This is a genomic window from Pseudomonas lyxosi (assembly GCF_047758685.1).
GTDB lineage: Bacteria > Pseudomonadota > Gammaproteobacteria > Pseudomonadales > Pseudomonadaceae > Aquipseudomonas > Aquipseudomonas lyxosi.
Genome location: NZ_CP180481.1, coordinates 4,718,146 through 4,833,488 on the forward strand (window position 1 = coordinate 4,718,146; position 115,343 = coordinate 4,833,488).

At 55.5% G+C, this 115,343-nt stretch carries 93 protein-coding genes and 1 pseudogene (2 of these 94 only partly in view); 54 read left to right on the forward strand and 40 right to left on the reverse strand.

The features are described 5' to 3' along the window. From ACMXYI_RS21725 to ACMXYI_RS21770, 10 genes and pseudogenes are all read left to right on the forward strand, one after another. A protein-coding gene (locus tag ACMXYI_RS21725) for a pyridoxal phosphate-dependent aminotransferase (RefSeq protein WP_415769004.1) crosses the window boundary here: on the forward strand, positions 1-1,147 show its 3' portion. It extends 56 nt beyond the left edge of the window; only the last 1,147 of its 1,203 coding nucleotides appear in the window; its start codon lies beyond the left edge, outside the window; its stop codon occupies positions 1,145-1,147. Positions 1,148-1,155: 8 nt separating this feature from the next. Further along, a complete protein-coding gene (gene accB, locus ACMXYI_RS21730; RefSeq protein ID WP_415769005.1) occupies positions 1,156-1,626 on the forward strand; it encodes an acetyl-CoA carboxylase biotin carboxyl carrier protein in 471 nt (156 codons plus the stop codon). A gap of 2 nt (positions 1,627-1,628) precedes the next feature. Next, positions 1,629-3,011, forward strand: coding sequence for an acetyl-CoA carboxylase biotin carboxylase subunit (accC, locus tag ACMXYI_RS21735; RefSeq protein WP_415769006.1), 1,383 nt, complete (start codon positions 1,629-1,631; stop codon positions 3,009-3,011). Then, on the forward strand, positions 3,008-3,421 hold the full coding sequence (locus ACMXYI_RS21740) for an acetyl-CoA carboxylase biotin carboxyl carrier protein (protein ID WP_415769007.1): 414 nt from the start codon (positions 3,008-3,010) through the stop codon (positions 3,419-3,421). Before accC (ACMXYI_RS21735) ends, ACMXYI_RS21740 begins: the two co-directional genes overlap by 4 nt. 178 nt (positions 3,422-3,599) lie before the next feature. After that, positions 3,600-4,349 (forward strand): electron transfer flavoprotein subunit beta/FixA family protein, encoded by a 750-nt coding sequence (locus ACMXYI_RS21745; protein WP_415769008.1) that lies wholly within the window; start codon positions 3,600-3,602, stop codon positions 4,347-4,349. Continuing rightward, positions 4,349-5,296 carry an electron transfer flavoprotein subunit alpha/FixB family protein gene (locus tag ACMXYI_RS21750; RefSeq protein ID WP_415769009.1) on the forward strand — a complete coding sequence of 316 codons (948 nt, stop codon included), beginning with the start codon at positions 4,349-4,351 and terminating at the stop codon, positions 5,294-5,296. The genes ACMXYI_RS21745 and ACMXYI_RS21750 overlap by 1 nt, the downstream gene beginning before the upstream one ends. Before the next feature lie 431 nt (positions 5,297-5,727). Beyond that, positions 5,728-6,639 carry a LysR substrate-binding domain-containing protein gene (locus ACMXYI_RS21755; RefSeq protein ID WP_415769010.1) on the forward strand — a complete coding sequence of 304 codons (912 nt, stop codon included), beginning with the start codon at positions 5,728-5,730 and terminating at the stop codon, positions 6,637-6,639. 175 nt (positions 6,640-6,814) lie between these two features. Then, a complete protein-coding gene (locus ACMXYI_RS21760) occupies positions 6,815-8,125 on the forward strand; it encodes an MFS transporter (protein WP_415769011.1) in 1,311 nt (436 codons plus the stop codon). Continuing rightward, the gene (locus tag ACMXYI_RS21765; RefSeq protein ID WP_415769012.1) at positions 8,122-9,390 is read left to right on the forward strand and encodes a metal-dependent hydrolase family protein; all 1,269 of its coding nucleotides are present in this window, start codon (positions 8,122-8,124) and stop codon (positions 9,388-9,390) included. Before ACMXYI_RS21760 ends, ACMXYI_RS21765 begins: the two co-directional genes overlap by 4 nt. Before the next feature lie 54 nt (positions 9,391-9,444). After that, positions 9,445-10,733: pseudogene (locus ACMXYI_RS21770) on the forward strand (OprD family outer membrane porin). A gap of 536 nt (positions 10,734-11,269) precedes the next feature. On the opposite strand, the gene ACMXYI_RS21775 reads toward ACMXYI_RS21770, so the two are convergent. Beyond that, positions 11,270-12,484 (reverse strand): MFS transporter, encoded by a 1,215-nt coding sequence (locus ACMXYI_RS21775; RefSeq protein WP_415773947.1) that lies wholly within the window; start codon positions 12,482-12,484, stop codon positions 11,270-11,272. 125 nt (positions 12,485-12,609) lie between these two features. Next, positions 12,610-13,893, reverse strand: a complete 1,284-nt coding sequence (locus ACMXYI_RS21780) for an NAD(P)/FAD-dependent oxidoreductase (protein WP_415769013.1) — start codon at positions 13,891-13,893, stop codon at positions 12,610-12,612. A gap of 225 nt (positions 13,894-14,118) precedes the next feature. Here ACMXYI_RS21780 and ACMXYI_RS21785 point away from each other — a divergent pair, with 225 nt between their 5' ends. The 22 genes from ACMXYI_RS21785 to ACMXYI_RS21890 all read left to right on the forward strand — a co-directional run bounded on the left by ACMXYI_RS21785 (position 14,119) and on the right by ACMXYI_RS21890 (position 33,147). After that, positions 14,119-14,865, forward strand: coding sequence for a helix-turn-helix domain-containing protein (locus ACMXYI_RS21785; RefSeq protein WP_415769014.1), 747 nt, complete (start codon positions 14,119-14,121; stop codon positions 14,863-14,865). Between the two features lie 338 nt (positions 14,866-15,203). Then, positions 15,204-16,319, forward strand: a complete 1,116-nt coding sequence (locus ACMXYI_RS21790) for a branched-chain amino acid ABC transporter substrate-binding protein (protein ID WP_415769015.1) — start codon at positions 15,204-15,206, stop codon at positions 16,317-16,319. Positions 16,320-16,399: 80 nt separating this feature from the next. Then, entirely contained in the window at positions 16,400-17,314 is a 915-nt protein-coding gene (locus ACMXYI_RS21795) for an ABC transporter permease subunit (RefSeq protein WP_415769016.1), read from the forward strand. A 2-nt stretch (positions 17,315-17,316) separates the two neighbouring features. Further along, positions 17,317-18,648 (forward strand): high-affinity branched-chain amino acid ABC transporter permease LivM, encoded by a 1,332-nt coding sequence (livM, locus tag ACMXYI_RS21800; protein ID WP_415769017.1) that lies wholly within the window; start codon positions 17,317-17,319, stop codon positions 18,646-18,648. Then, positions 18,648-19,523, forward strand: coding sequence for an ABC transporter ATP-binding protein (locus ACMXYI_RS21805; protein WP_415769018.1), 876 nt, complete (start codon positions 18,648-18,650; stop codon positions 19,521-19,523). Before livM ends, ACMXYI_RS21805 begins: the two co-directional genes overlap by 1 nt. Beyond that, positions 19,520-20,236 (forward strand): ABC transporter ATP-binding protein, encoded by a 717-nt coding sequence (locus ACMXYI_RS21810; protein ID WP_123364316.1) that lies wholly within the window; start codon positions 19,520-19,522, stop codon positions 20,234-20,236. The genes ACMXYI_RS21805 and ACMXYI_RS21810 overlap by 4 nt, the downstream gene beginning before the upstream one ends. A 2-nt stretch (positions 20,237-20,238) precedes the next feature. Continuing rightward, entirely contained in the window at positions 20,239-21,153 is a 915-nt protein-coding gene (gene lhpI / locus ACMXYI_RS21815; protein WP_415769019.1) for a bifunctional Delta(1)-pyrroline-2-carboxylate/Delta(1)-piperideine-2-carboxylate reductase, read from the forward strand. Beyond that, on the forward strand, positions 21,041-22,396 hold the full coding sequence (locus ACMXYI_RS21820; RefSeq protein ID WP_415773948.1) for an NAD(P)/FAD-dependent oxidoreductase: 1,356 nt from the start codon (positions 21,041-21,043) through the stop codon (positions 22,394-22,396). The genes lhpI and ACMXYI_RS21820 overlap by 113 nt, the downstream gene beginning before the upstream one ends. Positions 22,397-22,469: 73 nt before the next feature. Further along, on the forward strand, positions 22,470-23,246 hold the full coding sequence (locus ACMXYI_RS21825) for an SDR family NAD(P)-dependent oxidoreductase (RefSeq protein ID WP_123364314.1): 777 nt from the start codon (positions 22,470-22,472) through the stop codon (positions 23,244-23,246). A gap of 9 nt (positions 23,247-23,255) precedes the next feature. Then, positions 23,256-23,924, forward strand: coding sequence for a 5-oxoprolinase subunit PxpB (pxpB, locus tag ACMXYI_RS21830; RefSeq protein ID WP_415769020.1), 669 nt, complete (start codon positions 23,256-23,258; stop codon positions 23,922-23,924). Continuing rightward, positions 23,921-24,871, forward strand: coding sequence for a biotin-dependent carboxyltransferase family protein (locus ACMXYI_RS21835; RefSeq protein ID WP_415769021.1), 951 nt, complete (start codon positions 23,921-23,923; stop codon positions 24,869-24,871). The genes pxpB and ACMXYI_RS21835 overlap by 4 nt, the downstream gene beginning before the upstream one ends. Before the next feature lie 37 nt (positions 24,872-24,908). Next, positions 24,909-25,679 carry a LamB/YcsF family protein gene (locus tag ACMXYI_RS21840; protein ID WP_415769022.1) on the forward strand — a complete coding sequence of 257 codons (771 nt, stop codon included), beginning with the start codon at positions 24,909-24,911 and terminating at the stop codon, positions 25,677-25,679. 11 nt (positions 25,680-25,690) lie between these two features. After that, a complete protein-coding gene (gene accB / locus ACMXYI_RS21845) occupies positions 25,691-26,191 on the forward strand; it encodes an acetyl-CoA carboxylase biotin carboxyl carrier protein (RefSeq protein ID WP_415769023.1) in 501 nt (166 codons plus the stop codon). Next, positions 26,184-27,554: an acetyl-CoA carboxylase biotin carboxylase subunit gene (gene accC / locus ACMXYI_RS21850; protein WP_415769024.1), complete on the forward strand. Its 1,371-nt coding sequence runs from the start codon at positions 26,184-26,186 to the stop codon at positions 27,552-27,554. The genes accB (ACMXYI_RS21845) and accC (ACMXYI_RS21850) overlap by 8 nt, the downstream gene beginning before the upstream one ends. Continuing rightward, positions 27,551-27,946 carry a biotin/lipoyl-containing protein gene (locus ACMXYI_RS21855; RefSeq protein WP_415769025.1) on the forward strand — a complete coding sequence of 132 codons (396 nt, stop codon included), beginning with the start codon at positions 27,551-27,553 and terminating at the stop codon, positions 27,944-27,946. The genes accC (ACMXYI_RS21850) and ACMXYI_RS21855 overlap by 4 nt, the downstream gene beginning before the upstream one ends. Positions 27,947-27,964: 18 nt before the next feature. Continuing rightward, entirely contained in the window at positions 27,965-28,570 is a 606-nt protein-coding gene (locus ACMXYI_RS21860; RefSeq protein WP_415769026.1) for a TetR/AcrR family transcriptional regulator, read from the forward strand. Beyond that, positions 28,567-29,844 (forward strand): aminotransferase class I/II-fold pyridoxal phosphate-dependent enzyme, encoded by a 1,278-nt coding sequence (locus ACMXYI_RS21865; protein ID WP_415769027.1) that lies wholly within the window; start codon positions 28,567-28,569, stop codon positions 29,842-29,844. The genes ACMXYI_RS21860 and ACMXYI_RS21865 overlap by 4 nt, the downstream gene beginning before the upstream one ends. A 29-nt stretch (positions 29,845-29,873) precedes the next feature. Continuing rightward, positions 29,874-30,449: a hypothetical protein gene (locus tag ACMXYI_RS21870; RefSeq protein ID WP_415769028.1), complete on the forward strand. Its 576-nt coding sequence runs from the start codon at positions 29,874-29,876 to the stop codon at positions 30,447-30,449. Positions 30,450-30,535: 86 nt separating this feature from the next. Beyond that, positions 30,536-31,330 (forward strand): NAD(P)H-dependent oxidoreductase, encoded by a 795-nt coding sequence (locus tag ACMXYI_RS21875; RefSeq protein WP_415769029.1) that lies wholly within the window; start codon positions 30,536-30,538, stop codon positions 31,328-31,330. Further along, positions 31,330-31,782 (forward strand): VOC family protein, encoded by a 453-nt coding sequence (locus tag ACMXYI_RS21880; RefSeq protein WP_415769030.1) that lies wholly within the window; start codon positions 31,330-31,332, stop codon positions 31,780-31,782. The genes ACMXYI_RS21875 and ACMXYI_RS21880 overlap by 1 nt, the downstream gene beginning before the upstream one ends. A gap of 235 nt (positions 31,783-32,017) precedes the next feature. Continuing rightward, positions 32,018-32,533 (forward strand): thiamine pyrophosphate-binding protein, encoded by a 516-nt coding sequence (locus ACMXYI_RS21885; protein ID WP_415769031.1) that lies wholly within the window; start codon positions 32,018-32,020, stop codon positions 32,531-32,533. An 8-nt stretch (positions 32,534-32,541) separates the two neighbouring features. Beyond that, on the forward strand, positions 32,542-33,147 hold the full coding sequence (locus ACMXYI_RS21890) for a thiamine pyrophosphate-dependent enzyme (RefSeq protein WP_415769032.1): 606 nt from the start codon (positions 32,542-32,544) through the stop codon (positions 33,145-33,147). Positions 33,148-33,479: 332 nt separating this feature from the next. Here the strand turns inward: ACMXYI_RS21890 and ACMXYI_RS21895 are convergent, their stop codons facing one another. Further along, positions 33,480-34,247 carry a helix-turn-helix transcriptional regulator gene (locus ACMXYI_RS21895; protein ID WP_415769033.1) on the reverse strand — a complete coding sequence of 256 codons (768 nt, stop codon included), beginning with the start codon at positions 34,245-34,247 and terminating at the stop codon, positions 33,480-33,482. Between the two features lie 754 nt (positions 34,248-35,001). On the opposite strand from ACMXYI_RS21895, the gene can reads away from it, so the two are divergent. Next, positions 35,002-35,640: a carbonate dehydratase gene (gene can / locus ACMXYI_RS21900; protein ID WP_415769034.1), complete on the forward strand. Its 639-nt coding sequence runs from the start codon at positions 35,002-35,004 to the stop codon at positions 35,638-35,640. A gap of 287 nt (positions 35,641-35,927) precedes the next feature. On the opposite strand, the gene ACMXYI_RS21905 is transcribed toward can, so the two are convergent. Continuing rightward, complete coding sequence (locus tag ACMXYI_RS21905) at positions 35,928-37,505, reverse strand: APC family permease (protein ID WP_415769035.1); 1,578 nt, start codon at positions 37,503-37,505, stop codon at positions 35,928-35,930. A 627-nt stretch (positions 37,506-38,132) separates the two neighbouring features. Between ACMXYI_RS21905 and gabD the strand changes: the two genes are divergently transcribed. Together gabD and ACMXYI_RS21915 are read left to right on the forward strand one after the other, a co-directional pair. Then, on the forward strand, positions 38,133-39,575 hold the full coding sequence (gene gabD / locus ACMXYI_RS21910) for an NADP-dependent succinate-semialdehyde dehydrogenase (protein ID WP_415769036.1): 1,443 nt from the start codon (positions 38,133-38,135) through the stop codon (positions 39,573-39,575). A 436-nt stretch (positions 39,576-40,011) separates the two neighbouring features. Then, positions 40,012-40,644, forward strand: coding sequence for an alpha/beta hydrolase (locus ACMXYI_RS21915; RefSeq protein WP_415769037.1), 633 nt, complete (start codon positions 40,012-40,014; stop codon positions 40,642-40,644). A gap of 140 nt (positions 40,645-40,784) precedes the next feature. On the opposite strand, the gene ACMXYI_RS21920 is transcribed toward ACMXYI_RS21915, so the two are convergent. The 5 genes from ACMXYI_RS21920 to ACMXYI_RS21940 form a co-directional block, all read right to left on the reverse strand. Then, positions 40,785-41,621 carry an HpcH/HpaI aldolase/citrate lyase family protein gene (locus ACMXYI_RS21920; RefSeq protein ID WP_415769038.1) on the reverse strand — a complete coding sequence of 279 codons (837 nt, stop codon included), beginning with the start codon at positions 41,619-41,621 and terminating at the stop codon, positions 40,785-40,787. A gap of 149 nt (positions 41,622-41,770) precedes the next feature. Next, positions 41,771-42,973: a CaiB/BaiF CoA transferase family protein gene (locus ACMXYI_RS21925; RefSeq protein ID WP_415773949.1), complete on the reverse strand. Its 1,203-nt coding sequence runs from the start codon at positions 42,971-42,973 to the stop codon at positions 41,771-41,773. 104 nt (positions 42,974-43,077) lie between these two features. After that, the gene (locus tag ACMXYI_RS21930; RefSeq protein WP_415769039.1) at positions 43,078-44,430 is read right to left on the reverse strand and encodes an MmgE/PrpD family protein; all 1,353 of its coding nucleotides are present in this window, start codon (positions 44,428-44,430) and stop codon (positions 43,078-43,080) included. Positions 44,431-44,437: 7 nt separating this feature from the next. Then, positions 44,438-45,601 carry an acyl-CoA dehydrogenase family protein gene (locus ACMXYI_RS21935; protein WP_415769040.1) on the reverse strand — a complete coding sequence of 388 codons (1,164 nt, stop codon included), beginning with the start codon at positions 45,599-45,601 and terminating at the stop codon, positions 44,438-44,440. Between the two features lie 56 nt (positions 45,602-45,657). Next, on the reverse strand, positions 45,658-46,485 hold the full coding sequence (locus tag ACMXYI_RS21940) for an FAS1-like dehydratase domain-containing protein (RefSeq protein WP_415769041.1): 828 nt from the start codon (positions 46,483-46,485) through the stop codon (positions 45,658-45,660). 127 nt (positions 46,486-46,612) lie between these two features. On the opposite strand from ACMXYI_RS21940, the gene ACMXYI_RS21945 reads away from it, so the two are divergent. From ACMXYI_RS21945 to ACMXYI_RS21955, 3 genes are all read left to right on the forward strand, one after another. After that, complete coding sequence (locus ACMXYI_RS21945; protein ID WP_415769042.1) at positions 46,613-47,536, forward strand: LysR family transcriptional regulator; 924 nt, start codon at positions 46,613-46,615, stop codon at positions 47,534-47,536. A gap of 131 nt (positions 47,537-47,667) precedes the next feature. Further along, positions 47,668-49,977: an ATP-binding cassette domain-containing protein gene (locus ACMXYI_RS21950; RefSeq protein WP_415769043.1), complete on the forward strand. Its 2,310-nt coding sequence runs from the start codon at positions 47,668-47,670 to the stop codon at positions 49,975-49,977. Between the two features lie 708 nt (positions 49,978-50,685). Further along, positions 50,686-51,654, forward strand: coding sequence for an AEC family transporter (locus ACMXYI_RS21955; protein ID WP_415769044.1), 969 nt, complete (start codon positions 50,686-50,688; stop codon positions 51,652-51,654). 434 nt (positions 51,655-52,088) lie between these two features. Here the strand turns inward: ACMXYI_RS21955 and ACMXYI_RS21960 are convergent, their stop codons facing one another. Continuing rightward, positions 52,089-52,379: a DUF1330 domain-containing protein gene (locus tag ACMXYI_RS21960; RefSeq protein WP_415769045.1), complete on the reverse strand. Its 291-nt coding sequence runs from the start codon at positions 52,377-52,379 to the stop codon at positions 52,089-52,091. A gap of 902 nt (positions 52,380-53,281) precedes the next feature. Further along, positions 53,282-54,244, reverse strand: coding sequence for a site-specific integrase (locus ACMXYI_RS21965; RefSeq protein WP_415769046.1), 963 nt, complete (start codon positions 54,242-54,244; stop codon positions 53,282-53,284). A 180-nt stretch (positions 54,245-54,424) separates the two neighbouring features. On the opposite strand from ACMXYI_RS21965, the gene ACMXYI_RS21970 reads away from it, so the two are divergent. The 3 genes from ACMXYI_RS21970 (at position 54,425) to ACMXYI_RS21980 (ending at position 59,558) form a co-directional block, all read left to right on the forward strand. Further along, positions 54,425-55,414 carry a DNA-binding protein gene (locus ACMXYI_RS21970; protein ID WP_415769047.1) on the forward strand — a complete coding sequence of 330 codons (990 nt, stop codon included), beginning with the start codon at positions 54,425-54,427 and terminating at the stop codon, positions 55,412-55,414. Positions 55,415-55,857: 443 nt separating this feature from the next. Next, positions 55,858-57,762: an ATP-dependent nuclease gene (locus tag ACMXYI_RS21975; RefSeq protein WP_415769048.1), complete on the forward strand. Its 1,905-nt coding sequence runs from the start codon at positions 55,858-55,860 to the stop codon at positions 57,760-57,762. Next, positions 57,762-59,558 carry a UvrD-helicase domain-containing protein gene (locus tag ACMXYI_RS21980; protein ID WP_415769049.1) on the forward strand — a complete coding sequence of 599 codons (1,797 nt, stop codon included), beginning with the start codon at positions 57,762-57,764 and terminating at the stop codon, positions 59,556-59,558. The genes ACMXYI_RS21975 and ACMXYI_RS21980 overlap by 1 nt, the downstream gene beginning before the upstream one ends. Positions 59,559-60,182: 624 nt before the next feature. Here ACMXYI_RS21980 and ACMXYI_RS21985 read toward each other — a convergent pair. The 7 genes from ACMXYI_RS21985 to ACMXYI_RS22015 form a co-directional block, all read right to left on the reverse strand. Next, positions 60,183-63,122 carry a DEAD/DEAH box helicase gene (locus tag ACMXYI_RS21985; RefSeq protein ID WP_415769050.1) on the reverse strand — a complete coding sequence of 980 codons (2,940 nt, stop codon included), beginning with the start codon at positions 63,120-63,122 and terminating at the stop codon, positions 60,183-60,185. Positions 63,123-63,349: 227 nt separating this feature from the next. After that, positions 63,350-64,578, reverse strand: a protein-coding gene (locus ACMXYI_RS21990; protein ID WP_415769051.1) for an IS3 family transposase whose coding sequence is annotated in 2 segments (ribosomal slippage) — positions 63,350-64,323 and positions 64,323-64,578 — 1,230 coding nt in all. Because the reading frame shifts where the segments join, the coding sequence is not laid out codon by codon here. A 729-nt stretch (positions 64,579-65,307) separates the two neighbouring features. Beyond that, positions 65,308-66,129 carry an inositol monophosphatase family protein gene (locus tag ACMXYI_RS21995; RefSeq protein ID WP_415773950.1) on the reverse strand — a complete coding sequence of 274 codons (822 nt, stop codon included), beginning with the start codon at positions 66,127-66,129 and terminating at the stop codon, positions 65,308-65,310. A gap of 120 nt (positions 66,130-66,249) precedes the next feature. Beyond that, positions 66,250-66,726 (reverse strand): antitoxin Xre/MbcA/ParS toxin-binding domain-containing protein, encoded by a 477-nt coding sequence (locus tag ACMXYI_RS22000; RefSeq protein WP_415769052.1) that lies wholly within the window; start codon positions 66,724-66,726, stop codon positions 66,250-66,252. A gap of 299 nt (positions 66,727-67,025) precedes the next feature. Further along, positions 67,026-67,610 carry a DUF6088 family protein gene (locus ACMXYI_RS22005; RefSeq protein ID WP_415769053.1) on the reverse strand — a complete coding sequence of 195 codons (585 nt, stop codon included), beginning with the start codon at positions 67,608-67,610 and terminating at the stop codon, positions 67,026-67,028. A 96-nt stretch (positions 67,611-67,706) separates the two neighbouring features. Then, complete coding sequence (locus tag ACMXYI_RS22010) at positions 67,707-67,925, reverse strand: BPSL0761 family protein (protein ID WP_415769054.1); 219 nt, start codon at positions 67,923-67,925, stop codon at positions 67,707-67,709. Positions 67,926-67,991: 66 nt separating this feature from the next. After that, on the reverse strand, positions 67,992-68,426 hold the full coding sequence (locus tag ACMXYI_RS22015) for a hypothetical protein (RefSeq protein WP_415769055.1): 435 nt from the start codon (positions 68,424-68,426) through the stop codon (positions 67,992-67,994). Between the two features lie 91 nt (positions 68,427-68,517). On the opposite strand from ACMXYI_RS22015, the gene ACMXYI_RS22020 reads away from it, so the two are divergent. Together ACMXYI_RS22020 and ACMXYI_RS22025 are read left to right on the forward strand one after the other, a co-directional pair. Beyond that, on the forward strand, positions 68,518-68,820 hold the full coding sequence (locus ACMXYI_RS22020; protein ID WP_415769056.1) for a helix-turn-helix domain-containing protein: 303 nt from the start codon (positions 68,518-68,520) through the stop codon (positions 68,818-68,820). Between the two features lie 1,317 nt (positions 68,821-70,137). Then, positions 70,138-70,356 (forward strand): hypothetical protein, encoded by a 219-nt coding sequence (locus ACMXYI_RS22025; protein WP_415769057.1) that lies wholly within the window; start codon positions 70,138-70,140, stop codon positions 70,354-70,356. A gap of 628 nt (positions 70,357-70,984) precedes the next feature. Here the strand turns inward: ACMXYI_RS22025 and ACMXYI_RS22030 are convergent. After that, on the reverse strand, positions 70,985-71,671 hold the full coding sequence (locus ACMXYI_RS22030) for a dTMP kinase (RefSeq protein ID WP_415769058.1): 687 nt from the start codon (positions 71,669-71,671) through the stop codon (positions 70,985-70,987). Between the two features lie 212 nt (positions 71,672-71,883). Here ACMXYI_RS22030 and gfa point away from each other — a divergent pair, with 212 nt between their 5' ends. From gfa to ACMXYI_RS22070, 8 genes are all read left to right on the forward strand, one after another. Then, positions 71,884-72,462: an S-(hydroxymethyl)glutathione synthase gene (gene gfa / locus ACMXYI_RS22035; protein WP_415769059.1), complete on the forward strand. Its 579-nt coding sequence runs from the start codon at positions 71,884-71,886 to the stop codon at positions 72,460-72,462. A gap of 679 nt (positions 72,463-73,141) precedes the next feature. Then, complete coding sequence (wecB, locus tag ACMXYI_RS22040) at positions 73,142-74,380, forward strand: non-hydrolyzing UDP-N-acetylglucosamine 2-epimerase (protein ID WP_415773951.1); 1,239 nt, start codon at positions 73,142-73,144, stop codon at positions 74,378-74,380. A gap of 41 nt (positions 74,381-74,421) precedes the next feature. Beyond that, positions 74,422-76,635 carry a hypothetical protein gene (locus tag ACMXYI_RS22045; RefSeq protein WP_415769060.1) on the forward strand — a complete coding sequence of 738 codons (2,214 nt, stop codon included), beginning with the start codon at positions 74,422-74,424 and terminating at the stop codon, positions 76,633-76,635. 12 nt (positions 76,636-76,647) lie between these two features. Continuing rightward, the gene (locus ACMXYI_RS22050) at positions 76,648-78,762 is read left to right on the forward strand and encodes a glycosyl transferase family protein (RefSeq protein ID WP_415769061.1); all 2,115 of its coding nucleotides are present in this window, start codon (positions 76,648-76,650) and stop codon (positions 78,760-78,762) included. Then, positions 78,759-81,302, forward strand: a complete 2,544-nt coding sequence (locus ACMXYI_RS22055; protein ID WP_415769062.1) for an NfrA family protein — start codon at positions 78,759-78,761, stop codon at positions 81,300-81,302. Before ACMXYI_RS22050 ends, ACMXYI_RS22055 begins: the two co-directional genes overlap by 4 nt. Positions 81,303-81,310: 8 nt before the next feature. After that, the gene (locus ACMXYI_RS22060) at positions 81,311-81,964 is read left to right on the forward strand and encodes an alginate O-acetyltransferase AlgF (RefSeq protein WP_415769063.1); all 654 of its coding nucleotides are present in this window, start codon (positions 81,311-81,313) and stop codon (positions 81,962-81,964) included. Further along, on the forward strand, positions 81,961-82,935 hold the full coding sequence (locus tag ACMXYI_RS22065; protein WP_415769064.1) for an alginate O-acetyltransferase AlgX-related protein: 975 nt from the start codon (positions 81,961-81,963) through the stop codon (positions 82,933-82,935). The genes ACMXYI_RS22060 and ACMXYI_RS22065 overlap by 4 nt, the downstream gene beginning before the upstream one ends. Next, positions 82,902-83,795 (forward strand): hypothetical protein, encoded by an 894-nt coding sequence (locus ACMXYI_RS22070; RefSeq protein WP_415769065.1) that lies wholly within the window; start codon positions 82,902-82,904, stop codon positions 83,793-83,795. Before ACMXYI_RS22065 ends, ACMXYI_RS22070 begins: the two co-directional genes overlap by 34 nt. A 19-nt stretch (positions 83,796-83,814) precedes the next feature. On the opposite strand, the gene ACMXYI_RS22075 is transcribed toward ACMXYI_RS22070, so the two are convergent. Next, entirely contained in the window at positions 83,815-86,424 is a 2,610-nt protein-coding gene (locus ACMXYI_RS22075; RefSeq protein WP_415769066.1) for a bifunctional diguanylate cyclase/phosphodiesterase, read from the reverse strand. A 360-nt stretch (positions 86,425-86,784) separates the two neighbouring features. On the opposite strand from ACMXYI_RS22075, the gene ACMXYI_RS22080 reads away from it, so the two are divergent. Beyond that, positions 86,785-91,611 (forward strand): M10 family metallopeptidase C-terminal domain-containing protein, encoded by a 4,827-nt coding sequence (locus ACMXYI_RS22080; protein ID WP_415769067.1) that lies wholly within the window; start codon positions 86,785-86,787, stop codon positions 91,609-91,611. 361 nt (positions 91,612-91,972) lie between these two features. Here ACMXYI_RS22080 and ACMXYI_RS22085 read toward each other — a convergent pair whose 3' ends face one another. The 8 genes from ACMXYI_RS22085 to ACMXYI_RS22120 all read right to left on the reverse strand — a co-directional run bounded on the left by ACMXYI_RS22085 (position 91,973) and on the right by ACMXYI_RS22120 (position 101,257). Continuing rightward, entirely contained in the window at positions 91,973-93,343 is a 1,371-nt protein-coding gene (locus ACMXYI_RS22085) for an HlyD family type I secretion periplasmic adaptor subunit (protein ID WP_415769068.1), read from the reverse strand. Then, entirely contained in the window at positions 93,336-95,057 is a 1,722-nt protein-coding gene (locus ACMXYI_RS22090; protein ID WP_415769069.1) for a type I secretion system permease/ATPase, read from the reverse strand. Before ACMXYI_RS22090 ends, ACMXYI_RS22085 begins: the two co-directional genes overlap by 8 nt. Before the next feature lie 328 nt (positions 95,058-95,385). Continuing rightward, on the reverse strand, positions 95,386-96,621 hold the full coding sequence (locus ACMXYI_RS22095) for a saccharopine dehydrogenase family protein (protein WP_415769070.1): 1,236 nt from the start codon (positions 96,619-96,621) through the stop codon (positions 95,386-95,388). Positions 96,622-96,648: 27 nt separating this feature from the next. Next, positions 96,649-97,746 carry a carboxynorspermidine decarboxylase gene (locus ACMXYI_RS22100; protein WP_415769071.1) on the reverse strand — a complete coding sequence of 366 codons (1,098 nt, stop codon included), beginning with the start codon at positions 97,744-97,746 and terminating at the stop codon, positions 96,649-96,651. Between the two features lie 133 nt (positions 97,747-97,879). Then, entirely contained in the window at positions 97,880-98,293 is a 414-nt protein-coding gene (locus tag ACMXYI_RS22105) for an arsenate reductase ArsC (RefSeq protein ID WP_415769072.1), read from the reverse strand. Positions 98,294-98,356: 63 nt separating this feature from the next. Next, positions 98,357-99,130, reverse strand: coding sequence for a ParA family protein (locus ACMXYI_RS22110; RefSeq protein ID WP_415769073.1), 774 nt, complete (start codon positions 99,128-99,130; stop codon positions 98,357-98,359). 126 nt (positions 99,131-99,256) lie between these two features. Beyond that, on the reverse strand, positions 99,257-100,192 hold the full coding sequence (locus tag ACMXYI_RS22115) for a Ppx/GppA family phosphatase (protein ID WP_415769074.1): 936 nt from the start codon (positions 100,190-100,192) through the stop codon (positions 99,257-99,259). A 192-nt stretch (positions 100,193-100,384) separates the two neighbouring features. Further along, positions 100,385-101,257: a CHAD domain-containing protein gene (locus ACMXYI_RS22120; RefSeq protein WP_415769075.1), complete on the reverse strand. Its 873-nt coding sequence runs from the start codon at positions 101,255-101,257 to the stop codon at positions 100,385-100,387. Between the two features lie 127 nt (positions 101,258-101,384). Here ACMXYI_RS22120 and ACMXYI_RS22125 point away from each other — a divergent pair, with 127 nt between their 5' ends. Continuing rightward, entirely contained in the window at positions 101,385-102,206 is an 822-nt protein-coding gene (locus ACMXYI_RS22125) for a DeoR/GlpR family DNA-binding transcription regulator (protein WP_415769076.1), read from the forward strand. Between the two features lie 43 nt (positions 102,207-102,249). On the opposite strand, the gene otnI is transcribed toward ACMXYI_RS22125, so the two are convergent. The 6 genes from otnI to ACMXYI_RS22155 form a co-directional block, all read right to left on the reverse strand. Beyond that, positions 102,250-103,041: a 2-oxo-tetronate isomerase gene (gene otnI, locus ACMXYI_RS22130; protein WP_415769077.1), complete on the reverse strand. Its 792-nt coding sequence runs from the start codon at positions 103,039-103,041 to the stop codon at positions 102,250-102,252. Between the two features lie 119 nt (positions 103,042-103,160). After that, positions 103,161-104,621, reverse strand: a complete 1,461-nt coding sequence (locus tag ACMXYI_RS22135) for an SLC13 family permease (protein ID WP_415769078.1) — start codon at positions 104,619-104,621, stop codon at positions 103,161-103,163. Positions 104,622-104,795: 174 nt separating this feature from the next. Then, a complete protein-coding gene (locus tag ACMXYI_RS22140; protein ID WP_415769079.1) occupies positions 104,796-105,434 on the reverse strand; it encodes an aldolase in 639 nt (212 codons plus the stop codon). Further along, entirely contained in the window at positions 105,431-106,723 is a 1,293-nt protein-coding gene (otnK, locus tag ACMXYI_RS22145) for a 3-oxo-tetronate kinase (RefSeq protein WP_415769080.1), read from the reverse strand. Before otnK ends, ACMXYI_RS22140 begins: the two co-directional genes overlap by 4 nt. 27 nt (positions 106,724-106,750) lie before the next feature. Next, a complete protein-coding gene (gene ltnD / locus ACMXYI_RS22150; RefSeq protein WP_095132767.1) occupies positions 106,751-107,656 on the reverse strand; it encodes an L-threonate dehydrogenase in 906 nt (301 codons plus the stop codon). Next, positions 107,649-107,816 (reverse strand): hypothetical protein, encoded by a 168-nt coding sequence (locus ACMXYI_RS22155; RefSeq protein ID WP_282479280.1) that lies wholly within the window; start codon positions 107,814-107,816, stop codon positions 107,649-107,651. The genes ltnD and ACMXYI_RS22155 overlap by 8 nt, the downstream gene beginning before the upstream one ends. Before the next feature lie 471 nt (positions 107,817-108,287). On the opposite strand from ACMXYI_RS22155, the gene ACMXYI_RS22160 reads away from it, so the two are divergent. After that, the gene (locus tag ACMXYI_RS22160; protein WP_415769081.1) at positions 108,288-108,935 is read left to right on the forward strand and encodes an MliC family protein; all 648 of its coding nucleotides are present in this window, start codon (positions 108,288-108,290) and stop codon (positions 108,933-108,935) included. 282 nt (positions 108,936-109,217) lie between these two features. Here the strand turns inward: ACMXYI_RS22160 and ACMXYI_RS22165 are convergent, their stop codons facing one another. The 6 genes from ACMXYI_RS22165 to ACMXYI_RS22190 all read right to left on the reverse strand — a co-directional run. Beyond that, positions 109,218-110,360, reverse strand: a complete 1,143-nt coding sequence (locus ACMXYI_RS22165) for a patatin-like phospholipase family protein (protein WP_415773952.1) — start codon at positions 110,358-110,360, stop codon at positions 109,218-109,220. A gap of 142 nt (positions 110,361-110,502) precedes the next feature. Further along, entirely contained in the window at positions 110,503-110,967 is a 465-nt protein-coding gene (locus ACMXYI_RS22170) for a MaoC family dehydratase (protein WP_415769082.1), read from the reverse strand. Between the two features lie 13 nt (positions 110,968-110,980). Then, on the reverse strand, positions 110,981-111,712 hold the full coding sequence (locus ACMXYI_RS22175; RefSeq protein ID WP_415769083.1) for a hypothetical protein: 732 nt from the start codon (positions 111,710-111,712) through the stop codon (positions 110,981-110,983). Between the two features lie 66 nt (positions 111,713-111,778). Beyond that, positions 111,779-112,879 carry an AI-2E family transporter gene (locus ACMXYI_RS22180; RefSeq protein WP_415769084.1) on the reverse strand — a complete coding sequence of 367 codons (1,101 nt, stop codon included), beginning with the start codon at positions 112,877-112,879 and terminating at the stop codon, positions 111,779-111,781. A gap of 78 nt (positions 112,880-112,957) precedes the next feature. Then, positions 112,958-113,593 (reverse strand): response regulator transcription factor, encoded by a 636-nt coding sequence (locus ACMXYI_RS22185; RefSeq protein WP_415769085.1) that lies wholly within the window; start codon positions 113,591-113,593, stop codon positions 112,958-112,960. Between the two features lie 4 nt (positions 113,594-113,597). After that, positions 113,598-115,343, reverse strand: the 3' portion of a protein-coding gene (locus tag ACMXYI_RS22190; protein WP_415769086.1) for a PAS domain-containing sensor histidine kinase. The gene runs 531 nt beyond the window's last position; 1,746 of the gene's 2,277 nt are visible here — the last part of the coding sequence; the start codon falls outside the window, past its right edge — the gene reads right to left on this strand; the stop codon is at positions 113,598-113,600.

Here is a 115,343-nt window from a genome sequence, read left to right on the forward strand (position 1 = left end):
TGCCAATCGGGCTGCTGAACTACGTGCAGCTGGCCAGGATGTTATCAACCTCGGAACTGGTGAGCCGGATTTCGCCACGCCGGATCACGTGGTTGAAGCGGCTATCTCCGCCATCCGCAATGGCGAGACTCGGTACACCATCGTCGACGGTACGAAGGCCCTGAAGGCCGCAATCATCGAAAAGTTTCGTCGAGACAACCAGCTCACTTTTTCTATGGATGAAATTACCGTAGGGGCAGGAGCCAAACAGATTATTTACAACGCGATGCTCGCCACTTTGGCGCCCGGGGACGAGGTAATTGTTCCTGCCCCGTATTGGGTTTCATACACCGACATCGTTCTTCTCGGTGAAGGCGTGCCAGTGGTACTACAATGCACACAGCAGGACGGTTTCAAGCTGCGTCCAGAAGTATTAGAGCAAGCCATTACGCCTCGCACGAAGTGGCTGATGCTGAATAGCCCGAGCAATCCGACTGGTGCGATCTACAGCCATGACGAACTGAAAGCGCTTGCAGAGGTGCTTTTGCGCTACCCACATGTACATGTGATGAGTGACGATATTTACGAGCACGTACTGTATGAGGGTGCCAGTTTCTCAACGATCGCTGCTGTGGAACCCCGACTCAAAGAACGCACCCTGACAATTAACGGTGTGTCGAAGGCGTATGCGATGACGGGCTGGCGGATTGGTTTCGCTGGCGGCAGCAAAGAGCTGATTAAGGCCATCTCGACTGTCCAGGGGCAAAGCACGAGTAACCCGTGCTCGATTTCCCAAGCGGCCAGTGTCGCAGCCTTGCTGGGCCCCCAGGATCTCTTGGCTGAACGGGCAGCTGCATTTCAGCATCGCCGTGACCGTTGCATCGAATTGATCCGAGATATCCCAGGGTTATCTTGTGAAGTGCCTCCGGGCGCTTTCTACCTGTACATCAATTGCGCCGGCGTAATTGGTAAGTCCCGTCTTGATGGCCGGGCTATCGCCAGTGACGAGGACTTTACGATGTACCTACTCGACGATGCAAAGGTAGCTGTTGTGCAAGGTGCTGCATACGGTCTCTCGCCGTACATTCGTATCTCCATCGCCACGTCATTAGAAACTCTGGAATGTGCATTCGCGCGAATTGCTGCAGCCGTCGCAAATTTGAGCTGAGAACGTCCATGAATATAGAACTGATCGAGCGGCTGATCGCGATCGTTGAGCGATCCCAATTGGCTGAGATGGAGTACACCGAGGATGGCGAACGGGTACGGATCATCCGTAAACCACAGTCGGTACAACAGTCGACGTCGACTCTGAAACCCGGTGGAGCATCATCCCTAACAGCAGTCTCTAGAGTGACAGATCCAACTATTGCTCCCTCAAACTCTGAAGTCCCTAGTGACTCTGGTTTAACTGTCAAGGCGGGTATGGCAGGTGTGTTCTACCGATCCTCAGCCCCTGACAAACCAAACTTTGTTTCCGTTGGTGATTTGGTGGAAGAGGGGCAGACCCTCGGAATACTAGAAGCGATGAAAATGCTGAATCCGATCGAGGCCGATACTGCCGGCCGTATAGTGCAAATTCTGCAGGATGACGGTACTTCGGTTGAAGCTGGCGCAGGACTATTCATTATCCAGTCGGTGGATTGACCATGAGCAAAGCTAAATTTGATACTGTTTTGATCGCAAATCGTGGTGAGATCGCTTTACGGATTCTGCGAGCCTGCCGGGAGTTGGATCTACGGACAGTTGCGGTGCATTCGGAAGCTGACTCTAGTCTCCGTCACGTTCAGCTTGCAGACCAGGCTCTATGTATCGGGCCGGCTAGTGCAGCGCGAAGTTACCTGGATCAACAGCAACTTCTGTTAGCAGCAGAGCTGACCGGGGCAGGCGCGATTCACCCTGGATATGGTTTTTTGTCAGAGAACGCTGGATTTGCTGAGGCGGTAGAGCAATCCGGACGCGTCTTCATCGGGCCTACGGCCGCATCTATCCGTTTGATGGGCGATAAAGTTTCGGCGAAGCAAGCGATGCTGAAAGCCGGTGTACCTTGCGTTCCGGGCTCCCCAGGGGCCTTGTCAAAAGACCGCGACGAGGTGCGAGCGCTTGCGGCCGAAGTTGGCTATCCGTTGATTGTGAAAGCATCGGGTGGGGGTGGCGGTCGGGGTATGCGAATAGTCCGACAGCCTAAAGAGCTGGACGACGCTGTGGATATGACTCGTGAGGAGGCGGGCCGTGCGTTCGGTAACCCAGAGGTCTACATCGAGAAATTTCTGGAGCATCCTAGGCACGTAGAGATTCAAATTCTCGCAGATGGGCAGGGCAATGCAGTCTGGTTGGGAGAGCGCGACTGTTCAATGCAGCGTCGGCACCAAAAAGTGATTGAGGAATCTCCAGCGCCAGGCATCGACCGCTCCGCAATTGCGGAAATTGGCGAGCGTTGCGTTGAAGCATGTCGGTTGATCGGATATCGCGGTGCTGGCACCTTTGAATTCCTCTATGAGAACGGACAGTTCTATTTCATTGAAATGAACACAAGGGTTCAGGTTGAACACCCTGTTACCGAACTTGTAACTGGCGTGGATATCGTCCGTGAGCAGCTCTTGATTGCATTGGGCGAACCGCTAAAACTCACGCAAGGTGATATTCGTATTCAAGGCCACGCCATTGAATGCCGCATTAACGCTGAGGATCCGTTGAAGTTCATGCCAACGCCTGGCCGAGTTTCTCAATGGATCGCACCAGGAGGGCCGGGAATACGGGTCGAGACCCATCTGTATCCTGGCTACAGCGTGCCCCCTCATTACGATTCACTGGTCGCCAAGCTTTTAGCCCATGGTTCGACTCGCGCCGAGGCCATTTCTCGGATGAGGGGTGCTTTGTCTGAAACGGTGTTGGATGGCATCTCAAGCACTATCGGACTGCATTCAATTCTTATGACCGAACCTGGCTTCGTTGAAGGTGGTTTTGATATTCACCACTTGGAACGTTATCTCGGTCAGGTTGAGACAGAGCGGAAGGGGAGCAGCAAATGAGCCCAGAATTCATCGAGCAACTGGTGGAGCTATTGAAAGGCAGTTCCATCGTGGAGTTTGAATATGAAAAGGGGGGAGCATGTGTTCGCCTTCGCCTGGATCAAAACCTGGATCGACGGGAGGGCTACCAGGCTACGTCTGGGGATGAAGCCCCACCGCATGTGCCTAAGGTGACGAAAAAAAATATTGTTGCGGGCGATATCGGCGTGCTTCGTCTTACTCACCCCCAGCATGACAAGCCTTTTGTAGCACTTGGCGCGCCGGTTATGAAGGGTCAAATAGTCGCTTTTCTGCAGGTGGGAGAAATGCTGCGGGAAATCACCTCAACAGTCGAAGGCACCTTGGGTCAATGTCTCGTCAAAGAAGGTGACCTGATTGGGTATGGACAGGCTGTTTTCGAAATCGAGTGATGATCGCAGTATGGCAATGACTTGTGGAGTCAAGACCGGGGCAACACCTCGATGCGGCTTTCGAGTTGATAGCCGCCGACGGGTTCGATGACATGTCAATACGCACATTGGCGACATCAGTCGGTCTGCATGGTTGAGGTCAGACACATTATAAAAAGGTTCTAACGAGAGTTATGAAATGAAGATTCTAGTAGCCGTCAAACGAGTGGTTGATTACAACGTCAAGGTTCGCGTCAAGGCGGACAATTCCGGTGTCGACCTCGCTAACGTGAAGATGTCGATGAACCCATTCTGCGAAATCGCCGTGGAAGAAGCCGTACGCCTGAAAGAGAAAGGTGTTGCGACTGAAATCGTCGTCGTTTCCGTTGGCCCGTCCACCGCACAAGAGCAACTGCGCACCGCGCTGGCTCTGGGTGCCGACCGCGCCATCCTCGTCGAATCCGCTGAAGATCTGACGTCCCTGGCGGTTGCCAAACTGTTGAAAGCCGTTGTCGACAAGGAACAGCCGCAACTGGTGATCCTCGGCAAACAGGCCATCGACAGCGACAACAACCAGACCGGCCAGATGCTCGCTGCACTGAGCGGCTACGGTCAGGGCACGTTCGCGTCCAAAGTCGAAGTCAGCGGCGACAGCGTTGCCGTGACCCGCGAAATCGACGGCGGCGCGCAGACAGTTTCCCTGAAACTGCCGGCCATCGTCACCACCGACCTGCGTTTGAACGAGCCGCGTTATGCGTCCCTGCCAAACATCATGAAAGCCAAGAAGAAGCCTCTCGAAGTGCTGACTCCGGACGCTTTGGGCGTTTCCACCGCCTCCACCAACAAGACCGTGAAAGTCGAAGCGCCAGCTGCACGCAGCGCGGGTATCAAGGTCAAGTCGGTGGCTGAACTGGTCGAAAAACTGAAAAACGAAGCGAAGGTGATCTGATGACTACTTTGGTAATCGCTGAGCACGAAAATGGCGTGATTGCTCCCGCCACCCTGAACACCTTGGCCGCCGCTTCCAAAATCGGCGGCGACATCCACGTGCTGGTTGCTGGCCAGAATGTGGGTGCTGTTGCTGAAGCCGCTGCAAAAATCGCTGGCGTGGCAAAAGTGCTGGTGGCCGACAACGCCGCCTACGCTCACCAGTTGCCGGAAAACGTCGCTCCTCTGGTAGCAGAGCTGGGCAAGGGCTACAGCCACATCCTGGCTGCCGCGACTTCCAACGGCAAAAACATCCTGCCGCGCGTTGCCGCCCAGCTGGACGTTGACCAGATCTCCGAGATCATCTCAGTGGAAAGCGCCGACACCTTCAAGCGTCCGATCTACGCAGGTAACGCTATCGCTACCGTTCAATCGAACGCGGCAGTGAAAGTGATCACCGTGCGTGCTACTGGTTTCGACCCGGTTGCCGCTGAGGGCGGTTCGGCTTTGGTTGAAGCCGTTGCCGCCGCCCACAACGCTGCGATCTCCAGCTTCGTCGGTGAAGAATTGGCCAAGTCCGATCGTCCGGAACTGACCGCTGCCAAGATCGTCGTTTCCGGCGGTCGCGGCATGCAGAACGGCGATAACTTCAAATACCTGTACGCCCTGGCCGACAAGCTGGGCGCTGCCGTCGGTGCTTCGCGCGCCGCGGTCGACGCAGGTTTCGTACCCAACGATATGCAGGTCGGCCAAACCGGCAAGATCGTCGCACCACAGCTGTACATCGCCGTCGGCATCTCCGGCGCGATCCAGCACCTGGCTGGTATGAAAGATTCCAAAGTGATCGTGGCGATCAACAGGGACGAAGAAGCGCCGATCTTCCAGGTAGCCGATTACGGCCTGGTGAGTGATTTGTTTGAGGTGCTACCTGAATTGACTTCAGCTTTGAACAGTGACGGAGCCCAGTAACAGGCCTTTTGGTAAAGCCCCGCGCTGACTCTTTTCGGGCCACGAGCGGGGCTGCCCTATTTGGGGATTCACGAATGTTCCCGCGTTTGCCATTCATCTAGATACCTAAGTATTTGCCATTCATCCTAGATACCTATGTAGAGGTGCCAACCCTTGGCACGGTTAAACGATTTCTGGTACCGCTTGGATCACCAGCGTTGGTCAATATGGGCTTAACCCTACGGATCCCTACCCAAGGGGCCATACCCATCTCGGATGTCTGGTTCTAGTTTTGCTAAGGTGCTGGCGGCAGTGTTGTAGCCTCTCAGCAGCCGACTCACTTCAGGGCGGATTAATCTAACTGAGATCACGGTGTTCGCATCAACAGAGCTGGGAATCACCCTGTTGCTGTTGGATTGAGGTAGCCTCTCAACTGAGCCAAAGAGCAATTTATGCGTATCGAGCCATTACCACCTCTCCATAATTTGGTTGCATTTGAAGCCGCTGCTCGGCATCGCAGCTTTACGAGGGCTGCAACCGAACTCCATCTGACGCAGAGCGCTGTGAGCCGCCAAATAGCTCAGCTTGAAGCGTTTCTTGGGCGTGCATTGTTCCGTCGAGAAAATCGGATAATCCATCTGACCACCGCTGGCGAGTCGTATTACGCGTTTATCCATCAGATGTTAGGTGAGTGTGCCCAGGCCACCTCTGAGCTCATGACTCACAACGGAGCGCAAGAGCTGACAATCGCCTGCTCTTCAGGGGTAGCAATGCTTTGGCTCGGCCCGATGCTTGGTCATTTCACAGAGGCTTTCCCCAATATCGATGTCCGATTACGAGTAGTGGACAGCCTGGATTCACTCGCACGAACCGAGTTTGACATAGCAATATATTTCTCTCGTTCTAGCCGGATCTCTGGCCTTGACTCACGTCGACTTTTCGGTGAATCAGTTGGGGCATACTGTTCGCCAACATTCTTAAGCGGAAGACGACTCGAGCCGTCACAGTTGGTACATCATCGGTTGCTCGTGCTGGAGGATGGTCAGCGCCAATGGCTATCTTGGCAAGACTGGTTTGGTCTGCTTGGCGTGAATGTCCCCGTAATAGAGCATCGTCTCACCAGCAATTATTACGCCGCCATGATAGATATGGCGGTCGCGGGCAGAGGCGTGATTATGGGGTGGGAGCCAATTATTGACCGTCTTGTGGACTCAGGCGCTCTGGTACCTGCCTGTGATAGTAGGGTAGATAACGGAGGCGCCTATTACCTGCTTCACCCCTCTGATCAGATGACAAGCCGCGCTGCACGTAGCTTCGAAGACTGGTTGAGCCAACTGATCATTCGTCAAGTTGGCCAATTGTAAACGTTCGTCGCATGCTCAACGCTCAGGTGACCCCCCGAAATGAGCATTTATCATCTAGGAGAACCCGTCGTAATCTCCATCTCAGAAGGGCATCAGACTCTCCGCTATATAAATTGTTTACTGCCCATCTAATTATCGCGAGATATTTCCTTGCCTTAACGTATGGAGCTTCTAGATGAAATTCGCAACAGCATCCTCAGCGCGGCACAGTCCTAGTGCAAGGCGGGCCATCATAGCCACAGTTATTGGGAATGGACTCGAGTGGTACGACTTCACGGTATATGGATTCTTTTCCGTCATCATTGCTAAGGTTTTCTTCCCAAGCGATAGCGAACTTACTTCATATTTACTCGCGCTCGCTACCTTTGGGGTTGGATTCTTCATGCGCCCAGTGGGAGGGGTGCTGCTAGGTATATATGGAGATAAACTTGGACGAAAAGCGGCATTAACTGCAACCATCGCTTTAATGGCATTGGGCACGCTTATCATCGCAGTTGCTCCCACGTACGCTCAAATTGGTGTTGCTGCGCCTATATTGATTGTGGTCGCACGTTTACTTCAGGGTTTTTCGGCTGGAGGGGAAACAGGCACTGCGACATCATTTCTTATCCAGTATGCTCCTCCCGGTCGTAAGACTTATTATTCAAGCCTAGTTCAAGTTAGCAGTGGTGTTGCCATTCTGCTGGGGTCAGTCACCGGCTTTGTGTTGAGCACATGCCTATCTTCTGAGCAACTGGAGAGTTGGGGATGGCGTGTGCCATTCATCATTGGGACACTTATTGCTCCCGTGGGATGGTACATCCGCCGCCAAATTGATGAAATGCCATTGCCAGGTGCGGGACATGAAAATCATTCACCGCTTGCCGAAGTTCTCCGTGAGTACAGAAAGGAAGTTTTAATCAGCTTTGCACTGGTTGTACTTTGGACGGTCTGCACCTATGCCATTTTGTTCTACATTCCATCTTATGCAAGTCGAATCCTCGGTATGCCCACCTGGATGGGGTTCACCGGTGCAATGGTTGCCGCATTAATGATGGTGGTAGTGACACCGATTGTAGGAAAACTTGCTGATTTACATGGTCGTAGGCCTTTCTTGCTTGGCTCAGCGCTTGCAACATTGATCTGTGCCTATCCGTTGTTTTTAATGATAAACGTGTGGAATGGACTGGCGTCACTTGTGCTGTTCGAACTGGTCTTTGGCATGTTGATCGGGATTTATATGGGGCCGATATTGGCGGCTATGAGTGAGTTACTCCCCAATCATGTGCGCTCAACTGGAATGTCTCTTGCTTTTAACCTAGCGGTCACAATTTTTGGAGGCTTTGCTGGTTTTACTATCACTTGGTTGATTTCGTCTACGGGCAGTAATCTCACCCCCGCGTTGTACATCATGTTTGCCGAATCTGTCAGTTTGATAGGGGCCATCTACTACCGTGAGGCCGACCAACCTTCGGTTAGCTATGTCAAGTGTGGAGTATACAAATGAATAGCATCCCAAATACTAGAATTATTCTGCGTAATGGCAAACTTCTAGATGTGGAGTCAGGTGAGCTTCTTGACGGTTTGGAAGTTTTTATTCAAGGCGACCGTATTGTCTCCGTACGACTCCAAACGGAATCTTTGCCCGCAGATGTAAAGGTGTATGACCTGGCAGGACTTACTTTGATGCCTGGATTGATTGACTGTCATGTGCATGTGCTAGCGTCTCATGCGAATCTGGGTATCAATGCGACACAGCCCAACGCAATAGTAATGTACCGCGCGATGCCAATCTTGAGCGCAATGCTCGCTCGAGGGTTTACTACCGTACGTGATGCGGGGGGAGCTGACTGGGCTTTAGCTCGCTCTGTAGCATTGGGGCTGATACCAGGGCCACGAATCTTCGCGTCGGGAAAGGCACTGTCCCAGACAGGGGGGCATGGCGATTTCCGCGCACGTGGTGAAGTCTTGAGTTCGGAACCATGCTCATGTTGTTTTCGAGCTGGTGCAATTGCTCGTGTGGTTGACGGAGTTGACAATGTGCGTCGCGCAGTTCGTGAGGAAATTCAGCAAGGGGCAAGTCAGATCAAGATTATGGCGTCAGGGGGAGTTGCGTCACCGACGGATCCGATCGCCAACACCCAGTACAGTGAAGCGGAAATCCGCGCGATAGTCGATGAAGCTGCAGCAGCGAACACTTACGTAATGGCTCATGCCTATACTCCGAGGGCTATTCGTCGAGCAGTTGCATGCGGCGTGCGCACAATTGAACATGGCAACCTGATCGATGCAGATACGGCACGGTATATGCGCGAACATGGTGTTTTTGCTGTACCTACCCAAGTAACCTACGAGGTGATTGCAGATAGCCCAGCCGCTCAGGCTCAGCTTTCTTCGGAGACTCTTGCCAAGCTTGAGGAAGTACGTCTAGCCGGCCGAGCTGCATTAGTCCATTTGGCGGAGGCAGGAGTAGAGATGGGGTACGGCTCCGATCTCCTTGGTGAGTCCCATGAATACCAAGCTCACGAGCTCAAGATTCGCGCTGAGTTACTCGGCAACCATGAGGCCTTGCGGAGCGCCACTACAACGGCGGCGAAGATTTTGCAGCATGAGGGCAAGTTAGGGTGTATTGCACCCGGTGCTTTCGCAGATTTGCTAGTTGTCGATGGTAATCCGCTTGAAGATATTAGTTGTTTGGTGGGGCAGGGTGAGCGACTCGTATTGATTATCCAAAATGGGTGTGTGGTGAAAGATTTACTTCCAGCTGCCTAGCGACTACTTCTGTTAGTTGGCTTGTTTTTTCGCCTACACACTTTTGGATAGAAAATGAAAAAAGAACTCATGACGTTAGCCGTGGGTACGGTCGTGCTCGCAATTAAAGGTAATTCCGCCCAAGCTTCAGGTTTTATTGAAGATAGCACGGCCAAATTAGAACTTCGTAATCTCTATTATGGATATGACACTCGCGACACTCACCGAGACAGTGTCAGCGAGTGGGGACAAGGCTTTATCTTCAATGGTAAGTCCGGGTTCACCGAGGGCCAGATTGGCTTAGGTTTGGATGTTATCGCAGGTCTAGGCATTAAACTCGACGCGCCAGGGCCAGGATCAGTATTTCCTCGTGATTTTGATGGCGAGGCTGTGAATGAGTTTAGCCACTTTGGACTACAGCTAAAGCTCGCTTTAGCGAAACAGAAACTCGCTTGGGTACTCTGACGCCTGCCTTACCTGTTTTGCTGGCTAATGATGGCAGGCTTCTACCGCAGTTGTTCCAAGGCGTGCAGTTGACTTCCAAGGAGTTAGAAAAACTGACATTGGTGGCTGGGCAGATCAATCGGGTTACGGGAAGGATGTCCAGTGATAGCGTTGGTCTTGCAGTTTCTGGTGGAACGCGACAAAGCGACTCATTCAAGTTCGGGGGGGGTGAATACACCGGCGTTAAAGATCTGACGTTACAGTATTACTACGCAAACCTTGAAGATTATTACCAGCAGAACTTTCTGGGGGCACTTCATAGATTTGAGTTGGGGCAGGGGCAGAGCTTTAAGTCGGATCTACGATATTTCCGAACCGAGGGTATAGGGGCGAATGATCGGGGTGAGTTAGGCTACCGTACTTCAGGCTACACCAAAGATGGGGATGGAAGGATCGATAACCGGACTTGGAGCGCAATGTTTACGTATGGCCTAGGAGGGCACGCGTTCTCCGTTGGTTACCAAGAGGTCTCAGACAATAGTAATTTTGTGCAAATGAATATGGGTAGTTTGCCAAATAAAGATGCAGGGGGTACTTCGCTGTATATCATTAGCGACCGGTTAGCCGCGAGTTTTAACTATGCCGGTGAGCGCACGATACTAGGGCAGTATGACTACGATTTTGCGTCGCTCGGAGTGCCTGGTTTGAAATCCAGTCTGGCGTACCTAAAGGGTGATCGCATCAAGCAAGTACATGGCGCTCAAGAGTGGGAGCGTGACCTTGTACTCACCTACGTGGTGCAATCTGGGGCGTTAAAAGGGCTTGGATTTGCTTGGAGGAACGCGATGTTGCGTAGCGACATAGGAGGGGATGGAGATCAGAACCGCCTTACTGTCAGCTATTCGGTTGCTCTCTGGTGATACTGTCTATTTCAGTTCTGTAGGTGGTGACAGCGGGTTGGTTGTTGCCCTAGCGGCCCCTGAAAAAAGGGGCCGCTGCATCATCTCACGGTTAAAAAATACCCAAGGTCTCTCCAAACACCGCCCAAATGTTCTACTCAATAACTGTCCGGCGCCAGGCTCAAGTGCTACAAACAATGTCCAAGTCACATCCGATCGTTTCTTTCAGATACGCCACGGCGGCAGCTAGCACTAGATAGCGGCCGATGAGGAGCGTGTCAGCGAAATCGTAACAGTTTCAGCCCAAGCGATTGCTAACGCGCTACACGCCGCCCCGACAATCGTGAATCTGTTTCTGAAAGAGAATTATAAATATGGTTGCCACTCTCAGAACTGGGGGGCAAGCAAAGGCATGGATCAGTTTCACGATGTCTGCGTGGTGATGGGTGTTGGCATCTTGAAGCAGCACATGGATGGGAAACTGCACGAGGCCAACCCGCAGACCAAAAATCAACTCTATGTAGCGTGTACCTTCCTTTGTGATCGGGGCCAGAGCGTCAGGATTGGCTGGCCGCCTCTTGAGCGAGTTTTAGTGAGATCAGAAGGGATACGGTCAGCAGGCCAGCGATAAAAAATCCTACGCCGAGCCAGTGAGCATGCTGCCAGAACATCCCTCCCCAGGTACCCGCAACGCTGGCTCCTATGTAGAAGAAAATCTGATAAAGGGAGGTAGCTTGTCCTTTTGCAGTCTTCGCGCATCGACCGATCCAACTGCTGGCAACGGCATGAGAACCAAAAAAACCGAAGGTGAAAATCACTGTGCCAATGACGAGTGAGTAGAGGTTGTTCACTAGCGTGAGCACTACGCCGATCAATGTCAGCAGAATGATCTTCCAGAATACTTTTGGTCGTCCAACTCGGTCTGCCAAAGAGCCAATTTTGGCCGAGCTGTAGAGGCCTGTCAGGTATACAAAAGACAACAGACTGACTGTCTGCTGGCTGAGAAAGAACGGGTCTTGGAGTAGGTGATAACCGATGTAGTTGAAAAAGGTTACCAGACTGCCCATCAGCAAGAATGCTTGAAGGAATAGGAGGCGCAATGTCGAATTTTGGAAGTGGAGAAGAAACCCTCCCACTAAATTTTTCGTGTTGATCGCGCGCGGAGTGAAGTGCTTCGACTCCGGCAAATAGCGCCAGAAAAGTACTGCGGCAACCACACCAACTATGCCTATCGCACCCACGGCCATGCGCCATGATCCGTACTCCAGAATCAGGCCACTGGCCAGGCGTCCTGACATACCTCCAATCGCACTGCCGCCAATGTATAAGCCGATCGCGACGCCTATGTTGCGAGGATGTATCTCCTCACTCAGGTAGGTCACCGCAAGCGCCGTTATGCCGCTAAGCGACAATCCGAGGAGCGCACGCATCACTAGCAAGCTTTGCCAGTTTGGCATCATCGATGCCAGGATCGTGCATAGCGCAGCCGCCATCAATGCAACCACCATCACGGGCTTTCGACCTAAGGCATCGGAAATTGGGCCAGTAAAAAGGAGGCCAATTGCCAAGGTAATGGTTGAAACAGACAGGATGAGACTGCTCTGGGCTGCACTGATTGAAAAAGCCTCTGACAGAGCAGGCATCATCGGTTGAACGCAATAAAGCAGAGCAAAACTGGAAAACCCACCTGCTAGAAGTGCCCATGAGGTTCTACGAAACTCAGGGGTTCCTGTCTCGATGTATCCCGAGGCAGCTGGTAAGTCTGATGGCACTTGGTTTTGCTGAAGGGAAGAGGAGGAGGGGATGAGTACTTTCGAGACAGCTGTCACGTTCAATTCCGCTAGGTAACCGAGGATGCATCACATAGCGAGCCGGACGTTGCCGGCTCGCGCAGGAGTCAGTAGATAACCGACTCCACGATGGGCTGATTGTCACGTATGCGCTCATAACCCAAGGGTGACAGATCCAGTGTCCGGTATTTGCCGTGAACGATCAGTTCAGCGACTCCGCGGCCAGTTGCGGGGGAGTGCATGACTCCGTGGCCCGAGAAACCGGTTGCGAATATGAAATTGGTGATTTGGTCGTGCGCACCAACGACGCCGTTGTGATCCAGTAAATTCATTTCATAGTGACCTGCCCATGACCGCTGCAGGCGAATCTGTTCCATCTCAGGGATGCGGTGTGCCAAAAGTGGCCACAGTATTTCTTCGAGCAAATGATGGCTCGGCTCGAAGTCGCCCTCGGCGTGTACATCCACGGGCTCTTCGAGAGCAATACCGGCAATGAATCCATCGCCTTCCGGACGGATCCACGCACCCGAATTATCAAAAAGCATTGGAAAGCCTTCTGTCGGTACCGGCGTTTTGATGTGAAAGACGGTACGCTTACGAGGCTCTACAGGAAGGTCAATCCCTAGCCAGTTAGCCACTTTTCCACTTGCCGGCCCCGCCGCGTTGACGCACCAAGCGCATGGCAAATTGGTTCCGTCGGTGAGTTGAACGGATTCGACTTTGCCATCTCTCTGGGTGATGCCACAGGCTTCACCTTGTACATATTCAACGCCTAGTTTTTTGGCTTCACGGCGAACCAATTGCAGTAGCGCCCAGGCGTCAAACCAGCCTTCATTCGCTGCTCCGTAGGTCGCAATGCCAAGGTCTTCGGCGTTGATCCAGGGGAAGCGTTCTTTGGTTTGTTCAGGCGTCAGAATATCAACCGTGGCGCCATGTTCTCGCTGCATCAAAGCTGTGGTGCGTTGCGCATCGGCTCCATCTGGCGAACCGAGCATGAGATACCCACGCTCCTCAAAACCAATGTCGGCATCTTCACCAAACCACTTCTTGATGTCTTTGAAAACTCCGACACTAAAAAGGCTCATATTGATGTTGAATGGGCAGCCGAATTGGGTGCGGATCGAAGACGCCGAAAGAGCAGTGGAGGAGAACTGATAGGTGCTGTCACGCTCGATAACTTTGATCGAGCCTTTGTGGCCCTCACGTCGTAGGAAATAAGCGACGAAGCTGCCGATGATGGCGCCGCCAATGATGACAACGGAATCGGTTGGGTGGGTCACGGGAAAATCCTCAAGTAGCGAACTCGGCACAGTCTGCTGTAACCAGGTTGCGGTGGCTTGTGATTTACTCCGTGGATTTTTACGGCTTTCTGCATAGTCATTTTTGCTCACGCGATCTCGGATTTTCACGGTGAGTTAGGGGTGATTCTTCCTCGGCTTATATGTTTGCTAGCCTTTCTTGACCATGTTCGGTGCGCACTTGGTAGATAACGACCCAATGGAGTGCATTATCCTTGGCGGTTTTCTAGCGGGAGGTTGCACAATGAGGCGCTTTGATTTTCCGCTATGCACCTAGCTAGGCTGGTGTAAGGTAGATCCTAGTAAATGTTGGATCGGATGCAAAAAATGTTCAGGTGTGATGATTTGCTACGTAGCGTCGACGAAAACCTGCCCTTGCTGGAGCAGGTGTTCGATCGGCTACCGGATGTGATGTTCTTCGTTAAAGACAATCAAGCCCGCTATGTAATGGTCAATCAGGCGATCGTTGATCAGGCAGGGATGCGTAGCAAGCAGCAGGTTATAGGTTTAACCGCCGACGAGCTTTTTCCTGGAACAGGCCACAACACGTTGGCTCAGGATATGAGCGTGATCAACGATGGGAAAAAAATCGTGGATCTGCTTCGTTTGTATTTCTCTGCTGACGGAAGGAAGCAATGGTGTCTCAGCTCTAAATTTCAATTCAAGGATCCGGCGTCGGGGAATTTTGGCCTGGTCGGGATATCGCGAATTTTGCCCAGGCCGGATGAGAAAAAAAGCAGCTATAAAAGGCTGATGGATTTCATACGAATTTTGGAAACAGATAGCGATCAAAAGCTGCTTATTTCTGAGGTTGCCCAGAGTGTTAATCTGTCCGTTGATACGCTGGAGCGCTTAACGAAAGAGATTTTTCAGCTCACGCCCAAGCAGATGCTCATCCGGATTCGTATAGACAAGGCCTGTCGAATGTTGGAGGAGTCGCAAGCCAGTATCACCGACATTGCTGGCGAGTGCGGCTATGCCGATCACAGCGCCTTTTCTCGTCAATTCAAAGCCGCAACGCACTTCACCCCTCAGCAGTATCGATTGAGTCTTCAGGCTCAATAACTCCTCGCCTATCGAACTTTTTTCATTTGGATGCTGCTGTATCCAGGTGGGGAATTTCGTGCCCGTTTGCCTGCTTATTATGCAAAAAACCGCATCGAATTGGCTGTGTTAGTGCAAGCCAGTCCCCGCCTGTTGTCGGCAGAATGAGCACACATGCCAGGGCCGGCAACCATACGAAGATCAATAAAATAAGCCCTTGATGTTGGCGGGCGGCTTCCCAGAGTTCGCCAACTTTCTTCTGCTGATCCCTTAAAGACCTTCTTTTTCAGTCGCGTTGTGCAGTTTGCGGTTTGGAACTGAGGGTCGCAATAGAGCTGTTCTACCTTGGAGCGAGCGATATGAGTGGTAAAGCGAAACCGTTTTTGGTGAGTACAACCTTGGCAGCTGCGTTAGTCAGCGGTGTCGTTCATGCCGATGTGGTGATCGGTGTGGCTGGGCCCTTTACGGGTACCTATGCGGCCTACGGGGATCAGGTCTGGCGAGGGGCGCAAGCTGCCGCTGAAGCCATAAATAACGATGGCGGTATTAATGGCGAGAAAATTCGCCTAGTTAAGGGCGACGACGCTTGTGACCCAAAACAAGCTGTCGCTGTAGCGAACCGACTGATCGAATCAGACAAAGTGGTCGCAGTGGTCGGTCACTTCTGTTCGTCATCAGTTATTCCGACGAATGAGATTTACGCCGATGCTGGAGTCATCAGCATTAGTCCGGCAGCAACCAACCCTAAAGTGACTGAGCGTGGGTTGTCGACAGTTTTCCGCAACTGCGGACGCGATGACCAACAAGGCATCGTCGCTGGCGATTACATCGCTGATGTCCTCAAAGCCAAGCGAGTTGTAATCATTCATGACAAGGACACATACGGTCAGGGTCTGGCCGACGCGACAAAGATTGAGCTCAATAAAAAGGGTGTGAAGGAAGTGCTTTATGAGGGATTGACCCGCGGAGAAAAGGACTTCAATGCCCTCGTTACAAAGATTCGTTCGACCGATCCCGAAGTGGTCTATTTCGGTGGTTTGCACCCGGAAGCTGGCCCGCTTGTGAGGCAGTTGCGTGAGCAGGGGGTGACAGCGAAATTCATTTCTGGCGATGGCATCGTAACTGATGAGCTGGTCAGCGCCGCTGGTGGGGCTCAGTACGTGAATGGCGTGTTCATGACATTCGGAGCCGATCCACGTAACAACCCTGCGGGCAAAGCGGTTGTTGAAAAATTCCGAGCTAATGGCTACGAGCCAGAAGGCTACACCCTGTATTCCTATTCTTCGGTTCAAGCATTAGCGGCAGCGTTCAGTGCGAACAAAAGCACCAACGGTGAGAAGGCTTCTGTTTGGTTAAAAAGCCATCCGGTACCTACCGCAATAGGAAACAAAGAGTGGGATAAGAATGGTGATCTGAAAGTTTCCGATTATGTGATGTATCAGTGGGGCCCCGACGGAAAATACAAACAACTTTGATCGGGTGCTCACTTGCCTCGACCCGTTAACGGGTCGAGTGCAGGGTGCGTATTACTCAATTCACTGACGGAACTCTAATCGTGGACGGCATCTTTCTTCAGCAGATGGTGAATGGCCTGACGCTTGGCTCTGTGTATGGGCTGATTGCGATCGGATACACCATGGTCTACGGCATTATCGGGATGATCAATTTCGCCCATGGCGATGTTTATATGGTCTCTGCGTATTTGGCCGCTATCGGGCTGGCAGTATTTTCTTTTTTTGGCGTCCAGTCATTCCCCTTCCTCATTCTGGGCACCCTAGTTTTCACGATCGTAGTCACCGGTGTGTATGGTTTGGTGATTGAGCGCGTGGCCTATAAACCACTTCGTAACTCGACGCGATTGGCGCCGTTGATTAGTGCCATAGGCATGTCTTTGATCCTACAGAACTACGTGCAGATAAGCCAAGGGGCGCGCCAGCAGGGTGTGCCCACCTTGCTTGAAGGGGCGGTGAAGTTTTCGATCGGCACCGGCTTTGTTCAGCTTACCTACACGAAGATTTTCATCCTGATTGCAGCTTTCATCGGTATGGCGATCCTCACGTGGCTAATCAAGTGCACGAAACTTGGGCGGATGTGCCGCGCCGTGCAGCAAGACCGAAAAATGGCATCGATTCTGGGGATCAACACGGATCGAGTTATTTCTTACGTGTTCATCATTGGCGCTGCGATGGCTGCTTTGGCAGGTGTTCTGATCACCATGAACTACGGCACGTTTGATTTTTATGCAGGTTTCATCATCGGCATAAAAGCATTCACAGCAGCAGTACTCGGTGGGATCGGGTCGTTACCAGGAGCCATGTTCGGTGGCTTGATATTGGGTGTCGCTGAGTCGCAATTCGCAGGGATGGTCAACAGTGATTACAAGGACGTTTTCAGCTTCGCGCTGCTGGTACTCATCCTGATCCTGCGACCACAAGGCCTGCTTGGCCGTCCCCTAGTTACAAAGGTGTGAGCATGTCTTCCATAACCCTGAATAAAGCACTAGGGAATGAAGCGCATCGCTTCAAATCCTACGATATCAAAAAAAGCCTTATCGAGACTTTGGTCGCTGGCCTCTTGGCGTTGATCGTTTTTGGCCCGGTTGTGGGTGTCGTTCTGGACGGTTATAGCTTCAACTGGCAACCCGCTCGAGTAGCCTGGATGACAGCGATTGTCATGGCTGGACGTTTGGCGTTGAGCCTGTTCCTACAAACTCAAACAGGGCAGCGGTTATCCCATCGTTTCACTCACGCCGACAGTGGTGTGCATGTCTTAAAGCCTGATCACAGATCACGCCTGCTCTGGATCATGCCATTGGTGGTGGTCGTCGCTCTGATCTTTCCTGCCTTCGCTGACAAGTACCTGATTACTGTGGTCATCCTTGGTCTGATCTACGTTCTTCTGGGGCTTGGCCTGAACATCGTGGTCGGTCTGGCCGGTCTTCTCGATTTGGGTTACGTCGGCTTTTATGCGATCGGGGCTTATGGCCTGGCATTGGGATATCAGTACCTGGGGCTCGGCTTCTGGTCTGTGTTGCCCCTGGCCGCTATTGCTGCCGGGTTCGCGGGTTGCCTATTGGGCTTTCCGGTGTTGCGGCTGCATGGCGATTATCTGGCCATCGTGACCTTGGGCTTCGGTGAAATCATTCGACTGGTGCTCAATAACTGGCTGTCCTTCACTGGCGGCCCTAATGGCCTACCGGTGCCCGCACCTACATTCATGGGCATTGAGTTCGGCAGGCAGGCGAAAGAGGGGGGAACACCGATCCATCAATTGTTGGGCATGGATTACAACCCCAACCTCAAATTCATCTTCATTTACCTCGTGCTGTTCTTGGTGGTGCTGGCTGTGCTGTACATCAAACATCGCCTTACCCGCATGCCGATCGGTCGCGCATGGGAGGCCTTGCGTGAAGATGAAATCGCCTGCCGCTCCATGGGTCTGAACCACGTCCTGGTCAAGCTATCGGCATTCGCCATTGGTGCCTCGACCGCAGGTCTGGCGGGTGTGTTTTTTGCCAGCTATCAGGGCTTCGTCAACCCGACCTCGTTCACCTTCTTCGAGTCTGCGCTGATTCTCGCCATCGTTGTTCTCGGCGGCATGGGTTCCACGGTTGGCGTGGTGATTGCGGCGTTTGTGCTGACTGTTGCGCCGGAGATGCTACGCAGCTTCGCAGAGTACCGCGTGCTGCTGTTCGGCGTTTTGATGGTGCTGATGATGATGTGGCGGCCACGGGGGCTGATCCGTGTCAGCCGCACCGGTGTACGCCCACGTAAAGGCGTGATGGCCAAAGTAGAGGGTGCGTGATGAGCGACGAAATCGTTCTGTCCGTCGAAAACCTGATGATGCACTTCGGTGGTATCAAGGCCCTAAGCGACGTCAGCCTGGAGGTGCGCCGCAATTCAATCTTTGCCTTGATTGGCCCCAATGGTGCGGGCAAGACCACCGTCTTCAACTGCCTGACGGGTTTCTACAAGGCAACAGGCGGGCGCATAGAGCTTAATGCTCGCGGCAAGAAGACTAATGTCATTCAGTTGCTCGGTGAACAATTTCTCCCCACGGACTTCATCTCACCCAACCGCTTCGCCAGACGTCTGTTCTACAAGATGTTCGGCGGTACGCACCTGGTGAACCGTGCAGGGCTTGCGCGGACATTCCAGAACATTCGCCTGTTCAAGGAAATGTCCGTTATCGAGAACCTTTTGGTCGCCCAGCACATGTGGGTCAACCGCAGCATGGTTGCAGGGATCCTCAACACCAAGGGTTACCGCAAGGCTGAGGAGGACGCCATGAACACCGCTTTCTACTGGCTGGAAGTGGTCGATCTGGTGGATTGCGCCAATCGGTTAGCTGGTGAACTTTCCTACGGTCAGCAGCGCCGTCTGGAAATCGCCCGCGCCATGTGCACGCGTCCGCAGGTTATATGCCTGGACGAACCCGCTGCCGGTCTAAACCCACAGGAGACCGAAGCACTCAGCGGCATGATTCGCTACCTGCGCGACGACCATGACATGACCGTCGTGCTGATCGAGCATGACATGGGCATGGTCATGGGGATTTCTGACGATATCGTCGTGCTCGACCACGGCAACGTAATCGCTAAGGGTAAGCCGGAACAGATCCGCAACGATCCAAAAGTGATTGCCGCGTATCTGGGCGCAGATGAGGAGGAGTTGGTATGAGTAAGCCGATCCTCGAACTGAAGGACATCGATGTGTACTACGGGCCGATTCAGGCACTGAAGAAAGTTTCGCTGGCAATTAATGAAGGCGAAACGGTCAGTTTGATCGGCTCCAACGGCGCGGGTAAGTCCACGTTGCTTATGTCGATCTTCGGCCAGCCGCGCGCCGCTCAAGGGCAGATCATCTTTCAAGGCACTGACATCACCCACAAATCGTCGCACTACATTGCCTCTAACGGCATTGCGCAGTCGCCGGAAGGTCGCCGTGTGTTCCCCGATATGTCGGTGGAAGAGAATTTGATGATGGGCACCATCCCGATCGGGGACAAGCACGCCGGTGAAGACATGCAGCGCATGTTCGAACTGTTCCCACGCCTCAAGGAACGTCGCAACCAGCGGGCGATGACTATGTCCGGCGGTGAACAGCAAATGCTCGCCATCGCACGAGCGCTGATGAGCCGGCCCAAGTTGTTGCTGCTGGATGAGCCAAGTCTGGGGCTGGCCCCCATCGTCGTTAAACAGATTTTCTCCACTCTGCGTGAGCTTGCGAAAACCGGCATGACCATCTTCCTGGTGGAGCAGAACGCAAACCATGCGCTGAAGCTGTCAGACCGCGCCTACGTAATGGTCAACGGTGAGATTCGATTGACTGGCACCGGTCAAGAGCTACTGACCAATGATGAAGTCCGCAATGCCTATTTGGGAGGACACTGAATATGGCGCTCCAAGTCCTGAACGAGTTGCAAACAGCCGCCTTACTTCCATTCCCGTCATTGTGCGATTTCATCGCCGATGCTGCTCGTGACTATGCGGGCGAGCGGATAACGAGCCCGACGCGGCAGGTTCTCCCTCTTTTGGATGATGCACTGCTTCTCTCGATGCCGGCGACATCTTCGGATATCGGCATACATAAGTTGGTTAACTTTGCGCCCGGCAACAGCCAAAAAGGGTTGCCCCTGATTCATGGACTTGTTGCTGTGTATTCGTCGGCGACCGGTGAGCCTTTGCTGGTTTTGGATGGGCCTACTGTGACAGCCCGACGCACGGCTTGCGTTTCAATGCTTGCGATCAAAAGCCTCAGAAACGATGCCAGACACGTAGCGCTGATTGGGACAGGCAAGCAGGCAGCTGGACATATCGAAGCGCTGTCTGAGCTATTCCCGGGGATCAAAGTCGATGTTCATGGCAGAAGCAAGGAAGGTGTTGAGAAGTTTTGCGACCAATTTGCACACTTAACGCTTCGGATTTCTGCACAGAGCGCGGGAATCCGAGATGAGGCCCAGGTCGTTATTGCGTTGACTTCGAGCAAGCGCCCGATTTACCACGAAGTAGCTCGTCCAGGTCGGCTGCTTATCGGTGTGGGTGCATTTAATGCCGAAATGGCCGAGTTCGCTCCAGAGTGTGTCAACGCCAGTCAGTTGTTTGCCGACGACCCAGTGGGTGCTCGCCATGAAGCTGGAGACTTGATTCAGGCTGACGTGAACTGGAAAACAGTGTTGTCGCTTGCTGATGCTGTCGATGGTCGATTCGACTCAACGAAGGCGTCTCTTTTCAAGAGCGTCGGCTGCGCTGCATGGGATCTCGCTGCGGGCCGTTGTGCAATCGCGACCCAGGGGGCCAAACGTGACTAGGACTTCAGGCTGTGACGCGTTAGTGGTTGGCGCCGGTGTGGTTGGGATAGCGACTGCTTTGCAGCTACAGCTTGCTGGGCTGGAGGTCTTGCTCCTGGATCAGAACCCACCTGCGAGTGGGACGTCCTCAGGTAACGCGGGTGCAATCGCAATCAGTGAAGTGCTTCCGCTAGCTGACGCCAAAACGTTACGTAAAATTCCTGGCTGGTTGTTCGATCCAATGGGGCCCTTGGCCGTACGCTGGCGACATCTTCCAACCTTGGCACCTTGGTTGAGCAGATATTTGCTGGCCAGTCGGGCAGGGAGCGTTAGCAAGCTGACTCAACAGCTTGCCTATCTATTGGGACGGACACTTTCCGACCTTCAACCTTTGGTTGTTCGTAGCGGGTTGGATGGCATGTGGCGTCGGCAAGGAGCTCTGATGGTCTACGCCACTCAGAAGGAGCTTCGCGCCGATCTTGAGGGATGGAAGTTACGTGGCAAGCACGGCGTCAACTGGCAGCTATGTAATCCTGAGCAAGTTTACAGCCTTGAGCCCGCGCTCTCGGCACAGTGGCGAAATGCCGTTTCTATCACCGACTTTTCCCATGTCGAGGATCCTTATCTGTTCACCTTGGGGCTGTTCCAGCAGTTCATTGCCGAGGGTGGACGATTTGAACAGCATCCCGTGGCAGCCCTACGGCAACAGGGTGGGAAAGTTACTGGCGTAATGCTTCGTGACGGCCAGACCATCGACTCGTCAAGAGTCATCGTTGCCAGTGGCGTCTGGAGTGATCACTTCTCAAAACCGATCTCCCAGAATCTGCCTTTGGAAAGTGAACGTGGCTATCACCTGACACTGCCCCATGCACAAAGCCCACTTAAGAGATACGTGATGAATCACTCGGAGAGCTTCGTTGTTCTTCCGATGGGTAATGGTGCGTTGCGGCTTGCCGGAACTGTTGAATTGGCAAGTCGCTACGCAGCCCCAGATTATCGACGTGCACGAATGCTCTTGAGCAAAGCCGAGTCGATGCTTGGGACGTTGAACACTGAGGGCATGACTGAGTGGATGGGGAATCGCCCTTCAGTACCTGAAACCGTTCCAGTCATCGGCCCCTCTGCAAAAGTGGATCAACTTTATTTCGCCACCGGGCACGGTCACCTCGGACTGACGCTCAGCGCGACCACGGGTGCCATGTTGCGTGACCACATAGTTGGCAAGCAACCGATACCCGAAGAGTACCGGCCGAGCCGCTATTGAGCGGGATAGGTCGGGCTACATGCCAAAACACTTCGAAAAATGATGTCGATTATCTCAAGTAACGGGAGTAGCTATGAAACATGCAAACAAGGTCGCACTGGTAACGGGTGCTGCGCAGGGCTTGGGCTTGGCTTGTGCCGAGCGCTTTTTGGCTGACGGCGCCAAGGTTGTGTTGGTCGATGTACAAGAGGACAAAGTTCGTGCACAGGCCGAACGCCTAGGTGAAAACGCAACCTGGTATGCCGCGGATCTGAGCGATATTTCCTCAGCCATGGCCAAGGCCATTGTAGCGAAGGCAGTGGATCACTTTGGCTCGCTGGATATTGTCGTAAACAACGCCGGAATTATCATCACCGCGGACTTCGTTGACTATCCCGAAGACGCCTTTGATAAAACTCAGCGCGTTAACCTGAAGTCTCCTTTCTTGATCGGCCAAGCTGCAGCCCGCGTCATGATCGAAAAGGGCATCAAAGGTTCGATCATCAACATGTCGTCCATCAATGCTGTGCTCGCCAACCCTACAGCGGTTGCTTATGCAGTTTCGAAAGGTGGAATCAAACAGCTGACAGCCGTTATGGCCGTTGGTTTGATCTCGCATGGAATCCGGGTCAACGCGATCGGCCCAGGAACGATTGCGACCGATCTGGTGATGAACTCGGTAATGGCCAGCCCTGCACAGCGGCACACCGTGTTGTCTCGCACTCCAATCGCACGTGTAGGTCAAGCGTCAGAGGTGGCCAGTGTTGCCTCGTTCCTGGCGAGTGAGGACGCATCTTATATCGTTGGTCAAACAATCTATCCCGATGGCGGTCGCTTGATCCTGAACTACACCGTTCCTGTTAACGAGTGAGTTGCTGACATGTCCTCTCTCGATCCCATGCCAAAAATCTGCATTGCAGGCAGCCAAGGTTTGTTTCTTGATGCCGCCTCAATTGGATTCAGTGAGCCAATACAGCAGCGAGTGCTTGCAACGGCGAATCTGGTTGCTCATTTGCCCGGCGTACGCGAAGTCGTACCCGGGATGAACAACCTGCTGATCGTTTATTCAGCGACTGAAACTTCAGTCGGTGTGCTAACCGAGCAGCTACTTCATGCCTGGTCGCATGTGACTGTTGATGAGCAAGTGGGGCGAGAGATCGACGTACCAGTTATCTATGGCGGGCAACAGGGTGAGGATTTGGCCGTCATTGCCGAGCTGGCAAAGATCGATGTTCAAACCTTCATAGGGTTGCACAGCGAGGCGGTTTATCGGGTTGCCTGTGTTGGTGCTATGCCAGGTTTCCCATACCTGTCTGGGTTGAACCCTAGAATCGCAACTCCCCGTCGCTCAGTGCCTCGGATGCGGCTGGAGGAGGGAGCAATCATTATTGGTGGTGCCCAGGCTGGGATCATGCCGTGCTCGGCCCCTTCCGGTTGGCACGTCATTGGTCGAACAGAACTGAAATTATTCGACCAGCAGCGTGAGTCGCCTTCGTTCTTGCAACCAGGCGATCGCGTTCGCTTCAGCATTGCTGGAATTGAATCATGATCGAAATCCTATCTACTGGCGCCTTGAACTCTGTTCAGGATTTGGGGCGCAAGGGTTACCTCAATATTGGTGTTGGCCAATCTGGCGCTATGGACAGACTTGCGCTAAGCACGGCCAACATCATGGTGGGCAACCCTACAGATTTCGCAGGACTGGAGATCGTCCTTTTCCCTGCGCGTCTCAAATTCATAACCGACAGTCGCTTTGCACTAACTGGCGCGGATGCGCTGGCTCATTTGGATGGTTTTGAGTTGCCACCGAACTGGGTCTGTGATGGCAAAGCGGGACAGACATTGATTATTCAAGCCCCACGTCGGGGAGCACGCGTTTACTTGGCCTTTGCAGGGGGCATTGATGTTCCGGTGCTATTGGGGTCACGTGCGACGGATCTGAAAAGCGGTTTTGGCGGGCTTGAGGGCCGTGGACTTATACGTGGCGATCAACTTTCGTTGAATTTACCTCGGGCGAAAAGTACCGGCAGCTGCGGGCTCACTGGTGTTCGTGAATTGCCATCGTTGACTACAGCAACCGTCATCCGCGTATTGCCTGCGGCTCAGTATGAGGATTTCGAGGACGAGGTCCGTGAGCGATTTTTCTCTGAGCCCTGGCAGGTCACTCAGGAAGCCAATCGCATGGGCATGCGACTGAGCGGTTCGGAGCTCAAGTTGTGCAGTCCGCTGGAGCTTCTGTCGCACGGAATTCTCCCCGGCACCGTTCAAGTACCTCCTTCTGGCCAACCCATTATTCAGATGGCAGAGGCCAATACGTGTGGTGGCTACCCAAAAATTGCCAACGTCATCGACGCGGACTTGTCGCTGCTCGCTCAAGCGCCGGTCGGCAGCAAACTGCGGTTTCTGGAGATTGATCTGGCTGAAGCTATCGAAGCTCAGAAGCAGCTGGATCTTGAACTCAATTCGCTGGAACGGACGTTGGGCCTGACCCTTTGACTGGCCGGCAGGCCCACTTTTTTACGAGAATATTTTCATGTCACAGCATTCATTGACGGTCGATTTGAACTCGGACATGGGCGAAGGTTTTGGCGCGTATACGATGGGCGATGATGAGGCCATCTTGAACATCGTCAGCTCGGCCAACATCGCCTGCGGCTTTCACGGCGGCGACCCCGACATCATGGCCGCTACTTATGCGATGGCAATGGAACGGGGAGTCGCCGTGGGCGCACATCCCGGCTTTCCTGATCTGTGGGGGTTTGGCCGGCGGAATATTCCTTTCTCGGCATCAGAAATAGAGCGGTTAGTGGCGTACCAGATAGGTGCGTCACAAGCGATGGCGAGCTATTGCGGCCATACGCTCACGCACGTTAAGGCTCATGGAGCTCTTGGGAATCTGACGCAAACTGATCCGGATGTCGCTGCAGCAGTATGTCGCGCTATCCATGCTGTAGACCCTTCTTTGATCTGCCTGGTCATTGCCCTGGGACACCAGGCGCGTATTGCTGCCGAAATGGGCCTTGAAGTGCGCTCGGAGATTTTTGCCGATCGTGCTTATACCGAGGATGGGCATCTCGTCTCGCGCAAATTGCCTGGCGCGGTAATCCACGACCCTAACGAAGCAGCAGATCGAGTTGTACGAATGGTGCGTGCTCAAGGCATCGAGACCATCTCAGGCAAGATCATTCCATGCCCCATCGATTCAATTTGCGTGCATAGCGATACGCCGACTGCTGTCGCAATCGCCGCCCATGTGCGAAGCACTCTGGAAACCCAAAACATTGTCATTGCCAGTTTCGTTTGAGCGTTAAGCGAATGACTGACGGTATCGTCAAAGCGAGAAAAGATATGAACATAGAGTTTATCGAGCGCCTGATCGAAATTGTCGAACGCTCGGGAGTAGCGGAGCTGGAATATAGCGAGGGAGACAGTCGCGTCCGGCTCGGCTTGCACAGTCTGAGCGTTGGCGCTCCCACTCAGCGTGAGTTGGTTACTGCCAAAAGCACTAGCGCGCCAACCGAAGAGGGCTCGATAGCAATTCCATCTGTGTCATCGGATAAGCCCGGCTATTCAGTGTCGTCCAGTTTGGTCGGAATTTTTTATCGTTCGCCTTCACCAGACAAGCCACCCTTTGTTGAGGTGGGGGATGTTGTCGAAGAAGGGCAGACGCTGGCAATCGTTGAGGCCATGAAGATGCTCAATCCCATTGAGGCTGATCGCAGCGGTCGCATTGTTGCGATCCTTAAAAATGACGGCGAGATGATTGAAGCCGGTAGCCCTTTGTTCACAATCGAGGCGATGGACGATCATGAGTAAGCCGCTATTTGACAGTGTACTTATCGCCAACCGCGGTGAAATCGCATTACGTGTGTTGCGTGCTGCCAGGGAAATAGGGTTGCGAACTATCGCAGTGCACTCCCAAGCTGATGCAGGTCTGCGCCATGTGGCATTGGCTGACCAAGCCATATGCATCGGCCCGGCTGCGGCAAGTGAAAGTTACCTGAATTCCAAGCGCTTGCTTCAAGCAGCGAAGCTGACAGACGCCGGGGCTATCCACCCGGGCTATGGTTTCCTTGCTGAAAATGCCGGGTTTGCTGCCGATATCGAAGCTGCAGGACTCGTTTTTGTTGGGCCAAGCTCCGCATCCATCCGCCTAATGGGCGATAAGGTTTCGGCCAAACAAGCGATGCTGGAGGCTGGTGTTCCGTGCGTCCCGGGCTCGCCAGGTGCGCTGCCAGATGATGCTGAGCAGGTTCGTCACATTGCTGAGACGTGTGGATATCCGCTCATTGTAAAAGCATCTGGAGGCGGTGGCGGGCGCGGTATGCGCATTGTTCGTACGCCGGCTGAGCTGAATGAATCTGTGGCCATGACCCGCGAGGAGGCCGGGCGAGCCTTTGGTAATCCTGAGGTGTATCTGGAAAAGTTTCTAGAGCATCCCCGCCACATCGAAATCCAGATTCTGGCTGACAATTTTGGCAACGCCGTATGGCTTGGGGAGCGTGACTGCTCAATGCAACGACGCCATCAGAAAATTATCGAAGAGTCCCCGGCACCAGGCGTCGATAGAGAGGCTATTGCATTCATCGGCGAGCGCTGTGTGAAGGCATGCCAACTGATTGGTTACAGGGGCGCCGGCACGTTTGAATTCCTCTATGAGAACGGTGAGTTTTTTTTCATCGAGATGAACACCCGAGTTCAAGTTGAACATCCGGTTACCGAATTGGTTACAGGGGTGGATATCGTGCGCGAACAATTGTTGATCGCTCAGGGATTCCCTCTGTCGATCAATCAAAGCCAAATCACTCTTCGGGGGCATGCGGTTGAATGCAGGATTAATGCTGAAGATCCGTTCAGTTTTGTCCCAGCCCCAGGGACTGTGAAATCTTGGCTGCCACCTGGAGGGCCAGGTATTCGCATTGATAGCCACCTGTATTCGGGCTATCAGGTACCACCCCACTATGACTCGCTCGTCGCCAAGTTTCTCGCGCATGGCGCCACGCGAGAGGAAGCCATCAACCGTATGGCCGGTGCCTTGGGAGAGGCGCAGCTCACTGGCATCAAACACAGTATCCCGTTACATCAACGCCTGATGAACGAACCAGGTTTCGTTCAAGGGGGATTCGATATTCATCATCTAGAACGCTATCTCGAACAGGATAAGGAGACGTCGAAATGAGCCCCGAATTCATCGAAAAGGTTGTGGTTCTGCTTCAAAGGCATTCTCTGAGAGCGTTTGAATTTGAGCAGGCAGGTGCCAGTTTAAGTCTCAAGTTTGACGCGAAGGCGAACGCTGTCTCACCCACTGCTCACCTTGAGGGAGTAGAGGTGGAACTCTGCAAAATTATCCACTCGCCTTCCATGGGCGTCCTGCGTCTCACTCATCCTCAGCGAGATGAGCCGTTCGTAAAAATGGGAAGTGAGATCAAGGAAGGTCAGATCATTGCGTTTCTGCAGAACGACGAGCTGCTAGAGGAAGTTAAAGCAAATTGTTCAGGAGTGCTGGTCGCGGCTGTTGCTCAAGAAGGGCAAGTCATTGGCTTCGCGCAACCCCTGTTTGAAATCCGTTAACTCAAGGTTTTTATCTATATGCACCAGGCAAATGCGGTAACAACTGAGGTGGGCTCTGATCAGCTCATTGTGAACGCTGCCATTGATTTGATTATGGAAGGCGGCTTTTCTGCAATGTCGATGCGCAGTCTCGCCAGAAAGGCAGGCATGCAGGCGGGCAGCCTGTATTACCACTTTCCCAGCAAGATCGATGTGCTTGAAGAGGTGTTGGATTCCCTGCTTCAACAGCGCCTGAGCGACTGGCTGTCCATCAAGCCCAAACGTGCCAGCGCCTTAACGCAGCTCAATGCCTTCATCTCGTTCCATGTGGGTCGCGTATTGCGAAACTCTAGAGAGGAAGACCTGGTGATGCTCGAGCTTAAAAATCTAAAAGGGGCCCAGCGCGCGACCGTTGTTGCTCAAGATGAGCTGTACCGCAAGGAGCTCATTGCGATTATCAAGCGAGGTATCTCAACTGGCATTTTCAATGTTTCAGATGTCGATATTGCCGCTCGGGCGCTGATGGGATTGTTGGCCGGCGGAGCGACATTTATAGCTGATTCCGAATCGCTCGCTGTACAGACACTTACCGAACTGTCCCGACGTTTGCTGGGTATTCACAATAGTCAGAGGCTTAAAAAATGAAACTGGATGATCTCTCCAGGGAAGATCTTTCACAGCTGCATGCGCGCGCGCAGAATGATTATATTCGCCTTTGCGAGTTGAAATTGTCGATCAGCATGGCTCGCGGGGTTCCCAGTAGCGAGCAGCTCGAACTCTCTAACAAGTTGCTAGAGCTGCCAGGGGTTGGGGATTACCTCGCAGAGGACGGTACGGACTGCCGAAACTACATGGGGCAGCAAGGTATCCCTGAAGCCCGTAGGCTGTTTGCACCAGTGCTGGGTGTGCCTGAAAGCCAGGTAGTGGTCAGCGGCAACTCAAGCCTTGCGCTGATGTACGACTGTCTGTCGTTCGCCATGCGCGGAGGAGTGCCTGGATCCATTCATCCGTGGCAGCAAGAAAAGGAGACCGTGGCCTTTCTCTGCCCTGTTCCGGGATACGATCGTCACTTCACTCTCTGCGAAGCTTTTGGCATTCGTTTGATCCCCATCCCAATGCTGGAAGATGGCCCGGATATGAGTGCAGTTCGTAGCTTGGTTGCTCGGGATGCTTCTATTCGAGGGATGTGGTGCGTTCCGAAGTACAGTAACCCTACGGGCACTATTTACAGTGATTTGGTTATTGAGGCGCTCGCTTCGATGCCTACAGCTGCGCCTGACTTCCGATTGTTTTGGGATGACGCCTACACCGTGCATCATCTGACCGACCAAGATGTTCAGATTGAAAACATTTATGAAGCGTGCACGCGAAATGGTTATCCAAATCGTGCGCTTGTCTTTGCTTCGACTTCCAAGGTAACCCAGGCTGGTGCGGGCCTCGCCATGCTTGGCAGCTCGGAAGACAACGTCAAGTGGTGGTTGCAACACGCTTCGGTACGGAGTGTTGGGCCTGACAAAATAAATCAGCTCCGCCATGTCCGGTTCCTGCGTGATCTGAATGGCCTCAAGGCACTGATGGATTCCCACAGGGGCCTGCTTAAACCTCGTTTCGACGCAGTGCTCGAAATCCTGGAAGCCAAGCTCGGCCAACACGGCTTTGCACAGTGGAGTACCCCTAAGGGCGGGTACTTCATCAGCGTAGATGTTTACCCGGGAACCGCGAAGCATGTCGTTGCACTAGCCAAAGCAGCGGGTGTTCAGATGACAGATGCAGGGTCATGTTTTCCCCATGGTATTGACCCACACGATCAGCAGTTGCGCATAGCGCCATCGTCACCTGCTGTTGAAGCATTGCGGGCGGCATCAGAAGTTATTTGTGCGTCGATATTACTAGCGGCTTGTGAGCAAAAGCTGTCTTAACCACTCGGTCAAAACTCACGGATTAGCAAATGAAGCTTCTGGTTTTGGCTCAGTATGCAGAAGGTGCTTTAACCCTGGAAACGCGCGCAACGATTGCCGCTGCACAGTTGCCAGGCGTTGAAGTGTATTTGCTATTGGCGGGTGAAGCGGTAAGCGAGATTGCGTTTCAAGCTGCCCAAGCTTGCGGGATTACAAAAATTTGGCTAGCGCAGCATCCGGCATACGAGCATTCGTTGCCGGCGAGCCTCGCTGCACTCATCGTAAGAGTCGTTATGCAGGAGACGCTTGCCTACAGCCATATCCTTTGTGCTTCAACTGAAGCAAGCAAACGGGTCATGGCGCATGTTTGCGCAATGCTGGATGTCGATCAACCTCTAGAAGAAAGCGCTCCCGAGTCGGTACCAATCATCTTGGCTCGTCCCACCATGCAGCTCTTGCTGCTGGCACCTGGGAGTATTCAGCCGGTTGGTGCCACCGGCGGCGCTACACCTGTGCAGTGGGTTCCCGGGGGGTGTGCCACCAGTACGGACTATCTTACGGGGAAGAGAAAAGCACGGACTATGCAAAAAACCGCAGAAACTGGTCGAGGATCATCAAGACACTGACCCCTTTGCGGCCTAAAGTTGACCACAGATGATTCGTTTCGGCTGTTTTTTTAGGCCTCCTTTTTTCAGATCCAGAGTGGTACGTAATGAAAGCTCTCATCGTTTATGCACACCCAGAGCAGGCATCGTTCAACGCAGCGCTAAAGAACACAGCTGTGGAAACGTTGACCCGCTTAGGTCACGAAGTTGTCGTCAGCGACCTCTACGCAATGGGGTGGAATCCAGTGCTGTCGGCAGCAGATTTTGCTGACCGCGAGAATGCGGATTTCTTGGATCTCTCTCGTGAGCAAGAGCACGCGTTCGCACAGAATAGCCAAAGTGCTGACGTTGTTCGTGAGCAGCAGAAAGTCGCTGAGGCTGACCTTGTGCTGTTCCACTTTCCAGTGTGGTGGTTCTCCATGCCTTCGATCCTGAAGGGTTGGTGCGATCGCGTATTCAGTCGTGGCTTTGCCTATGCTGCCGGCCGCAAATACGACTCGGGCCTGTTCAAAGGCAAGAAGGCAATGCTTTGCCTAACGACGGGAACTGCGTCGACACTCTATGAGCCCAACGGTATTGATGGGGATTTGCTGCATGTACTTTGGCCGATCCACAACGGCTTACTCGCTTATACCGGCTTCTCTGTCCTGCCGCCATTTGCGGCATGGATGCCAGGCCGTGTGACTGCTGAAGAGCGAGTAGCTTACCTCGCTGGTTATGCAGAGCGTCTAGAGACGTTGGAAAGTGCTGAGCCCTTGTTCATGCACCCGTGGAGTGACTACGACGAAACTCAGCGCCTTAAACCAGGTGTAGAAGCTAAATCTGGTGTGCAATGGAATCCGTTGATTGGTCAGAGCTTTGTCGAATCTGCTGATGCCTTTGCGAAAAAACAGGTGAAGTGATGAGCGATATAAGCATTTTCAACACTCTTCATCATGTATGCGTAATTGTTCGCGATATGGATAAGGCTGTCGCCTACTACGAGTCTCTCGGAATAGGCCCTTGGAGTGAGTTTCCTTCATTGGAAGCTTTCAAAGGGGAGTTGCTTGCTCCGAATGCTGAAGACTTTGTGAAGTTGCACTACAAATATACAAATCTGGAAAATTTCCAGCTTCAGCTGTGCGCGCCGCCCGAAGGAAACACTCTTCAACGTCGCTTCCTTGAGGAGCGAGGTGAGGGTGTGTTTCATCTAGGGTTTACAGTTCCTGACTGCGATGCTGCAGAATCCGAGGCTTTTACTGTCGGGCTGACACCGATACTTCGCGGTCGATTGCCCAACAGAAATGGTTTCACCTACTTTGACTCCGCTGAACATGGTTCGGGTGTAACCCTTCAAGTTCGCGCAGTTAAGTAAAATCAAACTTTGTTGAATATTAGCGAGATCTAAAAGTTCTCGCAAAGGAGGCTTGCTGTGAAAAACAAGGCGAGACTTAGTAGTCTGATTGAACGGTTTTTGTCAGCTTTCAGGCTGCCGGAAGGATTGTACATTGATGTTCCTGTAATTTATTGAGCAAAGTGATTTTTCTACCGCTAGCCGCGGTGGTTACATGCTTTTTCTTGCCAAAAATAACAACTGGAGTTGAGCAGACGTGACGATAAATTGGCCAGAGCAAATATTTGCTGAATTTAAGAAGCTGGATGTGAAGCAAGTTGTTTATGTTCCGGATGCTGGGCATAGCAAGTTGATCCAGATGTGTGATGCTGATCCGGAAATTCACTCCGTTTCGCTGACCACAGAGGAGGAGGGTGTTGCTCAACTAGGTGGCGCCTGGGCAGGAGGGCAACGTGGCGTTCTTCTTGTTCAGTCAAGCGGTGTAGGTAACTGCATCAACATGCTTTCCTTGCAACATGAAACTCGAATGCCACTCTTCATGATTGTTACCATGAGGGGTGAATGGGGCGAGTTCAACCCATGGCAGGTAGCTATGGGTAAGTCCACTCAAGAAGTTTTGGAAGCGTCTGGTGTGTATGTATACCGCGCCGATTCTGCCGAAGAGGTCGAGGCGACGGTTAGCGCTGGCGCACGTTTTGCTTACCAGACCGGCCGTATGGTTGCAGTCCTGATTGGGCAGCGCGTCATCGGCACCAAAAACTTTAATAAGTGAGTGTGATCATGCAGGCTATTCAGAAGATTAAACCGACTCTCAATCGTCGTGAAGTCGTGGCCCGGATTTTAAAAGATCGGGGTGATGCGCTAGCTGTCACAAGCCTCGGCAACCCCACTTTCGATGTCGCTGCTGCAGGCGACTGTGCCCAGAATTTTTACCTTTGGGGGGCAATGGGTGGAGCAGTGATGTTCGGCATGGGAATAGCTCTGGCTCAGCCGACCAAACGTGTCATTGTATTTGTCGGTGACGGCGAAATGATGATGGGCCTTGGTTCGTTGGCTACAGTTGCGTGCCATCGCCCTGACAACCTCAGCATTGTCGTAATTGATAACGAGCATTATGCCGAAACTGGCATGCAGCCAGCCCATGCGGGCCGTGGTGTCAGTATCAACGCCGTCGCTACTGCCGTGGGCTTTAGCCAAAGCATTCTCGTGAATGACCAGGATGGTCTTGAGAAGGCAATCGACACACTGTATAGCCACCAGGGCCCGGTTACGCTATGTGTGAAGGTCACGACAGATCCAGCACCGACTGCATTACCACCACGCGATGGCCCTTACCTGAGAAGTCGTTTCAGAGAAGCGCTTATGGGAAGCGCCAGTCACGTCTAATGATCTGCGTGCTCGGAACGTTTAATGCCTTGATGGCGTGCCTGCGCCATCAAGGCATTTGGTTCGAATGTGGTGACTCATTCGAGTCTCGCCAATATTTACTTTGTTGTAACCGATTAAAAAGGGAGGCCGTGGGCGCCCTTATTCGCGTTGGGTCGAGTTGTAACCGCTTCTCAGGTGGAGACAATAATGATAAAAAAATCCTGGTGTATCCGTTTCAAACGCTGGTGTGTCGACATTGTTGAGCGTTTGGGAGAACTTCCAACCTTCTGAGTTAATATTATCCGCGACATTGATATTTAATGATCGCGGATATTTGTCGGGGCGTACTATTACAATGCTGACGCCAAATTTTCTTGCGCTGTAGTTTTAATCGTTGTGCTGCGGTATTGCTGTGGGGTGCAATGCAGTGTTGCCTTGAACTGCCGGCTAAATGCGCTGTGATCCGAGTACCCGCACTCGGTGGCTATGTCAGTAATGCTCGTCTCGCTGTGCTCGAGCATGTCGCACGCCTTCTCGATCCTTGCCTTCATCAATATTTGCTTGGGTGACAGTTGAAAAACCTCACGGGTTAATCGCTGTAAAGTATCCATTGAGAGGTCAACCTCCCTGGCAATATCAGCAATCAACTGGGGCTGGCCAAGGTTTTCTTTAACCCGCCTTGAAAACTCCATTAGACGCTTATAACCCAGATGCTTCTCATCAGGTCGTGCAAGTATTCGAGATATCCCTACCAGTCCTGTGGCCTGGTCGTCACCATTAACAATTCCGAATTTTGAACTCAGACACCATTGTCGATGGCCATCGGCAGAGCGAAAAAGTCGCAAAGCATCGATTATTTCTTTTCTTGTGTGAATGACCCCCAGATCTTGAGCAACGATGCTCGAACTCGTAATTGGAAACAAATCGTCCGCTGTCAGGCCGATTACATCCTGTTTTGTTCGTTTCCCGCTGTACCGAACGAGAGTCTGATTAACCACGACGTATCGACCTAACGTATCCTTGACATAAAACATCAAGTCAGGCATGCGATCAAAGAGCTTGTCCATCAAGGAGAGATCTCTATCCATCCAATGTAGTAAATCTTTACTGTCGATCATTTAAAGCGCCGCTCTAGTAAGAAGCCAAGGTGTTAGTTTACTCACCGAGCATGAGAGTAATTTGTGAAGGCGCGGGTTGCTGTGCTAAATGCCGCAAAATATCACGGAGAGATCATACAGCGAATGAGTATGGGGCACTGTATGATTTAGCAATGTTTTCGAAGACTGGTGATCATTTCGACCTCTATAGTAACGCTTGCTTTCGCGAAGCCATCATCTTCGCTATGCACAACACTGTATGGTTCACGAGGAACTTTGAACTATTGGCTTGCGCTTGGTCAGCGCTTTTTACCGCTTGGTTAGCAAATACCAAGCGGTTTTTTTATGCGTCTAATTTGTTTACTTAGGTCTGGCCAGATGAGTTTCTGGTGCGAGTGGAAGCAATGTTCAAACGCCCCGACGTTTGACACAAGTGTGAAGGGGTTACGCTAGGCGCGTTGGTATCGCAATGCCGCGAAATTGCACGCCAATTGACCACCAGAAGGCATTTCCTTTGACTAGGAATTTGCATTTACAATGACTCGCTACGATGCGATTAGGTTATGAGGGGACATACAAATTTGCAGAGCGACTGAATCGCCATTGGGAAAAAAGACCAGGTTATGACTACTACTCATGCTTGGGGCTGTATTTCAGAATAGGCCCGGCATTCAACATGAGTATTCGGAGATTTTGCCCGCGACCCTGCGAAAGGAAACGTGACCTCGGGCGCTTGCCGCACGCCAAAGCTGCGGATCATTTATGAGGTTTGAACATGAACGATCTACAAGTTCTGATCGATAACAACGCCCGTTGGGCTGATGCAATTAAGCAGGAAGATCCTGATTTTTTCGCAAAACTGGCACGTCAACAAACCCCCGAATACCTCTGGATCGGTTGTTCGGATGCGCGGGTTCCTGCCAACGAAATCGTAGGCATGCTCCCGGGCGATTTGTTCGTACATCGCAACGTGGCCAACGTGGTGCTGCATACTGATCTGAATTGCCTGTCGGTAATCCAATACGCCGTGGATGTGCTCAAGGTCAAACACATACTGGTCACCGGGCACTATGGTTGTGGCGGAGTGCGTGCGGCGATGCAGGATCGCCAGTTCGGCCTGATCGACGGCTGGCTGCGTTCGATTCGCGATCTTTATTACGAAAAGCGCGAAGAACTGGCCAAGTTGCCGACTGAAGAAGAACGGGTCGATCGCCTCTGTGAGCTTAACGTGATCCAGCAAGTGGCCAACGTCGGCCACACCAGCATCATCCAGAACGCTTGGAGCCGCGGCCAGAACTTGTCGATCCATGGGTGCATTTATGGCATCAAGGATGGCCGCTGGAAGAGCCTGAACTCAACCGTCAGTGGCTTTGAGCACCTGCCGCCGCAATATCGCCTGCGGCCAATCAACTGAGTCGGCCTAAGTCGCTTCGTTCTGTCTCAGAAGGGGAGCGACTCACGGGCCCGCTCATGTGATCTTGGTCTGCGCTCTAATTTGTTTAACTGCTGGTGAGTGCGAATGCCCCCTGGTCAAACAGAACGCCACCAGGTGGTCAATTCAATGCAACGATGCCAGATGTAGCATCGACTCTGATTCACAGATCCTAACTCACGAGGCGATGAGTATAAGGTATGGAAAACAGTAGATTTAACATGTGCCAAACCGGCCTGTGGGCTGGTTTGGCACAGATTCATGATTGATTAAACGGTATGCGGTTTTAAGTCCCCAGATGGAATAGCAAGGGAGTCTGTTTTCTCGGTGAGTGGGTAAGGGCTTGCGGCCCCCCAGAAATAAATTGCAGTCGAGAAAATCGCAAGGATAGAAATGACGGCTGCTTCGCTTACTTTACCAGGCCCGCATGCCCAAGTAAGTCCCATCATTCCGGCGTAATAAACAACTAACCAAAGTGAAGATCTGATTTCTCTTGGCATCGTAGAGCGTGTACTGCTCATCGATTTAAGCGCCAGTTGCACGATAAAGATCAAGATCTGCAAGCCTGCCAACCAGGAGATGACGTCCCATCCTGACCATAACACCAGAAGGCTAGCCACGAAGAACGATAATGGCCCAAGCAAGAAAAGCGCTTTTACCTTGAATGGCCGAGAGAAATTCCGCTGCCGCAATGCTGCAACTGAAATTGGAGCGATTGCGTAGCTAAGCACGAGCGCTGCTGAAACGACGCTAATCAATTTTTCCCAGGATGGGAAAGGTAGCGTCCAGGCGACTGAGAGCGCGAATGCCAACCACAATGCCCGACGAGGGATGCCTGACTTTGGGTCAACCTTGGCAAAAGCATTAAGCAGAGTTGTCGATCCTGCCCACCCACAAGCGATCCGTGACGTGGAGTTCATGAAGATGTTGCCACAACCGGTTGGGGAAACGACTGCATCAGCAACCACAATAGTCGCAAGCCATACTGCTCCCAGCAGCAACGCGATGTCACGGAAGGGGAGTGGAAGCTTGTTACCCAGATCACTCCAGCCATTAGCCAGCATCTCAGTGGGCAAGCTGCCCAGGAAGGCTATTTGTAAAAGCAAATAGATGACGGCTGAGCAAGCGATGGAGAGCATGAGAGCCAGTGGAATATTGCGTTGAGGATTTTTCACCTCGCTCGCCGCGGAGATGATTGGAGTCAATCCGAGGTACGCAAAGATAATGCCGCCTGCGGAAATCGCGGCACCAATGCCTTCAACGCCATTTGGAGCGAATCCGGATTGGGTCAGGTTTTCATTGTTGAAATGTCGGAATAGCACCACGACTACGCAGATCGGCACTATAAATTTGAACAGACTGATGATGTTGTTGGCCAGGGCGAACGATTTGATGCTGAAGTAGTTCGTCAACATGAACAAACAAAGCAAGCAAAATTGAACCATCCACCCCAGCATCGTGGGAGAGCTTGAGCCTATTTCAGTCAAGGATGGAAACCAGGCGCTTGCGTATTGTCTGGCTGCTACCACCTCGATCGCCACGACGCTTGAGTAAGCAACGAGGGTGATAAACCCCATCATGTATCCGAGCATTGGGCCATGGCTGATGATCGGGTACTGCAATATCCCGCCAGTGGTTGGCATCGCTGCCCCAAGCTCACAGTACATAAGACCCAGGAGAAACACGGCAGCAGCACCAATTATCCAGGAGATGATGCCCGCGGGCCCGGCAATGGCTGCAACGTGGCTTGATGCGAATAGCCAACCAGAACCGAACGTGGCCCCCAGTCCTATGAGCGTGAGATCCAGTAGGGATAATTTGCGTTTGAGATTATTGAGGTTTGACATTCTTTTCTTCCATTCGAAAGCGTGAACAAACAGCGGCCACGCACGAGGTGTGACACATCATTGGCGCACAGCGTTAGAGGTAGGGCAGTAAGGACAGCTTGTATCTAGGCGGGACATGCCCGCTTTGTAATCAACTGAGCTTTTCTTGTTGTTGGATCAGTCAGATTTCCGCGTTGAGCGGGATCTTCGAGTGGAAAGATCAGTCTATCCGCGACTTTTGCCGGCGGCTTGCAGGAATACGGTCAGTTAGTCGCCGGTTTCTGCATAGTGCCGGTCAAGTCATCAGATGCTGAACTATTGAAAAGAATAATCGCCCAAAGAAAAGTCATAGTGTTTGCCCATATCATACTCGTGTATTGGGCGAACTCCGGAGGGGACTATTTAAAACTAACGATTGAATGTTTCTCGGTGAACGGGGGCATCGGAAAATGTGAATGCACGAAAAAACAGACCGTTAACTTTTGGAGATAGGATTGAAGCTGCTTCGTGTCTGTGACGCTAGGGGCAGGTTTTAATGGCCCCTCTTAAGTAACCACAGTGACCGTATTGCCCTCGTTGGATTCCAGCGATGATGGCCAATTTACCGGAGCAGTTTTCGACACGAAAATCATAAGACGGGAAGTGATCATGCAGCTCAAAGACTCCAATTTGTTTCGTCAGCAAGCCTATGTAGATGGCGTGTGGGTTGATGCCGACAACGGCCAGACGATCAAGGTTAACAATCCAGCCACCAATGAGATTCTTGGCACTGTTCCTAAAATGGGCGCAGTAGAAACTCGGCGTGCCATTGAGGCTGCAAACCGCGCACTCCCAGCTTGGAGTGCTCTGACTGCTAAAGAGCGTTCAAGTAAATTGCGGGCCTGGTTTGAGCTGATCATTGCAAACCAAGACGATCTCGCTCGTCTGATGACGCTGGAGCAGGGCAAGCCTTTATCTGAAGCTAAAGGAGAGGTTGTTTATTCGGCCTCCTTCCTTGAGTGGTTTGCTGAAGAAGCGAAACGAATTTATGGCGATGTTATCCCGGGCCACCAACCGGACAAGCGATTGATCGTTTTAAAGCAACCCATCGGTGTAACTGCAGCTATTACACCCTGGAACTTTCCGTCGGCGATGATCACTCGCAAGGCTGGCCCCGCACTGGCCGCCGGTTGCACCATGGTGCTCAAACCCGCTTCGCAAACTCCCTATTCAGCGCTCGCATTAGCGGCACTTGCAGAACGAGCAGGAATTCCTGCTGGTGTATTCAGTGTGGTCACTGGGAGCGCTGGCGATATCGGCTCAGAGCTGACTAGCAATCCGATCGTGCGTAAGCTTTCGTTCACTGGCTCAACCGAAATTGGCCGGCAGCTATTGGGTGAGTGTGCCAAGGACATCAAGAAGGTTTCTCTTGAGTTGGGCGGTAATGCACCGTTTATTGTGTTCGATGATGCCGATCTTGATAAAGCCGTTGAGGGTGCGATCATTTCCAAGTATCGAAACAACGGGCAAACCTGTGTGTGCGCCAACCGCATCTACGTGCAGGATGCTATTTATGATGCTTTCGCAGAAAAGCTAAAAGCAGGAGTGGCTAAGCTGAAGGTTGGTAACGGTCTGGATTTGGGTACGACTACTGGGCCAATGATCGACGAAAAAGCTGTGGCGAAGATCAAAGAACACATCGCTGACGCAGTGAGCAAGGGGGCCAAGATTCTTTCGGGTGGGAACGGCCTGGAGGGTAATTTCTTCGAGCCAACTATTTTGACTGATGTGCCCACGAATGCCGCCGTTGCCAAGGAGGAGACTTTTGGGCCACTGGCACCGCTGTTCCGTTTCAAAGACGAAGCTGAAGTCATCGCGATGGCCAACGATACGGAGTACGGCTTGGCTTCTTACTTCTACGCCCAAAATATGAGTCGAGTGTTCCGCGTCGCTGAAGCACTCGAGTATGGGATGGTTGGCATCAACACAGGGCTGATCTCTAACGAGGTTGCCCCATTTGGCGGTGTTAAGGCCTCTGGGTTGGGACGAGAAGGTTCCAAATACGGTATTGAGGACTACCTGGAAATCAAATACTTGTGCCTTAGCGTCTAGTCCCACTCGGTCAATGAGCCAGCATGATGTAAGTTCTATTGCGTCGTGCTGAGCAACACATGAGGCTGATTTTTAACTTTGATAGCGTATCTAGTAATGAACTACCGGAAAAACGGTGTCTTCTGGACGTTATATATCCTGCTGTAGCTGTCGAGACCAACGTTTCATGAATATGATCGATGCAACTATCTGTCTACTTCTGGCGGCCAAGATTCACGGGACGGATCAAGCGCTCAGGGACACGGCCAAGAGCCTTATCAAGAAATTGCCCAGAAGCGCCAGGGGTATGATGTTTGCCATTATAAATAGCAAAAAACCGATGGTACTGCTGTCGCGCGTTGTTGAAGATGTACCTATCCCAGAATTAAGCCCCCCGACGGGCGCTGACGCGAGCTCCCAAGCTGAGAGAAGCGCAAATTAGCCGGCGGTGTTTTCCATGGCAACAAGTGAATTATTTGAAGTATCCAATGGCGTCACAGAGGTACTGAGCGACTGTCTGGCGACACCTAAAGCGGTAGCGTTGATTGCCCATCCTCATCCGTTGCTGGGGGGGAACGCTAATCACAAAGTCCCCTTTACGATGATGCGTGCCGCTAACGCGCTAGGTGTGAGTGTCTATCGTCCAAATTTTCGAGGTGTCGGGAAATCATCAGGTAAATATGATGGTGGAGTTCTTGAAACTCAGGACATCATCGATCTGACCAGCCTGCTGCGCGAAAGGGAGGGCAGGGTGCCCTTCATTCTGATGGGATTTTCCTTTGGTGCCTTCATTGCCGCACGGGTAGAGCAAGCATTGGCGCAGGCATCTCTATCCTGTGATGACGTCATTCTCTGTGGGCTTCCAGATGGCGAGGTTCCAGGCAAGAGACACTACGCGACACCAGTAGTCGCTGAAGCATGTTTGATACACGGGGAGTTGGACGAAAGCGCTCCGCTGTCGCAGGCTCTTCGGTGGGCTGAGCGGAGTAACGCGTCAGTAAGAGTCGTACCAGGTGCGGATCATTTTTTCACTGGGCGCTTAGGTGTGCTCTCAGCGTTGATTTCTGAAAGAATCAAGTCGAAGATCTAGCCGAACTCAGTCTATGTTCGGGCGGGTCATTATCTCAAAGCAAAAGCCAAGTCATATGTGCACGGCACTCTACCTCCGCGAATTTAGTGCGTGGGTAAATGCAGAGCACACAAGACCGGATACTTAAGAAAATCTCAGCTTCATCGATGAGCGTTCGGATTGATCGAAGCCATCGCGATTATCCGTTGCGCACGGATCAACACTGGCGCATCGACCATCTGCCCATCAATTTGAAAGGCGCCGCGACCGTGTGCGCTGGCGTCAACGACTCGTTGCGCCCAAGCTAACACCTCCGCACTCGGAGACAGCGCATGCTGGATCACTGGAATTTGCTTGGGATGGATACACATAGCGCCGGCGAACCCCATTTCATGCGCGTGGCAGATAGCTTGATGCAGGCCTTCCAGGTCATCGATACTTGGGTAGACACCGTCCAGCGGCGGCAGCAAGTCAGCGTCCCGCGAATGCAGTAGCAACGCCACGCGTGCTTGATCTAGCACGAACTGACCCGCGGGTGAGCCTAGGTTCAGGTTCAAATCCAGTCCGTAATCCAAGGCGCCAAATGCCAAACGTTGAACACCCTGTCCAGCAGCGATTTCAGCGAGTTTTAAAATCCCGCGCGCACTTTCTATGATTGGCCATATCGGTTTGTCTGTGACAGCAACCGCGGCGACCTGAGCCGCACTTTCGGCCTTTGGCAACAAAACTCCTGCGATGCCCGGTTGCTGCTGACAGAAGACGATATCAGCGGCATGTTCAGCGTGCTCTGGAGCATTGATACGCACCCAGACTGATGCTTGTGTTTCGGCTTGCAGAAATGCGGCGAGATTGTCCCTTGCCTGGCGCTTGAGGGACTCTTCGACGGCGTCTTCAAAATCGACGATAACCGCATCGGCACCCGCGGCCAGTGCTTTGGCAAAACGTTCAGGGCGACTGCCAGGCACAAAGAGTGCGGAACGAATGGTGGAACCGGACATGGAAGGCTTCCTTTTTTGTCATTGTTTAGCGGTTGGATTGCTTCATTGACCTCTGTTACCAACTTGTTGGCGAGGCTTTATCGGACACACTGCGCCTGCCCTCGCGCCAACAAGTTGACTGCTAAAAGAGATCGTCGCAGGGGCTGTTCTCAGATGACCCCAGCTGCCTGCAATCGCGCCTGATCTTCGTCGGAGAAGCCCAACTCAGCGAGTATGCCCGTGTTGTGTTCTCCCAATCCCGGCACCGAGTCCATGCGCGGGGTGAAGGATGCATTCCGCCCAGGTGGTAAGAGCGCGGGTAATTTGCCGGCGGGGCTGTCGATTTCACGCCAGCTGTCGCGAGCCTTGAGTTGCGGGTGATCCCATACGCCTTGCATATCGTTGACCCGGGCGCTGGCGATTTGGGCGGTTTCCAGTCTGGCCACCACCTCATCGACTGTCAGTTGTGAAAAGCCGTCAACGATAATCTGGCGTAGCTCATCACGATTCGCAGAGCGTTTGAAATTCGCCGAGAAGCGTTCATCAGTCGCCAGTGCCGCATCCAGCAGCACTTTTTCGCAGAACAGTGCCCACTCACGCTCGTTCTGCAACCCAAGCATCACGGTATCGCCGCCTTTGGTAGGGAAGGGGCCGTACGGGTAAATCGTCGCATGTGAAGCGCCTGCACGAGGCGGCGGCGCCGCGCCCTCGAACCCGTAGTACATCGGGTAACCCATCCACTCCACCAGGCTCTCGAGCATGCTCACATCAATGCGACTGCCAACCCCGGTTTTATCGCGCAGCATCAACGCGGACAAAATTCCGGTGTAGGCATACATGCCTGCAGCGATATCAGCAATGGAGCAACCAGCCTTAGCCATCTCATCTTCACCCGGCCCACCTGTCACAGAGAGAAACCCGCCCTCGCTTTGAATCAACAGGTCGTAGGCTTTTTTCTTCTCATAGGGGCCGCCTTCGCCATAGCCTGAAATGTCACAGACAATCAGGCGTGGAAAACGCTTCTGCAACGCTTGGAACGACAAGCCCATCCGCGCCGCCGCACCCGGCGCCAGGTTCTGAACCAGCACGTCGGCTTTTCCAAGAAGACCCATAAGGATGTTTCCTGCCTCATCCTGTTTTAGGTCAAGGGAAAGGCTTTCCTTGGAGCGATTGGCCCAGACAAAATGTGATGCCAGACCGTTTACCCGCTCATCATATCCTCGGGCAAAATCACCGCTACCAGGGCGCTCGATCTTCACCACGCGAGCACCGAGGTCGGCCAGTTGCCGGGTACAGAACGGTGCAGCAATCGCGTGTTCGAGGCTGATAACAGTGATGCCGTCCAGTGGACGCAAGTTATGCTGGGTGGTCATTTTTTTGTACCTCGGATGATGCCACACCTGTAGGAACTGCCTTAGGTGGCACGACCGATTTCCGGCCGATCATCGCCTAGGGCAGCGCTTACATGGGCTGTCTTCTAGTTCAGGTTGTTCAGAGATGTGGCATCGCGCAGTTGCCATACCTGTTCGATCAAGGCTTTGCCCTGGTCAACTGTTCGCGCTCCGGAGAAGGCCAGGAGACGCTGGAATTTGTCTTCCAGTTCAGGTCGAGACAGAGTGTTGCCCGGATCGCCCTTGGGTTCGTCAATGGCTGCTGACAGCGTGCGACCGTCTGTAGTAGTGACGATCACTCGCCCCAGCCAACGAGCCGGATACGCGCCGTCAACTTCGCTGTCGAGTTCCATGCTGACTTTTTCGCGAAACGCGGCAACGGCAGGGTCGGTCAACGCCTGTTGCTCAAACTCGGTTAATTGCGCGCTGCCATGTACAGCGATTAAACCCAGCACAGCGCCCATGGAAAACTTGGCCTGGTGCACGGTTTGCGGAACCACCACGCGACCTAGAACGTCGATGGCTGCTTGGTGAACAAGGGTTCTGACATTGGCGATCTGCTCGTGATGCAGGTCTTCGCGTTGCATCAGGTGCAGGAGGGCGTCGGCCGCAGGATGGGTGTGACGGCAAGACGCGTGGAATTTGAACGAGGTTTCAGCCAGCGCCCAACGCGTACCCAGGCGGTCAGATAATTTCTCAGGGACAGAGTCGTGGGACATTCCGGCGGCCATGCCCTGGTCACCCTCGAGAATATTACGTGCTCCGGTCAGACCATCGAGGGTCATATAGGCCGCGAGCAAACCATCCGCTGCTGCCTTTGCCGTGTGTAATTGCTTGGAGTCAGCAGCGTCTCGCAAAAACTCCCAAAGTCCGGCAGCCTGAGTGCCAGCGCTGCCCAGCACGTTGATAAATTTCTCTGTATCGAAATCAAGCAATTTACCTACCGCGACCGCAGCCGCCAGCGTGCCGACGGTGGCGGTAGTGTGAAACACGGTGTAATGCGAACGACCCAAAAATTCGCCGATGCGGATACCCGCTTCATAGCCGGCAACTGACGCCAGCAGCAAGTCACGTCCAGACTTACCTAAGTCCTGAGCCGCCGCTAACACCGCGGGAAAAACCACTGTGGCCGGGTGCAACACTGAACTGTTGTGCAGGTCGTCTTGCTCGACCAAATGCGACGACGCAGCGTTCACCAGTGCTGCGAAATACGCAGATGTCCCCCTGCCGTTGACCAGGATTTTCGACGGGCCATCGCTAGGCCCCATACGCTGCGCATAGCGCTCGAACAGCGGGATCGGGTGCGAGCCTTGGCTGGCCAGCGCAGAGCCGAGCCAGTCAAGAAACAGGTCTTCCGTCCGGTCTAGAACAGCGTTAGGAATGTCGTCGTATTTTAGCTCGGCCAGGAAACCGGCCAGGGCTTGGGTATGGCTCATCATCGTGTCCTCAGAAGCTGCGTGGCAGTTCGAGCAAGTGCTCGGCGACGTACGAAAGAATCAGGTTGGTAGAGATCGGCGCGACTTGATAAAGGCGTGTTTCGCGGAACTTGCGCTCGACGTCGTATTCGCACGCAAATCCAAAACCGCCGTGGGTTTGCAGGCAGGCGTTGGCCGCTTCCCAGGAGGCTTTTGCCGCCAGGTACTTGGCCATGTTGGCGCTTGCTCCGGCGTTGACTCCGCTGTCGTATTCCTCACAAGCACGCCAGCGCATCAGGTCGGCTGCTTCGATTTCGATATGGGCTTCGGCGATTGGAAACTGCACACCTTGGTTCTGGCCGATTGGACGACCAAACACCACGCGGTCGCGAGCGTAGGCGCTGGCCTTTTCGATGAACCAACGACCGTCTCCAATGCACTCTGCGGCGATCAAGGTACGTTCGGCGTTCAGGCCGTCGAGGATGTACCTGAAACCCTTGCCTTCTTCGCCAATCAAGCTACTGGCAGGGATTTCCAGGTTGTCGAAGAACAACTCGTTGGTCTCGTGGTTGACCATGTTGGCGATCGGTTGCACGGTAAGACCATTACCGATGGCTTCGCGCAGATCGACCAGGAAGATCGACATGCCCTCGGACTTCTTCTTCACTTCTGCCAATGGTGTGGTACGCGCAAGCAGGATCATCAGATCGGAATGCTGGATGCGCGAGATCCAAACCTTCTGCCCGTTGATCACGTACTTGTCACCGCGCTTGATCGCGGTGGTTTTGATCTTGGTGGTATCGGTGCCAGTGGTGGGCTCGGTCACGCCCATCGATTGCAGGCGAAGCTCACCACTGGCCAGCTTCGGTAGGTAATAGCTTTTCTGTGCCTCACTGCCATTACGCAGCAGTGTGAACATGTTGTACATCTGCCCGTGAACAGTGCCGGAGTTACCGCCGCAGCGGTTTACTTCCTCGAGAATTACTGAGGCTTCTGCCAGCCCTAGACCCGATCCACCGTATTCTGTCGGGATCATCGCAGCCAGCCAGCCAGCGTCGGTCAAAGCTTTGACGAATGCTTCCGGGAAGCCTTTTTCTTCGTCGATTTTACGCCAGTAGGCGGCATCGAATTCGGCGCACAAGGCGCGCACGCCTTCGCGGATGGCATTCAGCTCTTCGTTGTCGTTCGGGTTCATTATTAGGTTCTCATGGGTCAGGGCAGGGACACATTTTTAAAAAGGGGATGACGGTGTTAGTCGAATAGGACTTCAGCGCTTTGAGCGATTCCGGCATGATTACCGGCCCACAGCTGCGCTTTGCCGGGCTCGATAATTCGCCCGCCCACGTTGAAAGGCTGAGGTGCGATCAGAGGACGGACACCGCGATAGGAAAGGTGGCGAAGACGCGCATCGGGATTGGCACGTGAGAATGCGCGCAGGTTCAGGGTAGCGATCATCGGCCCGTGGACTACCAGTCCGGCGTAACCTTCGGTTCCGGTGACATAGGGGTAGTCGTAGTGAATACGGTGGCCGTTGAAGGTCACAGCGGAGTAGCGAAAAAGCAGCGTCGGGGTGGGCTCGATGCTTTCATTCCAGTCACCCTCTTCAAGCGCATGGCCGCTACTTTCCTTGGGCGGATTCGGTTCGCGATAAACGATGTCCTGTTCTTCTCGGATCGCCAAACGACCGTCTTGGGAGTACTCATGGCGCACGGTGACAAATAACAGCGCGCCGGTGCGACCAATCTTTTCTTCGATATGGGTGATGGTCGACAAGCGATGGGCGTCAGCGCCGACTCGCAATGGCTCGATAAACTCGATACGGCCACCGGCCCACATCCGATTGCGGTTGTCCGCCGGGGGCAGGAATCCACCACGCGCTGGGTGGCCATCCGTGCCGAGTTGAGATTCCGCTACCGGCTCCTGAAAGAAACACCACTGCCAAAGCGGCGGTAGCGCCGCGCCGTTAGCTGGAGTTTCTTCACCAAAGGTAGCGGCGATGCGCTTGATTAGGTTGCGACTCAAATGATCCTGAGCCTCTTCGGTGCGTCCTAGCCAAGTAGAAAAATCTGCAGCACCCATGCGGGATACCCTCGCCAGTTGTTGTTCTGAGAAGGATCATGCAAGGCGTTCGGTATTCTGAGAATTTGCATTTTCGTATACCGGCGTTCATGTATGCTGAACGCACAGTGTTTTTCTGGAAACGAACATGCACTTCGATCTGGCTGACTTGCGCTTGTTTATTCACATTGGCGAATCACCAAGCCTGACCCAGGGTGCTCGCCGAGCGTTCTTGTCGCCGGCGGCGGCCAGTGCCCGTATCAAAGCGTTGGAGAGCCAACTCAATACACGTTTGTTGTACCGAGACAGCCGGGGCGTCGAGTTGACCCCTGCCGGACAACGTTTGCTCAAACATGCGCGACTGATCATGCGTCAGGTGGACTATCTGAAATCCGAATTCACCACCAACGACGCCGACTCGGCCGGGCATATACGGATTTTTGCCAACACTACGGCAGTGACCGAATTTCTTCCGGAAGTGTTGGCAGGTTTTCTGGCGAAGCGGCCGGCGGTGACGGTTGACCTGCAAGAGCGTATGTCGCGAGATATCGTGCGAGGGGTATTAGACGGCAGCACTGACATGGGGATTATCGCAGGGCCGGTGGAGGCTACGGGGCTGCAGGTGATGCATTTCAGTACCGATCGGCTGGTATTAGTGGTGCCTGCGGGTCATGCGTTGGCGGGGCCGAAACCGGTGAAGTTGAAACAAACGTTGGCGTTTCAGCACATTGGTTTGCATGAAGGCACCACATTGCTGAGCTTTCTACGAGACCATGTGGAGCGGCTCGGGCAGAACTTATCTTTGCGAATTCAGGTGTCGAGTTTCGAGGCAATCTGCCGGATGGTAGAGGCCGGGGTGGGGATCGGTATTATTCCCGAATCCGCCGCGCTTCGGCACAGTCGTACCATGAAGCTTGAGATTGTTGAAATTGATGAGCCCTGGGCGATTCGCGAACGAAGTATTTTGGTCAGGGAGCTGGATGCATTGCCGGGAGCTGTTCGGGCGTTGATTGCGACACTGATGCCCGCAGTAGCGGAAGATGGAGGACTCACGCCGTCGGATCCATTGTGAATTTCAACGTGCACATCTCTCAGTGGCCCCAAAAAAAATGAAGTTTTTTCAGATCCCATGCTGTCGTAGCAATAGGTTCGACCTTGTTGATCGTAACGGGCATTTTGAGAGGGTAGAAGGGAGAAATTTGCATGGCAGAAAAATCATCATTAGCTGCGATGATCGAAGTCGTCGGTGCCTGCCAAAACAATCTGCGGAATATCTCCGTCTCCATTCCGGTCGGCGAACTTACAGTCTTTACCGGCGTATCGGGATCAGGTAAGTCGTCGCTCGTCTTCGGTGTCCTTGCGGCAGAATCCCAGCGGCAACTCAATTTCACTTACCCGGCCTATGTGCGTAATAGACTTCCTCATCTTGGTACACCACATGTTCAGCACATTGCTGGACTTTCTACAGCCATCATCATTGATCAGAAATCAATAGGCGCCAATAGTCGCTCTACCGTTGGCACCGCTACTGATTCGGCGCCACTACTTCGCCTCATTTTTTCTCGGATGGGGCAACCTTCAGCGGGCTTTTCCCCTGCCTTTTCCTTCAACGATCCGGCGGGTATGTGTCCGCACTGCGAAGGGTTGGGCGAAGTATTGGATGTCGACGAGACTGAGCTTATTGATCTCGACAAATCTATCAACGAAGGTGCGTTCAATTTCCGCAGCTATGAGCCAGGAAGTTGGTATTGGCGCTGGTACAAACGTACCGGACTCTTCGATCCAGATAAAAAACTACGAGATTACAGTAAGGAAGACTTGGAACTCCTGCTATACGCAGAGCCGGGCTCGCTTAAGAACCCTCCCCCTGACTGGTACTCGACCGCGAAGTATGAGGGCATTGTGCACCGGTTCCGGAGCATGTACCTCGGTGAGATCAGCGAGACGAGGCGCAAACGCTTAGCGAGTGATCTTGATCGCATAATCCACCGTATGAAGTGCCCAGTATGTCTTGGCGCCAGACTGAATCAAGCGGCCCTAGACTGCAGAATTGGTGGGCTGAATATCGACGAGCTCTCATGGATGCCGGTAAAAAACCTACTGGAGCTTGTCCGGTCATGGAAGATGCCTGAGGTTGCACCCGCTATCGAAAATCTTACTAAGCTGCTCGATACCATGGTCGACCTCGGACTTGGTTATCTGCAGTTGGCGCGAACCACTCCAACCCTTTCGGGTGGCGAGGCGCAACGTATCAAAATGGTGAGGCATCTCGGTAGCTCACTGACGCGCTTCACCTACATTCTGGATGAGCCATCCACGGGGCTCCATCCTCGGGATGTAAGACATTTAGGGGAAATCCTGATACGCCTTCGCGACAAAGGAAACACCGTACTTGTCGTCGAGCACGATCCAGATATTATCGAGATTGCCGACATGGTTGTTGAGATGGGCCCTGGTGCTGGTGATCAAGGTGGTCTTTTATTGTTCGACGGTAGCCTACCAGAGCTGCTGAGAAAGGAGTGCCCCACAGCTTCCTATCTGAATCAAGATCGGTCGTTCTTAAAGGCAAGAGAGCCGAAGGGTGTAGAGATCAAGGTACGCAAAGGGAGACGCAATAATTTAAGGTCGGTCGACGTCGAAGTTCCGGCCGGGGTGCTCACTGTCATTACTGGCGTAGCCGGTTCGGGTAAAAGTTCGCTCGTCCAAGAGATGCTGATTGCAGACCAATCTGTGCTCCTTCTTGATCAGAGTCCAATGCGGGGAAGTGTTCGCTCCACTGTGGCTACCTATATCGGAGTAATGGATGCCATTAGGAATCTCTTCGCAAAGGCGAACAGTGTGAGCGCCGGATGGTTCAGCTCTTCGTCAAAGGGGGCTTGCCCCACCTGCAAGGGGCGAGGATTGCGTATTACCGAGCTTGCGTTTCTTGATAGTACGGAAACCGAGTGCGAGGCATGTGCGGGCACGGGATTTAATGATGCCTCACTTAGTTTTCGACTTGGTGGTAAGTCGATAGCACAAGTTTTAGCTATGCGTGCTACAGAATCGAAGACATTTTTTTATGATCGAGACCAAGAGATTGTCGCTGCGCTTAACTGTCTTGAGCAGGTAGGACTTGGGCATCTCTCGATTGGACGTTCAACCTCCACACTTTCGGGCGGAGAGCGCCAACGGGTTAAATTGGCAATGACCATCCAGACGGGTACCAAGACTTTGGTTTTAGACGAACCCACCACGGGCCTACATGGTCTCGACGTACAGCGACTGCTTTCGCTTTTGGGCCGTCTAGTTGCGGATGGGACTACAGTCATTATTGTGGAGCATAACCTCGACTCGATGCTTGCAGCTGACTGGATCATAGACATGGGGCCGGGGGCTGGCGATGAGGGGGGGCAGGTCGTTTATAACGGCCCAGCAAGAGAGATCATCCACGCATCGAATTCACGCACTGGCGAGGAGTTAAAGCGGTACATTGCGCGTGATTCCGCTTCTGGCCAATTACGAAACGGTTAGCACATGCCTAAAAAACGCGACAGCGGGCCTTAGATTCCGAAAGACACTTGCGATCGGCGTGCGGTCAGCGCCGATTTGAATCGCCACCTCCCGCTCAGCGTGCTGAGTTTCTTCGCGGACGGCAGAAAGCTTGTATTTCTCTTGCTCGATCAGGCTCTGAACCTCCCACACTTCCAAAGCGCCGATCTTTGAAGTGAGCGCTCTGAGCTGCGCATATTGCGTTTGGAGATCCGTAAGCTGTGCGTTTAAATCATCGCGCGTTTCCGGTGGGCGGGGCCTTTCCAATAGCCGCTAAGAGACATAAGTTCCTTCCTCGTTTCTGAATCAACTGGTCGTCAGTTCTGAACCCCCACAGATGCCTTCTACTACGCGCAACATGATGGCTGGGTACTTGGTAATTCAATCGCTTTCAGAGTTGAATATGTGTCGGAACGGCGATTGTGCGAAGGTAGGGTTATGGGTCGCTCACACCGGCTTAGGATCAGTCTGGGGTTTAACGCTATAGGCGAACCGCACACGCGAATCAAAGCTCAAAATAGCCTGCTCAACGAACCTTGCATTCGCCTGCGAAACAGCAACGAGGCTCTACCTCACTGAATCTTCCCCTGGCACGATACAGCAGGCAAAAAACACCCGTAGCGGGACAAGCGATGGAGTCGCACCGAATCGCCGCTGACTAAAAGAAGCCCTTAACCTGAGGTAATGCTAATGATGGGCTCTGTTTTTCAGGCACTGACCCCTGTGGTCACACTGATCGTGTTGGGCTTTCTGATCGTCCGACTCGGATGGCTCCGGGCAGAGGGCATGAGGGACATCTCGAACGTTGCTTTCTTGGTGTTAGCCCCGGCGTTGCTGTTCCGGAACATGGCCACCGTACATCTCTCAGAAATTGATTTCACGCCCATAGCGGTCTACTTCTGCGCCATATGGGTGGTTTTTGCCATCGTCATGATGAAGCATGGATTCAACAAGCGAGCCGCTGTCCTCGCCTTGTCTACGACGTTTTCAAACACTCTGATGATAGGGGTGCCATTGGTGAGCATGGCGTACGGCCAAGAAGGCCTTGTCACACTTTTCGCGCTGATGTCGGTGCATACTCTCATCATTCTGACGATGGTCACCAGTATCGTAGAGTTCGCGGACGCTCGAGAGGCCAACGCCAATTCGGCTTCTCCTGGAGGAAGTTCGCGGTTTGTCAGGTTAGGTGTGACGCTTCTAAAGGCGACGAAAGCGACGCTACTTCACCCAGTGCCTCTGCCCATACTGCTCGGGCTGCTCTACTCGACTACAGGATTGGCGCTGCCCCCTGTGCTGGATAAAACGCTACTGCTGATTGGCAGCGCGTTCGCCCCCATCGCCTTGATGCTAGTAGGGGCGACGCTCGCGATCAACAGAGATCTTGGACACATCAGAATAGGTCTCTTACTAGCACTGACCAAAAACTGCATTCATCCCTTGGTCATGTTCGCTCTTGGCATGCTGGTTGGATTAAAAGGCGTGGGTTTCAAGGTAATGATCCTTACCGCTGCCTTGCCAATAGGCGCAAACGTCTATCTCTACGCCACGCGTTACAAAGTCGCTGAGCGAGAAGTCACCGCCAGCATTGCGGCCTCGACGGTACTTGCACTGGGCACACTGAGTGCTGTCATGTTGGCGATCGCGCATTTAGGACAGTGAGAGACGCGACTTGCCTAAAGACTCCCGGCATCGTCCGTTTATGTGAGCGACTGGCGCAGACCGATGTTCAAGTATCTTTGGCCACGCAATCCCTTTTTCGCCGGACAGCCAGGCCTTCGGTTGAGCACCTAAGCCCAGTATGGAGCTAGCGTCCGATGAGTGAGTCAATGCGAACAACCTTGGTCTGCCAGGATCCAGGGTGTCAGTGGTGACGTCATCATCGATCTCCCTCCGGATGACCTGAAAGTGATGAACGTCGGCCTCGGTGATTCTGCAAGCGTTGAGTTGGTCGACGGATCGAAGTGCTAAAGCCAATCCGTGAGGTTGACGCGAAGTCCTGAGGTTGGTTCGGCCAAGAGCAGCCGCACTACATTTCAAGACTCATGGAGACCTTTGGGTCTGAAAAGTGAGTGCCGCCGCGCCGCTAGCAATAGTTAAGCGAGGTCACCCTCGATGATGATCAACTGGCGTTTTGAGGCTCGCAGCGCAAATGCTTTGGCCTCGGTATACGCCGGGTCGTCATAGCAAGCTTTAGCTTGCGTGTAGGACTCAAACTCCACAGCTAAGGCCCGACTGCTCTCTCCAGCCTCTTTCAACGCTTTAGCGTCGAGCTTCTTGAGTTTCGCACCGTATTTTTCGGCGATTGGCCGCCACAGCCGCGCATACTCCTCCTGTGCGTCCAGGTCAGTAACTTCCGTGCCCAGAATGATCCAGTACCCTCTCATCACATCTCTCCAATTCAGGTGAAATAAGTGCTTTGCCTGCCTCACGGGATTCGACGATCCTGCGGTCGGCATCGATCGGATTAAATCGGGCCCAGCATAGATGGGATATAGCGATAACTGATGTTTCATCGCGACATCCCATGGCGTGACCGGTATCACTCGTCCTCTCTGGCCCTCCGGCCTCCCCATGCCAAGATTAAGCATGTGGGACGACCCGAGCGTGGATAAAGGCGAACTCTATTCAGTCTGTAGTCTGCTCGGCCGCGGTATCGGCAGCGGGGGACGAAACACGCTTTTTTAGCTTCGCACTATTTCGTCGGTCTTGCCGCGTTGCCGTAAAGCTTGCTGCTTCGCATGCATCGCGCGGTTACAACACCGGAAACCCAAAGCTGCTCAAGCGGTGTCGTTTCCAGCAACGTCATCCGAAAAGTGTTACCACCGGAGTGGCCAGGTCGCTCACTGAAGGCCGAGGTATTGAACTGCCGAAGCCGCTTAGCGAGAGTCTGGCCAGTCGTCTCACCGATGTAGATGATGAAGTCATTATTTACACGATAGTTGTCAGGTTTGTGCTTACTTCGAACTATAAAAAAAACGCCAGGGAGGTGTTTATCCGACAGGTCGCTACGGTTCGACCATGGGTGCCAATCACAAAAACCTACTTCATCTTGCAGAGAAATTATTTGCCCCTTTTCAGTGTGACGAAATGCCGAAGCTCTAACCGTGCCGCTATGACCTTGTCCTGAATCTCCATAGGGTCAATGGACATGCCACCGCCTGCAGTGACGGCGAGGGTCTTGAGGTTGTTGACCGCCTTGATAAAGGCTTTATCTCTGGTTTCTCCCGATCCGAACGTTCATCAGTAAACCATGCCATAGCGTTATTTCTTCCTTTCTATCCTGCCTTCAAATTCTGTAGCTTATGGTGCATCTACTTGCGCCATTGGGGGGGCGAGCGGCCAGCCCTGCAAATGAACCTCCAGCATCGACATAACGCAGTGCTGACTTCACATCTTTCCACCCCACATAGGTCATTAGTGACTTGATGTCCCAACCGTTCGCTGAAGCCCAAGTCGCGAATCCACGGCGCATGGAGTGAGAGCTATAGAGTTCTGCCGAGACACCTGCTTGCTTGAAGATGCGACGAAGCATGGGTATCAGACTGTTGGTGTTAATGCCCTCCTCAGCAAGGTTACCCCAGCGGTCGACTTTCCTAAATACAGGCCCATGCGCAATACCGGCCACGGTGATCCAGTTGATGTAAGCCTGCACAGGGCAAAGCTTCTTGAGAGCAGGGGTGTGGAACGTGGCGCCCAGATGCTGTCGGTCACCTTTCGTGTGCGGCAGATAAAAGGTGATGCCAGCGCCAGCATCTGCTTGGGTGTGTTCGACTTGGAGACGTGCGAGCTCATCACCCCGAAAGCCGCGCCAGAATCCGATCAACACCAAGGCGATGTCACGTCGATGCTTCATCACGTTTCTATAGTCACCACGCTCAGCCGCCAGGGCCGCTTCGCGCTCAAGCCAGCCCACTGCTTGTTCCAGGTGAAGTAGAAGGAGAGGGGCGGCCTGTTTCTCCTGGGCCGGGTGCAATGTCCGAATGCCCTTGATCATCTGCTTAACGGTGGGTGTTTTCGTCGGATCTGGAAATCCCTGCGTGATGTGCCACTGAGCCAATGCGGCCAGGCGCTGCTTCAGGGTGTTGATAGCGTGCTTGTCCGCGTACTCGGCGAGGTAGCGCACGATGCCATCTCCGGTCGCCGGCAGAAACCCACCCCATGTCACTTCAAAGTGCTCCACCGCGGCACGGTAGCTTCGCCGGGTGTTTTCCCGGGTGCCGGCCTGCAGGTAACGATCAGCCTTGTTCATCTCGACCCTTCTGCGTGAAACATACCTTTTCCGGCGACGGAAAAAGCCAAAATCAGCTCTATGATGCGATAACGCTCGATTATTTTATCAGAGAAAATGTCTTTTATAGGCCTTCATTTTCTCTTAAAATAGTATGTAGATACGTGGTATGTAAAACAGTACGAAATCGTAGGAGCAAAAATGGCCCGTGGCGGTGTAAACAAGGCAATTGTGCAGAAAGCCCGTGAGGCGCTGCTGGCCCGTGGGGAGAACCCGAGCATCGACGCGGTGCGGGTTGAACTGGGAAATACGGGATCAAAAACCACGATTCACCGATATCTCAGAGAGCTGGAGGTGCATGAGCCTCGCCCTGAATCGTCGCGCGAGCAGCTGAGTAACGAGCTCACCGCGTTGGTGGGACGGCTGTTGGAGCGGGTGATGGAGGAGGGCGGCGACTACGTCGAGCAGGCACAGGCCCAATTCAACCACGACAAGGCCACACTGGAGGCAAAGCTCGAAGTCAGCCAGTTAGCGCTGGCCACCTTGCAACGAGAGTTTGATATTCAGCACGTTGCCTTGGAGACCGAGTCTGCTGAGTTACAGACCAGCCGCAGCAGTCTGCAAACCGAACTGACGCACAATGCTCGCCTGAGCCAGAACTGCAGTGATCTGGAGCTGCGCGTACAGGAGAAGGATGAGTACATCCGCTCGCTGGAGGAAAAGCATGTCCATGCAAGAGATGCACTGGAGCACTACCGAAACTCGATCAAGGAGCAGCGTGAGCAGGAGCAGCGCCGGCACGAGGGGCAACTGCAGCAGGTTCAGGTAGAGCTGCGCCAACTTCAGCAGACGATGATCATTAAGCAGGACGAACTCACTCGGTTGAACCGCGATAACGAGCGGCTGCTGGGCGAATCTCGTCATCAGGCAAAAACGAACGCCGGCCAGGAAGACGCGATGCAGCGGTTGGCTGGAGAAATCAATGGATTGAAAACGACCGTTGCCAAGGCGGAAGGAGCCAAGGAAATGCTGCAGGAGCAGGTTGTTCTATTGCGGGAGGAAGGCAAGCGGCTTGAAAGGGAGTTGGAGGTGGCCAATGCGCAGGTTGCCGAGGCCAAAGGGCAACTGGCCGAGTCTTCTACTGAGGTCGCTCGATTGCTGCAGAACATTAGTGAAGCTAGTGCTACCTGATTGACCGGGTCTCAGCCCATTGCACAAAACCGTGCTCGACCCACTGAATCACTGAGCCGAAACCAGTTACCCCCCCCATAGGAGAGATTTAAATGTCCGCCACAAACACCGTTCACAGTAGCTCTCTAGAAGGTCGACTGGCTCTGAAATACGCCCATGAGCGTCTTGCTGAGATGCTTGTCTTGGGCAGTGCTTCAGCACCGGTTAAGCAGATTTCACATCTGACGGCTCCAGTTGAGCGGCGGGATTTCCCACGCGAGGTAGCGCAGGCAAGCTTGCCATCACGTCACTCATGGGTGCTAACTGCAGCACCGTCGCACACATTGGTAGGCAGCGTAACCAATACACGGGTTTGAAAACTACACTAATCCGAGCCATCACCTTCAGCCACGACTGATGAGCTTGCGCTCGACGCTGAGAAAAATCACGAAGAAAGGACTCTCATGTATCTGCGTGCATTGGACATCAATGGTTTCAAGTGTTTTGGCGAACTGTTTACCATAGAGTTTCACGACGGCCTAAATGTCTTGGTGGGCGAAAACGGGGCCGGCAAAACAGGGATAGTCAGCGCGATACGTCAGCTCTTCAACGACTCGGAGTCCGGTAAGCGGATCATCAGTGAGCGTGATTTCTACAGGGGGTTTGAGGCTGGTGCTGTTGCATCCGAGCAAATCCGGATTCAGGCTACGTTCTCAGGCCTGGACGAAAAAGATGTCATTGCCTTTGACGATTGGTGCGGAAATCACGATGAAGCGAAACTGACCTTCACGGCGCTCAACCAGGAGTCGCGTGGCCGGTTTAAGCACCACACGTACGGTGGCCACGAGTACACCAAGGCATTTGAAACCGAGACGCTCGACTACATTCATTGCGTTTATCTACCACCGCTACGCGACGCCGAAACGAAGCTGCGGGAAGGACGCCAGTCTCGACTTGCACGCTTGTTGAAAGCTTTGTGCCGCAAGGATCTCGAAGCCGCTAGAAAAGCAGGTAAGCCGCACCCGCTGGAGCAACACGTGGGTGACTTCAACCGCGAGCTTTCCGAAAGCGATGAGTTTGCCATCAAACTGGCCAACCAACGGATTGGCGACAACCTGAAAGCAGCACTGGGCCTAAATCTGTCTCAGGGCACCATGATCCAGTTTTCCGAGGTCAGTTTCTCGCGCATTGTAGAGGGACTACGGCTTCTGTATTTTCCCGATCTCACAAAAGCCGACGCTACCCAATTTCGGTCGCTGGAGGAAAATAGCCTCGGGTACAACAACCTCCTGTACATCGCTTCAATCCTGGCAGAGCTCATTCTTGAAGCTGATGAGGATCGAGGCGAGGAGACTTATCTACGCTTGTTGCTGATCGAGGAGCCGGAGGCACACCTTCACCCACAGCTTCAGCTACGCCTGCTGCGGCATTTGAAAACGGTCGCTGAGGAGCGGGGTATACAGGTAATCATCACGACTCACTCGACGGTGATCTCCGCTGCAGTGTCCATAGATCACATCATTCACCTTTCCAATGAGGGTAAGCCAACAGCAGTGCCGCTCAGGAACGCAGGGCTTCCCGAGCAAAGTCGGCGCTTTGTGGATCGTTGGCTGGATGTCACCAAGTCAAATCTGTTGTTTTCCAAAGGAGCAATCCTGGTCGAAGGCATCGCTGAAGCGATCGTTGTGCCGGAGCTTGCTCGGATTGTCCTGCGTCCGTATGGCAAGGGAAAGGACTGCCTAGACGATTACGGCGTATCGGTCATCAACCTGGGCGGAATCTACTTCAAACACTTCATGCAGTTGTTCTGTGATGTGAATGGCGAGCAGCCTGGCGAAAATGTGCCTGTAAGGTGCGCGGGCCTGACCGACAATGACCCACCAAAATCCATCGAGACAATTGTGGATGCAGAGGGCAAGGTGGTTGCCGTACCGTTCCGCCCCCACGCCGATGACCACCGTGCCGGCAACAACCCGGCATTGGCACTGATGGACACCATCAACCAATCGCAATTTGCTCGTCTGTTCGCTGGCACTTATAAAACATTCGAGTACGACATCGCATTGGAGGGCGAAAACCTGAAACCAATGCTGACCGTTGCGGCCAGGCTCTGGCCAGTGCCCGACGGCCTGGTGGTCAGGGGGCTTGAGAAAAACGCAAAGTTGGATTTTAAAGCCATGAGCTCTGCCGATAAGGCAGTGCTTGCCGGCGCCTTGTTAGATCGTCTCGACTCCGATGAGATCGGCAAAGGGATGTACGCGCAAGGTTTCGCGGATGCGCTGGAGAAGCTTGAAGGCGATTTCGTGGTGCCGGAGTACATTCACCTGGCCATCCTCTGGGCCTGCGGCCTGGAGGAAAGGGTACCGTAATGGCAGCGATCGCCGAAGGACAGGAACCGGTGGTTGCCGGTAACAAGAGATTCACGCGAGAGCAGCTGGATTACATCGCAGCACCGCTAGACCGACATGTTTACCTTAAGGCCTGCCCGGGTAGCGGTAAGACCGAGGTGGTTGCCGCCATGGTGTCTAAAACCGTCCGGGAATGGTCTCGCGTCCCTTCGGGTATCGCGGTATTAACGTTTTCCAACAGTGCGACGGAAGAGCTCAGGGGTAGGGTGCACAAATACCTGGGTGAGCCCATCGGCCTACCGCATTGCATTTCCACCTTCGACAGCTTCGTGCTCACACGGTTGGTAGCGAACATAGCCAGTGAACTTACCGGCTATCCAGGCAAGGATGGTGACTTCCGTATCCGAATCCTGGAAAAGACCGCCGACATATATCGCACCCGAAACAGCATTTGCGACCGTTGGATATCCGCCTGCAAATACAACTATGACGTGGAAACGGCTAGGTTTGTATTTTCAACAGGTGAGCGCGGTCTCGACAACCAGTTGAACGCCGCAGCAATCAATAAAGATACCCTTGAAGACCTTGTTGGCACCAAGAGAAGACTCTGGCGAGGAGGCTTTGGCACCTTCGGTGACATCGACATGCTTGCGTTGATGGCGCTCAGGGAGCAGAAATTTAAGGCTTACTTTTCACGCGTTGCGCGCAGATTCCCTTTAGTCATTGTGGACGAATGCCAGGATCTCTCCGCTGAGCAGCTGCGGATCGTGGAAAAGCTCAGCGAATTTGGAGTGACGTTCCACTTTGTAGGCGATCTGAACCAGTCGATTTATGGTTTTCGCAAGTCAAACCCGGCTAACGTCAACGTGCTGATGGAGAAGCTTAAAGTCCAGCCATACGAACTGAGCGCGAACTGGCGAAGCGGGCAGGCCATCGTTGACCTCTGTAGCAATATCCTCGGAGCCGGGCGGGTCACGGGCAATCCAGAAATTGCTTCCGTGCAACCGAAGATCCTCGAATATGAGCATTGTCCCTCTGAACTGCTACCCGCGATTCGAGCGATTACCCAGGGGTACACAAAGGTAGTGCTGGTTGCGCGAGGCCATACAACTCTTCAACGTTTACGCAACGGAGCGACCTTCGAAGGCGTTGAGCTGCTGGCGGTCGCATGCATCGGCGCTGGCTCAGGTAACTTGAAGGACATCAAAGAACGTCTTAGGACATTTGCCAAATGGCTGGCAGGGAAACTGGAGCTTCAAGTCACCAAGGCAGGGCCCTATTGCCCCGTTGCGATGGAGTCAAAATTGGCGTGGCGCAAGTTCATCCATGAGAGTCTCAAATTCATGGTCTCCAATGGCGCGGGCAACCCGGATCAGAGCTGGTCGGCCTGGGTACGGGCCGCGAAGCTCGCACTCCGTCAGCTCCCAGATCAGGCATTCATTCCCGCTGAGATACGAGAAGACCTGGAGGGTCTTAGAGGTCTGAACCTCGTGGCCCGAAAAGGGCAGGGCAACAAGCCAGTGTCAGTGCGGCTTGTGAGTCAGGAGATTCAGGACGGCCAGCCAGATACATTACGCTATGAGACTATTCACCAAGTAAAGGGCGAAACTCACGATGTGACGGTCGTCGTTTCCTCCCTGAAATCCGGAAAATACCACTCACATTGGCAAGACTGGCTACGCGATCGTGAATCGGAGGCGACGCGGTTTGCCTACGTTGCGAGTTCAAGGCCGCAGCATATGTTGATCTGGGCGGTCAAAAAGTTAAAAGCTGAAGACCGACCAGTGCTGGCCCAGCTGGGCTTCGAGCTGCCGTGAATCACGCATCCGTGATGCCGGTCTAGTCTGGAAAAGCGTGATGATTTCTGGGAATCAGGTGGTTAACCGAGCCAGGTATTCTTGAATTAAGTCGTGTGCTACGACGATACTCACAAGCTGCTACGTCAATTTTTCAATGACCCGTATCCTATTCCTAACCCCCGTTTGAATTTCAGCCGTTCGTGACCCCGGTAGGGCATTAGGTGCTATCAGGGCAGTTTTAAGGTGAGCCAAGATGAGTGCAAAACAAATTCCATCTCTCAATCTGTATACCCATTATGGAAAATGGCTGCCGTTTTCCTTGAGTGTCGAAGACCTCATGAAATTGAGAGTTCTCCTGCTCCTTCGATCGACAGAGACGATCCGATTAGGTAGCGACCTCTTCCACCTAGAAAAAGGCCAACTTTCCTTCGGAAGTGAACGTAAACCATCTGACTTTGATATCGATGGAGCCTGGAGAGATCATCGAGTTGATCGACGAATGTCTTGCTTCGGCCTAACCGACGAAGATGGCCGTCTTAGGACGAGGTTATCATCGTCCTGGCTGCACCGCGGGGAATGCCGATCGAGCCGTGACATCACTGTCCTTGAGTCTCACGACATCGCACGTTGATTGGCCCAATCTTACGGGCTGACGATGACTTTGACGTCCGAACCCGAGATGCTTTTGATGTAGGAGTAACTCGTTCCAAGCACTGCAAGCTGCGCTTCGGAAATCTTTTTCGCCGAGATGGCTGGCTGGACAATTACAAACTTGAATACCAGCTCGTGGTCGTGGCACTTGTTGCGCAGTATCTCAAGCTGCTGGGGGGTGCCCTTGAGGATTCGATCGAAATTTCCACTGAGCGATTTCTGATAGCGATCCATCAACCGGTCGAAAAACTTCTCACCTGTATACAGCCACTTCACAGATCTCGATGCCTGGCCGCACACCTCATAAACATCATCCACTCGGGCACCGGGTGCTGCTACTCCCTTGGTCTGAGAGCAGTACTTACAGTGGTAGAGGTCGATGTAAATGACACCTTTATTTTCGCGAATCGCCACGAGATCTGCGATTTCACCCTTGCCGTCGTCGTTGAAGACGATAGCGTAATCATCTGCGATTTTGCCGTAGGTGAAACCTTGCACAGTGTCCCGGTTCTTTTCAGCACCCATCGACTCTTGGTGTATCTTCGTCGTGCCCCAGTCCCACGCTTGAAGCAGCGCTACGGGTAGCTTGACGTCCAGACTGTTGGGCGAATAGTAACGGTAGTTCCCTTCGACCATCGAGCCGTCCACACCCAGCAGCACGAGCGCGTTGTCATCCAGATAATCTTCTAGCCGCTTTTCTTCAGAGAAAATGATTTTCATCCCTGGGCAGGAGGTCTTGTACGTATCTTTCAGTAGCTTGATCGCGATTGAAGTAATCAGCCGCTCACTACCGTCGACCTCGGAGGTGTACACGGGAATGCTCAGGGTCAACTCGTCTTCGCGCGTGGGTTTACCCAGTTGCACATCAAGAAGGTTGAATACCTCTCCTTCGAAATACAGTGCAATTTTCTGCTCGTTCTCAATCGCGATTGACTCTGGCCAGTCGGCGAAAAATAATCCGCCGGGCCAGCTCCCCTCAATTTTTTCCGCACGCATCACGTTATTCAGCACGTCACCGGAATTGATCGTGTCGTCGTTGAGCTTTTTCGAGATGTGTTTACACCACTCAATCCAATAATTGATCGGCGACGAATTCATCTCCCAGATCTTGCCCTTGTGCGAGCATCCGACCGTCGTCCGCTTCCCCAGCTCAAAACCGGTGGCAAAGATGTTCGACTTTTTGGCGTTGCCCTTTTCGATCTCATCGATAACAGAATTGATATCACGACCCACATGCATGGTGAACCTGAGATCCTTTCGAGCCCGGGACAGGCCCACATTCTGCAGCTTCATGAGCTTGATATCGTGAAGCGTGCGGAACGTAGGTTCGCCACTAATGCGCCGTGCATCTTTGGCAATGAGGTTCAGAAAGCGCGTCGCTTGCGAGTCATCGCCCGAGGAGTGGATGAATAGGGTCTTATCTGCAGTGTTGTAGTACGCCAGGTACAAAATCCAGTTGGTGTCGACGATTTCCTCTGTCAGCGCCCACCCAACTGTCGTCTCTCGGCGGGTCACCAAAATGATGGTGTCCGATTCTTCACTCACCGAGAAGTATTGGAGTTTCTCCCTTCGGTGAGTGATGTTGCGCGCCCGTTCCGGCGTCCACTGTTCGAGGTTGACATGATAAGCAACTGCGCTGATCTTCGGATTAGGATTAAGTCCAAAGATTTCTTCTGCGTCATCGTCATCAGAAAATTGGTCGGTAAAAGCCTCTTTTTCAATCTCTCGATTGACCTTCTCGTGGCTGACATCCCGAATGATGGATCCCCAGTCAGCACTCTCTTTATAGAGCGCAGCCATTTGGTGGTCGGTCTTTTGGTTGGCGATATTGGCGACGAATTTGGCGTCACCCAGTGAATCATCAACCCTGGTCAACCTACCAATAAACTGAAGCGTGACAGCAGGGCTTCGATGCTGGTCATGGATCGCGGCAATTTTAAGCTCAGGCAGATCGAAGCCTTCGCCCAACATGTCCACGCACACGATGATTCGGTATTTCTTCTGGACGATCTCGCTGAGGACTTTGGCTTGGTTCGGTACCTTGCTGTGTATCAGGATGGGCGACAGGTCACCGTACTGCTTGTAGATTTTATACAGCGCTTCTGCACGCTTTTGCGATTTCGTCCGCACCATCATAAGGTGGTCGTAGCCTGCCTTGATGTCGGCCCTCAATAGCTCTACAGCTTTGTCCGCAATAGCTTGGTCGGCAAGATCCAGGTTGTATTCCCTGACAGGGTGGAACTCGATGGCTTTGAAATAGCCGTCGTTCTGAGCATCCTTGAGCGGGTAATTGTAGATAATTCTCCCCTCCAAAACCTGGGTGTCCTCACGGAACGGAGTCGCTGTAAATTGGACGCACGGCTTGCCCTTGAACGCGGTCTTGACCCTATTCCAAGTAAGCGCGGCGACGTGGTGAGCCTCGTCGATGACCAAGTGGCTGCACATTCCGGCTAACGCTTGGATCGCGCCCTCATTAAACCGCTGCAGAGCTTGGGGGGTGGCAACAATGATGTTTGCATCGGCAAGCAGTAGGACTTCTTCCGTTGACATCCCAGAGCCGATGGTCCTGACGACAGGATTTAGCGCGACCGTTGATACCGCGCCAATCTCTCGTAGTTTCTTCAGATCCATACACTTATTGGCAAGCTGAGTTCTAAGCGCATCCGACGGTACCAAAATGAGGGTTCTAGCCAGGCGCCCCGCGATGATCAGGGCAAGCATTGTGTCCGTCTTACCGGTACCGGTCGGCATCACGACGGTTGCTGTGGAGGAGGGGTCAACCACGAGATGCCCAAGGGTTGCATACAATGCGGCCACTTGAGGTTTGCGCATCCCTGGCGTTCCGGTCGACGGAACAGCCAAGTTGAAATTGAAAAGATGGTCTTGCCAGCTTTGGAATACTTCCAGATGGTTTTCTACAGCCTCGTCCATGGCGGTTTACCTAATGCGGTGGGAAAGCGGGTTCCTGAGGGGCAATATGATATCACGCCATTTGGCGATCTTTTTGGCTGGCTGGCTAGCTGTCTGACTGACTGACTGACTGACTGACTGACTGACAGGCTAGCTGGTTGGCCGTGGTGGCGGGGCTAGGCCGTAGGAGCGGCTGAATTCGTTGGAGACACGAGCAAGTAGAGTACCGGGCGCTGTGGTAAGCCTATCTACACTCTGTAACTTGTTTTTCTCTTGCTTATCGCCGGACGAGCGTGAGTTTTATCATCCTGTAGTGGTCTAATCCCGGACACGACGTTAAGTTTTTCCTCGGCCCGAGCTGGCGCCAGCCCACCGTTGAATTGGTGAGGCCGAATCCGGTTGTACCGATGCATCAAAAAATGGCTGATGTCGCGCTGTGCTTCCTGCGCAGTTCTGTAGCCTAAGGTCGGTATCCATTCAGTTTTCAAACTCCGGAACACTCGCTCCATCGGTGCATTGTCCCAGCAATTTCCCCGGCGACTCATGCTCTGGCGTATGCGGTATCGCCACAACCGCTGGCGAAACAACCGGCTTGCATATTGGGACCCTTGATCCGAGTGGAACAGCAGATCCGAAGGCCTGCCACGCTGCTCGTAGGCCATATCCAGGGCTCGGATCACGAGTTCGGCGTCCGGTTTTTCCGACAGTGCCCAGCCCACTATCCGGCGCGTGCAGAGATCCAGAACGACAGCCAAGTAATGCCACTTTCCTTGTGCCCAAATATAGGTGATGTCACCGCACCAGACCTGATTGGGGGCTGGCACATCAAACTCACGGTTCAAGGTATTCGGGATATCAAGTCTTTCTACTGTCGCTCGTTTATAGGCATGTGAGCCGGGTTGTTTACTGACTAAATCAAGCTCACGCATCAAACTGCGCACTTTGAATCGACCGAGTTGCTCACCATCTTCACGCATCAGTGACAGGATGCTGCGACTGCCCGCAGCGCTGCGACTTTGCGAGAACAGCTCACTGACCCGGCTACGCAACCGAAGCCGTTCAACATCGGGAGTGCGGCGCCGCAGGCGCTGGGCGTAGTAGCACGAGCGGGTGACTTCAAACACCTTACACAGCCAATCAACCGGCTCATGGGCACTCAACTGATCAATCAGCGCAAACGCTCGTGATCTTCCGACATCAAGAGCGCGGTAGCCTTTTTTAGTATGGATTTTTCTCGCTCAAGCCGAGCGATCCGGGCTTCCAGTTCCTGAATTTTCTGCTGCTCTGGGGTCAGCGCCTTGCTCTGCGGAGTGACGCCTTGGCGCTCTTTCTGAACCTGGTCAACCCAGCGGCGCAGCGCTGACTCACCAATGCCGAGTGAGCGGCTGGCTTCGATGTAGCTGTAGTTTTGCTTGAGCACGAGGTCAGCAGCCTCGCGTTTGAATTCAGCAGTAAAGGAGCGGCGTTGTTTGGTCATCTGACACCTCGATCTGGCGAGTATTCTCGCCTAAATGGGTGTCCGGTTTCATTAGACCACTACACAACACCCGCTCAAACTGTAGAAGGCAGCACCTGATGAGGCATGCTGGTCGAGGCATCGAATTAGCTCGTGGTAAGCTGACTAGGGGCGCTCAGGCAATTCGGAGACTACGGGATTTAGCTCTGTAGATTGGCTGGCCAACCAAGACGTCGCGTAGGGGCAGTTAGAAGAATGCGATGCATCTCATTGATTGGGCAGGGTTACGGGAAATAGATCTGAACCTCCAGTTTTTAGGTACCGTCAACAAGCGGGCTCGTTTTTTTTGCAAAAAGGGGGCATTCAATACTGATCGCTTTTGACCCGGCCTGTGTAAAAGAACAGACGTCGTTTTACAACCTGCGTTGCTAGTAGAAACTGCCAGCGCTTAGTTAATCAGAAGACCTCAAAGTCATAATTTTCGTTACGGTTCTGACTGTCGCACCCGCTCATAACGTTTTCACTAAAACTCGCTCCATCGCAAATGAACGCGGGGGCAGGGGACATAGTGAGCAAGGATGAAAGTACTATTGCACTGGATGGCGAGCGGGTCCTCGTGTCGGATCTCCTGGGTATGAGCCGTAAGACCGCTGATTCGTAAACTGCAATATCCGGGTCTGCGCGTTATCGGATATTACATTCGGTTACTGAACGCATTGTTTGCCTGCTCTTCTGTTTGTTGTTCAAACATCATGGGGTCAACTTAGGAGGTAAAAGCCGTGACCAATCTCGATTTAGCAGATCAACACATGCATCTTGAGCGCCTCCAAAGCATCTGAGTGAGACCTTAGTCATGTCGGTGCTATAAGTGATGATGTTGCTGTCTTGGTCGAACAACTCGCCTTTACTCGCTCTAAGTAGAGCGTGCCCGGCGGCCACATCATGAGCCGATACGGGATAAAGCGAAACACCGCAGACCCCATCACCAGCAGCTACACGGGCAAGCCGATAGGCGATGCTCGGCATGGCATGGAATTTACCAGGGAAGCACAGCTCGCTATTTTCTCCAGGTCTACCCACCGCGGCAGCGCTGACCATAACAAGCCGGTCAGGCGTTAAATTTTGTTGACTCAGATCCACTTCAATGGGGCAACCGTTGCGAAGCAGGTGTGGTAGTCCCTCTGTCCACGCAATGCAATCTTTACCGCGGTCATCAGTTATAGGCGCGTAAACCACACCTAGTACTGGGATCGAGTGTCGTAGTAAGCCAACAGAAATTGATGAGCCTTTGACACCTTTCAGGAAATCAGCAGTACCGTCATTTGGATCGATTACCCAACACCATGGATGGTTAGTTAAAGCATGCCCGGTTTCCTCACCCCAAAAATCACAGTCAACCAACTGGAGTAGAGATTTGCGAAGCTGTTGCTCAATCTCGACGTCTACCGCTGCTTTGTCGTCATAACCACGAGCGCCTCCAGGTCTTTCCCACTCGGAGACTAAGAGTTCACCAGCAAGCATCACCTCGACCACTACCTGATCGAGCAGTGTAATCAGGTTGATGTCATCCATTTTGCGCACACTCGCTCTCCTGTGATTACCTTACGGGGATATCCTATTGAGGCTCCCATTTGGGTCTACAAAGCGCATACACGCGCCCCTATGATGAAATTGCACTTTCGCTGGCCTTCATCAGGCAACGCCCCCCCATTTCAAAGTTTGAAGCACACGACGAACCTGCTGACTTCCGATTTCGGTCCCGCAGTGCATAATGGGCTTATCTCCGCCGAGGGCTTTATTTGGTTTCGACATCCAGCATGTGGCCATATCTCTGCTCTCGAAGATCTCTTCAGCTAAACGGCAGACAATGGCTATTCGATCTATTCGTTCTGAGACGGTATGGTCGAGAGGTTTTTGCCCACGCCGACGTCGTTCGAGCGTGGATATTGGCGAATTGAGCAGCGCCTCCAAGCTACGGTCCTGAAGGTCAAAGGTTATGCGAACCGCTTGGTAAAGATGAGCGGATAAGCCTGCCTTGATCTGGAGAAGTCGCTCCGATTCCATCAGTAAATCGCGATTGGCGCTGAAATCCCAAAATGCAGTGATCGCTGCGTCACGGAGGTTTTCTTTCTTGCTTGCCTGACGTTGAGCAGTCGTTGGGGAGTTCATCTCAGCTCCATCGAAAACTAGGTAAATCCGTCAAATGAAGCAAACATTCCGCCCTGAGCATTTCTGTGTGGTGAACTGTTTGGTGGCGGAAAATTGCAAATGCTCGACCCCAACTGTGCTTCCTTACCATGCCCTAGGTGCCAATCACCACGGTTTGCGCGATAGTTGCGATCACCCATTTATACTCAGAGTCTGCTAAGAATTGCTTTGTCCCTCGATGAATTCGTCGCTGTCTTGGCGGTGGTACCCATTCCGTTGCCGGTCACCTGAGGCTAGGTGGATGCATCCAGTGATGACCTTTAAGTTAATTTACAGAACGAGACCTGCATCCAAGCGGGAATCTCACTGTCGACGAGTTGCTTGAATTCAGATGGGTCTAGCTTAGCTTTGATACTGGCGATGACGGCGTCATTCACTCCTGCTTTGCCTAAGTAGAAGAGGGCGCAGAGAGCTAAACCGACCTTCGTTCCGGCATGTTGCAATTTTTCAGGGGAAACGTGGAACAAGCGTACGATTGCCCGACCAACCTTTAACTCGCGACTGGCACCGCTCGTGTAAAAAACAGGCCTGATCTGCATCTGGGTACTCAACCCGAAAGACCTGAGCGCCTCCGCACCATGCACCTGAATAATCTCGCGATTATTTCTAGCGATCATTCGGAGAATTGACTCAGTACTTGGCCGCACATTACCGGCGAAAAAGCTGAGCTTTGGCCGCATGTAAATACCGCGACTCAATCGTGCCAACTCACCTGACGCAGCGAGCCGGGACAAGGTTCTGGCCACAGCCGCACGCGAACCTGCGCTAGCGAAACGGTCTATGCTGAAAGGCTGTCCTTTGGGAGTGTACTTGATGCGCTTGACGATATTGGCGGTAACAGACATACCACACACCAGTTTTGAACGGAAAATTAGGAAGCACTTGAACGTATCTCAAACGTTGAGCTATCGAAGCAGTGCTACAAGGTTAGACAAAACTGCTTAGTCGATTGTGGAGCTCAGGAAGCGGGCTGTGAACACATTTTTCATTTGTTCCTCCACCTTTCCAGCCAGCAGAACTTCATCTGAAGTGGGGTAATGACGCAAGAGCCGGCGAGCCTCGTTACGTACGGATTCAGGCAACGCTTGGTCACCGGATAGATCAACCAGAAAGTCTCGGGTCTGAATTATCGATCGCGTACGTTCATGCGGCATCGTCATCACTGACTCCTTAGGTAGGGGAACCTGCAACACTTGCGCCAGCGTATCACGGAGAAATGCTCGATATCAGTCGCGCTTTCTTTTGACGGCGGGGAACAGAACCCTAACGTTTTTTAGGTTCACCTCGGTGTTCACACCCAAGTGCGAGTAGGTTCGATCAGGAACCTTGAAAAGCGGAACCCGCTCACCCTGTTGATTGATAGCCTCACTCGCTTCCAGGAGCGGCTCCATTTTCCATTGACCGGTTTCATTTACAAAACCCGGAGTTACGTACTGAATGGAGCGCACCCGAAATGACTCGTGCTGGACCTTGAGAACGTCTTTCAGCGCGTCAAATGATGACACCATGAGCATTTCGCCTACAAATTCCTTACCGTAGCGTACGTGTGCTTCGAGGTAAAACCAAGGGATCATGACTGTCTGCCGCATGAACGGCCGCCCAAGAAAATCGGCATTGAAAAGGCTAGAAATGATCGTCGGCCCTTCATGATTGTTGCTCATCGCTGGTACCTCAGCATCTCGAATGAACAATATATGTTGTAGTCATATATTGCGCAATGTCGCTTTATCGTTCCTTTTGTGAGAAAGCAAAATGGAACTGAAAGAAGCATTTGGGGCGACGCTACGGCAGGCTCGCCTTCAGAAAGGCCTGACGCAAGAGCATTTTTCGTTAGTGAGCAGCCGCACCAATGTCAGTTTGCTTGAGCGAGGGGGGACCAGTCCGACGCTGGAAAAGCTAGAAGCTCTGTGCTCCGTGCTAGGGGTTCATCCAGTCACCTTGGTGGCAGCGTGCTACATGCGAAAGGAGTGCTCACCTGGAATCAATGATTTTCTAAGACAAATTGATGCTGAATTGCAGAGCCTTCGAGGTGATCAACCATCGATGGATAAATGATCACCGTGAAAGCCGATTGCCCCCTTCATGCGCGCCCGCTTAGACTCAGAAGTTGGGGCTGAAACCCGCGAAGAGCAGAGAAAATCGAGCGGGCAGGGAAGAGCGAAAGGCTATGTTGGTGTGTTGCATTCATATTCAAACTCAGGTCAGGCGTCGTGATGGAGGACCTGTGCACTGATCGAAACAGTGTATGTAGACAGTGAAATAAAAAAAATTAAAAACCGATATCCGAGACTGAAGTCGCAATAGGTAAGCGCTGAATGAGTTCTGAATTATGGGGCTTAAAGTTAAATCAACTAAATAGAGGTTTAGTTGAGTTGGCTGACGTTCTCCATATAGAGCCTGTTAAGGTAAATCAGGCGGCTGGAGGTGCATAGACTATCCTCAATAGCATAAATCGCTCGTCAGGCATGACGCTTTGAAGAGCTCCAACCCAATCTATCAGGGTGCCAAAAAAATGGAGAAACCCGTTGAAATTTGCACGTTTGAGCTCGACGTTTCATTGGTAGACAAGGAGAATAAACGCCTATCAAATCCGATGATTACGGTCGCTTTTGACAGTGACACGCAAGTGATAGTAGGGGTATACATTTCGACTGGTAAACCCCGGAGTTCGAACAGCATTACGGTGCTTTTAAATCCCTGGCACGCCAAGTAAATCAAGGGCTAACACGCAGGCTCAGTATTACTCCGTATACTTGTTAACCACCGTAGTTAACAACGGTACCGGATTAGCATTTTACTGAGATATCCTCTAGCCTGGTTCAGATTCTGGCGAGTTTCCAGGGTATTTGGTGGGAAAAAAGCTCCACAGCCTTCAATCGCAAGGTGTACCGCCAAACCTGCAGCATCTGCCTGTAAATCATGCCGGCGTGTGGCTTTACCATGCATGTCAGCCCTTAAAATCTGTTCACCAATTCGACGCTGAATTCTGCAGATTTCACACAGCGACGTGCTTGTAGGTGGACCTGTCGCGCAAGAAATACCTTAAAACGAACAAGCTGTGACGAAAAGACGAACTCGCATACGGTTCACGATCACGCGAATCTAGGGCAATTTCACGAGATTTCCTCCGAGAGTTGCAGGCTCCGACGACAGGCATGCTCACGTGAGGCCGCGAAAAGCTAAAATGTCGAATGGGACTCATGGATGTAGTCCATAGAACGATTACTTCTCAGGACATCGTTAATTTCAATAATTCATCGGACGACAGCGCTGAGTTGCAAGCAAATAGCTGATTTTAAACGATGTCCGACGATTTACTGAAAATCCAGCCAATCACTAAAGCTCACAGCTGAATAAGTGATAGAGGTAGTGATGAGCGATATCATATGCCCCATTTGCAGCGGCCTTGGGGTGTGTTTTGACATTCCATGCGGCGAATGCGAAGCAACTGGCCAACCTCGCGACATTGACGACCCCTTAGGTTACTGCGATTTCTGCCTAGGCGCAGGAATCAATGCAATCGAAGAATGCCACATTTGTTTTGGTACAGGCATGGTCGATAAAGAACTCGCTAAAAAGTGGTTTTTTTAGGTCGCTGATGCAAATCATCCGATGTTGATTGTTTCTGCGAAGGCAGACCTTGAAATCTGCGCACCAACAACTCCATGCTGGACACTGCAGATTCTACACAGCGCGGGGCTCGAAGGTCGACCTGTTACGTGGCGCACAAGCCATCCCGAGAAATTCGCTAAAATAAACGCTTCGGTGCAGCCAGGGTTTTGACTGGTCGGACGAGGGCCAGATAGGTGATCCGTAAGCAAATCCTTGAACGGAAGGCAAAAGCTCAATTTTCAAGATTGCATCAGAGGACTAGAGGAGAACGTCCTTTAATAGGACATTTTTCTTTTTCGCTACATTGAAGAATGAATATATCTCTATGATTTAAAAGCATTGTCATTTTCTAGGGGTTTTTGTCATCTATAAAGGAAGCGCACAGCAACCGGGCTAATCTCGAAACATCTTGTTACGTGTAATGTATATTATGTTAAATGATGTGTCAGGGTGGAACTTCTACCAAAGGTTCTTTCAAGCTACCAATCCCCGATCCCTGTTCGAGCCAACTCAATACCCCGGCTCCAGCAATCGACCTCGAACCGTCTGATCATGTAAGACCCACCCCGGGCAGCTTCGGCTCAGAGTTCGATAACAGGCATCCAGATCAAAGCGTCAGCCACCGCTGCGGCTGCGCTATCTCAACCGCATCAAGACCGGCGCAGCGAACTTCGCCCACGGGGCATCGAAGGACTCTATAGATCTCCGAAATCACCTGCATCGTTGCGTCTTCGATCGTTCCTTCATTGCGGCATAAAAACCAGCCGTGATCTGCAATCGCTCGCTCGAACGCCTTCGTACAAGCAACATGTTCTTCCAGCTTATGGATCACAGTACTGCTCAGCCCACGCCGCCGTGCCGCTGCCCTCGCCCATGAAACATCAGGGGCGGTGACAACCCCGACATGCAGGTCTGGCACTCGCACGTTTCGATCAATGTTCAGCTGTAGAATCTCTGCAAACGGGACTATCCGGCGAAATGCGGCATCAGACGGGTACCAGCGATCGATCAAGATGATGCTGCCTGATGGCTGTTTAGGCAGCACGTGCTGGGAAATCCAGGTACGGCTGTCAGCAAGGCGCTCACAAACCTCGAACTCCAAATCCCGGGTGGGATTTCTGACGAGTTTGTTAACGAGGGCCATTGTTTCACCCCTATAGGGATCGCTTTTACTCTCGCAAAGTCGGATCACCTTTTTGTTGTCTGCCCTCAGTACTTTCGTAACGGCCTCCAACAGTGTGGTTTTGCCGGTTCCCTTGGGCCCATCTAGAGAAACAAATAGTGAACGATTCATTCTTCACATAACGATTGATATACGGTTTTTTGGCCCGGTTCGTTCGCGGGAGCTGCTTGGCGCGACTGTGCGAATCGAGTGGAGGGCCTTATGAACAGGCATTGATGAACACTCTAACTCTTTCTGGCTAACCGGTCTCAAAATCCAGGGTTATGGATAGCGGATTTGGACTACGATTCTCAGGTACAGGCCCCTGAAACGGAGAAGCCAACGTGAGCACCTTGAAACTTCACCCCGCACTGGACAACGGTATCCAACCCGCCGCCGCGAATTTCACAGGTGGCACCCTGCAATGCCTGTGTGCGACCGACAAGGTCGAGGTCAAGATCGACGCACAAACCCTGTACAACCACGCGTGCGGCTGCAGCAAATGCTGGAAACCGCAAAGCGCGACATTCGCCGTCATTGCCGTAGTACCTCGGGATAAGGTCAGCGTCATTGCCCACGGCGAAAAACTGGAAATTATCGACGAAAACGCCACCATCCAGCGGCACGCCTGCAAGCAGTGCCATGCCCATCTCTTCGGGCGCATCGAGAACAAGGACCATGCGTTTTATGGCCTGGACTTCGTCCACACCGAGCTCTCTCCCCAGAGCGGTTGGGCTGCGCCGGGCTTCGCGGCGTTCGTGTCCTCCATCATCGAAACCGGCACACCGCCAGCGCAAATGAAGGCCATCCGTGAGCGCCTGCGCGAGATCGGCCTGGAGCCCTACGACTGCCTGTCCCCGGACTTGATGGACGCAATGGCGACTCATGTCGCCAAACAAAAAGGCTTGCTCCCTGCCGCCTGATTGATCGGCCGCCGCGGTTTCTTCGTCGGACCGCGGCGGCGCCATTTCTAACGGTGGAAGATGGAATGTTGCTTCGCTGTTATGGGTGACTCAAAGATCCCCTTCTTCGAGTCATCTGCCTAACCAATATAGGCGGAGGGTTTATCAATAAATGAAGGTAGAGGGAAAGTTCATTTATTACGCCGAAATAACACTTATTGCATCATGACAATATACAGGCGTCAGTTCAGTGACTATCATAACCCTCACATTAGAAAGCCAGACCGCAACCGAATAGATCGCGACCGTTATAACGAATGAATAATTCATTTAAGCTGACGAATGGATATAAAATAAATAATAGCCTTAAAAAACAATGAGTTAAAGGTGAAATAATAATCGTGAGAAACCTTCTTGAAATCATGGAAAACTAAACAAGACCGACCGCAAACATAAAAGTTTCAAACTTTAATTATTAAAAAGAATTGCACATATAACGCTTTGAAACATTCGCCATCAATGCTAATAATCCGGCCGGTTCCGGGTTCTTGGGCGACGCACCACCTCACATGAAGTGAACATCAGATCTCACGCTGATTATCCCGGTCTTTACTCAATTGAAATAACGATGGCGTGCTCAAGTCTCAATAAACCTGGGTCGTTGTTGTGCTGCGCACTAAAACTGCGCAAGGAAGACATCATCGCTCGCCATCATTCAAGGATTAAAATCCTTTCGATCTTCGGTACCCGTCCAGAAGCCATCAAGATGGCGCCTTTAGTCAAAGCCCTCGCTGCGGAACCAGGCATTCATTCGCAGATATGCATCACCGGCCAACATCAAAGCATGCTTAAGCAGGTGCTGGATCTGTTCGACCTCAAGGCCGATTACACCCTCGATGTGATGACGCCGCACCAGTCGCTCAACTCGTTGACTGCGGCGCTTTACGGGGCGATTGACCCCGTGCTGGAAATGACCCGCCCGGACCGGGTGCTGGTACACGGCGACACCACGTCAGCCATGGTTGCCTCAATGGCTGCGTTCCATCGACGCATCCCGGTCGGTCACGTCGAAGCTGGGCTGCGAACCGGCGATATCTACAGCCCGTGGCCGGAAGAAATGAACCGCCGCTGCATCGATCTCGGTGCGGACATGCTGTTTGCGCCGACCCACGAATCGCGCCAGAACCTGCTCGACGAACGCCTTCAAGGTCGTGCCTTCGTGACCGGCAATACGGTGATTGACGCTTTGCAGATGACAGCGCGGCGCATTGAGCAAGACGCTGACCTGCGTGCAAGCCTGGACCAACAGTTCTCGTTCCTGCAAGCCGGCCGCAAGGTTCTGCTGGTGACCGGGCATCGCCGGGAAAACTTTGGCGAGGGCTTCCTGGATATCTGCAAGGCCTTGAGCCATCTGGCGCGGCGCACTGATATCCAGATCGTCTATCCGGTGCACTTGAACCCCAATGTCATGGGCCCGGTCACCGAGCAACTGGGCGATCTGCCCAACGTGCACCTGATCAAGCCGCTGGACTACCTGGCCTTCGTGCGCCTGATGCAACGTGCGCATGTGATCCTCACCGACTCCGGTGGCGTGCAGGAAGAAGCGCCGTCGCTGGGCAAACCGGTGCTGGTGATGCGCGATGTGACTGAACGCCCCGAAGCTGTCGCCGCGGGCACTGTGCGTCTGGTCGGCACCTCGCCGGACTCGATCATCGCTGGCGTCAACACACTGTTCGATGACGAACTGCTGTGGCGCCGATGCTCCCAGGCGGCCAACCCTTACGGCGATGGCAAGGCCAGTGCGCGCATCGTCGATGCCCTAATGGGGCGCCCGGTCGATGATTTCGTCGTGACTGGGGTGCGATTGCCCAAGTTCCAGCACTACCTGTCAGGGCTACCTGCACCCGAGAAAAGTCTCCCGGCTTTCACTTCTCTATAACCCAAACCGCTCCTCCCCTTATCAGCTCGAGATCTACCTGAATGAAGTCTTCCGTTGCCATCCATACGGGCACGCTCAGCGCCCTTGCCTGTGGCGTGAGCCTGCTCGCGCTCATGCCGACTTTCGCTCTGGCCGCGGACAGCCCGCTCACCCAGGCGATCAACCGACTCAACGCCGACACGCGACAAGAGCGTGAGATCCGCTTGAGCGATCTGGGGATCGATGCACCGATCATCCTCGGCTCCACCGACGCCCGGCGCGAGCTGTATCTTCCCGTGCCGGCAGGCGTGCCGCTGACAGATGCCACACTGAATTTCGACGCCAGTTACCTCAATGGCGAAGGTGGACGCAACACGCTGCTGCTGTCGCTGGACGGCTATCCGGTGAGCGCCCAGGGACTCAGCGAACCGAAGGGTGACGCCAGCGCCACACTGGGCGTGGGCAAGCAAGCGCGTGATAGCGGCTCGCTGCGTCTGGGCATTGCCTGGTCGTCAGTCGTGTCCCGTGTGTTGTGCGAAGACGAACGCGCGATCGGCAATGTATTGCGTATCGAACCGGACACCCGCCTCAATTACAGCTACGACGCCAGCCAGTTACAGGACGTCGGCGCTGCCTGGACGGCACTGCCCGGTAAACCGGGAATCATGGTCGCGCCGGGGACCTTGTCCGCCGACAGCTACGATGCGGCCTGGCGTCTCGGTGTCGCACTGGAGCGGATTGGCAAGCACAGCCGCGTTCTGCCCTTCCCCGCCGTACAAGACACGGTCGACCTGACCAGCCTGCGCATCCCGGCCGAACTGCTGGCTATTCCAGCGTTCGCCAGCCTCAACGGCAAAGGCCCGCACACACTGGCCAACCCTGCGGAAATCGGTGCGCTGTTGATGTTGGGGCAAACGCCGAACGTCCAGGCGGATCTGGCAATCAACGACCCGCAACTGCTCAAAGCCGTCAATGAATCGCTGGACGCGCTGCAGAGCCAGATTCAAGGCCTCGACGCCACAGCAGCCAACGCCTTCACGCAATGGCGTGGGCGGCATATCAATGCAGGTCTGGCCGCCACCGGCACTGACAACGTGCGCCTGGCATTGCTGGGCACCCGCCCGGTGCTGATGATCGCGCCGCAAGCAACCGGCAAGGCGCTGGCCCTGTTCAGCACGGCCTGGAACGCACTGGCACGCAGCCGCCAATTGACGATCAGCGAAGCACAAATGCCATTGAGCGCTGACGGTCGTGTGGCCTTGTCGCGCCTGGGCGGAAATCCCGGCGCCATTGACGTGCTGGCCAAATCCGACTGGAGCACCTCGTTCCCTCTGGGCAGCGTGGCCTACGACGGTCGTCTGCCGGTGAAGGCGGTAGTCGATGTGTCTGCCGCACCCGGTGCCTCGGACACCGCGCCGGTGGCCTCGCTGTTTCTCAACGATTACCTGATTGGCGCGCAACAGCTCGTGGCCAACGGTGAACAGCAACGCATCGAAGCACGTATCCCGCGTTACGCCCTGGGTTCAAAGAACGTTTTGCGCGTGTCGTTCCAGCGTCAGCCAGTCAGCGATCGTTGCCTGGAAACGCCACAGGCGTTCCCGGTCTCGGTGCTGCCGACCAGCCACATCGTGCTGGATAAAACTGCACTGGGTGATGACTTCTCCGGCATGGCCGCGCGCTTTGCCATGGACACGCAAATCCTCGTGCCACAGGCCTACCTCGAGCATCCGGCAAGCAGTTTGCCGCAGGTGATTTCGGTGGCTGACGCCGCCGGTGTTTCGCCGCTGCGGGCGCAACTGAACGTCAGTGCCGACCCGAAAGCCCCGGTCACACCGGACAAAGCCTTCCTCGCCTTCGAGCTGCCGATCAAGGACAGCAAAGAGTCGGTGCAGGTTGATGAGCAGGGTCGCCTGCGCATCAATCACAAGGATCAGGTGTTACTGGACGTGCATCCCCTCAACCACCTGGCCTCGTTGCAAGTGGTGGACGCCGGCGGCCAGCACGGTCTGGTCTATCGCGCCCTGGGCAATGACGCCCCACGCTTTGCCAGGCAGATTCTGCTGACCCGCGGCGACGTGGCCATCCTTGGTGACAACGGTGCACTGACCACCTTCGACACCCAGGACCCAAGCGGCAGCCACCTGATCGACAACGAAGAACCCAAGGGCCTGGACGCCTGGCGCACGCCGTCGCTGTTGTGGCTGATTCCGGGTGGCATCCTGTTGGTCCTCATCCTGTTGCTGGCCGGCCGTAACGCCCGTCGCAATCGCCAGTAACGGAAACTTCCGATGACGTCGCTTTATTGGCCCTATTGGCTGGCCCACTACTACAGCTTCCTGGAAATCTCGACCATCGTGATCGCGGTGCTGATCCTGATCTCCAGCCTGGACGATTTGTTCATTGACCTGTGGTACTGGTCTCGCCGCCTGTTTCGCAAGTTCACCGTGGATCGCAAATACCGGCCGCTGACCGCCGAGCAACTGATGGCCCGGGATGAACAGCCGTTGGCGATCATGGTCCCGGCGTGGCTGGAATATGACGTCATCGCACCGATGATCGAGAACATGGTGTCGACCCTGGATTACCAGAACTATGTCGTCTTCGTCGGCACCTACATCAATGACCAGCGCACCATCGATGAAGTGGAGCGCATGCGTCGGCGCTACAAGCAGCTGCATCGCGTGGAAGTCCCGCATGCCGGGCCGACCTGCAAGGCCGACTGTCTGAACTGGGTGATCCAGGCGATTTTCCTGCACGAGAAAACCCACGGCATGACCTTCGCCGGCGTCGTATTGCACGACAGCGAAGACGTGCTGCACCCGCTGGAATTGCGCCTGTTCAACTACTTGCTGCCGCGCAAGGACATGATTCAGTTACCCGTGGTTTCGCTGGAGCGCAACTGGTACGAATGGGTGGCGGGCACCTACATGGACGAATTCGCCGAATGGCATGGCAAGGATTTGGTAGTGCGTGAAAGCATGACTGACACGGTGCCGTCTGCCGGGGTTGGCACCTGTTTCTCCCACCGTGCCCTGCGAGTGCTGGCCGGGGAAACCCAGAACCAGCCGTTCAACACGGACAGCCTCACCGAGGACTACGACGTCGGCGCACGCCTGGCCAAGGTCGGCATGAACGCGATCTTCGTGCGCTTCCCGGTGCAGTTTCGCGTGCTGCGTAAATCCTGGTTTCGCAAGCCCTACGAATCGACCCTGAAGATGCCGTTGTGCGTGCGCGAATTCTTTCCCGATACCTTCCGCACCGCGTTCCGCCAGAAAGCCCGATGGACACTGGGCATCGGGCTGCAAGGCTGGGAGCAAATGGGCTGGAGCGGTTCGCTGGCCAACCGTTATCTGCTGTTTCGTGACCGCAAGGGCGTGGTGACGGCGTTCGTCAGCATCATCGCCTACGTGATTCTGGTGCAACTGCTGGGCCTGGTCATCCTGCGCCAGAGTGGCCTGTGGGATGTGAGCTTCCCGACGCCGTTTGAAACCAACGACTTCATCAAATACCTGCTACTGGCCAACGGTATCGCGCTGGCCTGGCGCATCGCGCACCGCTGCTATTTCACCACCGTGCTGTACGGCTGGCAGCATGGATTGCTGTCCATCCCGCGCATGGTGGTGGGCAACTTTGTCAACTTCATGGCCGCATCACGTGCCTGGCGCATGTTCATCGTCGGCAAGGTAATGAACCGCAAACTGGTGTGGGACAAGACCATGCACGACTTCCCGTCCACCGACCTGGTTGCCTTCGCACCGCGCAAGTTGGGCAGCGTGTTGCTGTCCTGGCAGGCGATCAACGAAACCGACCTGCAAAGCGCCCTCGACGAACAGAAAACCCGGCACATGCCATTGGGACGGATCTTGCTCAGCAATGGCTGGCTGGACGACGAGACACTGGCGGAAGCTATCGCCTTCCAGAACGATCTGCCGCGAGTGTTCGATGTGGCCAACAAGGCGCAGTCGTCGACCTTTACCCTGGACGATGAATTCGCGCTGCGCTGGCGCGTGGTGCCGGTTGGCTTGAATGCCGACGGCCGAGCACAACTTGCCGTGGCCAGCCCGTTGCCGGCCGAAGGTCTGCAACAGGTCAGCGAGGTACTGGGCAGCGAACCGGTGCAGCTGATTGCCCGGGAAAGCGAAATCGTCGCGCAGTTGCGTCAACTGAACGTGCGCGAAGGCCAGTCCGTGCCGGATGCCCGGGCGCCACTGCTGGGTGACTTGTTGATCGAAATGGGCCTGCTGGATCGCGACGTATTCAATCGCACCATGTTGCAGTACCGCCCGCAGCGTCACGGACGCATTGGCGACTATCTGGTCGACAGCGGCGTGCTGCCCCGCTCCACCATCGAAAAAGCCGTGGCGCGTCAGCACAGCCACTACCCTGCGGAGCTTCCGGCATGAACCGCCCCTTCCTGACCCTCATGGCCACGGGGCTGAGCCTTATACCGGCGCTGGCCCATGCCGAGACGTTGCCGCTGCCGTTGACCGGCCCGGCCTATGTCACCGCCAACGAGGCCTACAGCGCCTACGAACGCAAAGACTACGACCTGGCCATCGCCAAGGCCCGCGAAGCCTTGCGGCAGCGGGCTGACATCACCCGCTTGAACACCTTGATTGTGCTGGCTCAGCGCGACAAGGAACTGCGTGATCATCCCAAACGCTACCCCCAGTCGCGTCAGGCCCCAGGCTTCGGCGCCGCGGCCCAGGCGTTCAAGGCCTACGATCGCGATGACTTCGGGGCGGCTGCCCTGGCGTCACGCAAAGCCATCGCTCAGGCACCCAAACGCATGGATTATCGATTGCTGCTGATCGAGTCCTTGCAGCGCCAGCAGCACTTGCAGGAAGCGGATCAAGCCACCACCCAGGCACTTGCCGTGTTCCCGGACGACGATACCTTGCTGATGCGTCGCGAAGCGATTCGTCGTCAATTGGCCGCGCCGCTGGCTGTCGAGGGTTATCGCGCGTTGGAGCAAGGCCATGTGTCCCAAGCCGTGGACCAGGCCAGAAAAGCCGTCGCCTGGGCTCCGGAAATCGGCGCCAATCAGCAACTGCTGATCAGCGCCCTCCTCGCTGCCAAGGATTACCCTGGGGCCGAACAGGCCGCGTCAGGCGCTTTGGCGCAAGACGATGGGGAAATCGCTCCGTGGATTCTGCGCAGCTACGCCCGTGATCGTCAGGGGAAAACTCAGGCCGCCCAGGCTGACCTGAATCACGCCCTGGCCATCGATGGCCTTCTGGAAGCGGAAACCCGTGACATTCGTTTCTTCGCCGCGGACGCCGCACTGGCGCATGACGAGCCTCAACAAGCGCTCGATCATCTGCAGCCATTGGCCGACGATGAAGGCGGTGAAGTGGCCCGCAGACGCACTGCCGCCCGAATGGCGTTGCGGCAGAAAAACAACGGCGCGGACGTTATTGCCCACTTCCCTGCCCCGGCCTTGAACTGTCAGGAAACGGCTTTCGGCCTGGTCTGTGATATCTGGCCAGGCAACCAGCGCGACGGCGGAACCGACATGGCCGGCCAGGCCTACGCGGCCCTGGCCCGCAAGGACGCCGGAACAGCCGTCACCCTGGCGAATGAAGCCATCACCCGCGCGCCACAGAATCCAGCGTACCGCCGACTGTTGGTCAGCGCTCTGAGTGATCAGAAACGTGTACCCGAAGCCATCGCGGCAGCCAGCGAAGGTCTCAAAGCCAACGGCGATGACGCACGACTGCTGGCCCAACGCGGTCGCCTGCGTCAGCAATCGGGTGACGATGCCGGGACGCGCAAGGACTTTACCCAGGCACTGGCACTGGCCAGCCTTCCCGCCTACGAAGAAGCCAGTCTGTATGCCGCCATCGGTCAGCGCCGCACCGCCCGCGAACGCCTGCAACAAGCGCGTGATACCGGCGAGCTGGAATCGATGAGCGACCTGCAGATCGCTTATTTGTCGGTCCAGGCCGGCGACGATGACGGTGCCCACACTTCGTTCCGCAAGGCCGATGCCGACACCCGACTCACGCCGACAGCAACGCAGGACGCGGCGTACAACGCCATGCGGGTCAATGACGACGAACAAGCCGTCACCTACTTCAAGCGAGTCATCGACGCGAAAAATGCCGGTGAACTCGACATGTCCCCGCAGCAGGTGTTCGACACCCGTCGCGCGGTGGCCGATGTGTCGCGCACCTGGGGTTTGACCAACACCACCAGTTATCGCGGCAACAGCACCAGCAGTGGCCTGAGCTCAGCACCGAGCGGCGGCAGTAGCAGCAATGACAGTGTGCAAAACAGCACCGAGCTTTCCTGGCGTCCCTTGGGCTATCGCAACGCACGGTTTGTCGAACTCTACGGACGGGTCACCGACACCTTGTGGAGCAAGAACAGCGATTCGGATACCGGTTTCGACGCCTTGCAAGGCGCCGTAGGTGTGCGGGTCAAGCCGGTCACCGCGCTGAACGTGATGGCCGCCGTCGAACGCACCTTTCCCTTGGGCTCGTCGGACGTCGACGGTGACTGGTTGCTGCGCCTGGGCTACGGCTCAAGCATCGGCACCGATCTGCGGGTCGATGCTGACAGCTGGTGGACTTCGCAGTTGTTCGCCGAAGCCGGTCATTACGTCAACGACTCGCGCAACTACTTCAACAGTGAATGGCAGGTGGGCCGCAGCTATGCCATCGGCGGCGCGGGCTCGCGCTGGGTCACGTTCCCCCATGTGGTGGCCGCGTTCGACTACGACTCGAAGATGAACAGCGAGACCGGCGCCGACGGCAGCACGGAATCATCGTCCGGCAAGGCCGGGGGCATCGGCGTGGGCAACAACGTGCGCTACTGGTTTCGCGAAGACACGTACAACGCGCCCCGCTCCTACGTGGACTTCTCCCTGCAGTACCGCGTGAAGGTGCTGGGCGAAGACAACGCTGAAGGCGTGTTCGCGCGCCTGACCTATTCGTATTGAGGACTTGCATGAACGTTCGAATGTGTTTGTGGTTGGGTCTAGGCCTGGTCCCGATGTGGGCACAGGCCGCGCCTGAAATCGCCCAGCTGTATGCGCCAAAACTGCCCGAGGGTTCCGCCTGGGTGCGGGTGGTCAATCCCAGCGATACCGCCATGCAGGTCCAGGTGGGCCAAGGCCCTAGTTTTGCCCTTGCCGCACAGACCGCAGTGGCCAGTCCCTTTCAGGTCGTGGACTCGCGACAGCCGTTGCTCGTGACCGTCAATGGTCGCGAGATAAAAGGCCTCAGCGCACCAAAAAGTGCGTGGGTCACGCTGATTCTCGACAGCGACCCGGCACGGGCGCCACGCCTGGTCATCGACCCGCCTTTGCGCGGTAAAGACCTGCGCGCCGAACTGAATGTCTACAACCTGGCCAACGGTTGCGAAAAGGCCGAGGTCAAACTGGCCAACGGTGCTCCTGTGTTCAACCAGCTGCCGTTCAACGGACAAGCCCAGCGCACGATCAACCCGGTGCAGGCAACGCTGATTGCCTCCTGCAATGAGAACGCGAGCCTGCCGTTGAAGCTGGCGCCCTTCAAGGCCGGCGATCGTTATAGCCTGTTCCTGATCGGCTCCCGCCAGGCTCCACGGCTGATTGGCCTTGTCGACCAGACCGCGCCATGACCCTTCACTTGAAGTCTCGCCTGCCGGTTCCCGCCGTGATCGGCGGTTTGTTGTTGAGCCTGTCGGTCACCTGCGTTCAAGCGGCCTCCGCGGTAATCACCGGCGAAAATGGCTGTTTGTTCCCGGCCTGGGAAAGCCTGAACAAGGTCGACAACACCGGAGCGGCCCGCAGCATTGCGCTGGTCAAGGAACTCCAACAGCACCTTGTTCGGGAACACATCGGACTCGTCGTGCTGGTGGTACCGATGAAAGCGCCGTTTTATGCCGCGCGCCTGCCCGTCGGTCAACCCTTGAGTCCTGCGGTCAAGCAGCGCTACGACAACCTGCAAAACGAGCTGACCCAGGCAGGCCTGACCACGCTGAACATCAAGCCCATCCTGCAACGCACCGAACAAGGCAAACAGACCGCGTTTTACCGCGCCGACTACCACTGGACAGCCTGGAGCGCCGAAAACACCGCCGATGCCACAGCGCAATTGATCACCGAGCGTTACCGCCTGCTAGGCGAACCCGGCGGCGGCGCAGCGCTGGGCCAGTGGTTCGACCGCCGCGCGTTCGGCGACCTGGCCAGTAATTTTCTGCCAGCGATCAAGCGCAAGGCGATTGGTCGCGACATCTACACCGTTCGCCATCAGGCCGAAAACGACTTGCTGATCGACGATGCGCCAGCCCCGGTCCAGGTGATCGGCAACAGCTTTGTCCAGCCTTACCTGGGTTTTACCCAGAAGCTCTCAAATGCCCTGGACCGTCCCGTCGCACTGACCTGGAACCCCGGCGACGTCGGTCCGTGGGCTACGCTGCTGCAATACCTGGAGTCGGCGGATTTTGCCGAACACAAGCCGCAAGTGATCGTCTGGCAATTCAACGAGGGCCAGTTCCACCTTGGCCCTGATGCGGCAGCCAACTGGAACGCCAAAGGCGTCACCTCGCTGAGCCAATGGCATCAACGTATTCAAAAGGCACTTCCGTGAACATCTTCGGCTACACCGCCAGTCGTGCGACCGTTGCTGCTTTGTTGATTGCCATCACCCTCGGCACAGGTACCAGCATGCTTTACGTGACGAAGACCAAGGCCTTGGACCCGGGGATTGTCGGCATCGTCTGGCAGCCGGACAACAAGACCGTCGGTATCAGCGGACACTGGGAAAAACTGGGAGCGCGTGAGCTGCTGGTGCAATGGACAGTCGTCGACGATCAGGCCTTCGTTCCCGGTACCGGCCTGCCCGCCGTACCGGTGCTGCCCGATTGGGCGCGCATCGCCAAGGCACCCTGGGCGCAGGATGTGATCCTGGGGCTGGCGGGTTATTTCAGCGAGAACCGCTCACGGGACAACATCGAACAACTGGCCGCTGTCTCGGAACGGATCGCCAAATTACCTACGCCGTTACACGTGACCGGCTGGTATTTCCCGGCTGAAGTCGACCCCAGCTGGACCCGTGCCAAAGAACTGCCCGCGCTGCTGGCCAAGCTGCCGCGACCGTTGTGGATCAGCGTTTATGACGGTGCCAATATCGGCCCCGTCGCCACCGCCGAATGGCTCAAGCAATGGCTGCCGAATGACATCGGCGTGTTCTTCCAGGACGGTGTTGGCGTCTACGCCCGCACTGCACCGGTCGCCCGAACCTACGCCGACGCCCTGCGCCAGCGCCTGGGCAAAGACCGTGTGCGGATCATCGTCGAAGCCTTCCGCCCCAACTTTGGCGGCGGCTTCCGCTCCGCGACCGCTGCCGAGCTCAAACCGCAACTGGCGGCCTATGACGGATATCCGCTCTACCTGTTCGACGGGCCGCACTACGTGACGCCAGAGTTGGTCGAGCAACTGATGCAGTAAAGCGTGCGCAGCTGACGTGTTAATTTTCAGCGTAAGCGCTTTCGGGCAGCACCCGTAGGCCTGAATGCTTCGCGTGGACGCCAATCAAGTGTCCAATCGCCTGCGCATCCATAGGCCGGCTCAAGAAATACCCTTGAACCTCATCGCACCGCGCATCCTGCAACGCCTGAAGTTGCTCGATCGTTTCCACCCCTTCCGCCGTGACTGTCAGCGACAGTGCCCTGCCCAGCCCGACGATGGCCTCGATGATCGACTGATCATCACCGCTGGCGGCCAGCCCGGAAATAAAGCTGCGATCGATCTTCAACCCATCGAAAGGAAATGAACGCAGGTAGCTCAGTGACGAGTACCCAGTGCCGAAATCGTCCATGGCCAGGCGAACACCCAAGGCTTTCAAGTCGTGCATGATCTGCAGCGCGCCCTTGGCGTCGTCCAGCATGACATTCTCGGTCAGTTCCAATTCCAGCCGTGCCGGATTCAAACCGGTCTGCGCCAACACCGCCTGAACCCTGGACACCAGCTGCCCGCGCTGAAACTCTGTCGGCGACAGGTTCACCGAGACAAAGAGTTCTTCGGGCCAGGTCGACGCGGCCGTGCAAGCGGTGTGCAGCACCCAGTTGCTCAGCGGCAGAATCAACCCGGTTTCTTCCGCAATGGGAATGAAAACGTCGGGCGACAACAGCCCTCTCACCGGGTGCTCCCAGCGTACCAGCGCTTCGGCACCGGCCATGACCCTGCCCGCAATCTGATAGCGCGGCTGAAAGTGCAGACGCAACTCATCATGTTTGATCGCATGACGCAGATCGCTTTCCAACTGACGACGATCGAGGATTCGAGCATTCATATCGCCCGCGTAAAAACGCCAGGTATTGCGTCCTGCATCCTTGGCTTCATACAGCGCAATGTCGGCATAGCGCAGCAGCTCGTCGGCCAGGGTGGCGTCAGCCGGTGCCATGGCAATGCCGATGCTGGCACTGATAAACACCTCATGCTCATTAATCTGGAACGGCTGCTCGATGCAGTCGATCAAGCGCTGGCACAGGTGCTCGACTTCATCCTGAGACACCATATTCGCCACCACCAGCACAAACTCATCGCCACCGATTCGCGCGACCAGGTCGTCGGAGCGCAAGCACTGCCCTAGCCTTTTAGAGACCTCGTTGAGCACTTGATCGCCTGCGGCATGCCCGAGCAAATCATTCACCGGTTTGAAGCGATCCAGGTCGACGCTGAGCATGACCAACGGATCGGCCAGGGTCGGCGCAGCCTTGAGTTTGCCATCGAGGAATTCCTGCATACGGGCGCGATTCGCCAGGCCCGTCAGCGCATCGTGTTGCGACAGGTATTCGATCCGTCGACGGGCTGCCACTTCTTCGGTGATATCGCTGGCCGTGCCGCGATAACCCAGCCCCTCCATTTCTCGCACGGAAAGACGGAAAATCCTGGCTTGCCCGTCCCCTGACAGATAACTGCATTGCAAGATGGCGTTGGCCCGTCGCGAGTGGTTTTTCAACCACTGGGAAAGCGGGCCCTGATCAGACACCAGCAAGTCATCGATAGGACGACCAAGACACTCGGCCCTGTACAGCCCCGTCACGGTTTCGAAGCGCTCTGACAGGTAGGTGAAGCGCAACCCGGTATCGATTTCCCAAATCCAGTCGGAGGACGCTTCGGCGACATCACGAAACCGCGCCTCACTGGCCGCCAACGCCGTGCGACTGACCTGTAGGGAGGTGTAACTGGCATCCATCACTAGCGCAGCCGCCGTGGTACGCCGCTGAAAAAGCCAGGTCATCAGTCCGATAATCAGCCCCGCTATACCGATCAGCGGCAACACCACGGTCATCAACCGATGCCCCGGCTGCGCCGGTGTCCACTGCAGGGTGCCCGCCGTACCGGTTTCCCCCAGACGCAAAAACGATGTGCCGAGCGCTGCACTATCACCTGAGGCCACGCGCAATTGAGCAACCCCGAAATCACTGGCCATGCTACTCAATCGGGCAGCATCGAGCCTGGAGACGAACAACAGTATTGAGGCTGGCCTGTCATCCGTTTCGACCTTGGGGTTGGTGCCAGGCGTCAGGGGCGCGGCAGCGACCAACACCGGGGTGCCGTCGACATCGAGAAACGCCTTGATGGGTGTTTCGCTTTCGACATCGATGCGGGCACGTTCGATGAGCGCGGTGATGGGTTGTTTCAACCACGTTTCAGCTGTGACCGATTCCAGCTGCCCATTGATGACCGAGTACACCGTACGATCGGTCGGATCGATCACAAACACGCCCTCAAACCCGAAATCCTCAAACAGCGACGAGCCGGCATTCTGGCGGACAAATGCCCAGTCGATATCCACCTTCCTGTGCAAATGCTCGTAGGCATCGCCCCAGAATGCGTAGTCCTTGATCGTCAAAAGAACCGACTTCTCCAGGGACTGCACGGCCTTTTCCGTATAGAAACGACTGCGGCGCTCGGCGTCCTGGTTTTGCTCGAAGGCGATGTAAACAATCAAGGTGCTGGCTAACAGGAAGATCGACAACAACAGGCAAGAGAAGCCCATCAAAGACATGCGGGTCAGGGAAAGACTGGAGGTTTGCATCTGCGGCAGAGTGTCGAGAGGCTTGTTTTTCATAGGGCTTCCAGGCGGCGGACTGTTGGCAGGATCAGTCCGTAATGTACTTGTTGATCTTATCGGCCCGAATATCGATGCCTTGACCCGCTATCGCCTTCAACAGCTCAACGGTCGACTCTTGCGAGACAACCCAATCCTGCTCAATTTTTCTGACTCTGTTTTGGATTCGGCTGAAGGAACCAGCGTCAACAGAATGTTATTTTTTCGAAATACCGCACAACCGCTGATCAGTTAGTGCGGTTTTTTGACACTTCCCCGATATGTGGTCACAACTTTTGCGCTCCGTTGGGTCATAACACGGTGGCTGTCGATGGAATATTGGCATCTTCCGAGGTATTAGCCTGATACGGAGATAAGCTCATGATTTTCAATGTACAGAATTTTGGCGCCAAAGGAGATGGCATCACAGACGACACAGCGGCGATACAAAGCGCGATTGATGCGGCGGCCGCTGCAGGCGGTGGTCAGGTTTATATACCGACCGGAACTTATATCGTTTCAGGTGGCGAGGAACCCTCCGACGGCTGCCTGATGCTCAAGAGCAACGTCTACTTGTACGGCGACGGCATGGGCAAATCCACCGTCAAGGTGGCTGACGGCTCCGACACCAAGATCACGGGGGTCATCCGCTCGGCCTATGGCGAGGAAACCCACGACTTTGGCGTCAGCAACCTCACCATCGACGGCAACCGTGACAACACCACCGGCAAGATCGACGGTTGGTTCAACGGCTACATTCCCGGCCAGGAAGGCTACGACTCCAACGTCACCCTCGACAGCGTCGAGATCAAGGATTGCTCCGGGTACGGTTTCGACCCCCACGAGCAGACCGTCAACATGGTCATCAAGAACAGCGTGTCCCACGGCAATGGCCTGGACGGCTTCGTTGCTGACTTCCTCAGCGACAGCACCTTCGAAAACAACGTCGCCTACGACAATGACCGCCACGGTTTCAACGTCGTCACCAGTACCCACGACTTCACGCTCACCAACAACGTTGCTTACAACAATGGCGGCAATGGCATCGTGGTGCAGCGCGGCAGCGAGGACATCCCCTCCCCCAGCAACATCACCATCACCGGTGGCGAGGTGTACGGCAACGGCGCCGAAGGGGTGCTGATCAAACTGTCCAGCGAGGTGACCGTCAGCGGCGTCAATATCCACGACAACACCAGCGCCGGGATCCGCATTTACGGCAGCAACCACGTCGAGATCATCGACAACACGCTCAACAACAATTCCCTGGGCAACCCCGTACCGGAAATCATCATCCAGTCCTACGACGACACCCTGGGCGTGTCCGGCAAGTACTTCAACGGCAGCGACAACACGATCCAGGGCAACATCATCAGCGGCAGCAACCTGTCGACCTACGGCGTTGCAGAGCGCAATGAAGACGGCACCGATCGCAACGCCATCATCGGCAACACCATCAGCCACACCAGCAAGGGCGCCACGCTGGTCTATGGCGCCGGCAGCTACGTCAGCGCAACAGTGCCGATGACCACCGTGCAAGGTACGGCTGGCAACGACACCCTGCTGGGCAGCGCCGCCAACGAGATTTTCTATGGCGCAGCCGGCAACGACACTATCAATGGCGGGGCCGGTGGCGACATTCTGGTGGGCGGTGCAGGCATCGACAAACTCACCGGCGGTACCGGCGCCGATACGTTCCGTTTTGTCGCTCAGTCCGACAGTTACCGCAACGCAACCGCAAGCTTCGATGACACCATCACCGACTTCGACGTCACCCAGGACAAGATCGACCTCGCCGGCCTCGGTTTCACCGGCCTGGGCAATGGCCGTGGCGGCACCCTGCAGGTCAGCTACAGCGCCAGCAACGACCGCACCTACATCAAGGACTACGATGCCGACGCCAGCGGCAATCGCTTCGAATTGATTCTCTCGGGCAACTTCGCCAGCACCCTGACCGCCAACAATTTCGTCTTCAATAGTGTGATCACCGGTACCAGCGGCAGCGACTCGCTGCTGGGTAGCGATTCGGCCGACACCCTGCTCGGCCTGGCGGGCAACGACAGCCTCAGTGGCGGTGCGGGCAACGACAAGCTCGACGGCGGTGCCGGCATGGACACCCTCACCGGCGGCGCCGGAGCGGACATCTTTGTGTTCTCCAATCGCCTGGACAGCTACCGCAACTACAACACCGGCGGTGCCAACCTTGGCGACCTGATCACCGATTTCGATATCAGCGCCGATAAGATCGACCTCTCGGCCATGGGTTTCACCGGCCTGGGGGACGGCAAAAACAACACCGTGTACCTGGTGCTCAACAGTGCCGGCACCAAGACTTACATCAAGACCCTGACCGCCGACGCCAGTGGCAACCGGTTCGAAGTGGCGCTGGACGGCAACTACCTCAGCACGCTGACCAGCGCCAATTTTGTCTTCGCCACCTCGTCGCCGACCAATCAGGCGCCGGTGCTGGCCACGCCATTGCTGGATCAGAACGCCACCGAAAACACCCCATTCAACTACGTGGTGCCGGCCGCCAGCTTCACCGATCCGGATAATGACAGCCTCAGCTATACCGCGACCCTCGCCGATGGCAGCGCCCTGCCCGCGTGGCTGAGTTTCAATGCCACCGACCTGACCTTCACCGGCACGCCGACCAGCACCGCGTCCGGCAATTACAACGTGCTGGTCAAAGCCACGGACCCGGCCGGTGCTGCGGTCAGCGATAGCTTTGCCCTGGTAGTGGCCGATGCGCCCGCCAACACCATCACTGGCACCAACAATGCCGAAACGATCAACGGCACGGCGGGCGCAGACCTGATCCTCGGCCTCGGTGGCAACGACACAATCAAGGCCGGCACCGGAGCGGACATCGTCGACGGCGGCGCCGGACGCGATTCGCTGTACGGTGGCGACGGTGCCGACACCTTCCGCTACACCAACGTACTTGACAGCTACCGCGACTACGACACCGGCGGTGTCACGGCCACCGACACGATTTATGACTTCACCGTGGGCGTCGACAAGATCGATGTGTCGGGCCTTGGCATTTTCGGCCTTGGCGATGGCAGCAATGGCACGTTGTACATCACCCTCAACACGGCCGGCGACAAGACCTACATCAAATCCGCCGAGGCCGACGCCGATGGCAATCGCTTTGAAATCGCCCTCAACGGCAACTACCTCAACACCCTGACCGCCAGCGACTTCGTGTTCGGCGAGCGCGTCCAGCAGGACATCCTCTACGTGCCCACCCTCGGCCAATCCAATGCGCGCCTGCTGCGCATGACGGAGGACGACAATCAGTCCGGCACCTCGATGCTGGTCAACGACCTGAACCGCTACACCCCCTATGATGTGCGCAGCCAGTTCGCCGATGCCGATGGCAACGGCATCGACATCGCGGTGGGCGGCAGCACGGTCACCGGCCTGTCGACCCTCAGCGCCGAGGAACTCAAGTTGTGCTGGTGGCTGACCGACACCAACCAACCCGGAGCTGCACTGTTGCGTGCCGTGACACTGCTGCGGGACCAGCTCACCGAACTGCAATCCATCAATAACGTCACCATGGGCATCATTTGGGGCCAGGGCGAGGAAGCCGCCCAGGAGATCGCCCGCGCCACGGACAAACCAGCGGCAGCAGCGGCCTACAAGGCTGCGACCCTGAAGGTGTTTGATTACCTGCATGCCCAGTTCGGCAACTTCAGCGTGTACATGATGGAAACCGGTCACTACGAGCAGGATGCGGCGCGTACCCGTGGTTATTCAGAAGAGAAGATTGCCTCCATCGTCGAGGGGGTTGGCTATGTCCGCGCCGCCCAGGAAGCCATCGCCGCCGAGCGCGTCGACGTCAAGCTGGCGGTGGACTACACCGACCTCCCTTTGCGCCACGAAGTCGATCCGCAGGCGTATCCCGACGACGTCTGGCACCTGCACGAGGAGTCGGCGGAGATCGTCGGCCAGCGCCTGGCCGACTACATTGCCAATGACCTTGGCTTCCAGGGCAACCCCAACGACAACAACAGCGTGCAGGAGATTTTCGACAACGCTCAGAACATGATTTCCGGTACCGGCCAGGCGGATACCCTGGTGGGCACTTCGGGAAACGACACACTGGATGGCGGCCTGGGCGCCGACACCATGACCGGGGGCAATGGCAACGACATCTATGTGGTCGATAACGCGTTCGACCGCGCGGTGGAGACCAACACCTCGACCTCGCAGATCGATACGGTGCAGGCCTCGATCAGTTGGACCCTGGGCGCCAATCTCGAGAACCTGGTGCTCACAGGTGTGTCGGCCATCAACGGCACCGGCAATGAGCGGCACAACTTCATCACCGGCAATGCCGCCAATAACGTGCTCGATGGTGCCGCAGGGGACGACAGCATGAGCGGCGGCGATGGCAACGACACCTACTACGTCGACAACGCCGACGACACCGTGATCGAGACCAACAGCAATGCGGCGCCTGGAGGGATCGACAGCGTGCACAGCCGTTTGGCGGCCTATACCCTCGGCGCCAACGTCGAGCAGCTGTATATCGATAGCACTGGCGCTGCCAATGGCACGGGCAACGCGCTGGACAACACGCTGTTCGCCGGAGCCGGCAACAACGTGCTGGACGGGCGCGATGGCAATGACACGGTGTCTTTTGAACGCGCCCTGTCCGGCGTTACCGTAAACCTCTCGACGTCCGCACAACAAAACACCGTGGGGTCCGGGCTCGACACCTTGAAATTCTTCGAAAACCTGACGGGCAGCGCCTACGCCGACAGTCTGTCGGGCAACAGCGCGGCGAACGTTCTGAGCGGTGGTGCGGGCAACGATACGCTGGTGGGCGGTTCGGGCGATGACCGGCTAATCGGCGGTGCAGGCACCGACACCCTCACCGGTGGCACTGGCGCGGATACCTACGCGTTTGGTGCGCTGTCGGACATGGGCGTCGGGGCTTTGCGCGATGTGATCAGCGGTTTCAAGACCACCGAGGGTGATCATCTGGATCTTACCGGCCTGGATGCCAACCCGCTGACCGCCAACGTCGACGCCTTCACGTTCATCGGCAGCAATGCCTTCGACCCCACCAACGCCACCGGCCAACTGCGCTTTGCCGATGGGATTCTCTACGGCAGTGTCAACGCTGACGCCACCCCTGAGTTCGAATTCGATTTGGTGGGCGTCAAGGAACTGCACGCCAGCGACTTTACAGCCTGACGTCTTATGGGAGCGAGCTTGCTCGCTCCCATAAGGGATTTGCAGTGCCCGAAAAACTAAAGACCACCAACAGACCCTAATGCCATTCAGCTAAGCCGCTAACGCGATCCTTGTAGCAGCTGGCGAAGCCTGCGTTCGGCTGCGCAGCAGTCGTGAAACCAGTCACCGCGGTGTTTCAGTTAAACCGCGGGTTCAGGATTTACGACTGCTGCGCAGCCGAACGCAGGCTTCGCCAGCTGCTACAGGGATCGCGTTGCGGTTTAACTGATTGGCATTAACCACAGACCCAATCACAAACGACCGTGTGCCGATTACACGGTCGGGTCATTGAGGCGCGAGGCGTCGTGCGCAGCGGTCATGCTCATTCCTCTTTGAACGCCGCAAGCAAGCGTTCACGCAAAGGTTTCATCAGGTAATTCATCAAGGTGCGCTCCCCCGTCACCACCGTGACATCGGCGAGCATGCCGGGGCGCACCAGCAGGCCGGCGGCCTGCAGCGAGGCGACGGTGTCGGCGGGAATTTCGACCTTGGCGGAAAAGTACGGCTGGTGCGTCTGTTCATTGATCAACTGGTCCGCCGACACCGTAGTCACCGTGCCGGTGACCGTCGGCGTATCCACCCGTTGCAGCGCGGTGAAATGCACATGCACCGGCAGACCCGGGCGCAGTTTATTGGCCATCAGCGGCTCGAAACGCGCGGTGATCGCCATCGGCGCATCCAGCGGCACCACCTGCATCAGGGTTTGGCCGGCCTGCGCAACGCCCCCGACCGTATGAATGTTCACGTCCATGACCTGCCCGGACACCGGCGCACGGATCGCCCCGTTGTCGACTTCAAACTGCAAGGCACGAATCTGATCGGCATAACCTGCCGCCTCGGCAGAGACCTCGCTGAGCTGGGTTTCGGCATCGCGGCGAAATTCCTGCTGCGCCTGCAAGGCCTTGAGCCGGCTTTCATTGATCGCCTGGCGGGTCCTGCCGACATCGCCCACTCCGGAGGAAATCTGTCCGGCCAATTGGGCTGCATTTCGCTCGGCCTCGAAGAGTTTGTTGCGCGGAATGAAGCCTTCACGGGCCAATCCACGCAGGCCTTCCAGCTCTTGCTGCTGGAAGCGCATCTGCGTGTCGTAGTTGCGCTTGACGCCTTCGTAGCCGAGCAATTGTTGCTGCAATGCCGCGGCTTCGTGTTCGATGATCTGCAAACGGCTGCCCAGTTCTGCGCGGCGGGTCAAAAACAACTGGCTCTGCAAGGCCATGGGGGCCTTGACCCGCGGCTCATCGGCGCGTTCCAGCAGTTCAGCGGGCCATTGGATCTCGGCTGAGCCCAGGCGCTCGGCAATCAACCGCGCCTCGACGCTGCGATCGTTGAGCAACTTGCCCAGGGTCACGTCCCGTTGCGACTGCGCCTGCACCGTATTGAGCTGCACCAGCAGCTGCCCCTGAGTGACGCGGTCGCCATCGCTGACCAGCAGCTTTTCCACCACCCCACCGACCAACGACTGCACAGCCTTGCGTTCGCCCGCCACCACCACGGTGCCGCTGCCCACAACACCCTGGTCGAGCGGCGCCAGGCAGGCCCAGAGCAGGAAGCCGCCCAGCGTCAGGACCAGGAAACCCACACCATAGCGTGCCGCCCCCCCGGCGTCGGTATTGGCGCAGGGCAGCGTTGTCGCGTCGCGCACGCTCGTCCCCTGCTCGCTGTACGTTTGTGTCCCAGGGGTCAGATCACGCATCTTCGCCAGTCTCCCGGACCGCGGCCGGTCTAGGCCCCGGCATCAATGCCTTGAGCACCTGATCCCGTGGACCGAATGCATGTTGAGTGCCGTCCTTGAGCACCAGAATGTAATCGACCACCGCCAGCACATTAGGCCGGTGGGTAATCAGCACCACGGTGCTGCCAGCAGCCTTGAGCGCACTGATGGCCTGCACCAGCGCCCGCTCTCCGGCGTCATCGAGGTTCGAGTTGGGCTCATCGAGCACAATCAGCGACGGGCGCCCATAGAGCGCGCGAGCCAGGCCAAGGCGTTGCTTTTGTCCACCGGACAAGCCAAGCCCGCCGGGGCCCAGCGGCGTGTCGTAACCCTTGGGGAACCTCAGGATCATCTCGTGAATGCCGGCGTGACGCCCGGCGGCGATGATCTTGTCAGCGTCCTGCTCGCCGAAGCGGGCAATGTTGTCGGCCACACTGCCGTCGAACAGCTCGATGTCCTGCGGCAGGTATCCAAGGTGCGGGCCCAGGGCGTCGTGGGACCATTGACTGATCTCGGCGTCGTCCAGGCGCACCGACCCACCCATGGCCGGCCATACGCCAACCAGCGCCCTGGCCAGCGTTGATTTACCACTGGCGCTAGGGCCGACGACGGCGAGCACATCACCTTTGGCCAGGCTGAAATTGATACCCCGCAGGATCGGTTGCGAGGCGCCGGGCGGGCCGACATACAACTGCTCCAGGCGCACTGCCCCGGTGGGCGGTGGCAAAGGCATGCGCAGGCGCTCGCGCGGATGCTGGGCAAGCAGTTGGCTCAGGCGCTGGTAGCTCTGGCGGCCGGAGTTGAATTGCTTCCACGAGCCAATGGCGATTTCCACGGGCGCCAGGGCACGCCCCAGCAGCAGCGACATCGCAATCATCATGCCCGCCGACAATTGGCCTTCAAGCACCAATAACGCCCCCAACCCCAGGGCCAAAGATTGTCCGGAGATGCGCACGAAACGGGTCATCGAAGTGATACGCGCGCCGCGGTCGCTGGCATGGGCCTGGGCGGCAATGATGCGTTGCTGCAGCAGGCTCCAGCGCTGGCGCAACGGCCCGAGCATGCCCAGGGCCTGGATGACTTCGGCATTGTGTAACGTGCTGTTTACATAGATCGATGACTGCACACCCAGACGATTGGCTTCGCCCAAGCGTGTGCGAGTCGACAACTCGCCCCACAGCGCCAGACCGATCAGCACCAGGGCCAGAATCAGCGTCAGCACGCCGAACCAGGGATGAAAGATGAACGCCACCAGCAGGAAGATTGGTAACCACGGCGCATCGAGCAAGGCGATCAGGCCCTGGCCGGTGATCAACTGCCGCAGCGTCGCCAGATCGATGAGCACCTGCGCCGGGTTGGCGTTGTGCTCGCGCAGGCTGCGGGCGAAGGCGGCGTCGAAAATCCGCTCGCCCAAGGCATCGTCCAGCCCCGCGCTCATGCGAATCATCACCTCGCCGCGGGCCCACTCGATCAGGGCGCTGAACATGAACAGTCCCAGAGCGATCAAGGTGAGCATGAACAAGGTGGTTTCGTTGCGACTGGTGAGGACCCGGTCGTACACCTGCATCATGTAGAGCGACGGCACCAGCACCAGCAGGTTGATCACCCCACTGAACAGCGCCAGCGACCAGAACACTCGGCGATAGCTTAATAAAGCGGCATCAATGTCATGACGCGGATCGAGAAGCAAACCCATAGAGTGTCGCCCGCAAAAGGAAAAGTCGGTCCAGGACGCAATCCATCGCGGTTTTTTTGCCCCAAGGCATTGGAGAAAACACTAAACGTAGCCGGATGCGCCGCTATCAGAGACGATCCTCGTCGCTACAGGCGCCAATTACTGACCACGCAACCACGGGTTAGTGCCGGTTCGACGGGCTGGGTTTCCATGTGGGTGACGGGCGGGGATGTTGCATTCCCCACTGCGGTCCAAAGCTCGCACAAACAAAAACGCCGCTCAAAGAGCGGCGTTTTTGCATATGGAGCGGGAAACTCGGCTCACCTGTATGTGGCGAGCCTCAAGCGTTTCAGCTCCAGGGACGGTCTCCATTCTCGTCCTTGATGCGGGTCGGCAGGCCCATCACATCCAGCGCCTTGAGGAACGGCTCAGCCGGAAGCTCCTCGACGTTGGCCATGCGCTGCACGTCCCACTCGCCACGGGCGACCAGCAGGGCTGCCGCCACGGGCGGCACGCCTGCGGTATAGGAAATGCCCTGGCTGTCAGTTTCCGCGTAAGCGTCTTCATGATCAGCCACGTTGTAGATGAACACTTCGCGCGGCTGACCATCCTTGGTGCCCTTGATCAGGTCGCCGATGCAGGTCTTGCCGGTGTAGCCAGGCGCCAGCGAGCTCGGATCCGGGAGCACGGCCTTGACCACTTTCAGCGGCACGACTTCCAGGCCTTCGGCGGTCTTGACCGGTTGCTCGGAGAGCAGGCCGAGGTTCCTGAGCACGGTGAACACATTGATGTAGTGCTCGCCGAAGCTCATCCAGAAACGCACGTTGGGCACGTCGAGATTCTTCGACAGCGAGTGCACTTCATCGTGACCGGTCAGGTACAGGTTCTGCGACCCGACAACCGGCAGGTCGTCGGTGCGTTTTACTTCGAACATTGTGTTGCTGGTCCACTGACTGTTCTGCCAGCTCCACACTTGTCCGGTGAATTCGCGGAAGTTGATTTCCGGGTCGAAATTGGTGGCGAAATACTTGCCATGTGAACCGGCGTTGACGTCGAGAATGTCGATCGAATCAATGCGGTCGAAATACTGTTGTTGCGCCAGTGCCGCATAGGCGTTGACCACACCCGGGTCGAAGCCCACGCCGAGAATGGCGGTAATGTTCTTCTCTTTGCACTCTTCGAGGTGATTCCACTCGTAGTTGCCATACCAGGGCGGCGTCTCGCAGATTTTGCCCGGTTCTTCGTGAATGGCGGTGTCCAGATAGGCCGCGCCGGTATCGATGCAGGCGCGCAGCACCGACATGTTGAGGAAGGCGGATCCGACGTTGATGACGATCTGCGATCCGGTTTCGCGGATCAGCGCCTTGGTCGCTTCGACATCCAGGGCGTTCAGCGAGAAGGCCTGGATTTCGGCGGGCACTTTGAGGCTGCCCTTGGCCTTGACGCTGTCGATGATGGCCTGGCACTTGGAGATGTTGCGCGACGCGATAGCAATACGACCGAGTTCATCGTTGTGCTGCGCGCACTTGTGGGCCACCACCTTGGCGACACCTCCTGCACCAATGATAAGCACGTTCTTCTTCAATTTTTCTCTCTCTCCTTCTCTGCCAGCTTACGAAAGGCTGGACATGTAGTCGTTGTAACCAAATTCACGAACCACCTCGACGGTACCGTCGAGTTGTTTCACTACGATGGACGGCATTTTCAGGCCGTTGAACCAGTTCTTCTTGACCATGGTGTAACCCGCTGCGTCGATGAACGACAGCCGATCCCCGATAGCCAAAGGACGATCAAATTGATACTCACCGAAAATGTCTCCGGCCAGGCAGGATTTGCCGCACACCATATACGTGTGCTCGCCATCGCTAGGCGCCAGCTTGGCATTCAGGCGATAGATCAGCAGATCGAGCATATGCGCTTCGATGGAGCTGTCTACGACTGCCAGGTGCTTGCCGTTGTAGAGGGTGTCGAGCACGGTGACTTCCAGCGACGCGCTCTGCGTGATGGCGGCTTCGCCCGGCTCCAGGTAAACCTGTACGCCGTATTTTTGCGAGAAGGACTTGAGGCGCGCGCAGAACTCGTCCAGCGCGTAGCCTTCGCCAGTGAAGTGGATGCCACCACCGAGGCTGACCCACTCGACCTTGTGCAGCAAGTCGCCGAAGCGTTCTTCGATGGTGCACAGCATCTGGTCGAACAGGCCGAAATCACCGTTCTCGCAGTTGTTGTGGAACATGAAGCCAGAGATCTGCTCGATGACCTGCTCGATCTTCACCGGGTCCCATTCACCCAGACGGCTGAACGGCCGCGCGGGGTCGGCCAGCAGATAATCCGAGCTGCTCACCTGCGGATTGACCCGCAGGCCGCGCACCTTGCCTGCTGAAGCCTCGGTGTAGCGCTGCAATTGGCCAATGGAGTTGAAGATGATCTTGTCGCAGTTCTCGAGCATCTCCTCGATCTCGTCGTCGGCCCAGGCCACGCTGTAGGCATGGGTCTCGCCAGCGAACTTCTGCCGACCGAGCTTGAGCTCGTAGAGCGACGACGACGTGGTGCCGTCCATGTATTGCTGCATCAGGTCGAACACCGACCAGGTGGCGAAGCACTTGAGTGCCAGCAGGGCCTTGGCCCCGGACTGTTCGCGCACATAGGCGATCTTCTGCATGTTCGCCAGCAGCTTTTGTTTATCGATGAGGTAGTACGGCGTTTTGATCATTTCGAGGCGCCTCCGGCAAGGCCAGCCAAAAAAGGATGCGCATTGTGCCTTCACTCGCTACATATCGAAAGAGCAGGAAGCCCTCTCCACGCGAAACGTGGCTCAATTTAAGTCCCAGGCACCTCGAAAAGTTTCACTGCCTGGTCTTCACGGTGACAAACATTTTAATGCGGTCGTGAATTTCCTGGAGAGCATGACGAAAAGGCTCATGTCTCTCGCTGGTCGTAGGGTCTTCAAAACTCCACACGATCACTTCGCCCGAGGATGGCATCCGAGCGGCCTCTTCGGACGACTTATCGCACAGAGTGATGACATAATCGAACGGCTGCCCCTCAAGCTCATCGATGGCTTTACTACGCAGTCCCGTGCGGTCTACACCAATATGATCGAGAGTTTCCAAGGTGCGTGGGTCGATCTCACTGGCCTCGAGGCCAGCGCTGCTGGGTTCGAAGTGTACCGAGTCAGTGTGTCGCAGCAGTGCTTCTGCCATGAGTGAACGAACGTCATTTTTTGCGCAAACGAACAGCACTCGAAATTTGTCAGCCATGACTCTCTCCCCCACTCTCAGTCTGTTGAACCAGTAATTTTAGTCGACGGGTAGTGGCCCCGTTCAGGCGTGGCTTTCAAGCAAGTTGAACAGCTCTACGAATTGCCGGGTCAGCTTGTGTTGCGGTTCCAGATAGATCAGTGGCTTGCTGGCCTGGTGTGACTCACGCATCTTCACCGAACTCATCAGATACGCAGACAACACCGGCATTTTCTCGGCAATCAGCTCGTCGAGCAGTCGTTGCGGCAGTGCGTTGCGAGCCTGGAATTGGTTAACAACGATGCCCTCAACCTCCAGCCTCTCGTTATGATCACTTTTGATCTCCTCGATTTCTCGCAGCACACCGTAAATCGCCTGGCGAGAAAAGCTGTCGCAATCGAAAGGGATCAAACAGCGGTCAGCGGCAATCAGCGCCGAGACGCTGTAAAAATTCAGACCGGGCGGCGTATCCATATAGATCCGCTCATAGTCTTCATCGAGCCTGTCCAGCAGCTTGCTGAGTTTCTGGATTTTGTAGCGTGTCTCGAGCTTGGATTGCAGATCACTCAGCTCCGACGAGGCAGCGATCAAATGCAAGTTGTCGAAACGGGATTCATGGATATTGGCTTGGGCCTTCTTTGAGGCCGGGCCTGGGAACAGTGTCTGTTTGAAGAAGTCGGCAATCCCCAGGGGAATATCTTCGCCGCTGAGTCCGGTCAAATAGTGAGTAGCATTGGCTTGGGCATCCAGATCTATCAGCAGGGTGCGATAGCCCTCAAAGGCACTGATGGCCGCGAGGTTACACGCGATACTGGATTTCCCGACGCCCCCTTTTTGATTAAAAACCACACGTCTCATGAAATGTCCGAAAAATTAGCATAGGTGGACATCATGTCTTTCCCTGATTTTAATAGCTTCAAGCACTGTAAAAGCTGTAACGATTCAACGTAAAGGTCCCTGCTCCGCAAGGTTGCTATGGGTTGATCAGTGATTACACATCAGACCATGCAGAACGCCGAACCTCAAACCCGGCTCGGAAGGCGTCATATGCGAGACACCAAACACCTTGAATGCCGCCAGCATGAGTACCAGACCTCCAGGCAAGATGCTCTGGCGATGGCTTTGCAAGCCCGTCAGCCGAAGCTGTTTGACATGCCCCACTTCAAGCAGGCGCAACGACAGGCGCAACAGGCCGCTGTAGGTGATGCCGCTTTCGCCATAGTCGTTCAACCCGTTGGCCTTCAGTACTTTGGCCAGCATCCGTGCGGTGCCTGAAGAACCTATCACCTGCTGCCAACCCAACGCGCGATAACGACGCGCCACCTTTTCAAACTGCAGTGTGGCTACACGCTCAGCCTCCAGGAGTGCCTGAGCCGTAATACAGCCACCCTGAAAGTAACGCGCGCCGAAGGTGCCACTGCCAATGGCAATACTTTCGGTCAACAAGGGCTGAGCGCCCTGCCCCAGAATCAGTTCAGTGGAGCCTCCACCGATATCCACGACCAGTCGCCTGCTCTGTGTACCCGGCACTGTATGAGCAACACCGGCGTAGACCAGCCGGGCCTCTTCATGCCCAGAGATGACGTCAATCCGGAAACCCAGGTGCCGCTCCGCGCTGGCCAAAAACAGTTGAGCATTGTCGGCTTCGCGCACTGCACTGGTCGCTACCGCCCGCACACGTCCGGCCTCAAAGCCGCGTAACTTTTTGCCAAATCGTGCGAGCGCTTGCCATCCCCGATCCAACGCCAACTCGTCCAGTGCCCCGCCTTGAGACCCTTCCGCCAAACGGACAGGTTCACGCAAGGTTTTCACTTCCTGGATCACAAACCCCTGACGCCGTCTGACTGACTGGCCGATCATCATGCGAAACGCATTAGAACCAAGGTCAATGGCTGCAAATAGAGAGGCGTCTCCTTTCATGGGGGGATTCCTTGCAAGCTGAGCGCACCAGGTGGTTTGCGAGGATCTTGCCATGGAGTCGATGACGCTAAGATGACACCCTCCACCCTTTACGAATGAGCAGACACCAGGATCGCGGGTCTTGAGGATGTGATCTTCAAAGGATGCAAAAAATGTGTCATCGCGCTGTAACCTTCGACAGCAATACTCAGGCTATACAACGCGTGCTCGTTCTTCCGCTGCCACTTCAGGCGGCTTTTTTTTGCCTGCTGATTTTGGCAGCAGTTTTGCCAACCCTACCAATTGGGTCTCGGCTTTTTCGAGCGCGGTCGCTGCGCAGCTCTGCCATATCTTTTCCAGCGGGCGCAGGTCGGATTCGTTCAGCGCCTTTTGGCACCACTGATAATGGTCATGCCATGAACCCAAAGCCGATTGCAGTGCCTTGAGAGAACTCGCCGCTTTACGCGAGAGTGGTGAAAGCCTGGGAAAAGCTTCTGTGAGGTAGCGCGTGCGCTTGACCAGGATTCTCAGCTCGTGCCGATCAAATTCAGTGTCATCCACGGCAGCATGCAGTCGATCAATCTGCTTTTTCAGTGCTTTTTCGATTTGGGGCTGGATGTGTTTTAGCCCGCCACTGACTTCCACTGATCGAAAGATGGAAGGCCATTCATCCAATTGAATGAACAAGTTCTTGAGGACCGGGCTTTTTAGAATCCTGGAGTAGTTAGACGTCAAGCGCGCTTTTCTGAGCTGAACCTGGGCAGGAAACCCCCTGCCCTCCAGTTCCTGAATCATCACCTCCAGATCCCGAGCGGGTGTAGTCAGCCTTCCCACTTCAGCTGCCGCGATGTTCAGAGTTGCCACCTGGCTCATGGAGCGCGTCGGTCGAAGCAAACTCCTGATACGCCTCACGGCGATCCTGAGATCATGTAAAGCTTCGCTATCAGTTCGTGCCTCCAACCGAGCACGGGCGTGATACAGGGCAACCTGAAGGGCGAGTATCTCAGCAACGAACTTGTCGACGAATGCCATTCGGTCATCTCGTTGAAACGGAATTGACACGAGCTTAGCAGAAGCATCGATCATCAATATTGACTCTCCTTGAGAGCTAACCGCGGCCCCGTCACATCGCCGCGCTACTGATCCCGCCACAGATTCGCTACTATGTTTGACCATTAACTTGACCGTCAGCTTTCCTTAATCTGGAGCCCGAATGCCTACTCAAAAGGACATCGCCGCCGAAAGCGGCGCACCGATGATTCCTGAACAGCGCCGTGAATTGATGCTGCGACAGTTGCGCAAGCATCAGGTGCTGAGCGTTCATCAGTTGATGGAAATGTTCGACTGTTCGCACATGACCATACGTCGCGATATCGCGCTGCTGGAGCAGGAAGGTCGTGCTTACTCGGTAACGGGTGGGGTGCGGATCGCCAGCCAGCTCCATAGTGAGCCCAGCCATCAGCTCAAGGCGGTGGTCGAGTTGCCACAGAAGCAATCCATGGCCAAGCTCGCCGCCCGGCTGCTGCATGCCGATATGACGATTTACCTGGATGCGGGAACCAGCACGCTGGAAATCGTCCCCTACATCAAGGCGCTGTCCGGCATGACCGTGGTGACTAACGACTTCGGCATTGTCCAGGCGCTGATCGAAGCCCCCCATGTCACGGTGATTCATACCGGCGGGCAGCTGGATCACTCCAATCAATCGTGCGTGGGCGGCCTGGCAGTTGCCACCTTGCGCCAGGTTGTCACCGACATCGCGTTCATATCGACCAGTTCATGGGATTTGCGTCGCGGCCTCACCACGCCTTCGGCGCTGAAGGTGGAGGTGAAACAAGCCGCGATGCAATCGGCCTCGCAAGTGGTGCTGGTGGCCAGCAGTTCGAAGTACGGCACATTCAGCATGTACAAGATTGCCGGACTCGAGCAGTTCGACATTATCCTCAGCGACGACGCGTTGGCCCCGGCCGCGGCCGATGGCATTCGCAAGCAGGGAGTCGAACTGTTGCTGCCGTCTGACAATACCCCGGCCTGAAACGACGGGCTCGCGCATCCAGCAGAGCCGTCGTCCATCTTCGTTATTGCGCTTGGCGCGCCTTCCACTCCCGCAACCACTGCAAACCGGCAGACGTGTTGCCACGCGGCCGATATTCGCACCCTACCCAGCCGTCATAACCCAATTGGTCGATCAGCTCGAACAGATAGGGATAGTTGACTTCTCCCAGGTCCGGTTCATGCCGGTCCGGTACGCCGGCGATCTGGATATGGCCGATACCGTCGAAGTCCCGACGCAGTTTAGTGGCCAGGTCGCCCTCGACGATTTGGCAGTGATAACAGTCGAACTGAACCTTCAGGTTACTGGCGCCTACTTCCTTGCAGATGGCCTGGGCCTGGTCCTGCCGGTTGAGGAAAAAGCCCGGCATGTCTCGTGTATTGATCGGTTCCAGCAGCACCGTGATCCCGACCTTCGCCGCCTGGGCGGTGGCATAGGCCAGGTTTTCCAGATAAATGGCGTGATGCCGTGCCCGATCACTCTCGGACGGCAGCAGGCCAGCCATGACATGGATGCGTGAGTTACCCAGCACGCTAGCGTATTCCAGGGCGCGATCAAAACCGCTACGAAATTCACTCTCACGGCCCGGCAACGACACCGTACCCCGCTCGCCCGCCGCCCAATCACCGGGCGGCGCATTGAACAGTGCCTGCACCAGGCCGTTGTCGCTCAAGCGTTGCTTGAGTTCTTCAGCGCTGTAGTCGTAGGGGAACAGATACTCCACCGCTTCGAAACCATCGGCAGCCGCGGCGGCGAAGCGATCCAGAAACGCATGTTCCGGGTAGAGCATGCTGAGGTTGGCAGCAAAACGAGGCATGGTAGCTCCTATGTATGGCTTTTCTGTAGGAGCCGAGCTTGCTCCGGGCGGCGTTCCGACGATGGCGATCTCAAGGACGCCATCGCCGGCAAGCCGTGCTCCTACAGGTCGACAGTTCGTTAGACAAAGGGCCAGATCAGCAGGGTAATACAGAAACCCAAGGTGCCGAGCAAGGTGGTCAACACCGTCCAGGTGCGCAAGCCATCGGCCACGTTCAGCCCGGACAGCTTGGTGAAGATCCAGTAACCGGCGTCATTGATATGGGACATGGCCAACCCGCCACCGCCCATGGCCAGGCACAGCAAAGCCATGTGGTTCGGGGTGAGATTGAGGGTCGCAATCAGCGGGCTGATGATGCCGGCGGTGGTCACCAGCGCCACCGTCGTCGAGCCCTGTACCGCGCGCAACAGCAGGGTCAGCAGAAAGCCCAGCGCCAGTACCGGCAGACCGGTGGTGCGCAGCATATCGGAGACTACCGCGCCGATTCCGGTATCCACCAGCACCTTGCCAAACACCCCGCCGGCACCGGCAATCAGGATCACCATGGCCACTCCGGGCAAGGCCGAACCGATCACGTCGGACACCTGAGTTCGGCTCCAGCCCCGACGCGAACCCAGCAACCAGGCACACAGCAAGGTGTCGAGCAGCAGCGCCACCAGCGGCGCGCCGAGCACAGTCATGATGCCGCGCAGGGTCGATTCGGCAGGCAGCAACGAGGTGGACAGCGTTCCCAGCAAAATCAGAATAATGGGCAGCAGGATCAGGCTGACGATCAAACCAAACCCTGGTGGGGGCGCCGGCGGCAACTTGGAAACGATGCTGCTGGTGGATTCTTCCAGGCCCATGTGCGACACGGCCACAGCCGCTCGCTCAGCGCTCTTGTCGTTGCCATTGGACCAGGCGGCCAGATCCTCGTTGGTGACATGCGGGCCATAGACCTCGGCACGAATATCGTCGGTCATCGGGTACACCCGACGGGTCATGCGCCCGGCCACGCGGTAGCCGACATAGCAAAGGAACGCGGTGAGCGGCAGACCGAACATCAGTACGCGACCCAAGTCCGCGCCCAACTGACTGGCAGCAGCCACGGCGCCCGGATGTGGCGGTAGAAAGGCATGTACGGTCAACAAGGCCGCGCACATCGGCAGTGCGAAGACCAACAGCGGCTTACGCGCACTGCGCGCAATGCCATAGGCCAGCGGCATCAGGATGATCACCCCGACCTCGAAGAACACCGGCACCCCGACCATGAACCCGGCAATCGTCAGCGCCAGCGGTGTGCGCCGGTTGCCGAAACGAGTGATCAGGGTCTTGGCCAGCGCCTCGGCACCACCGGAGAGCTCGATGATCCGCCCGATCATCGCGCCCAACGCAATGATGATCGCGATATGGCCCAAGGTCTTGCCCATGCCGCCTTCAATGGTCGCCACCAGATCGGCCGGTTTCACCCCGGCCACCAGCGCCACCAGAATGCTCACCAGCATCAACGCTACGAAGGGTTGGAACTTGTACTTGAGCACCAGGAACAACAACAGTGCGATGCCCACCCCTGCGGTAATCATCAGGATTAACGGGCTCATTTCAGAACCCCTCCACGCCGGGTAAACGAAACGGTTCTGCCACTGAATCTGAAGTGAGTCATGCTTGGATTTCCTGTTGTTATTGTTTTTTCAGGCAAGCCGGGTCCGTCGAGAGTCGCTGCGCGTCTCATGTGCAGGGCCTGCTGTATCGATTTGTGGTGTTAAGCCAGCGCTTTACCAGGTCGCGCCGAAGGTCTGTCGCAACTCGTCCAAAGCCGCCTGGTCGAGAGGTTCCGGTTTGGGATGGCTCATCAGCCAGAGCCGCGCAGTTTCCTCAAGCTCCTCCAGCGCGTAACTGGCCCTGGAGACCGAACTTTCCCAGACCACCGGGCCAAGCCGTTCGAGCATCACGCCGCGAACACTATTGGCCAGCTGCGCGACTTGCTCGGCAACCTTCTGCGAACCGGGTCGCTGGTAGCCAATCAGCGGGATATGCCCGACTTTCATGACCTGATACGGCGTCAGCGGCGGCAGGATGTCGTCCGCCTGCCAGACACCGGCCAGCGTCAACGCCACCAGATGAGTGGAATGGGTATGCACCACGCCGCCGACACTCGGGTTGCGGTCGTAGACCTGGCGATGCAGCGCCAGAGTCTTTGAAGGCCTGTCACCGGACACCCATTCACCGGCCAGATTGACCTTGGCGATGGTCGCCGGATCGAGGCGCCCGAGGCAGACGTCGGTCGGTGTGATCAACCAGCCGTCATCCAGGCGCGCGCTGATATTGCCGGCGCTGCCGACGGTGTAGCCGCGCTGGTAAAGGCTATGGCCAACCTCGCAGATTTCTTCGCGCAGGGCGTTTTCGTTACTCACTGAGCACCTCCCGCGAGTTGGTTCAAGGCTTTGCTGAAGAAGTCGCGGCCACCGAAGTTGCCCGATTTGAGTGCCAGCGCCAAAGGTTCGTCAGTACTGCTGACGGTCGCCGGCACACCCGGATCGATCTGCGCGCCGATCTGCAGCAGCTGTACGCCCAACGCCTGAACCACAGCGCCCGAGGTTTCTCCGCCGGCGATCACAAAGCGGCGCACACCGCTCTGACGCAGACCTTGGGCAATTTCGCCAAAGGCGTTTTCCACCAGACTGCCAGCCTGCTCGACACCCAGTTGCTGTTGCACCGACTTGACCTCATCCGGCGAGCTGGTGGCGTAGATCAATACGGTTTGTTCATTATCACGGGCGAAGGTCAAGGCTTGCGCCACCACCGGTTCACCCGCAGCCAAGGCCAATGGATCAATCCGCAAGGCCGGCCGCCCGGCTTCGAGCCAGGCCGCCACTTGTCCATTGGTCGCGATCGAAGCACTGCCGGCCAACACCACTTCCCCGCCGAACACCGCCGGGAGTTTCGAGGCATCGAGGTCGCGCAGCTTGCCGGCGCGACGGAAGTTTTCCGGCAAACCCAGGGCCAGCCCCGAACCACCCGTCAACAACGGCAGATCGGCACAGGCGGTACCGAGGGTGTACAGATCACTGTCCGACAAGGCATCCGCGATGGCCATGCCGACACCTTCAGCCCTCAGCTCTGCGATCCGCGCACGCACCTGCTCAGCGCCGCGGGCAATGGTGTCGTAGCGCAACAGACCGACATTCAGGCCGGTCTGCGATTGCAAAACCCGAACCAGGTTGGCATCGGTCATCGGCGTCAGCGGGTGATGCTGCATGCCCGACTCGCTGAGCAGTTGATCCTGCACAAACAAGTGGCCGCGAAAGATCGTCCGGCCATTCTCCGGAAACGCCGGACACGCCAGGGTGAAGTCGCTACCCAGCGCCGCCAGCAGCGCTTCGCTGACCTGGCCGATATTGCCGGCCGCGGTGGAGTCGAACGTCGAGCAATATTTGAAGAAGATCTGCTCGCAGCCTTGTTCGCGCAGCCAGGCCAGTGCTGCGAGGGACTGTTCGACCGCGTCGGCGACCGGAATGGTGCGCGACTTCAGCGCAATGACGATCGCATCGGCGTCAAGCCCGGCGGCAACGTCTGCGCTCGGGATACCGATGCTTTGCACGGTACGCATTCCGCCGCGCACCAGCATGTTGGCCAGGTCCGTGGCACCGGTGAAATCGTCGGCGATGCAGCCCAGCAGCGGGCGTGCGGTGGAGGTAGTCATGGGGTGTTCCTCAAACGGGCTCGGGCTTCAAACGGACTGGGGCTTGGCAGTCGGCAATTCGATGCCCGGGAAAATCTTGATCACCGCCGAGTCGTCCTCACGACCGAAACCGGCACTGGACGCCTGCATGAACATCTGGTGAGCGGTGGCCGACAGCGGCAGCGGGAATTTGCTGGCCCGGGCGGTATCCAGCACCAGACCCAGGTCCTTGACGAAAATATCCACCGCGGACAACGGCGTGTAGTCAGCCTTGAGAATGTGCGGTACGCGGTTTTCGAACATCCAGGAATTACCGGCGCTATGGGTGATTACCTCATACAGCGCATCGGCATCGACCCCTTCACGTAGGCCCAGCGCCATGGCTTCGGCAGAGGCGGCAATGTGCACCCCGGCGAGCAGCTGATTGATGATTTTGACCTTCGAACCCAGGCCATGGACGTCACCCAGGCGATAAACCTTGCCGGCCATGCCCGCCAGGATCGACTCAGCCTTGGTATAGGCGTCGGCCGGCCCCGAGGTCATCATGGTCATCTCGCCAGCGGCCGCCTTGGCGGCGCCACCGGAAATCGGTGCATCCAGATACAGCAGGCCCAACGCGGCCAGGCGCTGGCCCAGATCCACCGCGTAAGTCGGGGCTACGGTGGCGCAGCCGATCACCAGACTGCCCGGCCGCAGTGCGGCCACGGCACCACCCTCACCAAACAGTACGGTTTCGGTCTGCTCGGCGTTGACCACCACGGTCACTATCACGTCGCACTCAGCGGCCATGTGCGACGGCGAAGAGCAAGCCACGCCGCCCTCCCCGGCAAACTGTTCAGTCACCGCAGCCCGCACATCACAGGCATGCACATTGAAACCGCTGCGCAACAACGAGCGGGCAATGCCCAGGCCCATCGCGCCCAGACCGACAACACCGACATTCTTGTTATTCATGGGGTACTCCAGAGGAAAGCAGCGACTGCTTGCGCGCCTGCAAGGCGCAGACATTGGCCGCGTTGTAGAGAGGGCTGCGGTAGACAGGATCAGCGCCGAGCGGATAAACCCGCTGAGGGGCGCTGTCATTCAGCACATGAGTCGGGATCTCGTCGAACATCAAGGCAATCCTGTTTTTGTCGTGTTATCAGGTTGTCATACCGGCTGGTGAAGATCATCTACCAATGATCAGATTATGTGAAGTATTTTTTCAATCTAACATTTTTTAACATGCCCTGCGGATCCTCGGTAAACCCATGCGTGAGCTGTAGCAGCTGTCGAGCTTGCGAGGCTGCGTCCGGCTGCGCAGCAGTCGTAAACCCTGAGCGCGCGGTTTTCCTGATACACCGCATTGCCTGATTTCACGACTGCTGCGCAGCCGGACGCAGCCTCGCAAGCTCGACAGCTGCTACAGAGCCGGACGCAGGCTCCGCCAGCTGCTACAAGACATGCGTTTCTGCGCCCGGCGGTGTGGCAAGTTCTGAGCACTGACTTACACTGCGATACACCCAATGCGAACGAATGAATGTTCAACAGATCGATAGGTTCCATGGCAATCCGGGGATCACGTCATGATCTGGGTGAAGCCAACATGAAAACGGTCACGACCTTTTTCACCTGTCTGCTCGCTGCCAGCGTTTGCGCGGCGACGAGCACCTGCGCAAATGCTGCGTCGTTCAAGACCAGCTTCGACTGCGCCACGGCAAGGGCATCCGTCGAAAAGCTTATCTGTCGCGATTCGCAACTGGCGCAGATGGATATCGAATTGACGCGTCTTTATCGCCTGGCGCTCACGGATCAACGTTCAGTACCGCCGCCAGACAAAGTCTTGATCGACCAGCAGTTCTGGATCGATTCGCGTAATCAGTGTGCGTCCACGTCTGAGCCCAAGGCGTGCACGATCCGAAGTTATGCCGAGCGCGCGCACCAGCTACGCCAAGGTTCGGCCATTGTGAGAACCAAGGATCCAGACAGGCTTACCGAAGGCCCCCAGGCTTTTCGTTGTACCGGGTTTAACGCACTGATTGCCGCCACCTTCTTCAACACGCAGCCGGGTGTCGTGTACCTGAAATGGGCGAACACCTCGATCACCCTGAGCCAGGTGCCGAGTGATTCGGGAACCCAATACACTGGCAAGGATTCCCAGGGGAACTACCGCTTCTGGCAAGACGGTAACGGGGTCATTTTTCAGAAGCCAGGCTCAGGGGCTATGAGTTGTTCGGCCGAGCCGGTCAGCTGATTTTTTGGCGCAAGTCCGGAGGCAAAATCGCGCCTCTGGATATTTCCTGATGCCAGTCAGTTAAGCAATTTCAGCCGCGACACTTTTGTAGCAGCTGCCGAGCCCGCGAGGCTGCGTTCGGCTGCGTAGCAGTCGTAAAATCAGTCATTGCGGTACGTCAGGCATACCGCGTCAGCCGGATTCGACTGCTTCGCAGCCGAACGCAGCCTCGCGGGCTCGGCAGCTGCTACAGATCGCGTTACGGCTTAACTGACTGGCATTAGGCAGAGCGCCGGCTCTCTCTCACGTACTTGGCGATTTATGCCACGGATACCCTTTCGCGCTGAGTTGAAAGGCGTAGTCGAACAAGCGCTTCATGTACTCGCCATCAAATCTATGATTGCGAGAAATATCAAAATCGGAGCCGATGTACGCCAGATTGAAGTCCGCGCCATCCTGCTGTGCAATTCGGTAAATGCGATCCAGATCGCTGATCCCCTGAGTCTGGATCAATGCGCTGATGGCGCGACCGCCGATGCTCAAGGTGCGGCGCTTGGTTCCGGACCACTGCAGCTCCAGCTTGCCGTTGCGAATGACATAGAAATGACGTTCCTCACGCAATCGCGCCCCTGTCACGCGGTTCAGCGCCATCACGGTGCCGGGTGGGTAAAGGAACACTTGAGTCAGAACGCCTCCGTCCACGTGCATTTCCTGAAACTGTTGACCGTCAACCTCCACATCGATCATGACCGGTGAGACGGCGCCGGGAATACTCATCGACGCGATCATGATGTTGCGAAACAGGTCGAGCGCGCCCGGTGCCTGGCTGGAGGCAATTGCACCCATGTTCCAGGTGACCGGACGTCCAGAATCAAGGTCGGTGGTGCCGATCATCAGCAGACGTCCTTTGGCGTATTCCGACGCGATCGCCGCAAGAACCTCGGCAGTGATGTGCTGTGCAATGAGCCGCGACAGTGGCTTGCTGTGCGCGATACCGTCACTGGCAAGACGGGTCAGCACATTGCGCGGATGGAAAATGTCTTTTGGACCGACTGCGTTGCAGATACCCAGAATGACACCGTCATACTGGGGCCCCAGGTAGGCAAACGGAGCGACCAGGGCGCCAGCGCTAATGCCGGTGACGACTTTGAACACCGGTCGAGACCCATGCAGGGTCCATCCCGCAATGATGCCCCCCGCAAATGTGCCTGCGTCGCCGCCCCCCGAAACGGCCAACATGCTTGCCAGTGGCAGGGTGTCATTGGGCATCCCAGCGCTGGCGAGCGCCTCGGCTTCTCGAATGTTGGCCTGACTCACATCCCGAATGAACGGCGTCAGATTCTGGTCCAGCCAGTAGCGAGCATCCGGAATGCCAGGGATGAGCGCTTTTTCCGTTAACGTTGGCGGCACCGCATCTCGGCGTTGCAGGCACGCTTGACGCAACATGTTCAGCGTTGAGGCGCTAGGCCTGAGCAGGAATGTTCTCAAAACGCCTCCTCCGGCCCCTGCAATCGACAAAGTACACGCTCAATGTAGCGGCAAGACGACTTGCCGATCACGCACGCTCCACACACCCATGACTACTTTCTCAATCAGGCGCCGGTCTTCTGAAGACCAGCAGTTTTCCGGTGGCTCGCTGCACGACCTTGTCATTCTGATTGAGCGTTTCCATGAACACGGTCACCACACCCCGATCTGTTTTGGAGCTGGACGGTTCGATGGCCTGCACGGTGCATTGCAGACGCAACAGATCGTCCGGGTAGGTCGGCGTCGGCCAGCTCAACTCGATGCCCAGGCCGATGATTCCGTCTGCCAATGGCACGCTTTCCACCAGCAGCTTCATGGTCAGGGCGGCGGTGTTCCAGCCACTGGCCGCCAGACCACCGAACAGGCTCAGCTCGGCGGCTTCAGGATCGAGGTGAAACGGTTGCGGGTCGAACTCCTGAGCAAAGGCCAGCATCGACGCTCGATGGACACGCAGGCTGTCGCTTTCGAACTGCTGACCCAGGCTCAGGTCATCGAGGTAGAGTTTTTCCCAGGAATGGATGGTCATGATTCAACCCTCTCTAGGCGTAGCTGATTTCGCTGAGGTCGATAGCCACCAACAAGGCATCCTTGTCTGGCTGACCGTTCGCGCCGCGCCGATAGGCTCGCCGTTTGCCGGGCATGCGCAGCCCGTCTGCTTCAACGTAGTCATGGACATACTGCGCGGCAGGCAGGCCACCACTCACGTCCACGTTGTAGTCGTGTCGACGCAGCAGGAAGTCCTCGCCGAAGTAGAAATCCTGCACCGCACAGTGAGTGGCGATGTTCTCGGGAAAGGTCACCTGTAATCGTCGCCAGCGCTGTGTTCCCTCTTGCCAGGGCTCGACTTCCTCAGTCAGGACACCCGGCGAGGTGAACAGGAAAGGCATGGTCAGGTAGGACCAGAGCGCGTAACCGTTGAAGTACGCTCGCTGAAGTGGATCCCAAGGGGTTGTTTCCCCGTGATCGCGAAACGATTCCCGGGGTGCTGATCGCTCGGCAATCACCTTGCCAGCGGTGGTTTCGATGGCGATGCGGTCCGGCGTGTAGGCCGTCCGTTGATCAAGCCCACCGAATGGCATCACCGAAGCGCGCTGCTCATGCAGCCAAACGGTCATCTGCCGTGGTGCGCTGTCTTGCGTCAGCCCTTTCATGCCCCACAGCGAGCCGCCGGTCACGAGCGTGGCGCGAACTTTACTGAAGTGGTTCCAGTGTTCCAGACCACCATGGGCGATCAGCACCTGGTCCAGCAGTTGATGTTTCTGTGCAGTCATGGCGGCAGCCCTGCTCGTCAGGACGAGTGGCCTGAACATCTTTCATGCTAGCGCAAGCCCGGGCAGTCATAACGTCGGCGGGACGTCCGGTCTGTTCTGCGGCTGATCCTCCACCCATTGCCAGAACAACTGATAGCCGACCGCAAGCACCACCGGGCCGATGAACAGACCGAGGATACCGCTGGTGACCATGCCACCCAAGGCGCCGATCAACACCACCGGCATCGGCACATCGACACCGCGCCCCAGCAGCAAGGGCTTGAGGACGTTATCCACCAGGCCGGCAACGAACACATAGATGGCGAAAACAATGGTTGCCGTGCTGGCCCCCTCGGTGGCGAACACAAAGGCAATCACGGGCAGCGTAATCAGCGTCGCCGGCAATTGCATGATGCCGAGCAGCAGCACCGCCAAGGCAAGCAGTCCGGCACCCGGGACGCCCATGAGCACGAATCCGATGCCCACCAGCAGCATCTGGATGAAGGCGATGCCGACCACCCCAAGCGCGACCGCACGGATCGTTGCGGTACACAGTTCGGCGATTTTCGGCCCCTTGCCCGGATCGCTGACGCGGGTCGCGATCTGTACCGCACTGCGCCTGCCGCTCTCGCCATAGGCCATGAAAATGCCGGCGATGATCAACGCAAAGATAAAGGTGAGGAACCCCATGCCGACGCCGGCCAGTTTTCCCAGGAAGCTCACGCTGAAATGTTTTATCTGCGGCAGGTACTTCGTTGTCAGGTCGGGAAGATCGGTTGAGGCCTGCAGCCATATGGCAGAGAGACGCTTGCCCACTAACGGCCAGTCAGCGACTGAGTCAGCGGGTGGCGGAATATGGAAACTGCCGTCCTTGACGGTGGTCATGGCATGCGCGACCGAATCGGCAATCGAGGTGACCAACAGATAGATCGGCACCATGAGCACAACGATAGCGATCAGCACAATCAGCGTCGCAATGTGGCCGTCTTTCTGACCCAGCGGCCCCTTTAGCCGCACTTGCAATGGATAAAGGGTGATTGCCAGGATCAGCGACCACAGCATGAGGTCGCGGAACGGGCTGAAGATCTCAAAGCAGAACAGCACCAGTACGGTAATCAACCCGGCACGGATCAAAACATCGAGCAGACTGCGAGTGAACGCCTTCTCGGAGCTGGATGTGGGCACCATTGCTGCCTCCTTGCAGATCGCTGCAGAGGGATGGGATCGGTTAGCCCAGCATAGACGCTCATTAGAAAGCGCGAGCAATCACCGCAGCTTCAGCGGAGCAACCAGTTCAGCGGCGATGGCCATGCCCACCAGGTCCGGCAAGGTATTGGCCTGCATGCGTTTCATCACCCGCGAACGATACAGGTCGACGGTTTTTGCGCTCACGCCCAGTTGCTCAGCGATCTCACGGGTGGTGTAACCCTGGACCAGCGGCAGCAAGACATCGCGCTCCCGTGGGGTCAGTGTCAGCAAACGCGCCTGCAAGGCTTCATGACCCCGATTGCCCGAGCGGTTTGCCGCGCAGTTGCTGAGTGCCTGTTGCACGCTGTCCAGCAGCAATTGCTCGTTATAGGGCTTCTCGATGAAGTCATGGGCGCCGGCCTTGAAGGCGCGAACCACGATCGGCACGTCCGCGTGCCCGCTGACGAAAATGATCGGCAGGTTCAGCTCACGTGCGCGCATTTCTTCCTGCACGTTCAAACCACCCATGCCGGGCATGCGAACATCGAGCAGCACGCAGGCATCGAGCGTGGCATCACAGGCACTGAGAAACTCCACGCCACTGGTAAACGGCAAGGCCTTGAGCCCTACCGATTCCAATAACCAGACCGTTGAGTCGAGCATGCCTTGATCGTCGTCGACCACATACACCACGTGCTCCGTCACACCTGCCATTACGTTATTCCTGTTGTTGTTTTGTTGAGCCGGCCAGCGGCAAGCGGCAGCACATCAGCAGCCCGACAGGTTGGCGTCGGGCCTGCAATTCACCACCAAAGCCTTCGATGATGCTGCGACTCATGGACAAGCCAAGCCCCAGGCCATCGGCCTTGCTGGTATAGAACGGGGTAAATATCTGCTCCAGTTCGGGCTCGCTGACGCCCGGTCCCTGGTCTTGCACACTGATTTCCACGGTGGCACCACCGCCCTGCCCCGCAGCCATCACGATCAGTGAAGGTTGCCCCGGATGTTGTTCGCGGTTGGCATCGATGGCATTGCGCAACAGATTGAGCAGCACCTGCTCCAGCAGCACCCGGTCGGCATAAATCGGCGGCAGATTATCCGGCAGGCGATCCTCGATTGTCACTTGGCAATTGCTCGCTTCCCAGGCACACAAACGCACCGCCTCGCGGGCGACGTCGGTGAAATTCAGGGCTTGCATCCGGCGCTGTCCCTTGCGCAGAAACGCGCGCAAACGTCTGATCACTTCTGAAGCATGCGTGGCGTGATGGGTAATACGTTCCAGCCCTTGCGCTACTCGGGCGGCGGCCTGGGGATTGGAATCGAGCGTCTGTAAATAGCGCTGGCTGGCGTTGGCGTAATTGACCACCGCCGCCAGCGGCTGGTTGATTTCGTGAGCGATGCCCGAGGCCAATTCACCCAGGGTAACCAACCGCGCGGTGTGGGCCAGTTCGTCCTGATGGCGGCGCTGTTGCACCTCACGCAGTTCACGCTCGGTCATGTCCCGCGCCACCAACGAGTAATAGCGCTCGCCGCCGGCCGAACGGTGCGCCAGCAACACCAGCGACACCGGCACGGAAGTACCGCCACCCGGTGGTTGCAATCGCGCATCGGTGCTCCAGACACCGTCGCGTTCAGCGCTGCTCCAGCCATCACGCTGCAGACGTGCCAGGTCGCTGCTGGCGAACAATTCCGCCAGGGCTGGCATCGGTTGCTGCTCGTCGATCCCGAGAATGCGCCGCGCCGCTGGATTGAGGTAAGTGACTTGCCCCTCGGGGTCGATGAACAACACCGGATCGGTGTTGGCTTCGACCACCTCCGCCAGGCGCCGCTTGTTCTCCTCGGCTTGCACCCGGGCGGTAATGTCCCGGGACACGCTGACCACTTCGACCACCGTCCCGGTGTAGGTTTCACGAATCGCCCGGCTCGCGGTTTCAAACCACAGGTAATGCCCGTCTCGATGGCGAATGCGATAGGTCATCGTGTGATAACCGTCCTGCTCCAGGGCATCCCGCGCGCGCTGCACCAGGCTGGCCAGGTCCTGACCATGGAACAAGCCCTGGGCCATTTGCCCGCGCAACTCTTCCGGCCAGTAGCCGAGCAACGTCCAGGACGCGGGCGAGGCATCGAGAAAGCGTCCGTCCGGTGTGTGTCGGGAAATCAGGTCGGTGGTGTTCTCGATGATCAGCCGGTATAGCCGCCGTGCCGTGGCGGCTTCACGCTCGGCCAGCACTTGTGCCGTGGCATCGCGGCAACGGGCGAGCACACGGTTGTCCTGGGGATCGGGGATAAACGTCCAGATCAGGATCTGCGCTTCGAACTGGGCTTCGACCCCATCGATGGCGCGTTGCTGGTCGAGGCAGGCACGGACCAGCACCCGGTGATTCACCGGCAAAAAGCCCAGCACATCGGTCAGCGGTTTTTCGGCGAGCAGTGCCAACAGCGCGGCATTGAATTCCAGTGGTCG

Excerpts from the sequence above, each read along its gene's own strand:
- accB (WP_415769005.1), top strand. The coding sequence starts at position 1,156 with ATGAATATAGAACTGATCGAGCGGCTGATCGCGATCGTTGAGCGATCC.
- accC (WP_415769006.1), top strand. The coding sequence starts at position 1,629 with ATGAGCAAAGCTAAATTTGATACTGTTTTGATCGCAAATCGTGGTGAG.
- ACMXYI_RS21740 (WP_415769007.1), top strand. The coding sequence starts at position 3,008 with ATGAGCCCAGAATTCATCGAGCAACTGGTGGAGCTATTGAAAGGCAGT.
- ACMXYI_RS21745 (WP_415769008.1), top strand. The coding sequence starts at position 3,600 with ATGAAGATTCTAGTAGCCGTCAAACGAGTGGTTGATTACAACGTCAAG.
- ACMXYI_RS21750 (WP_415769009.1), top strand. The coding sequence starts at position 4,349 with ATGACTACTTTGGTAATCGCTGAGCACGAAAATGGCGTGATTGCTCCC.
- ACMXYI_RS21755 (WP_415769010.1), top strand. The coding sequence starts at position 5,728 with ATGCGTATCGAGCCATTACCACCTCTCCATAATTTGGTTGCATTTGAA.
- ACMXYI_RS21760 (WP_415769011.1), top strand. The coding sequence starts at position 6,815 with ATGAAATTCGCAACAGCATCCTCAGCGCGGCACAGTCCTAGTGCAAGG.
- ACMXYI_RS21765 (WP_415769012.1), top strand. The coding sequence starts at position 8,122 with ATGAATAGCATCCCAAATACTAGAATTATTCTGCGTAATGGCAAACTT.
- ACMXYI_RS21785 (WP_415769014.1), top strand. The coding sequence starts at position 14,119 with ATGCAAAAAATGTTCAGGTGTGATGATTTGCTACGTAGCGTCGACGAA.
- ACMXYI_RS21790 (WP_415769015.1), top strand. The coding sequence starts at position 15,204 with ATGAGTGGTAAAGCGAAACCGTTTTTGGTGAGTACAACCTTGGCAGCT.
- livM (WP_415769017.1), top strand. The coding sequence starts at position 17,317 with ATGTCTTCCATAACCCTGAATAAAGCACTAGGGAATGAAGCGCATCGC.
- ACMXYI_RS21805 (WP_415769018.1), top strand. The coding sequence starts at position 18,648 with ATGAGCGACGAAATCGTTCTGTCCGTCGAAAACCTGATGATGCACTTC.
- ACMXYI_RS21810 (WP_123364316.1), top strand. The coding sequence starts at position 19,520 with ATGAGTAAGCCGATCCTCGAACTGAAGGACATCGATGTGTACTACGGG.
- lhpI (WP_415769019.1), top strand. The coding sequence starts at position 20,239 with ATGGCGCTCCAAGTCCTGAACGAGTTGCAAACAGCCGCCTTACTTCCA.
- ACMXYI_RS21820 (WP_415773948.1), top strand. The coding sequence starts at position 21,041 with ATGGTCGATTCGACTCAACGAAGGCGTCTCTTTTCAAGAGCGTCGGCT.
- ACMXYI_RS21825 (WP_123364314.1), top strand. The coding sequence starts at position 22,470 with ATGAAACATGCAAACAAGGTCGCACTGGTAACGGGTGCTGCGCAGGGC.
- pxpB (WP_415769020.1), top strand. The coding sequence starts at position 23,256 with ATGTCCTCTCTCGATCCCATGCCAAAAATCTGCATTGCAGGCAGCCAA.
- ACMXYI_RS21835 (WP_415769021.1), top strand. The coding sequence starts at position 23,921 with ATGATCGAAATCCTATCTACTGGCGCCTTGAACTCTGTTCAGGATTTG.
- ACMXYI_RS21840 (WP_415769022.1), top strand. The coding sequence starts at position 24,909 with ATGTCACAGCATTCATTGACGGTCGATTTGAACTCGGACATGGGCGAA.
- accB (WP_415769023.1), top strand. The coding sequence starts at position 25,691 with ATGACTGACGGTATCGTCAAAGCGAGAAAAGATATGAACATAGAGTTT.
- accC (WP_415769024.1), top strand. The coding sequence starts at position 26,184 with ATGAGTAAGCCGCTATTTGACAGTGTACTTATCGCCAACCGCGGTGAA.
- ACMXYI_RS21855 (WP_415769025.1), top strand. The coding sequence starts at position 27,551 with ATGAGCCCCGAATTCATCGAAAAGGTTGTGGTTCTGCTTCAAAGGCAT.
- ACMXYI_RS21860 (WP_415769026.1), top strand. The coding sequence starts at position 27,965 with ATGCACCAGGCAAATGCGGTAACAACTGAGGTGGGCTCTGATCAGCTC.
- ACMXYI_RS21865 (WP_415769027.1), top strand. The coding sequence starts at position 28,567 with ATGAAACTGGATGATCTCTCCAGGGAAGATCTTTCACAGCTGCATGCG.
- ACMXYI_RS21870 (WP_415769028.1), top strand. The coding sequence starts at position 29,874 with ATGAAGCTTCTGGTTTTGGCTCAGTATGCAGAAGGTGCTTTAACCCTG.
- ACMXYI_RS21875 (WP_415769029.1), top strand. The coding sequence starts at position 30,536 with ATGAAAGCTCTCATCGTTTATGCACACCCAGAGCAGGCATCGTTCAAC.
- ACMXYI_RS21880 (WP_415769030.1), top strand. The coding sequence starts at position 31,330 with ATGAGCGATATAAGCATTTTCAACACTCTTCATCATGTATGCGTAATT.
- ACMXYI_RS21890 (WP_415769032.1), top strand. The coding sequence starts at position 32,542 with ATGCAGGCTATTCAGAAGATTAAACCGACTCTCAATCGTCGTGAAGTC.
- ACMXYI_RS21895 (WP_415769033.1), bottom strand. The coding sequence starts at position 34,247 with ATGATCGACAGTAAAGATTTACTACATTGGATGGATAGAGATCTCTCC.
- can (WP_415769034.1), top strand. The coding sequence starts at position 35,002 with ATGAACGATCTACAAGTTCTGATCGATAACAACGCCCGTTGGGCTGAT.
- ACMXYI_RS21905 (WP_415769035.1), bottom strand. The coding sequence starts at position 37,505 with ATGTCAAACCTCAATAATCTCAAACGCAAATTATCCCTACTGGATCTC.
- gabD (WP_415769036.1), top strand. The coding sequence starts at position 38,133 with ATGCAGCTCAAAGACTCCAATTTGTTTCGTCAGCAAGCCTATGTAGAT.
- ACMXYI_RS21915 (WP_415769037.1), top strand. The coding sequence starts at position 40,012 with ATGGCAACAAGTGAATTATTTGAAGTATCCAATGGCGTCACAGAGGTA.
- ACMXYI_RS21920 (WP_415769038.1), bottom strand. The coding sequence starts at position 41,621 with ATGTCCGGTTCCACCATTCGTTCCGCACTCTTTGTGCCTGGCAGTCGC.
- ACMXYI_RS21925 (WP_415773949.1), bottom strand. The coding sequence starts at position 42,973 with ATGACCACCCAGCATAACTTGCGTCCACTGGACGGCATCACTGTTATC.
- ACMXYI_RS21930 (WP_415769039.1), bottom strand. The coding sequence starts at position 44,430 with ATGATGAGCCATACCCAAGCCCTGGCCGGTTTCCTGGCCGAGCTAAAA.
- ACMXYI_RS21935 (WP_415769040.1), bottom strand. The coding sequence starts at position 45,601 with ATGAACCCGAACGACAACGAAGAGCTGAATGCCATCCGCGAAGGCGTG.
- ACMXYI_RS21940 (WP_415769041.1), bottom strand. The coding sequence starts at position 46,485 with ATGGGTGCTGCAGATTTTTCTACTTGGCTAGGACGCACCGAAGAGGCT.
- ACMXYI_RS21945 (WP_415769042.1), top strand. The coding sequence starts at position 46,613 with ATGCACTTCGATCTGGCTGACTTGCGCTTGTTTATTCACATTGGCGAA.
- ACMXYI_RS21950 (WP_415769043.1), top strand. The coding sequence starts at position 47,668 with ATGGCAGAAAAATCATCATTAGCTGCGATGATCGAAGTCGTCGGTGCC.
- ACMXYI_RS21955 (WP_415769044.1), top strand. The coding sequence starts at position 50,686 with ATGATGGGCTCTGTTTTTCAGGCACTGACCCCTGTGGTCACACTGATC.
- ACMXYI_RS21960 (WP_415769045.1), bottom strand. The coding sequence starts at position 52,379 with ATGAGAGGGTACTGGATCATTCTGGGCACGGAAGTTACTGACCTGGAC.
- ACMXYI_RS21965 (WP_415769046.1), bottom strand. The coding sequence starts at position 54,244 with ATGAACAAGGCTGATCGTTACCTGCAGGCCGGCACCCGGGAAAACACC.
- ACMXYI_RS21970 (WP_415769047.1), top strand. The coding sequence starts at position 54,425 with ATGGCCCGTGGCGGTGTAAACAAGGCAATTGTGCAGAAAGCCCGTGAG.
- ACMXYI_RS21975 (WP_415769048.1), top strand. The coding sequence starts at position 55,858 with ATGTATCTGCGTGCATTGGACATCAATGGTTTCAAGTGTTTTGGCGAA.
- ACMXYI_RS21980 (WP_415769049.1), top strand. The coding sequence starts at position 57,762 with ATGGCAGCGATCGCCGAAGGACAGGAACCGGTGGTTGCCGGTAACAAG.
- ACMXYI_RS21985 (WP_415769050.1), bottom strand. The coding sequence starts at position 63,122 with ATGGACGAGGCTGTAGAAAACCATCTGGAAGTATTCCAAAGCTGGCAA.
- ACMXYI_RS21995 (WP_415773950.1), bottom strand. The coding sequence starts at position 66,129 with ATGGATGACATCAACCTGATTACACTGCTCGATCAGGTAGTGGTCGAG.
- ACMXYI_RS22000 (WP_415769052.1), bottom strand. The coding sequence starts at position 66,726 with ATGAACTCCCCAACGACTGCTCAACGTCAGGCAAGCAAGAAAGAAAAC.
- ACMXYI_RS22005 (WP_415769053.1), bottom strand. The coding sequence starts at position 67,610 with ATGTCTGTTACCGCCAATATCGTCAAGCGCATCAAGTACACTCCCAAA.
- ACMXYI_RS22010 (WP_415769054.1), bottom strand. The coding sequence starts at position 67,925 with ATGACGATGCCGCATGAACGTACGCGATCGATAATTCAGACCCGAGAC.
- ACMXYI_RS22015 (WP_415769055.1), bottom strand. The coding sequence starts at position 68,426 with ATGAGCAACAATCATGAAGGGCCGACGATCATTTCTAGCCTTTTCAAT.
- ACMXYI_RS22020 (WP_415769056.1), top strand. The coding sequence starts at position 68,518 with ATGGAACTGAAAGAAGCATTTGGGGCGACGCTACGGCAGGCTCGCCTT.
- ACMXYI_RS22025 (WP_415769057.1), top strand. The coding sequence starts at position 70,138 with ATGAGCGATATCATATGCCCCATTTGCAGCGGCCTTGGGGTGTGTTTT.
- ACMXYI_RS22030 (WP_415769058.1), bottom strand. The coding sequence starts at position 71,671 with ATGAATCGTTCACTATTTGTTTCTCTAGATGGGCCCAAGGGAACCGGC.
- ACMXYI_RS22045 (WP_415769060.1), top strand. The coding sequence starts at position 74,422 with ATGAAGTCTTCCGTTGCCATCCATACGGGCACGCTCAGCGCCCTTGCC.
- ACMXYI_RS22050 (WP_415769061.1), top strand. The coding sequence starts at position 76,648 with ATGACGTCGCTTTATTGGCCCTATTGGCTGGCCCACTACTACAGCTTC.
- ACMXYI_RS22055 (WP_415769062.1), top strand. The coding sequence starts at position 78,759 with ATGAACCGCCCCTTCCTGACCCTCATGGCCACGGGGCTGAGCCTTATA.
- ACMXYI_RS22060 (WP_415769063.1), top strand. The coding sequence starts at position 81,311 with ATGAACGTTCGAATGTGTTTGTGGTTGGGTCTAGGCCTGGTCCCGATG.
- ACMXYI_RS22065 (WP_415769064.1), top strand. The coding sequence starts at position 81,961 with ATGACCCTTCACTTGAAGTCTCGCCTGCCGGTTCCCGCCGTGATCGGC.
- ACMXYI_RS22070 (WP_415769065.1), top strand. The coding sequence starts at position 82,902 with ATGGCATCAACGTATTCAAAAGGCACTTCCGTGAACATCTTCGGCTAC.
- ACMXYI_RS22075 (WP_415769066.1), bottom strand. The coding sequence starts at position 86,424 with ATGAAAAACAAGCCTCTCGACACTCTGCCGCAGATGCAAACCTCCAGT.
- ACMXYI_RS22080 (WP_415769067.1), top strand. The coding sequence starts at position 86,785 with ATGATTTTCAATGTACAGAATTTTGGCGCCAAAGGAGATGGCATCACA.
- ACMXYI_RS22085 (WP_415769068.1), bottom strand. The coding sequence starts at position 93,343 with ATGCGTGATCTGACCCCTGGGACACAAACGTACAGCGAGCAGGGGACG.
- ACMXYI_RS22090 (WP_415769069.1), bottom strand. The coding sequence starts at position 95,057 with ATGGGTTTGCTTCTCGATCCGCGTCATGACATTGATGCCGCTTTATTA.
- ACMXYI_RS22100 (WP_415769071.1), bottom strand. The coding sequence starts at position 97,746 with ATGATCAAAACGCCGTACTACCTCATCGATAAACAAAAGCTGCTGGCG.
- ACMXYI_RS22105 (WP_415769072.1), bottom strand. The coding sequence starts at position 98,293 with ATGGCTGACAAATTTCGAGTGCTGTTCGTTTGCGCAAAAAATGACGTT.
- ACMXYI_RS22110 (WP_415769073.1), bottom strand. The coding sequence starts at position 99,130 with ATGAGACGTGTGGTTTTTAATCAAAAAGGGGGCGTCGGGAAATCCAGT.
- ACMXYI_RS22115 (WP_415769074.1), bottom strand. The coding sequence starts at position 100,192 with ATGAAAGGAGACGCCTCTCTATTTGCAGCCATTGACCTTGGTTCTAAT.
- ACMXYI_RS22120 (WP_415769075.1), bottom strand. The coding sequence starts at position 101,257 with ATGATCGATGCTTCTGCTAAGCTCGTGTCAATTCCGTTTCAACGAGAT.
- ACMXYI_RS22125 (WP_415769076.1), top strand. The coding sequence starts at position 101,385 with ATGCCTACTCAAAAGGACATCGCCGCCGAAAGCGGCGCACCGATGATT.
- otnI (WP_415769077.1), bottom strand. The coding sequence starts at position 103,041 with ATGCCTCGTTTTGCTGCCAACCTCAGCATGCTCTACCCGGAACATGCG.
- ACMXYI_RS22135 (WP_415769078.1), bottom strand. The coding sequence starts at position 104,621 with ATGAGCCCGTTAATCCTGATGATTACCGCAGGGGTGGGCATCGCACTG.
- otnK (WP_415769080.1), bottom strand. The coding sequence starts at position 106,723 with ATGACTACCTCCACCGCACGCCCGCTGCTGGGCTGCATCGCCGACGAT.
- ltnD (WP_095132767.1), bottom strand. The coding sequence starts at position 107,656 with ATGAATAACAAGAATGTCGGTGTTGTCGGTCTGGGCGCGATGGGCCTG.
- ACMXYI_RS22155 (WP_282479280.1), bottom strand. The coding sequence starts at position 107,816 with ATGTTCGACGAGATCCCGACTCATGTGCTGAATGACAGCGCCCCTCAG.
- ACMXYI_RS22160 (WP_415769081.1), top strand. The coding sequence starts at position 108,288 with ATGAAAACGGTCACGACCTTTTTCACCTGTCTGCTCGCTGCCAGCGTT.
- ACMXYI_RS22165 (WP_415773952.1), bottom strand. The coding sequence starts at position 110,360 with ATGTTGCGTCAAGCGTGCCTGCAACGCCGAGATGCGGTGCCGCCAACG.
- ACMXYI_RS22170 (WP_415769082.1), bottom strand. The coding sequence starts at position 110,967 with ATGACCATCCATTCCTGGGAAAAACTCTACCTCGATGACCTGAGCCTG.
- ACMXYI_RS22175 (WP_415769083.1), bottom strand. The coding sequence starts at position 111,712 with ATGACTGCACAGAAACATCAACTGCTGGACCAGGTGCTGATCGCCCAT.
- ACMXYI_RS22180 (WP_415769084.1), bottom strand. The coding sequence starts at position 112,879 with ATGGTGCCCACATCCAGCTCCGAGAAGGCGTTCACTCGCAGTCTGCTC.
- ACMXYI_RS22185 (WP_415769085.1), bottom strand. The coding sequence starts at position 113,593 with ATGGCAGGTGTGACGGAGCACGTGGTGTATGTGGTCGACGACGATCAA.